At 62.0% G+C, this 115,343-nt stretch carries 105 protein-coding genes and 2 pseudogenes (2 of these 107 running past the window's edge); 53 read left to right on the top strand and 54 right to left on the bottom strand.

All coding sequences use genetic code 11. The features are described from left to right. A protein-coding gene (locus ATY75_RS22695; protein ID WP_088939303.1) for a cytochrome P450 crosses the window boundary here: on the top strand, positions 1-231 show its 3' portion. It extends 951 nt beyond the left edge of the window; the window shows 231 of its 1,182 coding nt (coding positions 952-1,182); its start codon lies beyond the left edge, outside the window; it ends in the stop codon at positions 229-231. A 69-nt stretch (positions 232-300) separates the two neighbouring features. On the opposite strand, the gene ATY75_RS22690 is transcribed toward ATY75_RS22695, so the two are convergent. Together ATY75_RS22690 and ATY75_RS22685 are read right to left on the bottom strand one after the other, a co-directional pair. Continuing rightward, entirely contained in the window at positions 301-813 is a 513-nt protein-coding gene (locus tag ATY75_RS22690) for a flavin reductase (protein WP_088939302.1), read from the bottom strand. A gap of 10 nt (positions 814-823) precedes the next feature. Next, the gene (locus ATY75_RS22685; protein WP_088939301.1) at positions 824-2,386 is read right to left on the bottom strand and encodes a 4-hydroxyphenylacetate 3-hydroxylase N-terminal domain-containing protein; all 1,563 of its coding nucleotides are present in this window, start codon (positions 2,384-2,386) and stop codon (positions 824-826) included. A 95-nt stretch (positions 2,387-2,481) separates the two neighbouring features. On the opposite strand from ATY75_RS22685, the gene ATY75_RS22680 reads away from it, so the two are divergent. After that, positions 2,482-3,357: a helix-turn-helix domain-containing protein gene (locus tag ATY75_RS22680; RefSeq protein WP_088939300.1), complete on the top strand. Its 876-nt coding sequence runs from the start codon at positions 2,482-2,484 to the stop codon at positions 3,355-3,357. A gap of 27 nt (positions 3,358-3,384) precedes the next feature. Here the strand turns inward: ATY75_RS22680 and ATY75_RS22675 are convergent, their stop codons facing one another. After that, positions 3,385-4,278: a DMT family transporter gene (locus ATY75_RS22675; RefSeq protein ID WP_088939299.1), complete on the bottom strand. Its 894-nt coding sequence runs from the start codon at positions 4,276-4,278 to the stop codon at positions 3,385-3,387. A 248-nt stretch (positions 4,279-4,526) separates the two neighbouring features. Further along, positions 4,527-5,402: a GNAT family N-acetyltransferase gene (locus ATY75_RS22670; RefSeq protein WP_088939298.1), complete on the bottom strand. Its 876-nt coding sequence runs from the start codon at positions 5,400-5,402 to the stop codon at positions 4,527-4,529. A 239-nt stretch (positions 5,403-5,641) separates the two neighbouring features. Between ATY75_RS22670 and argE the strand changes: the two genes are divergently transcribed. Genes argE through ATY75_RS22655 form a run of 3 tightly spaced genes read left to right on the top strand, consistent with a single transcriptional unit; the run spans position 5,642 to position 8,076 of the window. Then, positions 5,642-6,769, top strand: a complete 1,128-nt coding sequence (argE, locus tag ATY75_RS22665; RefSeq protein ID WP_088939297.1) for an acetylornithine deacetylase — start codon at positions 5,642-5,644, stop codon at positions 6,767-6,769. Positions 6,770-6,782: 13 nt separating this feature from the next. Continuing rightward, positions 6,783-7,706, top strand: coding sequence for a glyoxylate/hydroxypyruvate reductase A (locus ATY75_RS22660; protein WP_088939296.1), 924 nt, complete (start codon positions 6,783-6,785; stop codon positions 7,704-7,706). A 13-nt stretch (positions 7,707-7,719) separates the two neighbouring features. Next, positions 7,720-8,076: a cupin domain-containing protein gene (locus tag ATY75_RS22655; RefSeq protein ID WP_088939295.1), complete on the top strand. Its 357-nt coding sequence runs from the start codon at positions 7,720-7,722 to the stop codon at positions 8,074-8,076. A gap of 38 nt (positions 8,077-8,114) precedes the next feature. On the opposite strand, the gene ATY75_RS22650 is transcribed toward ATY75_RS22655, so the two are convergent. Then, positions 8,115-8,825: a cupin domain-containing protein gene (locus tag ATY75_RS22650; RefSeq protein ID WP_088939294.1), complete on the bottom strand. Its 711-nt coding sequence runs from the start codon at positions 8,823-8,825 to the stop codon at positions 8,115-8,117. Positions 8,826-9,123: 298 nt separating this feature from the next. Here ATY75_RS22650 and ATY75_RS22645 point away from each other — a divergent pair, with 298 nt between their 5' ends. From ATY75_RS22645 to ATY75_RS22635, 3 genes are all read left to right on the top strand, one after another. Then, the gene (locus ATY75_RS22645) at positions 9,124-10,401 is read left to right on the top strand and encodes an FAD-binding oxidoreductase (RefSeq protein WP_088939293.1); all 1,278 of its coding nucleotides are present in this window, start codon (positions 9,124-9,126) and stop codon (positions 10,399-10,401) included. Positions 10,402-10,505: 104 nt separating this feature from the next. Further along, positions 10,506-11,960, top strand: coding sequence for an aldehyde dehydrogenase family protein (locus ATY75_RS22640; protein WP_088939292.1), 1,455 nt, complete (start codon positions 10,506-10,508; stop codon positions 11,958-11,960). Positions 11,961-12,199: 239 nt separating this feature from the next. Next, the gene (locus ATY75_RS22635) at positions 12,200-13,657 is read left to right on the top strand and encodes an NAD-dependent succinate-semialdehyde dehydrogenase (protein WP_088939291.1); all 1,458 of its coding nucleotides are present in this window, start codon (positions 12,200-12,202) and stop codon (positions 13,655-13,657) included. Positions 13,658-13,770: 113 nt separating this feature from the next. Here ATY75_RS22635 and ATY75_RS22630 read toward each other — a convergent pair whose 3' ends face one another. Continuing rightward, positions 13,771-14,439: a haloacid dehalogenase type II gene (locus tag ATY75_RS22630; RefSeq protein WP_088939370.1), complete on the bottom strand. Its 669-nt coding sequence runs from the start codon at positions 14,437-14,439 to the stop codon at positions 13,771-13,773. A gap of 412 nt (positions 14,440-14,851) precedes the next feature. Here ATY75_RS22630 and ATY75_RS22625 point away from each other — a divergent pair, with 412 nt between their 5' ends. Both ATY75_RS22625 and ATY75_RS22620 read left to right on the top strand, forming a co-directional pair. Continuing rightward, positions 14,852-15,685 (top strand): GNAT family N-acetyltransferase, encoded by an 834-nt coding sequence (locus ATY75_RS22625; RefSeq protein ID WP_088939290.1) that lies wholly within the window; start codon positions 14,852-14,854, stop codon positions 15,683-15,685. A gap of 13 nt (positions 15,686-15,698) precedes the next feature. Then, on the top strand, positions 15,699-17,075 hold the full coding sequence (locus tag ATY75_RS22620) for an aspartate aminotransferase family protein (protein ID WP_064841583.1): 1,377 nt from the start codon (positions 15,699-15,701) through the stop codon (positions 17,073-17,075). A 124-nt stretch (positions 17,076-17,199) separates the two neighbouring features. On the opposite strand, the gene ATY75_RS22615 is transcribed toward ATY75_RS22620, so the two are convergent. Both ATY75_RS22615 and ATY75_RS22610 read right to left on the bottom strand, forming a co-directional pair. Further along, positions 17,200-17,676, bottom strand: a complete 477-nt coding sequence (locus tag ATY75_RS22615) for an Lrp/AsnC family transcriptional regulator (RefSeq protein ID WP_003577877.1) — start codon at positions 17,674-17,676, stop codon at positions 17,200-17,202. A 166-nt stretch (positions 17,677-17,842) separates the two neighbouring features. Beyond that, positions 17,843-18,916: a tartrate dehydrogenase gene (locus tag ATY75_RS22610; protein WP_088939289.1), complete on the bottom strand. Its 1,074-nt coding sequence runs from the start codon at positions 18,914-18,916 to the stop codon at positions 17,843-17,845. Between the two features lie 128 nt (positions 18,917-19,044). Between ATY75_RS22610 and ATY75_RS22605 the strand changes: the two genes are divergently transcribed. Further along, positions 19,045-19,959, top strand: coding sequence for a LysR family transcriptional regulator (locus ATY75_RS22605; RefSeq protein WP_088939288.1), 915 nt, complete (start codon positions 19,045-19,047; stop codon positions 19,957-19,959). 59 nt (positions 19,960-20,018) lie between these two features. Here ATY75_RS22605 and ATY75_RS22600 read toward each other — a convergent pair whose 3' ends face one another. After that, a complete protein-coding gene (locus tag ATY75_RS22600; protein ID WP_088939287.1) occupies positions 20,019-21,014 on the bottom strand; it encodes a LacI family DNA-binding transcriptional regulator in 996 nt (331 codons plus the stop codon). A 172-nt stretch (positions 21,015-21,186) separates the two neighbouring features. Here ATY75_RS22600 and ATY75_RS22595 point away from each other — a divergent pair, with 172 nt between their 5' ends. The 8 genes from ATY75_RS22595 to ATY75_RS22560 all read left to right on the top strand — a co-directional run bounded on the left by ATY75_RS22595 (position 21,187) and on the right by ATY75_RS22560 (position 27,339). Further along, a complete protein-coding gene (locus tag ATY75_RS22595; RefSeq protein WP_088939286.1) occupies positions 21,187-22,134 on the top strand; it encodes a sugar ABC transporter substrate-binding protein in 948 nt (315 codons plus the stop codon). Between the two features lie 125 nt (positions 22,135-22,259). Then, positions 22,260-23,381, top strand: a complete 1,122-nt coding sequence (locus tag ATY75_RS22590) for an ABC transporter permease (RefSeq protein WP_088939285.1) — start codon at positions 22,260-22,262, stop codon at positions 23,379-23,381. 2 nt (positions 23,382-23,383) lie between these two features. Continuing rightward, complete coding sequence (locus ATY75_RS22585) at positions 23,384-24,178, top strand: ATP-binding cassette domain-containing protein (protein WP_064841577.1); 795 nt, start codon at positions 23,384-23,386, stop codon at positions 24,176-24,178. Between the two features lie 77 nt (positions 24,179-24,255). Further along, a complete protein-coding gene (locus tag ATY75_RS22580) occupies positions 24,256-25,059 on the top strand; it encodes a TIM barrel protein (RefSeq protein ID WP_088939284.1) in 804 nt (267 codons plus the stop codon). A gap of 41 nt (positions 25,060-25,100) precedes the next feature. Further along, positions 25,101-26,093, top strand: a complete 993-nt coding sequence (gene iolG, locus ATY75_RS22575) for an inositol 2-dehydrogenase (protein ID WP_088939283.1) — start codon at positions 25,101-25,103, stop codon at positions 26,091-26,093. Positions 26,094-26,229: 136 nt separating this feature from the next. Next, positions 26,230-26,526, top strand: coding sequence for a MurR/RpiR family transcriptional regulator (locus ATY75_RS22570; protein ID WP_088939282.1), 297 nt, complete (start codon positions 26,230-26,232; stop codon positions 26,524-26,526). Between the two features lie 142 nt (positions 26,527-26,668). Then, positions 26,669-26,938: an AbrB/MazE/SpoVT family DNA-binding domain-containing protein gene (locus tag ATY75_RS22565; RefSeq protein ID WP_088939281.1), complete on the top strand. Its 270-nt coding sequence runs from the start codon at positions 26,669-26,671 to the stop codon at positions 26,936-26,938. Further along, on the top strand, positions 26,935-27,339 hold the full coding sequence (locus ATY75_RS22560) for a type II toxin-antitoxin system VapC family toxin (protein WP_088939280.1): 405 nt from the start codon (positions 26,935-26,937) through the stop codon (positions 27,337-27,339). The genes ATY75_RS22565 and ATY75_RS22560 overlap by 4 nt, the downstream gene beginning before the upstream one ends. 326 nt (positions 27,340-27,665) lie before the next feature. On the opposite strand, the gene ATY75_RS22555 is transcribed toward ATY75_RS22560, so the two are convergent. Further along, positions 27,666-28,196 (bottom strand): prepilin peptidase, encoded by a 531-nt coding sequence (locus ATY75_RS22555; protein ID WP_088939369.1) that lies wholly within the window; start codon positions 28,194-28,196, stop codon positions 27,666-27,668. 259 nt (positions 28,197-28,455) lie between these two features. On the opposite strand from ATY75_RS22555, the gene ATY75_RS22550 reads away from it, so the two are divergent. The 14 genes from ATY75_RS22550 to ATY75_RS22485 all read left to right on the top strand — a co-directional run bounded on the left by ATY75_RS22550 (position 28,456) and on the right by ATY75_RS22485 (position 41,340). After that, positions 28,456-28,653, top strand: a complete 198-nt coding sequence (locus tag ATY75_RS22550; protein WP_064841572.1) for a hypothetical protein — start codon at positions 28,456-28,458, stop codon at positions 28,651-28,653. Between the two features lie 98 nt (positions 28,654-28,751). Next, entirely contained in the window at positions 28,752-29,669 is a 918-nt protein-coding gene (gene cpaB / locus ATY75_RS22545; protein WP_064841571.1) for a Flp pilus assembly protein CpaB, read from the top strand. 58 nt (positions 29,670-29,727) lie between these two features. Further along, on the top strand, positions 29,728-31,215 hold the full coding sequence (locus tag ATY75_RS22540) for a type II and III secretion system protein family protein (RefSeq protein ID WP_064841570.1): 1,488 nt from the start codon (positions 29,728-29,730) through the stop codon (positions 31,213-31,215). Beyond that, entirely contained in the window at positions 31,199-31,504 is a 306-nt protein-coding gene (locus ATY75_RS22535; RefSeq protein ID WP_064841765.1) for a hypothetical protein, read from the top strand. Before ATY75_RS22540 ends, ATY75_RS22535 begins: the two co-directional genes overlap by 17 nt. Before the next feature lie 91 nt (positions 31,505-31,595). Further along, a complete protein-coding gene (locus ATY75_RS22530; RefSeq protein WP_064841569.1) occupies positions 31,596-33,197 on the top strand; it encodes a pilus assembly protein TadG-related protein in 1,602 nt (533 codons plus the stop codon). Further along, positions 33,194-33,673 (top strand): TadE/TadG family type IV pilus assembly protein, encoded by a 480-nt coding sequence (locus ATY75_RS22525; protein WP_064841568.1) that lies wholly within the window; start codon positions 33,194-33,196, stop codon positions 33,671-33,673. Before ATY75_RS22530 ends, ATY75_RS22525 begins: the two co-directional genes overlap by 4 nt. Beyond that, the gene (locus ATY75_RS22520; RefSeq protein WP_064841567.1) at positions 33,667-34,293 is read left to right on the top strand and encodes a TadE/TadG family type IV pilus assembly protein; all 627 of its coding nucleotides are present in this window, start codon (positions 33,667-33,669) and stop codon (positions 34,291-34,293) included. Before ATY75_RS22525 ends, ATY75_RS22520 begins: the two co-directional genes overlap by 7 nt. 29 nt (positions 34,294-34,322) lie before the next feature. Next, the gene (locus ATY75_RS22515) at positions 34,323-35,465 is read left to right on the top strand and encodes a response regulator/pilus assembly protein (RefSeq protein ID WP_088939279.1); all 1,143 of its coding nucleotides are present in this window, start codon (positions 34,323-34,325) and stop codon (positions 35,463-35,465) included. Next, positions 35,462-36,034, top strand: coding sequence for a L,D-transpeptidase (locus ATY75_RS22510; RefSeq protein WP_088939278.1), 573 nt, complete (start codon positions 35,462-35,464; stop codon positions 36,032-36,034). The genes ATY75_RS22515 and ATY75_RS22510 overlap by 4 nt, the downstream gene beginning before the upstream one ends. 16 nt (positions 36,035-36,050) lie before the next feature. Further along, positions 36,051-37,496, top strand: coding sequence for a CpaF family protein (locus tag ATY75_RS22505; RefSeq protein ID WP_088939277.1), 1,446 nt, complete (start codon positions 36,051-36,053; stop codon positions 37,494-37,496). Further along, the gene (locus ATY75_RS22500; RefSeq protein ID WP_065092606.1) at positions 37,493-38,446 is read left to right on the top strand and encodes a type II secretion system F family protein; all 954 of its coding nucleotides are present in this window, start codon (positions 37,493-37,495) and stop codon (positions 38,444-38,446) included. The genes ATY75_RS22505 and ATY75_RS22500 overlap by 4 nt, the downstream gene beginning before the upstream one ends. 7 nt (positions 38,447-38,453) lie before the next feature. Beyond that, a complete protein-coding gene (locus ATY75_RS22495; protein ID WP_064841562.1) occupies positions 38,454-39,398 on the top strand; it encodes a type II secretion system F family protein in 945 nt (314 codons plus the stop codon). A 15-nt stretch (positions 39,399-39,413) separates the two neighbouring features. Next, positions 39,414-40,718 (top strand): AAA family ATPase, encoded by a 1,305-nt coding sequence (locus ATY75_RS22490; protein ID WP_088939276.1) that lies wholly within the window; start codon positions 39,414-39,416, stop codon positions 40,716-40,718. 61 nt (positions 40,719-40,779) lie between these two features. Then, the gene (locus ATY75_RS22485) at positions 40,780-41,340 is read left to right on the top strand and encodes a hypothetical protein (RefSeq protein WP_088939275.1); all 561 of its coding nucleotides are present in this window, start codon (positions 40,780-40,782) and stop codon (positions 41,338-41,340) included. Positions 41,341-41,558: 218 nt separating this feature from the next. Here the strand turns inward: ATY75_RS22485 and ATY75_RS22480 are convergent, their stop codons facing one another. The 8 genes from ATY75_RS22480 to ATY75_RS22445 all read right to left on the bottom strand — a co-directional run bounded on the left by ATY75_RS22480 (position 41,559) and on the right by ATY75_RS22445 (position 50,489). Then, a complete protein-coding gene (locus ATY75_RS22480; RefSeq protein ID WP_064841559.1) occupies positions 41,559-42,077 on the bottom strand; it encodes a tetratricopeptide repeat protein in 519 nt (172 codons plus the stop codon). A gap of 340 nt (positions 42,078-42,417) precedes the next feature. Next, positions 42,418-43,815, bottom strand: coding sequence for a dihydrolipoyl dehydrogenase (gene lpdA / locus ATY75_RS22475; protein ID WP_064841558.1), 1,398 nt, complete (start codon positions 43,813-43,815; stop codon positions 42,418-42,420). A 3-nt stretch (positions 43,816-43,818) separates the two neighbouring features. Continuing rightward, entirely contained in the window at positions 43,819-45,057 is a 1,239-nt protein-coding gene (locus ATY75_RS22470) for a dihydrolipoamide acetyltransferase family protein (protein ID WP_088939274.1), read from the bottom strand. A gap of 3 nt (positions 45,058-45,060) precedes the next feature. Continuing rightward, on the bottom strand, positions 45,061-46,074 hold the full coding sequence (locus ATY75_RS22465; RefSeq protein ID WP_088939273.1) for an alpha-ketoacid dehydrogenase subunit beta: 1,014 nt from the start codon (positions 46,072-46,074) through the stop codon (positions 45,061-45,063). Between the two features lies 1 nt (position 46,075). Further along, positions 46,076-47,308, bottom strand: coding sequence for a 3-methyl-2-oxobutanoate dehydrogenase (2-methylpropanoyl-transferring) subunit alpha (locus ATY75_RS22460; protein WP_088939272.1), 1,233 nt, complete (start codon positions 47,306-47,308; stop codon positions 46,076-46,078). Between the two features lie 62 nt (positions 47,309-47,370). Further along, positions 47,371-48,498, bottom strand: coding sequence for an acyl-CoA dehydrogenase family protein (locus ATY75_RS22455; protein ID WP_088939271.1), 1,128 nt, complete (start codon positions 48,496-48,498; stop codon positions 47,371-47,373). 15 nt (positions 48,499-48,513) lie between these two features. Continuing rightward, complete coding sequence (locus ATY75_RS22450; RefSeq protein WP_088939270.1) at positions 48,514-49,701, bottom strand: acetyl-CoA C-acyltransferase; 1,188 nt, start codon at positions 49,699-49,701, stop codon at positions 48,514-48,516. 20 nt (positions 49,702-49,721) lie between these two features. Next, entirely contained in the window at positions 49,722-50,489 is a 768-nt protein-coding gene (locus ATY75_RS22445; protein ID WP_088939269.1) for an SDR family NAD(P)-dependent oxidoreductase, read from the bottom strand. A gap of 136 nt (positions 50,490-50,625) precedes the next feature. Between ATY75_RS22445 and ATY75_RS22440 the strand changes: the two genes are divergently transcribed. From ATY75_RS22440 to ATY75_RS22415, 6 genes are all read left to right on the top strand, one after another. Further along, positions 50,626-51,642: an AraC family transcriptional regulator gene (locus ATY75_RS22440; protein WP_088939268.1), complete on the top strand. Its 1,017-nt coding sequence runs from the start codon at positions 50,626-50,628 to the stop codon at positions 51,640-51,642. A gap of 384 nt (positions 51,643-52,026) precedes the next feature. After that, positions 52,027-53,172 carry an isovaleryl-CoA dehydrogenase gene (locus tag ATY75_RS22435; protein ID WP_088939267.1) on the top strand — a complete coding sequence of 382 codons (1,146 nt, stop codon included), beginning with the start codon at positions 52,027-52,029 and terminating at the stop codon, positions 53,170-53,172. Continuing rightward, positions 53,169-54,779, top strand: a complete 1,611-nt coding sequence (locus tag ATY75_RS22430) for a carboxyl transferase domain-containing protein (protein WP_088939266.1) — start codon at positions 53,169-53,171, stop codon at positions 54,777-54,779. Before ATY75_RS22435 ends, ATY75_RS22430 begins: the two co-directional genes overlap by 4 nt. 8 nt (positions 54,780-54,787) lie before the next feature. After that, the gene (locus ATY75_RS22425; RefSeq protein ID WP_088939265.1) at positions 54,788-56,653 is read left to right on the top strand and encodes a biotin carboxylase N-terminal domain-containing protein; all 1,866 of its coding nucleotides are present in this window, start codon (positions 54,788-54,790) and stop codon (positions 56,651-56,653) included. Then, complete coding sequence (locus ATY75_RS22420) at positions 56,653-57,105, top strand: MaoC family dehydratase (protein ID WP_016736879.1); 453 nt, start codon at positions 56,653-56,655, stop codon at positions 57,103-57,105. The genes ATY75_RS22425 and ATY75_RS22420 overlap by 1 nt, the downstream gene beginning before the upstream one ends. Next, positions 57,102-57,938, top strand: a complete 837-nt coding sequence (locus ATY75_RS22415) for a CoA ester lyase (RefSeq protein WP_088939264.1) — start codon at positions 57,102-57,104, stop codon at positions 57,936-57,938. Before ATY75_RS22420 ends, ATY75_RS22415 begins: the two co-directional genes overlap by 4 nt. Positions 57,939-57,955: 17 nt before the next feature. Here ATY75_RS22415 and ATY75_RS22410 read toward each other — a convergent pair whose 3' ends face one another. From ATY75_RS22410 to ATY75_RS22400, 3 genes are all read right to left on the bottom strand, one after another. Further along, the gene (locus tag ATY75_RS22410; RefSeq protein ID WP_088939263.1) at positions 57,956-59,404 is read right to left on the bottom strand and encodes an efflux transporter outer membrane subunit; all 1,449 of its coding nucleotides are present in this window, start codon (positions 59,402-59,404) and stop codon (positions 57,956-57,958) included. 94 nt (positions 59,405-59,498) lie between these two features. After that, positions 59,499-60,797: an ATP-binding protein gene (locus ATY75_RS22405; protein WP_088939262.1), complete on the bottom strand. Its 1,299-nt coding sequence runs from the start codon at positions 60,795-60,797 to the stop codon at positions 59,499-59,501. A 2-nt stretch (positions 60,798-60,799) separates the two neighbouring features. After that, positions 60,800-61,486, bottom strand: coding sequence for a response regulator (locus ATY75_RS22400; RefSeq protein ID WP_016736883.1), 687 nt, complete (start codon positions 61,484-61,486; stop codon positions 60,800-60,802). Between the two features lie 344 nt (positions 61,487-61,830). On the opposite strand from ATY75_RS22400, the gene ATY75_RS22395 reads away from it, so the two are divergent. Both ATY75_RS22395 and ATY75_RS22390 read left to right on the top strand, forming a co-directional pair. Then, positions 61,831-62,904, top strand: coding sequence for an efflux RND transporter periplasmic adaptor subunit (locus ATY75_RS22395; RefSeq protein ID WP_088939261.1), 1,074 nt, complete (start codon positions 61,831-61,833; stop codon positions 62,902-62,904). Beyond that, a complete protein-coding gene (locus ATY75_RS22390) occupies positions 62,904-66,062 on the top strand; it encodes an efflux RND transporter permease subunit (RefSeq protein WP_088939260.1) in 3,159 nt (1,052 codons plus the stop codon). The genes ATY75_RS22395 and ATY75_RS22390 overlap by 1 nt, the downstream gene beginning before the upstream one ends. A 112-nt stretch (positions 66,063-66,174) precedes the next feature. On the opposite strand, the gene ATY75_RS22385 is transcribed toward ATY75_RS22390, so the two are convergent. The 10 genes from ATY75_RS22385 to ATY75_RS22340 all read right to left on the bottom strand — a co-directional run bounded on the left by ATY75_RS22385 (position 66,175) and on the right by ATY75_RS22340 (position 78,462). Further along, on the bottom strand, positions 66,175-67,602 hold the full coding sequence (locus ATY75_RS22385; RefSeq protein WP_088939259.1) for a mandelate racemase: 1,428 nt from the start codon (positions 67,600-67,602) through the stop codon (positions 66,175-66,177). After that, positions 67,599-68,615 carry a hydroxyacid dehydrogenase gene (locus tag ATY75_RS22380; RefSeq protein WP_088939258.1) on the bottom strand — a complete coding sequence of 339 codons (1,017 nt, stop codon included), beginning with the start codon at positions 68,613-68,615 and terminating at the stop codon, positions 67,599-67,601. The genes ATY75_RS22385 and ATY75_RS22380 overlap by 4 nt, the downstream gene beginning before the upstream one ends. Positions 68,616-68,619: 4 nt before the next feature. Further along, positions 68,620-69,438 (bottom strand): TIM barrel protein, encoded by an 819-nt coding sequence (locus tag ATY75_RS22375; RefSeq protein ID WP_088939257.1) that lies wholly within the window; start codon positions 69,436-69,438, stop codon positions 68,620-68,622. 11 nt (positions 69,439-69,449) lie between these two features. Beyond that, positions 69,450-71,318, bottom strand: a complete 1,869-nt coding sequence (locus ATY75_RS22370; RefSeq protein ID WP_088939256.1) for a glycosyl hydrolase — start codon at positions 71,316-71,318, stop codon at positions 69,450-69,452. A gap of 53 nt (positions 71,319-71,371) precedes the next feature. Beyond that, positions 71,372-72,205, bottom strand: a complete 834-nt coding sequence (locus ATY75_RS22365) for a 5-deoxy-glucuronate isomerase (RefSeq protein WP_088939255.1) — start codon at positions 72,203-72,205, stop codon at positions 71,372-71,374. Beyond that, the gene (locus ATY75_RS22360) at positions 72,205-73,263 is read right to left on the bottom strand and encodes an oligopeptide/dipeptide ABC transporter ATP-binding protein (RefSeq protein ID WP_029532068.1); all 1,059 of its coding nucleotides are present in this window, start codon (positions 73,261-73,263) and stop codon (positions 72,205-72,207) included. Before ATY75_RS22360 ends, ATY75_RS22365 begins: the two co-directional genes overlap by 1 nt. Continuing rightward, entirely contained in the window at positions 73,263-74,327 is a 1,065-nt protein-coding gene (locus ATY75_RS22355) for an ABC transporter ATP-binding protein (protein ID WP_190241408.1), read from the bottom strand. The genes ATY75_RS22360 and ATY75_RS22355 overlap by 1 nt, the downstream gene beginning before the upstream one ends. Next, positions 74,302-75,435 carry an ABC transporter permease gene (locus ATY75_RS22350; protein WP_088939253.1) on the bottom strand — a complete coding sequence of 378 codons (1,134 nt, stop codon included), beginning with the start codon at positions 75,433-75,435 and terminating at the stop codon, positions 74,302-74,304. Before ATY75_RS22350 ends, ATY75_RS22355 begins: the two co-directional genes overlap by 26 nt. 12 nt (positions 75,436-75,447) lie before the next feature. Further along, positions 75,448-76,434 (bottom strand): ABC transporter permease, encoded by a 987-nt coding sequence (locus ATY75_RS22345; protein ID WP_088939252.1) that lies wholly within the window; start codon positions 76,432-76,434, stop codon positions 75,448-75,450. A gap of 102 nt (positions 76,435-76,536) precedes the next feature. Beyond that, complete coding sequence (locus tag ATY75_RS22340) at positions 76,537-78,462, bottom strand: ABC transporter substrate-binding protein (protein ID WP_088939251.1); 1,926 nt, start codon at positions 78,460-78,462, stop codon at positions 76,537-76,539. 188 nt (positions 78,463-78,650) lie between these two features. On the opposite strand from ATY75_RS22340, the gene ATY75_RS22335 reads away from it, so the two are divergent. Both ATY75_RS22335 and ATY75_RS22330 read left to right on the top strand, forming a co-directional pair. Further along, entirely contained in the window at positions 78,651-79,655 is a 1,005-nt protein-coding gene (locus tag ATY75_RS22335) for a LacI family DNA-binding transcriptional regulator (RefSeq protein WP_088939250.1), read from the top strand. A gap of 24 nt (positions 79,656-79,679) precedes the next feature. Next, positions 79,680-81,032 (top strand): annotated as a pseudogene (locus tag ATY75_RS22330) (alpha-L-fucosidase); the annotation flags it as partial. 94 nt (positions 81,033-81,126) lie between these two features. Here the strand turns inward: ATY75_RS22330 and ATY75_RS22325 are convergent. The 8 genes from ATY75_RS22325 to ATY75_RS22290 form a co-directional block, all read right to left on the bottom strand. Further along, the gene (locus tag ATY75_RS22325; RefSeq protein ID WP_088939248.1) at positions 81,127-82,374 is read right to left on the bottom strand and encodes an SfnB family sulfur acquisition oxidoreductase; all 1,248 of its coding nucleotides are present in this window, start codon (positions 82,372-82,374) and stop codon (positions 81,127-81,129) included. A 31-nt stretch (positions 82,375-82,405) separates the two neighbouring features. Beyond that, entirely contained in the window at positions 82,406-83,200 is a 795-nt protein-coding gene (locus ATY75_RS22320) for an ABC transporter ATP-binding protein (protein ID WP_088939247.1), read from the bottom strand. 82 nt (positions 83,201-83,282) lie between these two features. Continuing rightward, positions 83,283-84,617: an ABC transporter substrate-binding protein gene (locus ATY75_RS22315; protein ID WP_088939246.1), complete on the bottom strand. Its 1,335-nt coding sequence runs from the start codon at positions 84,615-84,617 to the stop codon at positions 83,283-83,285. Between the two features lie 94 nt (positions 84,618-84,711). Next, complete coding sequence (locus ATY75_RS22310) at positions 84,712-85,755, bottom strand: branched-chain amino acid ABC transporter permease (RefSeq protein ID WP_088939245.1); 1,044 nt, start codon at positions 85,753-85,755, stop codon at positions 84,712-84,714. Position 85,756: 1 nt separating this feature from the next. Further along, positions 85,757-86,653: a branched-chain amino acid ABC transporter permease gene (locus tag ATY75_RS22305; protein WP_088939244.1), complete on the bottom strand. Its 897-nt coding sequence runs from the start codon at positions 86,651-86,653 to the stop codon at positions 85,757-85,759. After that, on the bottom strand, positions 86,653-87,567 hold the full coding sequence (locus ATY75_RS22300; protein ID WP_088939243.1) for an ABC transporter ATP-binding protein: 915 nt from the start codon (positions 87,565-87,567) through the stop codon (positions 86,653-86,655). The genes ATY75_RS22305 and ATY75_RS22300 overlap by 1 nt, the downstream gene beginning before the upstream one ends. A 114-nt stretch (positions 87,568-87,681) precedes the next feature. Then, the gene (gene sfnG / locus ATY75_RS22295; RefSeq protein ID WP_088939242.1) at positions 87,682-88,791 is read right to left on the bottom strand and encodes a dimethylsulfone monooxygenase SfnG; all 1,110 of its coding nucleotides are present in this window, start codon (positions 88,789-88,791) and stop codon (positions 87,682-87,684) included. 305 nt (positions 88,792-89,096) lie between these two features. Further along, a complete protein-coding gene (locus tag ATY75_RS22290; protein ID WP_088939368.1) occupies positions 89,097-90,155 on the bottom strand; it encodes a LacI family DNA-binding transcriptional regulator in 1,059 nt (352 codons plus the stop codon). A 144-nt stretch (positions 90,156-90,299) separates the two neighbouring features. Here ATY75_RS22290 and ATY75_RS22285 point away from each other — a divergent pair, with 144 nt between their 5' ends. The 7 genes from ATY75_RS22285 to ATY75_RS22255 all read left to right on the top strand — a co-directional run bounded on the left by ATY75_RS22285 (position 90,300) and on the right by ATY75_RS22255 (position 97,488). Beyond that, positions 90,300-92,621 (top strand): alpha-L-rhamnosidase, encoded by a 2,322-nt coding sequence (locus ATY75_RS22285; protein WP_088939241.1) that lies wholly within the window; start codon positions 90,300-90,302, stop codon positions 92,619-92,621. 37 nt (positions 92,622-92,658) lie between these two features. Next, positions 92,659-93,942: an extracellular solute-binding protein gene (locus ATY75_RS22280; RefSeq protein ID WP_088939240.1), complete on the top strand. Its 1,284-nt coding sequence runs from the start codon at positions 92,659-92,661 to the stop codon at positions 93,940-93,942. A 59-nt stretch (positions 93,943-94,001) separates the two neighbouring features. Next, the gene (locus ATY75_RS22275) at positions 94,002-94,880 is read left to right on the top strand and encodes a sugar ABC transporter permease (RefSeq protein ID WP_088939239.1); all 879 of its coding nucleotides are present in this window, start codon (positions 94,002-94,004) and stop codon (positions 94,878-94,880) included. Beyond that, the gene (locus tag ATY75_RS22270; protein ID WP_064841527.1) at positions 94,877-95,704 is read left to right on the top strand and encodes a carbohydrate ABC transporter permease; all 828 of its coding nucleotides are present in this window, start codon (positions 94,877-94,879) and stop codon (positions 95,702-95,704) included. The genes ATY75_RS22275 and ATY75_RS22270 overlap by 4 nt, the downstream gene beginning before the upstream one ends. Before the next feature lie 3 nt (positions 95,705-95,707). Next, positions 95,708-96,685 (top strand): sn-glycerol-3-phosphate ABC transporter ATP-binding protein UgpC, encoded by a 978-nt coding sequence (gene ugpC, locus ATY75_RS22265; protein WP_088939238.1) that lies wholly within the window; start codon positions 95,708-95,710, stop codon positions 96,683-96,685. A 135-nt stretch (positions 96,686-96,820) separates the two neighbouring features. Beyond that, complete coding sequence (locus tag ATY75_RS22260) at positions 96,821-97,069, top strand: plasmid stabilization protein (RefSeq protein WP_088939237.1); 249 nt, start codon at positions 96,821-96,823, stop codon at positions 97,067-97,069. Then, positions 97,066-97,488, top strand: a complete 423-nt coding sequence (locus ATY75_RS22255) for a type II toxin-antitoxin system VapC family toxin (protein WP_088939236.1) — start codon at positions 97,066-97,068, stop codon at positions 97,486-97,488. The genes ATY75_RS22260 and ATY75_RS22255 overlap by 4 nt, the downstream gene beginning before the upstream one ends. Before the next feature lie 156 nt (positions 97,489-97,644). Here the strand turns inward: ATY75_RS22255 and ATY75_RS22245 are convergent, their stop codons facing one another. The 14 genes from ATY75_RS22245 to ATY75_RS22180 all read right to left on the bottom strand — a co-directional run bounded on the left by ATY75_RS22245 (position 97,645) and on the right by ATY75_RS22180 (position 111,685). Then, positions 97,645-98,445, bottom strand: a complete 801-nt coding sequence (locus ATY75_RS22245) for a PhnD/SsuA/transferrin family substrate-binding protein (protein WP_088939235.1) — start codon at positions 98,443-98,445, stop codon at positions 97,645-97,647. A 40-nt stretch (positions 98,446-98,485) separates the two neighbouring features. Next, positions 98,486-99,940 (bottom strand): NAD-dependent succinate-semialdehyde dehydrogenase, encoded by a 1,455-nt coding sequence (locus tag ATY75_RS22240; RefSeq protein WP_088939234.1) that lies wholly within the window; start codon positions 99,938-99,940, stop codon positions 98,486-98,488. Between the two features lie 10 nt (positions 99,941-99,950). Continuing rightward, complete coding sequence (locus ATY75_RS22235) at positions 99,951-101,027, bottom strand: ABC transporter ATP-binding protein (RefSeq protein WP_064841521.1); 1,077 nt, start codon at positions 101,025-101,027, stop codon at positions 99,951-99,953. Next, positions 101,024-101,824 (bottom strand): ABC transporter permease, encoded by an 801-nt coding sequence (locus ATY75_RS22230; protein WP_064841520.1) that lies wholly within the window; start codon positions 101,822-101,824, stop codon positions 101,024-101,026. Before ATY75_RS22230 ends, ATY75_RS22235 begins: the two co-directional genes overlap by 4 nt. 1 nt (position 101,825) lies before the next feature. Beyond that, entirely contained in the window at positions 101,826-102,698 is an 873-nt protein-coding gene (locus ATY75_RS22225; protein ID WP_088939233.1) for an ABC transporter permease, read from the bottom strand. Positions 102,699-102,810: 112 nt separating this feature from the next. Next, complete coding sequence (locus ATY75_RS22220) at positions 102,811-103,821, bottom strand: ABC transporter substrate-binding protein (protein WP_088939232.1); 1,011 nt, start codon at positions 103,819-103,821, stop codon at positions 102,811-102,813. Positions 103,822-103,870: 49 nt separating this feature from the next. Then, positions 103,871-104,194, bottom strand: a complete 324-nt coding sequence (locus ATY75_RS22215) for an NIPSNAP family protein (RefSeq protein ID WP_088939231.1) — start codon at positions 104,192-104,194, stop codon at positions 103,871-103,873. A 5-nt stretch (positions 104,195-104,199) separates the two neighbouring features. Beyond that, positions 104,200-105,663, bottom strand: a complete 1,464-nt coding sequence (locus ATY75_RS22210) for an aldehyde dehydrogenase (RefSeq protein WP_088939230.1) — start codon at positions 105,661-105,663, stop codon at positions 104,200-104,202. A gap of 4 nt (positions 105,664-105,667) precedes the next feature. After that, positions 105,668-106,708 (bottom strand): LLM class flavin-dependent oxidoreductase, encoded by a 1,041-nt coding sequence (locus tag ATY75_RS22205; protein ID WP_088939229.1) that lies wholly within the window; start codon positions 106,706-106,708, stop codon positions 105,668-105,670. Further along, positions 106,705-107,640 carry a flavin reductase family protein gene (locus tag ATY75_RS22200; RefSeq protein WP_088939228.1) on the bottom strand — a complete coding sequence of 312 codons (936 nt, stop codon included), beginning with the start codon at positions 107,638-107,640 and terminating at the stop codon, positions 106,705-106,707. Before ATY75_RS22200 ends, ATY75_RS22205 begins: the two co-directional genes overlap by 4 nt. Further along, on the bottom strand, positions 107,637-108,482 hold the full coding sequence (locus ATY75_RS22195; RefSeq protein WP_088939227.1) for an alpha/beta fold hydrolase: 846 nt from the start codon (positions 108,480-108,482) through the stop codon (positions 107,637-107,639). The genes ATY75_RS22200 and ATY75_RS22195 overlap by 4 nt, the downstream gene beginning before the upstream one ends. A gap of 13 nt (positions 108,483-108,495) precedes the next feature. Beyond that, complete coding sequence (locus tag ATY75_RS22190; protein ID WP_064841512.1) at positions 108,496-109,098, bottom strand: amino acid synthesis family protein; 603 nt, start codon at positions 109,096-109,098, stop codon at positions 108,496-108,498. Positions 109,099-109,479: 381 nt separating this feature from the next. Continuing rightward, complete coding sequence (locus tag ATY75_RS22185; protein WP_088939226.1) at positions 109,480-110,175, bottom strand: GntR family transcriptional regulator; 696 nt, start codon at positions 110,173-110,175, stop codon at positions 109,480-109,482. A 145-nt stretch (positions 110,176-110,320) separates the two neighbouring features. Further along, complete coding sequence (locus ATY75_RS22180) at positions 110,321-111,685, bottom strand: FAD/NAD(P)-binding protein (protein ID WP_088939225.1); 1,365 nt, start codon at positions 111,683-111,685, stop codon at positions 110,321-110,323. Positions 111,686-111,886: 201 nt separating this feature from the next. On the opposite strand from ATY75_RS22180, the gene tauA reads away from it, so the two are divergent. From tauA to ATY75_RS22165, 3 genes are read left to right on the top strand one after another with little or no spacing between them, the layout of a single operon-like run. Further along, a complete protein-coding gene (tauA, locus tag ATY75_RS22175; RefSeq protein ID WP_088939367.1) occupies positions 111,887-112,900 on the top strand; it encodes a taurine ABC transporter substrate-binding protein in 1,014 nt (337 codons plus the stop codon). Positions 112,901-112,957: 57 nt separating this feature from the next. After that, positions 112,958-113,746, top strand: a complete 789-nt coding sequence (locus tag ATY75_RS22170) for an ABC transporter ATP-binding protein (protein ID WP_064841760.1) — start codon at positions 112,958-112,960, stop codon at positions 113,744-113,746. After that, on the top strand, positions 113,743-114,597 hold the full coding sequence (locus tag ATY75_RS22165; RefSeq protein WP_064841508.1) for an ABC transporter permease subunit: 855 nt from the start codon (positions 113,743-113,745) through the stop codon (positions 114,595-114,597). The genes ATY75_RS22170 and ATY75_RS22165 overlap by 4 nt, the downstream gene beginning before the upstream one ends. Positions 114,598-114,655: 58 nt before the next feature. On the opposite strand, the pseudogene ATY75_RS22160 reads toward ATY75_RS22165, so the two are convergent. Further along, positions 114,656-115,343: pseudogene (locus ATY75_RS22160) on the bottom strand (gamma-glutamylcyclotransferase); it runs 82 nt beyond the window's last position.

Raw genomic sequence — 115,343 nt, 5'->3', positions numbered from 1 at the left:
TTCACAGATCCGGGACGCTTCAACATTCATCGCAAAGAGGGAAGTCACGCGGCCTTCGGCTTCGGCCATCACTTCTGTGCAGGGCGCTGGTTTGCCCGGCAGCAGATCACTTCGGCGCTGCGCTATCTGATCGACCATTCGCCGGAGATCGCGCTCCGTGATGATGGCCCGGTGCAGTTTCGCGGCTGGGAATTCCGTGCTCCCTCGACATTGAATGTCACGCTTCGATAAATGGTTCAGCAGGACGTTTTTAGGCGCCCTGCGCTCTAACACTTTGTCTCCACGCATCGACCCGATGCACTAGCCTCCAAAACTGCCCACCTGCGTCGGCACGTTGATATAGTTGCGGTCGAAGTAAAGCAGTGCATTGCCATCCGCCCGCGCGCGAATGCCACTGACCTGGCCGATGAAGATATGATGCGTGCCGACCAGGCGCGCCTCGGTCAGCCGGCAGTCGAAGGAGACCATGGCGCCGGCCAGCGCCTGGCTTCCCGACGGCATGTCGACCCATTCCGCCGCGGCATAGCGTGCCGCCATATCCGCCTGGCGGCCGGCGAAATAGCCGGCGAGCTCCTGGTGGTCATCCGCAAGGACGTTGACGCAAAAGCGGTGGTTTTCGAGAAAGACGCCGCATTGGGCCGAGCGACCGTTCATGCAGACGAGCAGCGTCGGCGGTTCGTCGGTGACGCTGCACATGGCGGTGGCGGTGAACCCGCCGCGCCCGGCGGGTCCGTTGGTGGTAATGACGTTGACCGGGGCGCAGACCCTGGCCATCGCGTCGCGGAACTCGGTTTTCGAGACTTGCTCCTCCATGGCCATCTCCTCACTCGGCCGCGTTGCGGACGGCGGATATCTCATCGAGCGGCGGCAGCCAGGTGTCGCCGGTCCAGCCGGTTTCGTCGTAATCGCTCATGCATTGGTCGACGAGCGCTTCCATCTCCCTCAGCCGCCCGCCGCGCTCGGCGCCCTTCAGCACCTGCAGCCGGACTTCCTCGGGCGCGCCGGCATAATTGAGTTCGTAAAGCGCGTGGCGCCCGCCGAATTCGGTGCCGGTCGCATCCCACAGTAGTTTCATGATCTTGATGCGCTCGATATGGCCCATGTCGTTGGAGCCGCGCACATATTGGGCGAGATAGCGGTCGATCTCGGGATTTCCGAAATCCTTGGCGGAGGAGGGGAGATAGATCAGCCCCGAGGCGACGACCTTGCGCACCGTTTCGATGACGCGTGGATAGGCCTCCGACATGAAGGTGCGGTAGGAAAGGGCGGCCTCCATGTTGGGCAGCACGGCGCCGTTCGCCCATGGCTGCGGATTGTAGGCCATGGCGTTGGAGAAGGACCAGAACATGTGGCGCAGCGCGATGACCTCGCCGAGTGCGGCCTGATTGCCGCGGAAGGCGTCGCCGCCGGTGGCCCGCAGCGCCTTGGCCAGCAGCCCCGCCATAAAGTCCAGCTTGACGGCAAAGCGTGTGCAGCCCTGGAAGCAGTAGCCGTGCATGAAGCCGGAGGCCGGATGGAACGACAGGATCTTGGCCGCATCGCGCAACACCAACACGTCCTCCCAGGGCACGAAGACATTGTCGAGCACCAGGATCGCATCGTTCTCGTCGAAGCGCGACGACAGGGGATAGTCGAAGGGCTGGCCGACCGTATTGGCGGTCTGCTCGTAGGAGACGCGGCAGAACATCTTGATACCAGGCGCATTCATCGGCACGATGAACATGACCGAGAGCGAGGGATCTTCCGTCACCGTCGCCGAACTCTGGGCGAGGAAGTTGTAATGCGTCAGCGCCGAGGAAGTCGCCACCACCTTGGCGCCTGAGACGTAGATGCCGGCATCGGTTTCCTTGGTGATGTGAACGAAGACATCCTTGACGGCGTCGGCCGGCTTGTGCCGGTCGATCGGCGGATTGACGATCGCGTGGTTCATGAACAGCACGGATTCCTGGGCGCGTTTGTGCCAGGCAAGCGCGTTGTCCTTGAACGGTCCGTACCAGTCGGCATTGGCGCCGAGCGTATTCATCAGCGCCGCCTTGTAGTCGGCGGTGCGGCCCATCCAGCCATAGGACATGCGGGCCCAATCGGCGATGGCGCCCTGCTGGGCGACGAGCTCGGCCGAGGATTTCGCCACCCGGAAATATTTATGCGTATAGCCGCCATTGCCGGTATCGGTCGGCGATGTCAGGCGGTCCCTGGTCTTCTTAGCGTGCAGCGCATCATACATCCGCGCGATCGAACGGGCGGAATTGCGCATCGACGGATGGCTGGTGACGTCGGCGATGCGCTCACCGTTGATATAGACCTCGCGACCATCGCGCAGGCTGGCGAGATATTCGGCGCCGGTAAACGGACGTGTCTTGTCGCCGCGGTGGTCTTCAGCTCGCATATCAGGTTCCTCCCTTGGAATATTGACAGAAGCTAAAACGGGAGTGGCGGGCACACCATGGACAAAGAACGGAATTCGCTGGTACTTTTTCCGGTATGGCGACACGAAGCGACGTTCCGAATTTTTTCGTCTATGGCGAGCCGAGCCGCTCGCTCGATGTGGGATTCCTGCATGTCGAAACGGTGATGGAGCGAAAAAACCTGCATTTCGGCCATGTTTCGCCGCACAAACATCCGCTGATGGGACAGATCACCTACTGGTTTCGGGGAAGCGGAACTTATCGGATCGAAGACCAAACTTGGAATTTTTCCGCTCCCGCCGTGAGTTTCGTGCCGAGCAACGTGGTGCATGGTTTCGATGTCGACGAACAGTCCGACGCGATCGTCGTATCGGTCTCGGACGACATGCTGAAGGCGATCGTGCCGCAGGTCGCGCTCAATCTCGACGTGCCGACCTTCCTGACCGGCCAGCCTGCGGATCCGGCATGGACCAAGCTCGCAACACTGCTCGACATGGTCGCCGAGGATTATCGCAATCGGCGTGCGGACGGCGAACAGGTGCTCTGCGGCCTGATTTCGGTCGTGCTGTCGCTGATGGGCCGCATCGGCGGCAACGTCGCCTTGCCGTCGACCTCGGCGACGGTCTCGCTCGGCCTGGCGCTACGCCGTCTCGTCGATCTTCACTACAGGAAGGATTGGCCGGTCGGGGCCTATGTCAACCTGCTTGCCACCACGCCGCATCTTCTCGACAAGGCCGCCCGCGAAGTCTTTGGATTGTCCGTCAAGGAATTGCTGTTGGAGCGGCGGACGCTGGAAGCCAAACGTCTGCTGATGTTCACCGTCCGCTCGGTGGAAGATATTGCCGGTGAGATCGGCTTCGAAGATCCCGCCTATTTCTCCCGCTTCTTTCGCAAACGCACCGGTGAGGCGCCGGCCGCCTGGCGCCGGCGGCATTTGCAGGCGGCATCGTGACGCGCGAGAAGACTGCGTCGGCTCTCGTCACCGAAGAAAGATCAAAGCCATCCCGACGACTACGAGAGCGGCGCCGGCCCAGGCGCCCCCGGCGGGGCGTTCGCCGGTTTTGAGCCACAGCAACGGCAGAATAATCGCGGGCGACGTGGCCGACAGCGTCGAAACGATACCGACCTTGCCGCCCGCGAGCGCAAAGAGCAGGAGTGTCATGCCCATGCCGAGGGCTATGATCCCGGTCAGGGCGGTCATTGCTGCGACCCTGAAGGTGAGCGGCCCCTTCGGCTTGACCGACTGGACAGGCAACTGGATCAGGATGCTCAGGCAAAGGGCCGCCATGCCGACGCGAAGCAGCGAAGCGACAAAAGGATCGATACCGCTCACCATGACCGGCCGGGCGATGATGGAACCGACCGCCTGGCCCGTCGCGGCGCCAAGCCCCAGCAGGACGCCGATCCACAACGGTCCCTTGATCGTCTCCCATTGATGGATCTGTGATCGGCTCTTGCCGAAAACGATGGCGAGAAAAACGCCTGCGGCCGTCAACGCGATCCCCGCCACCGCAGTCGACGACAGCGCTTCCCCGAGCACCAGCCAGCCGAGCAGCGAGGCAATCGGAGCATTGAGCGCGAACAGGATGCCGGCGCGACGCGGGCCAAGCCGGTTCAGGGTGGCAAAAAGCAGCGTATCGCCGATGAAGATGCCGATCAGTCCGGACAATAGCAGCGGACCGACGCTTGCCTCGTCGAGTTGACGCCAGGAACCGGTGACGATCACATAAAGGGCCAAAAGACCGGTGACGAAAACCTGGCGGACCCTGTTGAAGGCGGGCGCGCCGAGATGGCCGGATGGGCCTGCCGAGATCAGACCGGTGAAGGCCCAGCACGTTGCCGCTCCGAGCGCGGCAAGTTCATGAATTGGCATCTGACTTCGATCCTCAATGCATGTCGTCCGGAATGTGCGGCGGTTCCCGGGTAACGACATGCATAAAACAAAGGACCAAAGCGCGGCGCATGGATCAAGTTTGATACGACGCGCTTTGGAATCCGGGCGCGAAGCGTTTAAACGTGATTGAAGAGGAACTGTCGAGGGCTGTTCGATGCGACGCCACGGACGGCTTCTCAGCCACCGTCATCGACAGGACATCAAGCAACATTTGTCAGTGTCATTCTCTAGCTGACGGCATGGCCGGCCAGGCCATAAACCGCCGGCTCCCCATTATTCCTGTTCAGGAAACGCCGCCCCTTGGACATGGTCGTCACGGTTTCCGAGACGGCCAGCCGGCTTTGTTGAAGGAACTCGGCGAACAGGCCTTTTTCCCGCGTATCGACGCGCGCGAAGCGGCCAGCCAGATCCTTGAGATGCACCGCGGTCAGATGGATCGCGTCCTGATCATTGCTTGCCACGATCGGCCCGACGACATGGCCGCGCCCGAATTCGCGGCACATGGAATAGCCGACGATTTCGCCGCCCCGCCGGAGTGTGCAAATGGCGGCCCCTTCGGCAAGCAAAGCCAGCAATTTGCCGCGATCGGTGCCGAAAGCGCGTGTATCGAGGGCGTTGATCTCCTCGACATTGTCATTTGACAATTTGCCCAGCTGCCCGTTCAGCTCCGGCAGGAGAGGGAGCGCAGGCGTGACATCGCCCTGATACTGATAGACAATCGCTTCCTTGGTGAAGCCGAGCGACACATAAAGCCTGTAAGCCGCATGGGTCGAGTTCAGGCTCAGATGGCGGTCGCCGCACTGTTCGAACACCTGCTCCATGAGCCATCGGCCGGTCCCTTGCGCTTGCGTGCGGGGCGAGGTGATCACCAGACCGATCGTGGCGAAATCATCCCCATGCGGAAACCACATCGCGCTTCCGAAGACGCGTTCGATCCCATCGACGGCAACGATGCCGCGGCCCGCGCGCCGCAGGAGATCCCAGTCTTTGGGCCGGTGCGGCCAGCCGACACCGATCGACAGCGCGTGAAGCAGGCTGACATCGACACTGTTGATATCCTGCGCAATCAATTCGAACGATTTCAGCCGCACTGATTTTTGCATGTTCGGGTATCCGCTCCGTTCGCCAGATCACCAGCCCCACCGGAGGGAGACAGCGACCTTGATCCTGCGCCGATTGCAACCAAGTCACAATATCGCACGTCAAGGCCGGCAGGATTGGCTTGTTCGCCGCAACAATTCGAAATCTTCGGCTGAACCGAGGCCCCAGTCAGCAGGCAAAACTCCTGCCTTTGCTTAGGCTGGTTAGCATCTGGACTACTCCAAAGGCAACTTGGTCACCCATGAACGTCATCGATATTCTTGCGAGGCTGATCGCCTTCCCCTCCGTTGTCGGAACGCCGAACGGCGCGATTGCCAACTGGATCGGCGACTATTGCCGGAAGGCGGGGGCCGATGTCACAATCCATCCTGGCCCGGAAGGTGACCGATACAACCTTTTCGCGACTATCGGACCGCGAGAAGGCCGAGGCTACATTCTGTCCGGGCACATGGACGTCGTGCCGGCCGGCGAACCGGAATGGAGTTCCGATCCATTCGTGCTGCGCGCTGAAGGAGACAGGCTTTACGGGCGCGGCGCCACCGATATGAAAGGTTTTCTCGCCTGCGCCCTGGCCGCATTGCCGAAACTTGCCGCCATGAAGCTGCGGCGACCGATCCACCTTGCCTTCTCCTATGACGAGGAAGCCGGCAGCCGCGGCGTGCCGCATCTGATCGCGGCGCTGCCGAAACTGTGCAACGCCCCGCTGGGGGCGATCATCGGCGAACCGAGCCGGATGCAGGCGGTGCGGGGGCATAAGGGCAAGGCAGCCGTCCGGCTCGAGGTGATCGGGCGGTCGGGTCATTCCTCCCGCCCTGATCTCGGACTGAACGCCATTCATGCCATGGCCAATCTGATCACCGAGGTCGCGGAATACGGCAAATCCCTGACGAACGGCCCCTTCCACCATGATTTCGCGCCTCCCTACTCGTCATTGCAGGTCGGCGTCATTGCCGGCGGCCAGTCGGTCAACATCATTCCGGATCGCTGCACCGCCGATGTCGAGGTCCGCGCCGTACCGGGCCTCTCGCCGTCATCTCTGCTTGAGCCGGTGCGAGCCAGGCTCACCGCTCTCAAAGATCAGGGCTTCGAGGTCGGCTGGCGCGAGCTGAGCGCTTACCCCGGACTGGCACTCCCCGAAGGCAGCGAACTCGCCGCGCTGCTGACGGATTTGACGGGGCAGAAGCCGCTTGCCGCGGTCAGCTACGGCACGGAAGCCGGGCTGTATCAGCAGGCCGGCATCGATTCCATCATTTGCGGTCCCGGGGATATCGGCCGTGCGCACCGGCCCGACGAATATATCGAGGTCGGCGAACTCGCCGCATGCCAGACGATGATCGAGGAACTCGACACCCATCTTGCCAAAGGCTGAAAGAAGGCGATCCATGGCATTCCTCTTCAACTCCGATGCCGCACGCGGTGCGATTTTCCGGGAGATTTTTGCCCGTGCGCTTCCGGATCTGGAGTTCGCCGGGCAGGGCCAAACGGTGGATCCGGATAAGGTGCGCTATCTCTTGACCTGGACGGTCCCCGGCGACATCGCGCGTTACCGCAATTTGGAAGTTCTGTTTTGCATCGGCGCCGGCGTCGATCAGCTCAAACAGGACAGCGTGCCGGAGCATATAGCCGTCGTCCGCATGGTCGAGGACGGCATTATCCGGATGATGCAGGAATACGTCACTCTTGGCGTCCTGACGCTCCACCGGGAGATGCTCGCTTACCGGGAACTGCAGAAACAGTCTGCCTGGCAGACGCTGACCGTACCGCAGGCCGCTCGGCGCAGAATAGGCTTCCTCGGCCTCGGCATCCTGGCGCAGGCGTCGATCGAGCGCTTGCAGCCGTTCCAATTTCCGCTCGCCGGATGGAGCCGCAGCAAAAAGCAAATCGACGGCGTCACCTGCCATCATGGCACGGACGGACTCGCCGGCTTTCTGGCCGAGACGGACATTCTGGTCTGCCTGCTGCCGCTGACCGACGAGACGCGCGGCATTCTCAATGCCGAACTCTTCTCCCGGCTGCCCGCCGGCGCGAGGCTGTTGCATGTGGGCCGCGGGCCGCATCTCGACCAGGCGGCGCTGATCGAAGCGCTCGACAGCGGCCGTCTTGCCGCGGCCATGCTCGACGTCACCGATCCGGAGCCGCTGCCGGCAGACCATCCGCTCTGGCAACATCCAAAAGTGGCGATCACGCCGCACATCGCCTCGGTCACCCAGCCGGAAACGGCAGCGCATTCGGTCATTGAAAATATTCGGCGCCATCGCGCTGGAGAAAACCTGATCGGCCTGGTCGATCGGACACGCGGTTATTAACGAGGAAAATCACATGTCGCTTCTGCTGACCATCGACACCGATCCGAACTTTACGCCAAAGCATGCCGTGCCGGACGCAGACCGGCTGATTTCGGGCAGCCCGGCCTACAAGACCTGGGCTCAGGATGCCTCCAGAGGCGAGAAGGTGCTCACCGGCATTTGGGAGGCGACACCCGGCGAGCACCATTCCATCAAGGGCACGGTTTACGAGTTCTGCCACATCATTTCCGGCGTCGTCGAAATCGATGAAAAGGACGGCGAGACGAAGACTTATCGCGCCGGCGACAGTTTCGTGATGAAGCCCGGTTTTGTCGGCGTCTGGCGCACGATCGAAACCGTGCGCAAGATCTATGTCTGCGTTTACGACTAAGAGGCCGCCGATGGGCGCGCCCAAGAACGGCGCGCCTGTTAGCCTTCGGCAATGACAAAGATCTTCTTGAGATTGCCGTGAATTGAAAGGCGGTTGATCGTCCCGCGGTCGACGAAGATCGCGTCCCCCGGCCCGACCGATGTTTTCGTCCCGTCTGCATCGGTCACGTCGGCCTGCCCCTCCAGGATATACATCAATTCATGGACGGGATGTGGGCGCGATAGCCGGGTGTGCGGAGTCGTCGCCCAGACACCGGCCCGAAATCCGGCGGTTTCGTCGGAAAATGCCCGAAAGTGCCGGCACTGAGGCGTGTCCCCTACCAAGAACTGCGCCGGAGGCGGCGCGGAAGGGGCAAGCGCCACATCCCCGTCGATCGCCACGACGCCTTGCGTGCCCAATGTTGCCGCGGTCGCCGCACAAAAAATCCATTGCGTGCCTTCGTCCGCTTCCGCGAGGATGTCCTCGCCGCGGCCGATGACCACGCTGCCGCCGGAGGCGAGATCAAACGTCAAGCCGCCCGAATGCAGGACGAGACGCCCTGCCACCACGACCAGGCATTCCGCATGGGGAAAGCTGGCGATCGAGGCTTTTCCAGCCCAATGGACGGATCCGGCGAAAACCGCGCCGGAGGCGCTCCAGACGATATCGCGGCCGGCCCCGAATATGTCGTCGGCCCCTAAGGCGCTTCGCTTGCCTTCCGGGGCACCTCCGCTTTTCGCCTCGAAGAGGAGAATGGTTTTACCGGTCATCGCGTCACTCCCATTTTGGTCAGGTATTCATCGGTTTGGCCTTAGCGCTGATGGGCCGCGAGCCAACTTGGGCATGGGCCTAATCTTGGAAGAGCCGCGGGATCGAATTCTGCAGAGATCCTAATTCATGGCTTCAAGGGGCGCGCTGCGGAGTTGGCGCATAAACAGAATATCCTTTGGTTTGCCGCCCCCAACACAGGCAATTGTTGCGAAACAAAGCCGCCTGCGCCGCACCTCTCCAGCGCGAGCAGGCATATACTTCCTGCATCGGATCAGACGAGCTGAAGGGCATGCGCCAATGAAATTTGCCTCCTACTGGCATGATACCTCGATCCCCTTCGCCGGAGGCATCGCCGACCCCGTCTCGGGAGATTTCGAGGTTGCGGTGATCGGCGCCGGCTTCACCGGGCTCAACGCCGCGCGCACGCTGGCGCAATCCGGTGTGAAGGTCGCTCTGCTGGAAGCCGAGCATGTTGGCTATGGTGCGTCCGGACGCAATGGCGGGCACCTCAACAGCGGCCATTTCGCAAGCTTCGGCGCCGCCAAGCAGCATCTCGGGGAAGACCGGGCGCGCCGCTTGTGGCGGGCCTATGACGACTCGATCGACATGATCGAACGCATCATCGAGGAAGAAAAGATCGCGTGCGACTTCCGCAGGGGCGGCAAGCTCAAGCTTGCCTCGAAGGCCTCTCATGTCGGCAAGCTGCAGGCAATGTCCGAAGAAATCCGCCGCGAGGTCGACCCCTCAGCCGAATGGCTGACGCGCGAGGACCTCCGCAAGGAGGTGGTATCGGATGCCTTCCATGGTGGAGTCCTTTATCCGAAATCCGCCATGATGCACATGGGACGCTACGCCAATGGCGTGGCGCAGGCCGCCTGCCGCCATGGTGCGGCGATCTGGGAGCGCAACCCGGTCACCGCCCGCGAGCCCGTACCGAATGGATGGCGGCTGACCACGCCGACCGGCTCGCTCACCGCCCGCCAGGTCATCCTGGCGACCGATGCCTATACGCCAAGCGTCTTTAACTATTTCCGCCGAAGGCTGATGCCGATCGCTTCCTTCATCATTGCGACACGCCCGCTCACCCCGCAGGAGGTCGCGGCGACGGTTCCGGGCAACCGCAACTTCACCAACTCCCTCAACATCGCCAACTACTTCCGCCTGACGCCCGACAACCGCATGCTGTTCGGGGGGAGGGCGAGATTTTCGGCCGTCTCAAACCAGAAAACCGACGTCAGCTCCGGCCAGCTTCTGCGCCGGCAGATGGTCGGCATGTTTCCGCAGCTTGCAGACGTCGAGGTCGACTATTGCTGGGGCGGCCTGGTCGGCTGTACGCAAGACCGTTATCCCCGCGCCGGCAGCGCCGAGGGTGTGATTTACAGCATGGGCTATTCCGGCCACGGAGCCCAGTTGTCGACCTTCATGGGCGGCGCGCTGGCCAATATGGCGATGGGGCGCAAGAACGCCAATCCGCTCGACGGCTTCGCGTGGCCCGCCGTTCCGATGCATACCGGAAACCCATGGTTCCTGCCCATCGTCGGCACCTATTACCGCATGAAGGACCTGCTGCCCTGACCGATCCTGGCGCCGCCGCCCGCGGCTTCGACAGCCTCGCGCAGGACGACCGCCCCTGTTTTCCTGCCGATCCTCCGTGCCTCCTGCCGCATAAGGACTTTGCAATGATCACGCCTCTCGAACATCTGTCCCGCAACGGGCGTCTGCACAAGTTCTTCATCGACGGGCAATGGCTCGAACCCAGGGGCAGCGCCAAGGGCGCCGTGATCAATCCTGCCACTGAGGAGGCAGTGACCCATTTTGCGCTCGGAAACGGCGAGGATGTCGACGCTGCGGTTTCCGCCGCCCGGCGGGCCTTCGCCACCTGGAGCCGGACCACGCCGGAATACCGTGCGGCTCTGCTCGACCGCCTGCAGGCGCTGCTCAAAGCGCGCAGCGAACTGTTCGCGCAATGCCTGAGCCTCGAAATGGGCGCGGCGATCGGATATGCGCGCAGCGCGCAGGTGCCGCTGGCGATCGCCCATGTGCAGGTCGCCCGCGCTGTGCTGGAGGCCTTTCCCTTCGTCAAGCAGCGTGGCCACACCGCCGTCACCCACGAACCGATCGGCGTCTGCGCACTGATCACCCCGTGGAACTGGCCGCTCTACCAGATCACCGCCAAAGTCTCGCCGGCGCTTGCTGCGGGCTGCACGGTCGTGCTGAAGCCTAGCGAGCTTTCGCCTCTCGACGCGCTGCTGTTTGCAGAGACCATCGAGAAAGCCGGCTTTCCCAAAGGCGTCTTCAACCTCGTCAATGGTGACGGCCCGTGCGTCGGTTCCGCTCTCGCGTCCCATCCCGATGTCGACATGATTTCGATTACCGGCTCTACCCGTGCCGGTGTCGCGGTGGCCCAGGCAGCTGCGCCGACCGTCAAGCGCGTCGCACAGGAGCTCGGCGGCAAGTCGCCGAACGTGATCCTGCCGGACGCCGATCTCGATCGCGCCGTTTCCATGGGCATAGCGGCTGCCTTCCGCAATCTTGGCCAATCGTGCAGTGCGCCGACGCGCATGATCGTGCCGCGCGCGCTCCTGTCCGACAGCGAGTCCATCGCCAGGAGAGCCGCAGATGAGATCGTGGTCGGCGATCCCCTCTCAAACGCCAGCACGCATGGTGCGATCGCCAACCGCGCTCAGTTCGATCGGATCCAGACCATGATCGGCGTCGGGATTGCGGAAGGCGCGACGCTTGTCACCGGCGGCGAGGGTCGCCCGGCCGGGCTGAATGCCGGCTTCTACGTCAAACCGACAATTTTCTCGGACGTGCGCACGGATATGCGTATTGCCCAGGAGGAAATCTTCGGCCCGGTTCTCTGCCTCATTCCTTACGACACGGTGGACGAAGCCATCGCCATCGCCAATCATACCGCCTACGGCCTGGGTGCGCATGTGCAGGGCAAGAATATGGACGTCGTCAAGGACGTCGCGTCACAGATCCGCTGCGGTCAAGTGCATCTCAACTATCCGGCCTGGGATCCGCACGCCCCATTTGGCGGCTTCAAGCAATCTGGAAACGGTCGCGAATTCGGCATTGAGGGCATGCTGGAATACCTCGAGGTCAAATCCATTCTAGGCTATTTCTAGAGCATCGCATCGTTCTCTGTCGTGCAAGCCGCTGACATTCCTATCCGGCACCCTCTCGCCGACGGACGGCGGATTCATGGCTCGGCACCGCGCGTCGCCGATCTCCGGATAACAGCCGAAGATGACTGTCGCATCGCCCAAAACGTTATTTTCCACCGCGCCGGCAGCCACGGTCGATGCATGCTGCTTGTCCTGTTTCGCTAGGCTTGGCTCAGACTGATGGTCAGAGAGGAAACGATATGCTTGAGTTGAAAGACAAGGACCTTTTCCAGCAGGCCGGCCTGATCGACGGGGTCTGGTCGCGTGCAGCCTCGGGCAAGACGGTGGATGTCGTCGATCCCGCCACTCAGGTAAACCTCGGCACCGTTCCGGACATGGAAACTGCCGAGACCCGCGCGGCGATCGACGCAGCCCAGGCCGCCTTCACCCTATGGAAGAAGCGGACGCATGCCGAGCGTGCGGTTCTGCTCGAGCGCTGGCATGCGCTGATGATCGACAATCTCGAAGATCTCGCGCTGCTCATCACCCTTGAACAGGGCAAGCCACTGGATGAATCCCGCGCCGAGGTCCGTTACGGCGCCTCCTTCGTCAAGTGGTTTGCCGAAGAAGCCCGCCGCATCGGCGGCCACACCATTCCCTCGCCGACGCCGGATCGCCGCATCGTCGTGCTCAAGGAAGCGGTCGGCGTCTGCGCCATCGTGACACCCTGGAATTTCCCGATCGCGATGATCACCCGAAAGGTGGCGCCCGCCCTGGCGGCCGGCTGTACGGTTGTCGTCAAGCCTTCGGAATTCACTCCCTATTCGGCGCTCGCCATGGGTATCCTTGCCGAGCGCGCCGGCATTCCGGCGGGTGTGATCAACATCGTCACCGGCATGCCGACGGCGATCGGCAACGAGTTCATGGAAAACCCGACGGTGCGCAAGATCTCCTTCACCGGCTCGACCCGGATCGGCTCACTTCTGATGCGCGGCGCCGCCGACAGCGTCAAGCGGCTCTCCCTCGAACTCGGCGGCAATGCGCCGTTCATCGTCTTCGACGACGCCGATCTCGATCTCGCGGTCGAAGGCGCAATCGTCTCGAAGTTCCGCAACGGCGGCCAGACCTGCGTCTGCGCCAACCGCATCCTGGTGCAGGCCGGGGTCTATGATGCCTTCGCCGAAAAGCTCGGCGCCCGGGTCAACGCCATGAAGGTCGGCCCCGGAACGGAACCCGGCAATGTCATCGGCCCGATGATCAACACGGCGGCGATCGCGAAGATCACCCGCCATGTCGACGACGCTCTCGCCAAAGGCGCCAAGATCGCCGCACGGGGCAGCTCCGTGGCGGAGGGTTCGCAATACGCCGCGCCGATGGTGCTGACCGGAGCGACGACCGATATGCTGCTTGCCAGCGAAGAAACCTTCGGCCCGGTTGCTCCGCTCTTCCGCTTCGAGACGGAAGACGAGGCGATCGCAATCGCCAACGGCACGCCCTTCGGCCTGGCTGCCTATTTCTACACCGAAAACCTGAAGCGCTCCTGGCGCGTCGGCGAAGCCCTCGAATTCGGCATGATCGGGCTCAACACCGGCGCCATCTCCACCGAAGTCGCCCCCTTCGGCGGCGTCAAACAGTCCGGCCTCGGGCGCGAGGGCGCGCAGGTTGGCATCGAGGAATATCTCGAGATGAAGAGTTTTCACATTGGCGGGCTGAGCTGAGCCTGAGGCGATTACGAGAAACACACGGGCGTTGGCAATCCCTCGGCGTCGGTCGGCGAGCACGGCCAATAAAAAAGCGCGGGCGAAAACGCCCGCGCTTTTGCTCGTTCGGTTCAGAGACCGAAAACGCCCGGCAGGCCGGAAATGTCGGCGATCTCGACATAGCCATAGAACGGGTTGGCGGGTTCATGGCGGCGGTTGACCCACACCTTGTTCTTGATGCCGATATCGTTGGCCGACATATGGTCATAGCGGAACGACGAGGAGCAGTGCACGACATCGTCGGGGCCGCAGCCGAGCATGTCGAACATATATTCGAAGGCCTGCAGGCGCGGCTTGTAGGCCTGCGCCTGTTCGGCCGTGTAGACCGCATGGAACGGAGCGCCGAGCTTTTCGACATTCGACATGATCTGCGAATTCATGGCGTTCGACAGGATCACCAGCGGGATCTCCTTGGCGACCTTCGCGAGACCGGCCGGCACATCCGCATGCGGACCCCAGGTCGGCACGCGCTCATAGACCGTGCGTGCGTCTTCCTCCCTGAACTTGATGCCGTTGCGTTTGCAACTGCGCTCGATCGAATTGTGAACGACCTCGGCATAGGGCTTCCAGTCGCCCAGAACCTCATCGAGGCGGTAGGCGGCGAAGTTGCGGACGAACTCGGCCATGCGCGGCTCGTCGAGCTGATTGCCGTAAAGGTCGCGCGCCGCTTCCGCCATCTGGAAGTTGGTCAGCGTGCCGTAGCAGTCGAAGGTGACGTATTTCGGGCGCATGAGGGTCATGAACATATCCTTTGGAGGGTGGACCGGGGCATTTGCAGTCATGATAGACGCGGCCCGCCCCCCGGCTCGCCTGAATGTTGCGGCGATCAAAGCAGATTATTGCGTATCGAAAGCTGACTTTGGCAGATGTTGTGAAACGCCCCGCGCTCCGGCGGCGGCTGAACGGCGGGGAGGATGGCATATCGCCCTCTATGACACTTGTTGATTTGATCGGCTCGCCGCACTCACGCACCCGGCTTGCCGGCGTGCAGCGCATGTTGCTCGCGATCCGCCCGGTGACGTCCACATGCCAGCATAAGATGCGGCAGGCGACAAAGGGAAAACGATAAGATACTGCTCAGGGCGCAGCCTTCAGACGATTCGCCAAGCCGCACTCCTTCACACTTCCACTCAGGAGAATAAGGGAAGTGTCATGCAGACAAGCCAGATCGACTTTGCCGCTTTCGGCAGCGAACACCTGGGTGCCGCCCTCAACCTGTCGCGGCAGGCGGGCTGGCCCCATCGCCCTGAAGACTGGCAGATGGCGTTTGCATTGAGCGAGGGCGTCGTCGCCATCGAGGGTGATAGGGTGGTGGGCACCGTACTCGTCACCCCCTACAAACAGGACATAGCCACGATCAACATGGTCATCGTCGATGAAGCCATGCGCGGCCGCGGTCTTGGCCGCAGGCTGATGCATGCTGCCATGGAGCTTGCCGGCGATCGCCCGCTCCGGCTTGTTGCGACCGCCGATGGCCTTCCTCTCTACGAGAAACTCGGCTTCCGCCAGACCGGCCGGATTCTGCAGCATCAGGGCACTGCAGCACAACTCGCCCGGCCGATCGCCACATCTACCGCCACCATGGCCGATTTCACCGCGATCACCGAACTCGATCGACAGGCTTTCGGCGCCGATCGCGCCGATCTGCTCGAATATATCGCCAAGGCTAGCGAATTTGCCGTGCTCCGCCACAACGGGCGCATCACCGGTTTTGCGGCCCTTCGCACGTTCGGCCGCGGCGAGGTCATCGGCCCCGTCATTGCCGGCAACCTGGAGGACGCCAAGGCGCTCGTCACGCATTTCATCGCGCTGCGCACCGGCGCCTTCCTGAGGGTCGACACCACGGCTGCCGCCGGTCTGTCCGATTGGCTGGCCGAACAGGGCCTCGCCCATGTCGGCGGCGGCATCGCCATGATGAAGCCACCGATTCCAGGCGCCGGACCCGTCGCCACCATCTTCGCCCTCGCCAGCCAGGCGCTCGGCTGATCCGGAGAATATCATGTACAGCAATTCCCTTGTCGAACTCGACCGCGCCCATCTCGTGCACCCCGTCGCCTCCTACCGCAATCACGAAAAGCTCGGCGTGCGCGTGCTCGCTTCGGCCAAAGGCGCGACGGTGACCGATGCTTCGGGCAAGCAGTTGGTCGACGGCTTTGCCGGCCTGTGGTGCGTCAATGCCGGTTACGGCCATGACTCGATCGTCGAGGCGGCGGCGCGGCAGATGCGCGAACTGCCCTATGCGACGACCTATTTCGGCCTCGGCTCGGAACCGGCGATCCGGCTTGCCGCGGCATTGGCCGAACGCGCGCCGGGCGACCTCAACCATGTCTACTTCACTCTGGGCGGATCCGATGCCGTCGACAGCACGATCCGGTTCATCCGCTATTACTGGATCGCCCGCGGCCAGCCGCAGCGCGACCAGTTCATCTCCATCGAGCAAGGCTATCACGGCTCATCGACTGTCGGGGCGGGACTGACGGCGCTTCCGCTGTTCCACGCCGGCTTCGGCATTCCCTTCGACTGGCAGCATAAGATCCCCTCGCACTACGCCTACCGCAACCCGGTAGGTCAGGACCCGCAGGCGATCATCAACGCCTCGCTCGCGGCCCTGCGCCGCAAGGTCGAAGAAGTCGGCCCCGAGCGGGTCGCCGCCTTTTATGCCGAACCCATTCAGGGGTCGGGCGGCGTTCTGGTGCCGCCGAAGGGTTGGATGAAGGCGATGCGCGCGCTTTGCAGCGAGCTCGGCATCCTCTTTGTCGCCGACGAAGTGATTACCGCTTTCGGCCGCACCGGCCCGCTCTTCGCGTGCGAGGAGGACGAGATCGTTCCTGATTTCATCACCACCGCAAAGGGTCTGACGTCGGCCTATGTGCCGATGGGCGCGGTCTTCATGGCCGACCATGTCTACCAGGCCATCGCGGATGGCGCCGGCGGCGCAGCCGTCGGCCACGGTTATACTTATTCGGCCCATCCCGTCAGCGCCGCTGTCGGCCTCGAAGTGCTGAACCTCTATGAAACCAGCCTGCTGGAGAACGGCCGGAAGGCCGGCGCGCGGCTGATGCACGGGCTTGAAAGCCTTAAAGACCATCCGCTTGTCGGCGACGTGCGCGGCCGCGGCATGCTGGCCGCCATCGAGCTGGTGGTCGACAAGGAAAAAAAGACGCCGCTGCCGGCAGCCGCCGATCCGGCGCGCCGGGTCTTCGACCGCGCCTGGGAAAACGGTCTGGTCATCCGCGCCTTCGCCAACGGCGTGCTCGGCTACGCGCCGCCGCTCTGCTGCACCGACGCCGACATAGACGCGATCATTGAGCGCACGCGCAAAACGCTGGATGACACCCTGGCCGACTCCGATGTACGCGCGGCTCTGAAGGGCTGAGCGTGGCCGGGCCGACGATCGAACGAGAGCAATTCCCGGCAAAGCACGAAGCGCTTTTACCGGGAATTGCGTAAGAACAAGAGCTTAGAACGGTTCTGCGCTTTTCGTGAAAAGTTGAACCGCTCTAAAGCGGAAACAGGCTCGTCAATGGCATGTGCGATTTGACGATGGGCGATTTCAGGACGACGAAGCTGAAATACTTGTCGATGCCGATCTCCATGTCGGAGAGCCGCTCCATGATTGTCTGGTATTCGCCGATCCCGGCCGTCACGAATTTCAAAAGATAATCGTAACCGCCGGAGACGAGATGGCATTCGATCACCTGGTCGATCTTCTCGACCGTCGTCAAAAACCGGGCAAAATCGATCTGCCGGTGGTTCTTCAGGGTGATCTCCGTGAACACGGTCAGCGTCTGGCCGAGTTTGGCGACATTGATCTGTGCGGAGTAACCCTCGATATAGCCTTCCGACTGCAGCTTCTTCACCCGCATCAGGCAGGGGCTCGGCGACAGGTTGACGAGCTCGGCGAGCTCGACATTGGTGACGCGGCCATTCTTCTGCAACTCATGCAGAATTTTTATATCGATCCGGTCGAGTTTCATCGCTCCACTCCGCCTGTCGAACCTGCCAACGCCGCAGCATATTCTGCCGCTACCTTCCCAACACTATCACATCGAAGGTGCGAGTCGATCGCGTTTCGCGGGGTTTTTGAGGGAGGAACGGCATGCGACTCGTCCTCCAACAGCATTTTATGCCGTCCGCCGGCGACTAGACATTGGAGGAATGGATCGCGTCGCAGACCGCCTCCGTGACCTCTTTGGTCGTGGCGGTGCCGCCGACGTCGGGCGTGAGGATGCCCGCGCCGGTGACCGATTCGACGGCGCGCATGAGACGAGCCGAGGCCTCCTGCTCGCCGAGATGGTCGAGCATCTGCGCGGCGGTCCAGAAGGTCGCGACAGGGTTGGCGATACCCTTGCCGGCGATGTCGAAGGCCGAGCCATGGATAGGTTCGAACATCGAGGGAAAACGGCGCTGCGGATCGATATTCGCCGTGGGCGCAACCCCGATGCTGCCGGCGAGCGCGCCGGCAAGGTCGGAGAGGATATCGGCATGCAGGTTGGTCGCGACGATCGTGTCGAGACTCTCAGGTTTCAGCGTCATCCGCACTGTCATGGCGTCGACCAGCATCTTGTCCCAGGTAACGTTGGGGAACTCTGTCGCCACCTCGGCGGCGATCTCGTCCCACATGACCATGCCGTGGCGCTGGGCATTCGATTTGGTCACGACCGTCAGCAATTTGCGCGGCCGCGCCTGCGCCAGTTCGAAGGCGTAGCGCATGATGCGGGTGACGCCGACGCGTGTGAAGATCGCAACCTCGGTCCCGACTTCCTCGGGTAGGCCGCGATGGGCGCGGCCGCCATGGCCGGAATATTCGCCTTCGGAATTCTCGCGGACGATCACCCAGTCGAGATCGCCGACGCCGCAGTTGCGCAGCGGAGGGGTGATGCCTGGAAGAATCTTGGTCGGCCGGACATTGGCATATTGGTCGAAGCCCTGGCAGATCGGCAGCCTGAGCCCCCAAAGGGTGATGTGGTCGGGAACATCCGGCGCGCCGACGGCGCCGAAATAAATCGCGTCGAATTTCTTCAGCCGCTCGAGCCCGTCGGACGGCATCATCACGCCGTGCCTTTTGTAGTAGTCGGAGCCCCAGTCGAAGTGTTCGATGGCGAACCTAACGTCGCCGAGACGTTTTTCCAGGCTTGCGAGCACCGTTCGCCCGGCAGCAATGACCTCGGGTCCGATCCCGTCCGCAGGGATAGCCGCGATAGAATATTCACGCATTGATTTGCTCCGCTAACGTCTTCCCGGCCCTGCCTGACGAGGCCTACGCTGAAGCCTAATGCCACGTTCTCGGTTTACTCAATGGCGAAATAATTATATAAAATATGAATATAATAGGAGGCTTGCCTGTGGAGCTGGAGCAGTTGAGATGCTTCGTCACCGTTGCCGAGGAGCTTCACTTCGGAAGGGCGGCACAAAGGATCGGGCTGCTTCCGGCATCGCTCGGGCGCCATGTGCGCTTGCTGGAAGCCTCGCTCGGAAGTCAACTGCTGAGCCGCACGACCCGGAGCGTCTCGTTGACCGAGGATGGCGTAGCGCTTCTGGAAGAGGTCAGGCCGCTTCTTGCCCGGCTCGATGAACTCGGTCAAAAATTTCGCGCCAAGCAGCAGCGGCGCAGTCGCGTCCTTCGGATCGGCGCGATCGACAGCGCCGCCGCCGGCCTCCTTCCGGCACTGATCCACGACTTTCGAGCAATCGCGCCCGATGTCAAAACTCAGCTGACGGAGGACAAATCCATTCGGCTCGTGCCCAAACTGCTGGCCGGAGGGTTGGATCTGGCTTTCATCAGGCCGCGTCCGGGAATGAGCCGTCACCTGGCGGTCGAGGACCTGTTTTCCGAGACGACCGTCGTGGCAGTCCCGGCCTCTCATGAACTCGCCAACCATAGGAGCGTCTCTGTCCTTGATCTGGCGAACGCGCCGCTGATCGTCCCGGACAGGCGATCCAGGCCGCACAGCTATGATTTGACGATGAACCTGTTTGCCGCAGCCGGCCTGCACCCTGATATCACCCAGGTCGCCGATGAAAAACAAACCATCGTCAGCATGGTCGCCGCCGGTCTCGGCCTCGCCGTCGTCCCGCGATGGACATCCTCGCTTGCTTCAGCCGGCGTCCACTTTCTGCCGGTCCAGGAGGGGGCAGGGCAGACGACGCCGAAACTGCCGCTGGCTGTGGCCTGGATGAAAGCCGTCCGCGATCCGGAGCGAGATGCGCTGCTTGATCTCCTGAGGCGGAATCTCGAGAGATATTCGGCACCGGCCTGAGCGTCGGTTTCTCGATCGCGCCGGCGAATGCCGTTGAAAGCACGCCGGCATTGGGCATTTCACGCCGATGATCTCTGCACAAGACGCCCGGGCAGAATAATTGTTTCGGCTTCGCACTTGCCCGTGATCATTGCCACTATGGTGTCGATCATCTCATCGGCAGGCTGTTGGTAAGAAGTCAGGTGATAGGCGGGAGCGGCGCCGAGCTCGATATTGTCGAAGCCGACGATCGCCAGATCATCTGGCACGCGAAGCCCGAATTCGCTGCGGGCTACATCCATCGCTCCGAGCGCCAGAATGTCGTTCTCGCACATCAGCACATCGATGCGCGGGGAGGGGGAGGTCGCACTCAGATAGGTGCGCGCCACCTCGGCACCAGCCTCGGCGCTGTAGCGCTCTGCAGTCATCTCGACGACGCCATCGACGCCCTTCCGCTGCCAGAATTGCATATAGTGATGTCGTCGGCCGAGCGCAGTCGACAGGGTCTTTCCTCCCGTCATGAAGCCCGGACGACGATACCCTTTCTCGAACAGGTAATTTACAATTTCGCCCAGAGCCAGTTCGGCATTGCAGGCGACGGCGGGAACCCCGGGGATTTGGCTATCGCGCGCAAGGACAAACATTGGCGGGAAACCGGGGCCAAGCCGTGGGCCCTCCAGCGTTTCCTCACGAAAGGCGGTTCCGAACAGAATGACGGCGTCGAACTGCCGCTGATCGGCATTGATCAACGCATGGATGTGATCGAAATGGCGATTGATATTGATCAGTACGGTCAGGAGACCCTCCGCCTGCAGCCGCTCGGTCAGCATCTCCAGAACGGGGAGCTTATGTGGGTTGGCGAAGTCGTCGACGAAGACGGCGACCTGATGTGTCGTGTTCGTCGCAAGGCTGCGAGCCAGCAGGTTGGGTGAGTAATTCAGAGCCTCTGCCGCCTGAAGCACCTTCTGTCGGCTGGCATCTGTAATGGAGGCACCTGGAGTGAAGGCGCGGATGACCGTCCATTTCGATACGCCGGCGGCTTCCGCCACCTCTTTTGCTGTTGCCCGCTTGCGCATCCGCCGCCTCCTCGATTGGAATGAATATTCCACAAAAAAAATAAAAATGGAATGGATGCTTGATTTTTGTCGAGGATAAAGTAATTTTGCCGAGTTTGCTACCGGGTGCAAAAGGAGTTGCAACCGGTAGCATTGGGAAGATCCACCCGGTGGATCGTTTTGGGAGGGTAAAATGAAATTGGGTCTGAAATCACTTTTCGCAGGCGCCGCCTTTGCGGCCGCGATCATCGCGTCTTCAACACTTGCCAATGCCGCCGATATTCGCATCGTTGCCGTCACTCACGGTCAAGCCAACGATCCGTTCTGGTCCGTCGTCAAGAACGGCGTGGGCGCAGCGGCCAAGGACATGGGTGCCAGCGTTGATTATCGCGCTCCGGAAACGTTCGACATGGTGTCGATGGCGCAGCTTATCGATGCTGCCGTCAATCAGAAACCCGATGGGCTGATCGTCTCCATTCCGGACGCCTCGGCGCTCGGTCCTTCCATCAAGAAGGCCGTCGCCGCGGGGATCCCGGTCATCTCGATCAATTCCGGCTCCGATGTTTCGAAAGAGCTGGGCGCGCTTCTGCATGTCGGCCAGGATGAATATACCGCCGGCAAAGCCGCCGGCGCGAAGCTGCAGGAGCTGGGCGGCAAGGAAGGCCTGTGCGTCAACCAGGAAGTCGGCAATGTTTCGCTCGATCTGCGTTGCAAGGGCTTTGCCGATGGTTTCGGCGGCAAGGTCACGGTACTTCCTGTCAGCAACGATCCGGCCGATGTTCGGGCGAAGGTCAAGGCAGCGCTGAGTTCCAACTCGGCCGTCGATACCGTTATGGCGCTCGGCGCCAGCACAGCCGGTGAGCCGGCGTTGGCGGCCGTCGAAGATGTCGGCATGACCGGCAAGATCAAGGTGGCAACCTTCGACCTTTCGGCTGATTTTCTGAAGGCGGTGGCAGACGGCAAGGCCGCTTTCGCGATCGATCAGCAGCAATTCCTTCAGGGCTATTTGCCTGTGGTGTTTCTGGCCAATTACGCCAAATACGGGCTCATCCCAGGCGGCAACGTCCCCTCCGGTCCGAACCTGATCACCAAAGAAAAGGCCGCTCAGGTGGTAGATCTTTCCGCCAAGGGAATCCGCTGACCGAGATTGCCGAAAGGCATCCTCCCGAAGTTCCTCCCCGTTATCGGGGAGGAACTTCGGTTCGATGGAACGCGCTGCAAGGCAGCGCAGATGAAGCGCTAAAATTACATTTACAGGGAGGAATCATGGCTTCGCTTGAGCAGAAAGCGGCGGTCGCGCCGAAAGCCGATGAACGCATCAAGCAGGTGGGCTTTCTGACGCAACTGATGCGTCGGCCCGAGCTTGGAGCTGTGGCCGGCCTGGTGCTCGTCATCGTATTTTTCTTTCTCACCGCAGACCCCACGATGTTTTCGCTTTCGGGCGTGATGACGATCATGGCGCCGGCCTCCCAATTGGGGATTCTCGCTATCGCGGCCGCGCTCCTGATGATCGGCGGCGAGTTCGATCTCTCGATCGGGTCTATGGTCGCCTTCGCAGGACTGATCTTTGGTGTCATCCTGACGAACTTCGGGCAGCCATTGTCGGTCGCCATCGTGATGACGATGCTTTTCGCCGCCTTCATGGGCGCGATCAACGGACAGATCGTGATCCATACGCGTCTGCCATCCTTTATCGTGACGCTGGCCTTCCTCTTTATTCTCCGTGGCCTGACGCTTGTCGGCCTGAAATGGGCGACCGGTGGCTCGACACAGCTCCGCGGCATCAGCGACCACCTCAAAGACAGCCCGCTGCTTGGAATTTTCTCCGGCGAGGCACTGAAGGGCGCCTTCCTATGGCTTGCGGATCATGATCTGATCGACAAGTTCCCCAATGGCGTACCGAAGGTAACGGGCGTTCCGGTTTCCGTCTTGTGGTTCGTAGCCCTTGCCCTGCTTGCGACCTGGATCTTACTGCGTACGCGCACCGGCAACTGGATCTTTGCCGCCGGCGGCGATCCCAATGCGGCGAGGAACTCGGGCGTCCCGGTCCACAGGGTCAAAACCGGCCTCTTTGCGCTGACGGCATGTGCGGCGGCACTCGTCGCGATCATCACCGTACTCGATGCTGGTTCCACCGATGCCAGGCGCGGGTTCCAGAAGGAATTCGAAGCCATCATCGCGGCCGTTATCGGCGGGTGTCTGCTCACCGGCGGCTACGGCTCGGCGATCGGCGCCTTCTTCGGTGCGATCATCTTCGGCTCGGTTTCGATCGGCCTGACCTATACCAAGTTCGACTCCGACTGGTTTCAGGTCTTCCTGGGCTCAATGCTGCTGTTGGCAGTGCTCTTCAACAATTTCATTCGCCGCAAGGTTACCGGGGAGCGCTGATCATGGTTGATTTCAACATTCGAACTCCGGTCATCGAAGTAACCGATATCGTCAAGCACTACGGTTCGGTGATCGCATTGAACGGCGTTTCCATGCAAGTCTCAGCCGGGGAGGTGCTTTGCCTTCTGGGAGATAACGGCGCGGGCAAATCCACGCTGATCAAGACGCTATCCGGCGTTGTCCGCCCGAGCGGTGGCGAGTTCCGGGTGGAGGGAAAGCCGGTCGATTTCAGGAGCCCCCGGGACGCCCTCGATGCGGGGATTGCGACCGTCTATCAGGATCTGGCGATGATTCCCCTGATGTCGATCACCCGCAATTTCTTCATGGGGCGGGAACCTCGCAGAGGTGTCTTCCCATTCCGCCACATCGACTTCGATCACTGCAATGATGTCACGCGCGAGGAAATGCGCAAGATCGGCATCGATATCCGTGATCCCAACCAGGCCGTCGGCACGCTTTCCGGCGGTGAACGCCAGTGCGTAGCCATCGCACGAGCAGTCTATTTCGGTGCCAAGATCCTGATCCTGGACGAACCGACCTCGGCACTCGGTGTGGCGCAGACCTCCATGGTGTTGAAATACATCCATCAGGTCCGGCAGAAAGGATTGGGCGTAATCTTTATTACCCACAATGTCCGCCACGCCTATGCGGTGGCCGACCGTTTCACCATCCTCAACCGCGGTCAAACGCTTGGCACCTACGCAAAGGCGAACATCGCGATGGACGAACTCCAGAACCTGATGGCCGGTGGCAAGGAGTTGCAGCAGTTGTCCGAAGAACTCGGCGGTACGATCTAGCCTGCGATCACACCACAGGCGGTGCTCGACCAGAACAGCGACGCCTTTCATTCACGCAACAACGATGGAACACGATCATGAACGATCGATCACGAGAAGATTTGCCAACATTTTCGCTCGCCGCCTGTGCGGAAATGCTCTGGCGCGACAAGGCGATCGAGTGGCGGGCCTCCCGCCTTAAGGAACTGGGTTTTGGCGTTGGTCTATGGAATTGGCCGGAACACGATCTGAACAAGTTGGAAGCAACCGGCGCGACCTTCACGATCATGAACGGATATCTCTCCGGTCGTCTGACGGACGACGAAGGTGCTGCCGAACTTCTCAAGACAGCACGCGAAACGGCGCAGATCGGTAAGCGGCTCGGCGTGCAAAGGCTCAATCTGCACGGCACCGGTCTGGGAGATGGAGGTTTGCCGGTCCAGCCGGTCGACGTTGTGACCGGCGCCATGTGGTTAAAGGCGCGCGACACCCTCTGCCGTGTCGCCGACATGGCCGAAGAAGAGGGCGTCATCTTCACCCTCGAAAACCTCAATCTTCCGGTCGATCATCCGGGCGTGCCATTCGGGCGCGCCGAAGACACGCTGGCGCTCGTCTCAAGCGTCAATCATCCGCGGGTCCGCCTCAATCTCGATCTCTACCATGCCCAGATTGGGGAGGGAAACCTGATCGAGCTTTGCCGCAACTGCCTGCCTTGGATAGGCGAAATCCAGGTGGCCGATGTGCCCGGCCGCTGCGAGCCAGGTACCGGCGAGGTCAATTATAAGATGATCGCACGCGCGCTCAAGGACATGGGCTATCGCGGCGCCATAGGCATGGAAGCTTGGGCTTCCGGCGAGGATGAGGCAGCGCTCGACCGCTTCCGCGATGCCTTCACGGTTTGAATGATCCGACAATTAACGCTTACAAATACGGAGAAATGTCAATGATCAGGTTTGGAGTGATCGGCGCCGGACGGATAGGCAAGGTACATGCCGCCACCATCGCGGCGAACCCGAAGGCAAAGCTCGTTTATGTGGCCGACGCCTTCAGGGCCACGGCAGAAGCGCTTGCTGCCCAGACAGGCGCCGAGGTCGCTGACGCAGAGGATATCATCAAGTCTCCTGCGGTGGATGCGATCCTGATAGCAACGCCGACATCAAGTCATGCCGATCTCATCGAGGCGGCTTCGAAGGCCGGCAAAGCGATCCTCTGCGAAAAGCCGGTATCCTTGTCGGTCGAACGTATCAATTCCTGCCTAGACCTTGTCGAGAAGAACAATTCCACCCTGATGATCGGCTTCAATCGGCGGTTCGATCCCAATTTTGCCAGCGTGGAGGCGCGGCTGCGTCGCGGCGATGTCGGCGACATCGAAATCGTCACCATCACCAGCCGTGATCCCGCTCCACCGCCAGCCGAATACGTCAAATCCTCCGGCGGCCTGTTCCGTGACATGATGATTCACGACTTCGATATGGCCCGCTTCCTCATGGGGGAGGAATTCGTCGTCGTAAACGCGCTTGGATCGTCTCTCGTCGACAAGGCGATCGGGGCCGAGGGCGATGTGGATACTGCCGCGGTTCAGATGCAGACGGCGTCGGGTCGAATCGCTGTCATCACCAATTCGCGCCGGGCAACCTATGGCTACGATCAACGCATCGAAGTCCATGGTTCTGCCGGCATGCTGGCGGCACGGAATATCCAGGCAACCAGTGTCGAGCTTTCCAACGCCAGCGGTGTCAGCGGCGACCCCGTCCAATATTTCTTCCTTGAGCGCTATGCGCAGGCCTACGCCAACGAGATCAATGCCTTCATCGAAGCGATCGACAATGGCCACCGGTCGCCGCAGCCGAGCGGATTTGACGGATTGCAAGCGCAGAAACTCGCGGAAGCCGCAACCAAGAGCTGGCAAACCGGCAAACCGGTGGCGGTCGATTGATGGAAAGGAACGGGTGCGAACCGATAGCGCTCCACGCGTCATCGGTTCGCACCCGGCGTATCGCCTAACCTGTGCAGATCATCCGGCGCTGCGCATGACCCCAATCCTAGATAACGCCCTCAAGAGGTAGAAGCCCATGAAGCAGGCCACCATTAGTCCTCCTGAGACATTGGAGGAGTTGAAATCGCTGATCGCGAGACGTCATATTGTCTTTCCCGATCGACTTGAGCAAGTTGCCAGACGAGTCATTGAACGACCGGAGATGGTCGCTTTCGAAAGCGCGGCAGAAATCTCGCGCAGTTGCAAGGTTTCTCCAACAACGGTTTTGCGCCTGGCACAGCACTGCGGACTACAAACATTCGCTGAATTGCGGGCGATGATGAGAAATCATCTTCGGAAGGCTGCCATGACCCATGGTGAGGTGATTGAGTGATCGAAAGTTGCGCGACCATCCTGTTCTGGCCGACCGGTAGAGGGCGCCAATTGCTTTTCACTGCGGAGCCCCGAGCGATCGGATTTGCTTGAAAGCTCGGTTAAAGCGATGTATATCCATATGCATATACAAAGGAGTTCCAATGCCCCATCTCCGGCGCAATGAAACCACCCCGCCACGGGAGGCTAAGCTTTTCCGAAACAACAAAAGCCAAGCTGTGCGAATTCCGGCTGACTTTGAATTGCCCGGCGACCGAGTGATGATCCACAGGGATGGTGATCGGCTCATCCTAGAGCCGGTCCGACGCAAGAACCTCCTAGAAGTACTAGCCGGTTTGCAGCCGCTTGGTCCCGAAGATCAGTTCCCGGATGTTGACGAGACCTTGCTTCCCGCGAAGGATATCGACTTGTGACCAGCCTTTATATGCTGGACACCAATATCGTGTCCGAGCTTGCTCGAAACCCGAGGGGCGTTGTCGCTCGACGCATCGCTGAGGTCGGCCCGGAAGCAATCTGCGTCAGCATCATCACGGCATCTGAGTTGCGCTACGGTTGCGCCAAGAAAGGATCGGCGAAACTTCTCGCACAGATCGAGGCCATCCTTGGGAGCATCCCCGTGCTAGCACTGGATGTGCCCGCCGACGCCCAGTATGGCGTCATCCGGGCGGAACTAGAAACCTGTGGCAAACCTATCGGTCCGAATGACCTCTTCATTGCCGCGCATGCATGCGCCTTAGGAGCAGTTCTTGTGACGGCGAACCTCGGAGAGTTCGTGCGCGTGCGCGCTTTGCAGGTCGAGAACTGGTTGGATTGAATGCGACCAACACAAGTTGAGTCCATCGGCAGCGACGAGTTCCATAATTCCCATTACGCAAGAAGCGCAATCTTTAATTGCGAACAATCCTTCACACCCTCACTGTAGCTCAGATCGTTTTACCAACAACATATTGATATATATAATTGTTATTTGGCTTGCCTTTGCACATCGCGTGGGCGGGCGCTTCTTTCGGTGGATGGTGCCGGCGACGTCTTTGACGCGCACCCCATTTCGATCGCCAGCGCAACGAGTTCGGAAACACCCGCCCCACTGCTTGCACGCCGAGAACTGCTTTTGGCTTGCCAGGAAGCTTGCGATGCAGGTCACTGCAGCTGCTGTCGGATCATCGGCAAAGCCAGGGTGAGGAGCACGGCGAAAACCATGACGACGCCATAAGGCACCTTCCGGCTTGCCCGGATTTCCGCGATGCGCATGAAAAAAGCGAGATGTGCGACGGGCAACGGCACCGGCAGCCGCAGAGCCAGGAGCGTCAGAATGCCGAGGACAAGGAGGAAAAACGAAAACGGCAGCATTCCGTGCCATCCGACAAAAAGGCCGATCGGCAGGAAAAGCTTGGCGTCTCCTGCGCCGAACAGCCGGAGTGCCCAGAGCACCACCCCAAGCAGGAACATCAGCAGGCCGGCCCCGACGTCGCCGCCAATTCCGCTCGAAGCAAACAGCGCAGCGCCGACATCTTCGGAGCTGAGAATCACAGCCGCCGCGCGCAATACATAGAGTGTTACGAGGGCAAGAACGAGCGTATTGGGGATTTTCCATGTGCGGAAATCTGTCCAGGCGGCGTAGAGAAAAAGTAATACTGAAAGATAGTTAATAACGACGACCAGTTTCAGCATGGAAATCAACCTCTTTGGGTTATTTAATCTATCTTTGCGTTCAATTTCATTCAATGGCTGCGACGGCAGCTGGTATTCACTGCGCACTCTTCGGACTTTGGTCTTAACTATAAAAGTATAGATGTATATCTTCCATGTATAAAACAATTGACTAATTTAGACTTAACAGATTATTAATACAACCAGTCGAAGGGGCGGTCTCGACGACAACGCCGCCGGGGGAAATACGGCGCACAACTTACCTGGGAGGTAATTCTCGATGAAAGCATTTGTAAACTGCGTACGCGCTTTCGCGCGGGAAGAAGACGGCGTCGCACTTACCGAATACCTCATTCTGCTCGCCTTGCTGGTCGGCGGCGTGATCGGGGCGGTGACATTGGCCGGCACCAATCTGGCCACCGTTTGGAACGGCTGGGCAGGCTGGTTTACGACCAATCTGACCGCTCCAGCAGCCTGATATCGGCGTACGAAGAAGCGAGGGGTTTTGTTAACCCCTCTCTTCTAAATTAGAAGCAATGAATGGATGCGTTCCGTCCAGTGTAGCGAGTAACTGCGATGCGTTCTTCAACGATTTTAAGTCTCGTTATTGCGTTTGTCCTCGCAGCAGCAGCAGTTTTCGGCATGCGCGAGTATCTCTCCGATCAGAAGGCCCGGTTGCTGGCGATGAGCGGCGTGAAGGCCGAGGAGCGGACACTCGTTGTCGCCGCCAAACCGATGCGCTTCGGCGACCGGATCCGGCCCGAAAATCTCAGGGCCATCCCATGGCCCTCCAATGAAACACCCGCAGGTTCGTTCGTCAGCATCGAGACCGTCGTCGGCAGCGATGCCCAACCGCGTTATGCGATGGCGGCGATCGATCCCGGCGAGCCGGTACTCTCCTCGAAAATCACCGGCGCCGGCGAACGCGCCACGCTGTCGGCGGCCCTCGACCAGGGCATGAAGGCCGTTTCCATCCGTGTCAACGACGTGCTCGGCGTTGCCGGCTTCGTCAGGCCTTCCGACCGTGTCGATGTGCTTCTGACGCGGGTCGTGCGGGGGCCGGCCGGCAACGATCAGACCTTCGTCGACGTGCTGCTGCAAGGCGTCAAGGTGCTGGCGGTGGACCAGACGGCAGACGAACGCAAGGACGAACCATCCGTCGTCAAAACCGTGACCTTCGAGGTCACGACCGATGAGGCCCAGCGCCTTACCCTCGGCTCCAGCATCGGCACGCTCTCGCTGGCGCTTCGCAATATTGCCTCTGCCTCCGTCGAGCAGACCCGGCCGATCACCGTCGCCGACCTCGGTGGCGGGGCGATGGCGACGGAACTCGGCAATGATTTGGAAAAGAATAAGTTGCCAGAACCTGAAAAACAAGTGCAGATTGTAGAACAAAAGGTCGAACCGGTGTTGCCGGTTGAGCCGAAATGGGTGACGGTGGGGGTCTGGAACACGACGAAGCGCGAGGAGCACCGAGTCGGCCTGGTCCAGTGATGTTGTTTAGCCGGCAGGCCGCAGATGCGGCCAGCCGAACGAGGGGGCTAAAGCAGGCATGGCGAATGGCAAGAGAAGAATCGCAAGGACGAAAAGCCTTGCGGCACTGGCGGCAGTATTTTCGGCCTGTGTGTGTTTAGGGCCCGGATTTGCAGGCTGCGCCAACGCACAGGAAAAATCGGTCACCTTAGGCAAATCGGTCCAGCGCGTGACCTTGCCTCCGAATGCGACGCTGACGCTCAATACCGGCCAGGCCTTCGGCGATCTCGTCATCGGCAGCGCCGATATGATCGACGTGGTGCCGCTTTCCGACAAGTCGCTGTTCATCCGCGGCAAGAAGATCGGCGCCACCAATATCTCGGTCTATGGCGACGACAAATCGCTTCTCGGTGTCATCGATGTCCGGGTTGCCAGCGATTTCAGTGAAGTCGCCGCCGCCATTCGTTCTGCAGCGCCCTCGGCCCGGGTTATCGTGGCCAATTCCAGCGACCGCATTCGCCTGACAGGCATAGTCCGTGACGGCGTCGAATTGCAGCGGGTGATGGACATCGCCCAGTCCTATTCCGACCAACCGGTGCTGAACCAGTTGCGCGTCAGTGACAGTCAGCAGGTGATGCTGGAGGTCCGTGTCATCGAAGCCTCGCGCCAGACGGGTCGCGACCTCGGGATCGGCTGGTCCGGGCGCGGCAACAACGGCATCGGCAAGGCAACGACCAGCCAGGGTATTACCGTGAACGATGACGGCAACCTGGCCCGCTCCCTTCTTGACCCCAAGGGTGCGGCAACGGGTATGCTGCCCTTCGGCCAGTTGATCGCCAAAGTGCTGGAAATCTCGGGCGGCCACATCGACGTGGTCATCAACGCGCTCGAGCAGAAGGGATTGGTGCGTCGCCTGGCTCAGCCGAACCTCATCGCAATGAGCGGCTCGACGGCCAGCTTCCACGCCGGCGGCGAAGTGCCGATCCTGAAGACGACCAACAACGGGACGACAGTCGCCACCGAGACGGACTATCGCCCCTTCGGTGTGCGGCTGACCTTCAAGCCGGTGGTTCTTGATGACGGCCTCATCAATCTGGAGATCGAGCCTGAGGTTTCCGAGCTTGATCCGTCGATCAACGTCAACGGCAATCCGGGTTTCATCTCGCGCGCGGCCAGTACCACGGTCGCACTTCGCGACGGCCAGAGCTTTGCCTTGGCGGGCCTGCTGCAGTCGATCAACGCGAAGGACATCCAGCAATTGCCGGGTCTCGGGAAGATACCGATCCTCGGCGCACTGTTCCGTTCGACGAGTTTCCAGAAGAAGGAATCCGACCTGGTGATCGTCGTGACCCCGCACATCGTGCGGCCGGCTCGTCCGGGCGAAGACCTCTACAGTCCGCTCGATCAGACGCGTTCGTCCAACGATGTCGAGCTTTTCGCGCTCGGTGTCCTGGAAGTCGACAAGGACATGCTCCGGCGCTTTCGCAATGGCGAAGGTGTGACCGGGCCTTATGGCCATCGTCTCGACCTGAACCAGGGAGGCCAGGTTGTTGCTACAAAACGCTAAGCGCGTCCTTCTCGTCCTTGCCGCTGCCGGCCTCACTTCCGGCTGCGCCGACTACATGAACCATCGCGACACGATCACCTTCGGGGCCGGGAACGCCATGGAAGCAAACAAGGCCATCCACACCGAGGATCCGTTCCCGCCGGAAGCCCAGCGAACCCATATCGCAAGCGACGGCAAGGTGGTCCGCAGGGTGATGACTGAGTATCAGAACGGCGGGGCGGTGGTCATTGAGCCGTCGCCGGCCATGGAGGCCAACGGTGCGTCCGGTGGGGCCACCGTCAGCCAATAGCCGTTCGAAAGGCATGAACGGCGGCAGCGCGCCGGAAGGGGAAATGCACGAAACAGGGTCGTCACGGCGAAAGCCGTGATGGGGTAGGCCAATGCTGAGCAGGGTTGTCAGACGGTTCTGGAATGATCATCGTGGCTATGTCATCGCCTTGACGCTCATCGCCATGCCCATGCTTCTCGGTTTTTCGCTGCTGGTCATCGATGTCGGCCGCAGCAGCAACCTGCATACCGATCTCCAGAACGCGGTCGATGCGATGGCACTGGCCGGAGCCCGCGAACTCGATGGCCGCGACGATGCCATTTCGAGGGCGCAGACGGCGATCGAGAAAATCGCCAATAGCGCGGCTTTTTCCGGAGGCGGGGCCGGCATGTCGCTCGGCTCGCACATCAGCGTCACCTATGACGCCGGAAACGACGCCGGCAGCACGGTCACAGTGCTCTTTCTGAAGAACATCCCGGCCAACGACGATACGCCGATCCCGTCTTCGATGGAAACGACAGTGGCCAGCGAAGCGTCCTACGCCTGGGTCATCGCCAAGCCGCAGGCGATGCAGACGATCTTTCCGGTCCCGGTCGGCTTTACCCGCAGCACAATCAACATCGCTGCCGATGCCGTGGCGGTATACCACGCCAGCGCCTGCGACGTGACGCCGATCTTTATCTGCAATCCCTACGAGCCGGCGGGCAATACGAGCGAGGCCGCCAGCCAGCAGGCGGCGACGGATCTCCACACCAACTTCGCGGCTGGCAATCTCTACGGCCGACAGATCGAAATGTACAGCACGTCCTCCGCCAATCCCGGGCCTGGCAATTTCGGATTCCTGCGGACGCCGCTGGGCAATGGTGCGAACGTGATGGCAGAGGCTCTGGCCACCGGCAATCCGGGGGCCTGTTATACCCAGGACAGCCTCGATACCAAGACGGGTGCCATGGCAGGACCCGTTGAAGCTGGCGTCAATACGCGCTTCGGTATTTATGAGGGGTCGTTCAAGGGCTCGCGCGGGGACAGCCGCTATCGCCCGGCCCAGAACGTCCGCTCCGCGCAAAAGCAAACAGGGCAGAACGGCTGCAAAGGCTACGACCCGGCGATGGTCGGCAGCACGGTCGGCGATGTCACCAAGGCGGTGCCTTTGGGCTACGGCGCAACCATGAGCCCCCTCGGCGGCGGCAAGATCAGCACCGGCAACAATTGGAACTACGCAAACTACTGGAGTGTCGCCCAGGGAGGCACGGCGCCGTCGGTCAGCGCGATCCTCGGCAACTATTCCAGCTATCCCCCGGGGGCCACCGGAACGCCGAGCCGGCCCTCTGCCTATGATGTCTATCGTTACGAGCTCAATACCGCGGCGCTGCTCAACCATGCCTCTGCGAACGGCGAGGTCGGTACGCCGACGACCGGCGGCGGTCAGTGCTATTCGGGACCTGCTCTCTCGAACTACACGGGTAGCGAGTACGGCGATCGCCGAGAGATTTTCGCCGCAATCGTCAATTGCGGCTACGAGGCATCGGTGGGCCATCTGAATGGTCAGAAACAGACGCAGGCGGTTGCCTTTGCGCGCATGTTCATGACCAAACCGGCGATCAAGGCCGGTAGCGAGCGCTATCTTTCGCTCGAGGTGATCGACATCTCGGGCATGGGTGGCCGCGGGACGCTGGACGAATTCCTGCGGGAAGAAGCGGAACTGGTCAGATGATGGCGCTCCGCAACTTTATCCGGCATCGGCTTTGCCCAGGCTTCTGGCGGCAGGAGGAAGGCGCGGTGCTTGCCGAAGCGCTGCTCGCCATCCCCTTCGTGACGCTCTTTGCGGCTGGAATACTGGAATTCGGCAGTATCTTCTGGGAGCGTATGCAGATCGACGCAGGCTTGCGCGATGCGGGGCGTTACCTCTCGCGATGCCGGCCGCTGTCGGGAACCTATGTGCCGACCTGCAATCAGGCGACTGCGAAGACGATCGCCTTTTACGGAACGCAAACGCCCGCGGCAGGCGCCACACCCCGCGTCCCCGGCTGGACCAACCCTGCCGACATCACCATCACCGCACCCGATGCGGATGGGAACATCACCATTTCCACGGCTCATCTCTACCAGAGTTCGCCGGTGTTCAGCTTTCTCGGAATCGACGCCATCACCATCAGTTCCTTCCATGAAGAGAGGTACATCGGATGGTGATCCCTAGGGCAATCAAGGCATTCTGGCAGGATAACAGCGGTGTCAGCCTCGTCGAAGCATTGCTGACCTTTCCGATCGTCATGCTGGTGTTCGCCGCCTTCATCGAGTTCGGCTATGCCATGTCGCAGTGGAACCAGACGGTCAAGGCGCTGCAATATGGTGCTCGCCTGGCGGCCGTATCCGATCCGTTGACGACGAATTTCAATGCCGCTTTCCCAACCGACGCTGCCGATCCGCTCAACAACGGCAAAGCGGCGCCGAACGATGCCACGATATCCTCGACTTGCGGACCAGCTCTTGCGAACTGCAGCACGGCGGCATTGAACCGGATTGTGCTCGGAAGCGACGGCGTCTGCAACGCGGGAACCGATCCTCACCCCGGCATTTGCGACCTCAACTGGCGCATCACCCCGGATAAGCTGATGGTCACCTATCAGCGATCGGGGCTCGGCTATTGGGGCCGGCCGGACGGGCCTGTGCTGACGATGCGGCTCGAGGTGCGCGATATCACCTTCGATCTGCCGGTGCTCGGCGGCCTGTTGGGACTGAACGACGTCACCATCCCGGCCCACCCGGTGACGATTACGACGGAAGATCTGAAGACGTGCTCCACCTGCTGACTCCTTAATTTACGCGTAGGAAAGCGAAAATGACAGCGCACATGAACATTGCCGCATCTACCAAGATCCTGGTCCTTTCCGACGACGCGGCTGCAGCGAGCTTCATGCTCGATACGTTCGGGTCGTTGTCACGTTACGATGTCCGCCATCTCGCGCTGAAGGCGCTCGCGGAAAAGGGCCGGTTCGATCCGGCGCAGTTCGACCTTATCGTTCTCGACGTCGACAATGGGAAATTGCTGCAGCAGCCGGAGCTTTTCACGTTTCGCACCAGCTATCGGGACATTCCGCTGGTCGTCGTTTCCGAAGACCTGCCGGACGACATGCTGCGGCTGCTCTTTCGCCTGAACGGCAATGACTGGCTGAAGAAGCCGCTCGAGCGCCGCGCACTGATCGACATGATCTCCACCCATGCGCCGGGCACCGGCGCGAGCGACAGCCGGGTGCATGCCGTGGTCTCGGCCGTCGGCGGCGCAGGCGCCAGCGTGATCGCCTCGTCGCTTGCGCATGTGCTGGCCCAGCCAACCAAGAATTCCACGCCGCGGATCGACTTGTTCGACACGGATTTCTGCTCCGGAACGCTTGGCTATTACCTCAACCTCGTCAACGACTACGACTTGAAACCGGTCATCGCCAATCCGTCCCGGGTCGATCTGGAATTCATCGATCTGGTCAGAAAGCGGCATTCGGGCGGCTTTTCGCTGCTGTCCTTCAAGCAGCCATCCGTGCTTCTGGCGCCGAAGGGCCGTGAACTCGTGCTGCGCATGCTCGACGTGGCCGCCTTCGAGAGCGATCACACGATCATCGACGTTCCCTATTATGACACGCCGTGGAAATACGAGGTGCTCACGTCGGTCAACAGCGTCTGCATCGTCACGGAAATGACGGTGCCTGCTCTTTCTCAAGCCAAGGATCTGTTTGCCAATCTGGTGCGGCTGCGGGGCAGTGCGGATCAGATATTCATCGTCATCAACAAATACCGCTCCAAGCTTTTCGGCCTCGGCCTGCGCCGGCAACAAACGGAAAAGATATTCAAGGAGATCCCGACGCATGTCATCGGGGATGACTGGGAGACTTTGAGCGAGGCGGTCAATCGCGGCGTGCTGCCATTTCAAGTGAATTCCCGGGCGCGCTTCTGCGGCGCGGTCGGCAAACTTGGGGCGCTGGTGCGATGAGGGCGATCGACAGTGGGCGTATAAGATCCCGCGCAACCGGTGCCGGCCTTGCCGTTTTGGCAATTCTGGCCGCCGCCGGAAATGCCGCGGCAGCCGGGCTTGTGCCACGTAGCCTCGGGCCGACGACAAGCGCCGTGGTGACGATCGAAAAAAGCTACGCGGCCGGGACAATCGTCATCGTCAGTAGCAACCGCACGCTGGATCTCGTCATCTCCGAAGGACGCGCTATCCGGTACAAAATCGGCGTCGGACGAGACGGGTTTCGCTGGAGCGGTACCGTCAAGGTCGGACGCAAGGCAGAGTGGCCCGACTGGCGCCCGCCTGCCGAGATGAAGGCGCGCGCAGCCGGACTTCCGGATCTGGTGCCCGCCGGGCCGCTCAATCCTTTGGGTGCTCGCGGGATCTATCTCTACAAGGGCGGGGCCGACACGCTTTACCGCATTCATGGAACGAACGAGCAGTCGACGGTCGGCGGTTTCGCCTCATCGGGCTGTTTTCGCATGAGCAATGCCGACGTCATCGATCTCTATGAGAGGGTGAAGGTCGGTTCCACGGTCATTGTAAAATAGTTCAGGGGTGGGACGCATGGCGAGCGGTATCATGGGGCGTTTCTACAGGCAGGAGCCGGAAAAGCGGGAACATCCGGAGGCGGCCGAACTGTCTTTGATTGGCGCGGCTCAAGCCATGCCCGACCAACCGGCCTCTGAGGGCGCCACGGCGAGTGAGGAAGAGGCTTCACTCGGGCCGGACATGGTTTCCGAGCGGGTCAATCTGCACCGTTACCTGCTCGATCGCATCAATCTCGGGATACTCGACACACTCGACAACGAGGAGATCGCCACCGAGATCCGGCCGTTGGTCAAGGATTATATCCGGACCAACAACTTTCCGCTCAATGCCAAGGAAATCAATGATCTGATCCGCGATATCACCGACGAGATGCTGGGGCTCGGACCGATCGAGCCGCTGCTGGCCGACGACACGATCGCAGATATTCTTATCAACGGTTACAACAGCGTCTTTGTCGAGCGGAGCGGCAAGCTCGAGAGCACCGCCGTGCGGTTCAAGGACGAGGACCATCTGCTTCGGGTGATCAACAAGATCGTCTCGGCGGTCGGCCGCCGCGTCGACGAGTCGACGCCGATGGTCGACGCCCGCCTCAAGGATGGCTCGCGTGTCAACGTCGCCATCCGGCCGATCTCGGTCGATGGACCGCTCGTTTCCATCCGCAAATTCACCCGCAAGCCGCTGACGATGGAGCGCCTCGTGCAATATGGCGCCATGGCCGATGCGATGCGCATCCTTCTCAGCGCCGCGGTCAAGGGCAAGGTCTCGATGGTCATTTCGGGCGGCACCGGTTCCGGCAAGACCACCTTGCTGAACGCGCTTTCGTCGCAGATTTCTCCGAAGGAGCGCCTGATCACCATCGAGGATGCGGCCGAGCTTCAACTGCAGCAGCCGCATGTCGGGCGTTTGGAGACCCGGCCGCCGACGCTCGACGGACGCAACGAGATCCGGCAACGCGAACTTTTGAAAAACGCCCTGCGCATGCGTCCCGACCGCATCATCGTCGGCGAAGTCCGCGGCGACGAAGCCTTCGATATGCTGCAGGCGATGAATACCGGTCACGAGGGGTCGATGACGACCATTCACGCCAATACGCCGCGCGACGCCGTCGGCCGGCTTGAGCAGATGGTCGGCATGGCCGGGATGCCGATGTCGCAGATCAGCATTCGCTCGCAGATCTCGTCGGCCATCACCATGATCGTGCAGGTCCAGCGCCTGAGCGACGGCACCCGCAAAGTTGTCTCGATTTCCGAGATCACCGGCATGGAAGGTGAAGTCGTGCAGATGCAGGAGATTATGAAATTCAAGAAAATCGGCACCGATGAAGGCGGGCGGATCCATGGAGAATTCCGCGCCACCGGCATCCGGCCGCGCTTCGTCGAGGAATTTGCCGAACTCGGGATCGAGATCCCCGTGACGATTTTCGATCCCGGCAAACCGCTGCAGACGGGACCTGTTCAATGACCCTGCTTCTCCTTTACGCGGCCGTTTTCACCGCCGCCCTGGTTGCCGTCGAAGCGATACTGCGCGGCTACTTCAAGACATCCGAACGCCACCGCGCCGTGAACCATCGGCTGAGCTTGCTCGAGGTCAGCGATGATCATCGCAAGACCTATAGCGATATGCTGAAGGAACGCGGCGCCGCAACCAGTTGGCGGCAAACCCCGGTGATGCAGCGGCTGCTGCGGTTCTACGCCCAGTCGGGGATCAAGTTCGATGCCAGGCGATTTGCTCTCTTCGCGATCGCGGGCGCACTTCTGACGTGGCTGATCGTTCAGTTCCTCGTGCCGAGCACGCTGTTCAGGATCCCTGTCTTTCTTCTCGTCGGCCTCCTCGTCCCTGCACTCGTCGTCTGGCGTGCCCGGGCACGCCGCATGAGGAAATTCGAACTGAAGCTTCCCGAAGCGCTCGATGTCGCCAATCGCAGCCTGGCCGCCGGCCATCCGCTGCCGGCGGCGATTTCTTTGGTGGCGCGCGAGATGCCTGATCCGATCGGCACCGAATTCGGTCTGCTCTCGGATGAACTCACCTACGGCGTGACGCTGGACGATGCGCTGGTCAACCTGGCGGACCGCGTCGGCGTCGAGGATCTGAACCTGCTTGCGATATCGCTGAGCGTCCAGGCGGGAACCGGCGGAAACCTCGTGGAGATCCTGCAGAACCTTTCGAAGACGCTGCGAGACCGGTCGATGCTGAAGGCAAAGGTCAAGGCGATTTCCTCGGAAGGACGCATCACGGCGATCTTCATGTCGATGTATCCGTTTCTGCTCTACGCGATGATCAAGATGTTGTCGCCGACCTACTTCGATCCCGTCTGGGAGAGCGGCCACGGAGCCGTCGTGGTGACCGCGCTGCTGGCCGTCATGGCGATCGGGAATGTCATTCTCTACAAGATGGTCAACTTCGAGTACTGAGGCGGTCATGTCGAGTGAGTATGGAATTTATCTCATCGTCTTCTTCGCAGTGCTGATCTTTACTGCGGCCGCCTCGGAATTGTTTTTTCGCCAGCGCGAGGTCTCGGTTCGGGTGTCGAAAAGCTCGGCGACAGCCCGCGAGGAGTTCCATCTTGGCGATACGACAATCGCCGATCTCGGCGAGGCGGAAAACCGCCTAATTCGTCGCTATTTCGAGATTACGCGACGTGACACCAATGTGAACTCCACCCAGAACCGGCTGATCCGGGCGGGCTATTTTGCCGCCGGCGCCGTGACCACCTTCCAGGTGGTTCGCGCCGCGGTCTGCATCGGCGTGATGGTCTCGGTGGTCTGGGCTCTCAATTGGGTCGTGCCTGATATGTCAGGGGTGGCGACATTGATCGCTGCCATGTTTGCCGCGGGCTCCACCTTTATACTGGTCAACATCTATATCGACCGGCGCGGCGCTGCCAAGGAGAGGGAGTACCGCCGCCTCTTTCCCGATTTCATGGATATGCTGATCGTCTGCCTCGATGCGGGCATGAGCATCGAGGCGGCGGCGAACCGTGTTGCCCGGGAATTCGTCGACAAGCGGCAGGATTTCGGCCTGCATCTGTCGATCATGATGCTGGAAGTGCGCGGCGGCCGGCGATTGCGCGAGGCGCTCGCCAACCTTGCTATCCGCCTGAGGATTGACGAAGCCCGGGCCCTTTCCGTTCTGTTTCGTCAATCGGAGGAGCTCGGGACCAGCGTAACGCAGACGCTGCGGGTCTACTGCAAGGAAATGCGCGACATCCGTATTGTTCGCGCGGAGGAAAAGGCAAACGCCCTGCCGGTCAAAATGCTGCTACCGCTCGGCGCCTTCCTTTTTCCGGTCAGCCTCATCATCGTTCTTGTTCCCGTCGTTATGCGCGTCGTCAGTCTTCTTATCAGCATGAAACCCGGCGGTTGAGCCAAGCGAGGTCGTATGCAGTATCCGCTCGAACAGAACCGAAACGACGCGATCATTTCCCTCGATCCGCGCATGCCGATGGCGCCGGCAAGCATGGAACAAGCCGGACTGGATCCGTCTTTCCTGCTTCGGCTGGCGGCCAAATGCGCGGCCGAGCAGGATACGACTACGGCCTCTCATCTGGCTGAGCGCATGAAATTGCCGAAAGTGATCGCCAATATCCTGATCAAGGAATTGGTGAAACTCGCATATCTCGAGGCGCGCGGCCTGGCTGGCGAGGATGTGAGATCCGATATTCGATATGCGCTTTCCATGAAGGGGCTTGAATATGCCCATACGGCGTCGCGTCAATGCCAATATGTCGGGCCGGCGCCGGTGTCGCTGGACGCTTTCTGCCGGCAAGTCGGTCTGCAGTCCATCCACGACGAGCGCGTAACTCCGGAGCGGCTGACCGACAGCCTTGCCGGGCTGGTGCTCTCGCACACCCTGGTCGAAAAGCTCGGCCCCGCCATCAATTCCGGCCGCTCCATCCTGCTTTACGGCCCGCCCGGAAACGGAAAGACCAGCATCGCCGAGCGGACGTCGCAACTGTTTTGCCAAACGATCTGGGTGCCTTACGCCATCGAGGTCGGCGGCCATGTCATCAGTTTCTATGACGAGGCCGTGCATCAGCCCATATCGGAGGCTGCTACGGAATCCCATCCGAAGGCTGATCAGCGTTGGATCGAATGCCGCCGTCCGGTGATCAAGACGGGCGGGGAATTGACCCTCGATCAGCTCGATCTCACCTTCAACGCCGGACCGAATATCTATGAAGCGCCCATCCATTTGAAGGCATCCGGCGGCGTTTTCATCATCGACGACTTCGGCCGCCAGCAAGTGGCGCCGCAGGCGCTGATCAATCGCTGGATCGTGCCGCTCGAGCGCGGCTATGACTTCCTGACGCTGCACACCGGCAAGAAGTTCAAGGTTCCCTTTGACGAACTGGTGGTATTTTCGACGAATATCGCCCCGAAGGACCTTTCCGACGAGGCCGGCTTGCGGCGTCTGAAATACAAGATCTTCGTGAACACGCCGTCGCGCGACGAATATATCAGGATCTTCAAATCCTATGCCGGCGGCAACGGATTGGTTGTCTGCGATCCGGACCTGAACCTGTTCTACGATCGCAAGTATAATGGCGATATGCCGGCCTCTTGCTATCATCCGAAATATCTTTTGGATTTCGTCGGTTCTTACTGCGATTTCAACGGAATAGCAAAAAACGCATCGCTCGACATGCTCGAACGGGCATGGGAAGGTGTGTTTACATCGGAATGATTTGCGGACTGGCGCCAATCACGGCCAAGGCAAATTGAATGACTTACGGGGGAGTAAACGAATGACCAGCATTCCGAGCATCGAGGTCGAAGCAGAACGCCCAAAACCAGGCAATGTGCGAACCGTAGAACAGAAAGGCTCAAAAAGCCCGCTGCTCGTCGGTTTGCTCCTGATGCTCCTGCCTGTGAATGCCGGCGTTCTCATCTATACCGCCAAAAACTCGGCGGATGTTCGCGAGAGCCGCGAGACCATCGCCGCGCTGAAAAGGTCCATCGACGGACTGAGAGGACAGATGGAAAAGCAGTCGGGCAAGATTGACGACAATGCCAAGGCCGACGACGTCGCAGTGATTCGCCAGCAGATGGATGCGCTGCAAAAGGCCGTGGTGAACGAACGGCAGAACGACACAACCAATCTTCGGATGGGTTCGGCTTTGGTCCTGAGCGCGCCCGGCAAGGAACCGGCACAATTTTTCGCACCCCGTGCCGCGTCGGTGGAAACTCAAATGCCGGACAGCAGTCTTGCGTCGATCGCGGCCGGCGGCATTGCCGTCAACGACCTGCCGCGTTACGAACGAACGCTCTCGCCGGAAGGCCAGCTCATCCTTCGGAAGGCACGTTAGATAAAGGCTTCACCTGCAAAGCACGTCGCATCAGACGTGCTCCATGTGACGAGCTTTGGGTCTTTGCATTTAGGCGATGTCCCTGCCGCAAAACCGCTGCACAATTTTGCGCGACGCATGCTTGAAAGCAATCGCTGGACGCTGCCAGGGGGCGCCGCGCCGATGCTCGCAACGCGGCAACGGCACTCTCATCCCGATGCAGATCGCTGAAAAGCTTATCAGCGCTGAGCGTAATTTACGCTATTCTTCATCAATTCGAGATTGCGGGCTGTGACTTCGTTTCCGGGATCAAGCTCATAGGCTTTCAAGAAATACCGTCTGGCGTTGCGTAAATCACCGCGTAAAAGGTGAGAATAGCCAATATTGTTGTAGTAAACTGGGGTGTTGCCGATCATGCGCGAGAGCTGCTGGTAGGCGCGGTCGGATGTGTCGAAGCGGGCAACCATGTCGGCGGAGGCTGCAAAACCCAGCCAGGCGGCCGGATCTTCCGGAAAAACGTCAACCGCCCGCTTGTAAATGGCGTAGGATTTTCCGTAGTTCTTTTCCTGAAACTGCAGTTTTCCGGTGGTTATCAACTCGTCGTTTTTATAGAAGGCGACGGCTGAGTCATCCTCGAGCGTCTTTGCGCTGTCGCCATAGGCAGCCAAGCCATCAGTGGCTGACTGGCAACCGGCCAAAATCGCCCCGGTCGCTATCAAAAATGCGATGCATGTCGTTCCAGCTTTGATCTGCAGCATTGGCAATTTGATCTCCCCGTCAGACATTCTTACCTGAATTTCGGATACGTTCACCCGAAATCATCGTCAAAAAAAGCTAACAACTCAAGAATTTGAGCAAATAGCCGCAAAAAAGCGACAAACCCGGTCTTCGCCGGAATGCGCCGGAGCGATGAACGCCACCTATTTACGGTAGTATCATGCGTCCGGCGATTCTTAGAGTGGAAATTCAATCAACGTCGCTTAACTCCGCTCGTCAGGGCAAAGGATGGAACGCCGTATGCGGATCGGCAGAGGCTCGGCGTTCTTCACTTGTTCGCAAATCCTGGGACGCCTCCTTCTTTGTCTTGGCCAGCTCGGCTCAGATATGCAGAGCACTCCCCAAAGCCTTCAGCGCCGCCTCCATGACCGCTTCGCTGCGGGTCGGATGCGCGTGGATGGTGCCGGCAATGTCTTCGAGGCGCGCGCCCATCTCGATCGCCAGCGCAAAGGACGCCGAGAGTTCGGAAACCCCTGCCCCAACTGCCTGCAGGCCGAGAACGAGGTTGGTGTCGGCGCGGGCGACGACGCGCACGAAGCCCTCTTCGGACAGCATCGTCATCGCCCGTCCATTGGCGCTGAAGGGAAACTGGCCAGTGCGGATTTCATATCCTTGCGCTTGCGCTTCGGCCGGCGAGAGACCGACGCTGACAATCTCCGGATCGGTGAAGCAGATGGCCGGAATGCAGCGCTTGTCCCAGGCGCGTTTCTTGCCGGCGATGATCTCCGCCACCATCTCGCCTTGCGCCATGGCCCGATGCGCCAGCATCGGCTCGCCGGTCACGTCGCCGATCGCATAGATGCCACGCATCGATGTGCGGCAGCGATCGTCGATCCTCAGATAAGGGCCGGCGCGATCGAGATCGAGTTCTTCGAGACCGGAGCCCGCCGTTCGCGGGCGGCGGCCGACGGTCACAAGGATGCGGTCGGCCGGCAGGCTTTCTCGCCGGCTATCGGAGGTTTCGACAAGCAACGCCTCACCGTTGTCGGCAAGGCCCATCGCCTTCGCGCCTGTCAGCACCCGGATACCACTTTCGGTCAGCTTGCGCATGACGGGGCGCACCAGTTCCCCATCATAGAGCGGCAGCACCTGCGGCGTCGCCTCGACCACCGTCACTTCCGATCCCATCTTGGAGAAGGCCATTCCGAGTTCCAAGCCGATATAACCGCCGCCGACCACGACCAGCTTTTTCGGCAGCTCCGTCAGCGACAGCGCCTCGGTCGAGGAGATGACGCGGCCGCCGAATGGCAAGTTGGAAAGCTCGACCGGATCGGAACCGGTGGCGATCACGACGGTCTCGGCGCGAATGATCTGCTGGCCGGTTTCCGTCTCGACCTCCACCGTCTTGCCGTCGCGAAAGTGGGCCCGGCCATGGACGATCTTAACCCGGGCCTTCTGCAAGAGACCCGAGACGCCGCCCGTCAGCCGGCCGACGATGCCGTCCTTCCAGGCGATCGTCCTGGCAAGATCGATCGAGGCGCCTTCGACGCGAATGCCCATCGGATTTTTGCCGGCGAGCATTTTCTGCGTCGCCTCGAATTCCTCAGCCGCATGGATCAAGGCCTTGGAAGGAATGCAGCCGACCGTCAGGCAGGTGCCGCCGGGCTTGCCGGCCTCGACGATGACGGTATCGACACCGAGCTGGCCGGCGCGGATGGCGCAGACATAACCGCCCGGACCAGCGCCGATGACGAGGAGCTTGCAGACAATCTCTTTCATGGATCAGCCTTCGATGAAAATGAGCGCCGGGGTTTCCAGGAGCGTACGGATGCGCTGGACGAAGGTCGCCGCATCCCAGCCGTCGATGATGCGATGATCGAAGCTGGAGGACAGGTTCATCATCTTGCGCGGCACGAATTGCGCGCCGTCCCAGACCGGACGTGTGGCGATCTTGTTGACGCCGATGATCGCCACTTCGGGATGGTTGATAACAGGTGTCGAGACGATACCTCCAAGCGCGCCGAGCGAGCTGATGGTGATGGTCGAGCCGGAAAGCTCATCGCGCGTCGCCGTGCCCGACCGCGCCGCTTCCGCCAACCGGACCATCTCGGCGGCGCAATCCCAGATGCCGCGTGCTTCCGCGTGCCGCACCACCGGCACGGTCAGACCGGCGGGCGTCTGCGTGGCGATGCCGATATGCACGGCACTGTGGCGTGTGATGATGCCGGCATCGTCGTCGAAGGTGGCGTTGACCTCAGGCTGTTGGGAAATGGCCTTGATCAGCGCCCGCATGAGGAAGGGCAGCACTGTCAGCTTCGAGTGCCCTTCCCGGCGGTCGCTGTTCATCGTGGCGCGCAATTCCTCGAGTGCGGTCATGTCGACTTCCTCCACATAGGTGATGTGGGGAATGCGCGAGGTGGACAGCACCATCTTCTCGGCGATGCGGCGGCGCAGGCCAGTCAGCTTGATCTCCTCCGTCGCCATCTTTCTGGCGAGACCATTCTTTACCGCTGCGGGCGCTGCTCCCTGAGACAGAAACTGCTCGACATCCTCGCGCAGGATGCGTCCGGCAGGTCCCGTGCCCTGCACTTGCCGGAGATCGACGCCGTTTTCCCTGGCGAAGAGCCGCACGGACGGTGCGGCGAGCGGCTTTTCGGCCGGAGGCAATGCGTGAGCCGGCGCAGGCGGAGCGACCGGAGCGGGCTGCGCAGCTTCGACCTTGGCCGGTTCGGCAACCGGCGCCTGCGCGATCTGTACAGGCGGAGCCTCACCAACATCGCCCGCTGTTTCGATCCGCACCAGCGGCGCCTTGACCGCGATACGGTCTCCGATCTCGCCGGCGAGCCAGATGACGGTGCCGCTGACGGGTGAGGGAATTTCGACGGTGGCCTTGTCGGTCATGACGGCGGCGATCACCATGTCCTCGCGGACCGGATCTCCTGCCTTCACGTGCCATTCCACGAGTTCGGCCTCGGCGACGCCTTCGCCGACATCCGGCATCTTGATGATGAATTCACCCACGGCTCAGGCCTCCATGACTTCGGCAAGCGCCCGCCCGACACGGCCGGGACCGGGGAAATAATCCCATTCCTGCGCGTGCGGATAGGGCGTGTCCCAGCCGGCGACGCGCACGACAGGCGCTTCGAGATGATAGAAGCAATGTTCCTGCACCAGCGACACGACCTCGGCGCCGAAGCCCGAGGTCAGGGTCGCCTCATGGACGACGACGCAGCGGCCGGTTTTGGTGACCGATTTGACGATCGTATCGAGATCGAGCGGCAGCAGGCTTCTGAGATCGATCACCTCGGCGTCGATGCCGGCATCCTCGGCCGCGGCAAGCGCCACATGCACCATGGTGCCGTAAGCAATCACCGTCACCGCCGATCCCTCGCGCCGGACCTCGGCCTTGCCGATCGGGATGGTGTAATGGCCATCGGGCACCTCGCCGAGGTCGTGTTTCGACCAGGGTGTGACCGGCCGCTCGTGATGGCCGTCGAAGGGACCGTTGTAGAGCCGCTTCGGCTCCAGGAACATGACGGGATCAGGATCCTCGATCGCCGCGATCAGCAGGCCCTTGGCGTCATAGGGATTGGAGGGAACGATCACCTTCAATCCGCAGACATGGGTGAAGAGCGCTTCCGGGCTCTGGCTGTGCGTCTGGCCGCCGAAGATGCCGCCGCCTGTGGGCATGCGCACGACGATCGGGCAGGTAAAATCGCCGTTGGAGCGGTAGCGGATGCGCGCCGCCTCCTGCGTCAGCTGGTCATAGGCGGGATACATGTAGTCGGCGAACTGGATTTCGACACAGGGCTTCAGCCCATAGGCCGCCATGCCGATCGCCGTGCCGACGATGCCGGATTCGCTGATCGGCGTGTCGAAACATCGGGTTCTGCCGTATTTTGCCTGCAGCCCCTGCGTGCTGCGGAAGACACCGCCGAAATAGCCGACATCCTCACCGAAGACCACGACATTGTCGTCCTTCGCCATCGAGACGTCCATGGCGCTACGCACAGCCTCGATCATCGTCATTCTGGTCATGTCAGTACCCCGCCTTCTGCCGCTGACGGCGGATATGCGGCGGCATCTCTGCATAGACGCCCTCGAAAATATCGCGCACCGAAGGCTTACCGCCCGCATGCAAGGTGCCGTGCGTCTCGGCCTGGCGCTGGGCCTCGATCACCTCATCCATGATTTCGGCTTCCGCCTGCACGTGCCGCTCCTCCGACCATGCGCCCTTGACGATCAGGTGTTTCTTCAGCCGCAGCACAGGGTCGCCGAGCGGCCAGGCCTCCGATTCCGTCTTCGGCCGATAGGCGCTCGGATCGTCGGAGGTCGAATGGGCGCCGACGCGGTAGGTCACATATTCGATCAGCGTCGGGCCGAGATTGCGCCGCGCCCGCTCGGCCGCCCAGCGGGCGACGGCGTGGACGGCGAGATAGTCGTTTCCGTCGACCCTGAGCGCCGGAATGCCGAAGCCGAGGCCGCGGGCGGCAAAAGTGCCGGAGCCGCCGCGGGCGATGCCCTGGAAGGTCGAGATCGCCCACTGATTGTTGACGATGTTGAGGATGACGGGCGCCTTGTAGGTGGAGGCAAAGACGAGCGCCGAGTGGAAATCCGATTCCGCCGTCGAGCCGTCGCCGATCCAGGCCGCCGCAATCCGACTGTCGTTCTTGATTGCCGAGGCCATAGCCCATCCGACGGCCTGCACATATTGGGTAGCGAGATTGCCGGAGATGGTGAAGAAGCCATGCTCCTTGGAGGAATACATGATCGGCAGCTGCCGGCCGCGCAGCGGATCGCTCTCATTCGAGTAGATCTGGTTCATCATCTCGACCATCGGATAATCATCGGCGATCAACAGGCCGGCCTGGCGATAGGTCGGGAAATTCATGTCGCCCTTATTGAGCGCCTTGCGGAAGGCACAGCTGACGGCCTCTTCGCCGAGATGCTGCATGTAGAAGGAGGTCTTGCCCTGGCGCTGCGCCATCAGCATGCGGGCATCGAAAGCGCGCAGCTTCATCATGTTGCGAAGCCCGGTCAGCAGTTCCTCATCCGAGAGCGACCCCGCCCAGGGACCAACTGCCTCGCCGTCACGGTTTAAGACGCGGATGATCGAATAGGCGAGATCGCGGATATCCTCGGAGGCGACATCGACCTCCGGCCGCGGCACGGCACCGGCCTTGGCGATCTTGACGTTGGAAAAATCGGGCTGGCCGCCTGGGCGGACGGCAGGTTCGGGGACGTGCAGGCTCAGATGAGCGGAATCCACCATGTCTTTTCTTTCCTCCCTTGCCGACCGCGCTTCTCTCCCCGGAAGTTGGCCGGATATGGTTCTTATAGATTGCGGGCGATTACCATGCGCTGCACGTCGCTCGTTCCCTCATAAATCTGGCAGATGCGCACATCGCGATAGATGCGCTCGACCGGGTGATCGGCCATGTAGCCATAGCCCCCATGGATCTGGATCGCGTCGGAACAGACGCGCTCGGCCATTTCCGAGGCAAAGAGCTTTGCCATTGAGGCTTCCGACAGGCAGGGCATTTCGGCCTCCCTCAAGGCGGCCGCGTGAAAGACCAGCTGCCGCGCCGCCTCGATCCGCACCGCCATATCCGCAAGGCGGAAGGCGACCGCCTGATGCTCGAAGATCGGCTTGCCGAAGGCCGTGCGCTCCTTGGCGTAATCGCGCGCCGCCTCGAAAGCCGACCGCGCCATGCCGACCGCCTGCGCCGCGATGCCGATCCGTCCGCCTTCGAGATTGGCGAGCGCGATGCGGTAACCTTCGCCTTCCGCCCCGAGCCTCAATTCTGCAGGAATGCGCATGTTGTTGAAGGCGATCTGGCAGGTATCGGTGGAATGCAGCCCGAGCTTTTCCTCGACGCGGATCACCTCGTAGCCCGGCGTCTCCGTCGGCACGATGAAGGCGGTGATGCCCTTCTTGCCGGCATCGGGATCGGTGACAGCAAAGACGATGATGACATTGCCGTTCTTTCCCGAGGTGATGAACTGCTTGGCGCCCTCGATGACGTAATGATCGCCGTCCCGCCGCGCCCGGGTCTTCAGGTTCGAGGCGTCGGAACCCGCCTGCGGCTCGGTCAGCGCAAAACCGCCGATCCATTCGCCGCTTGCCAGTTTCGGCAGGAAGCGCTGCCGCTGCTCCTCGGTGCCGAATTTCAGGATCGGCACGCAGCCGACGGAGGAGTGCACGCTCATGATCGTCGAACAGGGCCCGTCGCCGGCGGCAATCTCCTCGAGTGCCGCGGCATAGGCGACGACGCCCGTATCCGAGCCGCCATAGGCCTCCGGCACCAGCATACCGAGCAGACCGAGTTCGCCCATCTCCTTCAGTTCCTCGCGCGGGAAAAGATGCTCCCGGTCGCGTTTGGCCGCCCCCGGCGCCAGCCGGTCGCGGGCAAAATCGCGAGCGAGATCGGAGATCTGCTGTTGGAGGTCGGAAAGGATCATCTGCTCCCCTCCCCGCTAGTGCCGCTCGATGGCGACGGCCGTCGCTTCGCCGCCGCCGATGCAGAGTGCCGCCATGCCGCGTTTCAAGTCGTAACGCTCGAGCGCCGCAAGCAGCGTCACCAGGATGCGGGCCCCCGATGCGCCGATCGGATGGCCGAGGGCACAGGCGCCGCCATGAACGTTCACCTTTTCATGCGGCAAGTCGAGATCGCGCATCGCCGCCATGGCAACGACGGCGAAGGCCTCGTTGATCTCGAAGAGATCGACATCGGAGAGCGCCAGTCCGGTACGGGCCGATAGCTTCTGCAGCGCACCGATCGGCGCTGTGGCGAAAAGATTAGGTGCCTGCGAATGGGTGGCATGACCGAGGATCGTTGCGAGAGGCTTGAGACCACGATGTTCCGCCTCGGATCGGCGCATCAGCACAAGAGCCGCCGCGCCGTCGGAAATCGAGCTGGAATTGGCTGCCGTTACCGTGCCACCCTCGCGGAAGGCGGGCTTCAGTGTCGGGATCTTGTCGAGCCTGGCCTTGCCGGGCTGTTCGTCGCGGCTCGCCACTTGCTCTGATTTGCCCGATTTGACCGTCACCGGCACGATCTCGCTTTCGAAGCAGCCTTCGGCAATCGCCTTCTGCGCCCGCGTCAGCGAGGCGATGGCGTAGTTGTCCTGCGCCTCGCGCGTGAACTGATAGGCCTCGGCGCAATCCTCCGCGAAGCTGCCCATCAAGCGCCCCTTGTCATAAGCATCCTCCAGCCCGTCGAGGAACATATGATCCACGACACGCCCATGGCCGAGCCTGTAGCCGCCGCGGGCCCTGTCAAGGAGATAGGGCGCGTTGGTCATGCTTTCCATGCCGCCGGCGACGGCCACCGAGGCGCTGCCGGCGGCAATCAGGTCATGCGCCATCATGACCGCCTTCATGCCCGAACCGCACATCTTGTTGACGGTGCTGGCGCCGGTTGAAAACGGCAGGCCGGCATGGATGGCCGCCTGGCGCGCCGGCGCCTGCCCCTGCCCCGCCGGCAGCACGCAGCCGAAGATGACCTCCTCGATCACCTCGGGCTCGACGCGGCTGCGCTCAAGTGCCGCGCGGATCGCCGCAGCGCCAAGCTCGGGTGCGGCCGCTTCCTTCAGCTCTCCCTGAAAGCTGCCGATCGGGGTGCGCGCCGCACCGGTGATGACGATAGGGTCCTGCAATGCCATCTTTCCTCCTCCGGCGACGCTCACCGCGCGCCCATCCGCAATGCGCCGTCGAGGCGGATGACCTCGCCGTTCAGCATGTTGTTTTCAAAGATATGGCGTACCAGCCCGGCAAATTCCGCCGGCCGGCCGAGCCGCGGCGGAAAGGGCACGCTCCTGCCGAGCGCTTCCTGCACCTCCGCCGGCATATCAGCCATCATCGGCGTCTCGAAAATGCCGGGCGCAATCGACACGACCCGAATGCCGTGCCGGGCGAGTTCACGGGCGATCGGCAAAGTCATCGCCGCCACCCCGCCCTTGGAGGCGGCATAGGCGGCCTGGCCGATCTGGCCGTCGAAGGCGGCAACCGAGGCCGTGTTGACGATGACGCCGCGTTCGCCTTCGGCATCCGGCTCCATGTTCCGGATTGCGGCTGCGGCAAGCCGGATCATGTTGAAGGTGCCGACGAGATTGATGCCGAGCGTGCGCGCAAAACTCTCCAGCCGATGCGGCCCGTCGCGGCCGATCACCTTTTCGGCCGGCGCGACACCGGCGCAATTCACCAATCCGCGCAAGCCGCCGAAGGCTTCCACCGCAGCGGCAACCACTCCAGCCCCTTCCTCGCCATCGCTCACATCGGCCTTGACGAAGCGAACCTCGCTGCCGAATTCCCGGGCAATCTCTTCGCCCGCTCCCGCATTGAGATCGGCGATCGTCACCCGCCCGCCGGCCTCGACAATCGCGCGCACCGTGGCCGCGCCCAGGCCTGAGCCGCCGCCGGTGACAATGAAACTTGCTCCTGGGATCAGCATGAATCCGGTCCTCCCTCCCGGCAGGCGCCCTCCTCCAGGCGCAACCGGCAGCAGCGATTCTATTCGCTCCACCTATTGCAAGCGATGACAGAACTGATCCATAATTTCGGACAGTTTTGCCATAGAGAGGACCGGCATGGCCGAGATCGAGCGACGCATGATCGCGCCGGGTTTTGTGGAGGAGGCGCTGGACAGCCTGCGGCGGCTCGGCAAGCCGACGGAGCCGATCCTTGCGCAGGTCGGCCTGCCATCTCTCGTTGCACATCCGGTTTCGGCCGAAACCTACGGCGCGCTCTGGCTGGCAATCGCTGCCGAACTCGACGACGAATTCTTCGGTATGGGCGTCCGCCCGATGCGCAGCGGCAGTTTCACATTGCTCTGCCATTGCGTGCTGCACGCGCCGACGCTCGGTCATGCGCTGCGCCGGGCGCTGCGCTTCCTCGATATCGTGCTCGACGATCCCAGGGGGCAGCTCGTCATCCGCGATGGTCTCGCCCAAGTCGAACTCAGGGATGCCGGCAGCCCGCGTTCGGCCTTCGCCTATCGAACCTACTGGATCATCCTGCACGGCATCATCTGCTGGCTGGTCGGCCGGCGCATTCCGATCCGCCTCGTCGATTTCCGCTGCGCCGAACCCAAACAAGGGGCCGACTACCGGCTCTTCTTCGGCGCGCCGGTGCGTTTCTCGCAATCGATCAGCCGGCTCGGCTTCGACAGCACCATGCTCGACCTGCCGATTTCCCGCAGCGAACAGGCGCTGAAGCAGTTCCTGCGCGGTGCGCCCGCCAATATACTGGTGCGGTACCGCTACGACGCCGGCATCGCCGCCGCCGTCCGCCGGCGCTTGAACCAGGCGACGCCGGCTGCCTGGACGAGTTTTGCCGCACTTGCCGCCGATATGCGCATGCCCTCCTCCACACTCCGCCACCGCCTGCACGACGAGGGACAAAGCTATGCCGCCATCAAGGACGACATCCGCCGCGATCTGGCTGTCGAGCTTCTGCTCAACTCAACGAAGACAATCGGCGAGATCGCCGTGCTGCTCGGCTATTCCGAACCCAGCGCCTTCTTCCGGGCCTTCCGGAAATGGATGGGCAAGAGCCCGGAGACATTCCGGCGAGAGGAAGCTGGGGAACACAGTCCCGAGCGGTAAGAGAAGACCCACGTCGTCGGCAGGTAATAGAACTACGCGGCTATATGGCACTGATTGTTCCACACACTCCCTCATGCCTGTGCTCGTCACAGGCATGAGGGAGGCGTAGTAAGTGCCGGCCTCACTGGCAGCGAGTTGACGAGAATGCCAACCACACTCTCCGTCTTCCCAGGCCTTGAGCCTGGGATCCATGCGACTGCTGCTGATGGATGCGGCGTGGATGCTCGGCTCAAGGCCGAGCATGACGGAGGGGGGTGGGCAGAGACACCATTCGCAGCGCAGGCGCGCGTTTCAGCTACATAACGTCGAATGGGAAGGGTCTCACCTCATGGGCACTTTGAACCTTTCGCAACCCGCGCTACATATTTCAGCGGGAGGAGTGCCATGTTTGATTTTTCGCTTGGCGAAACCGCGGATGCGATCCGCAACACGACGGCGCGGTTTGCCGCCGATCATATTGCCCCGCTGGCCGCGGAGATCGACGAAAGCAACACGTTTCCGCGCCAGCTCTGGCCCCGGATGGGCGCGCTCGGCCTGCATGGGATCACCGTCGAGGAGGAATTCGGTGGCGCCGGTCTCGGTTACCTCGAGCATGTCGTCGCCATGGAGGAGGTTTCGCGCGCTTCGGCCTCCGTCGGCCTGAGTTATGGCGCTCATTCCAATCTCTGCGTCAACCAGATCCGCCGCTGGGCCTCACCGGAACAGAAGCGCCGCTATCTGCCGAAGCTGATCTCAGGCGAACATGTCGGCTCGCTTGCCATGTCGGAGGCCGGCGCCGGGTCCGACGTCGTGTCCATGCGGTTGCGGGCCGAGCGCAAGGGCAACCGCTACATCCTCAACGGCACCAAATTCTGGATCACCAATGCGCCGCATGCCGATGTGCTCGTCGTCTATGCCAAGACCGATCCCGCCGCCGGCGCGAAAGGCATTTCCGCGCTCATCATCGAGAAGGGAATGCCTGGCTTCAGCGTTTCCAAGAAGCTCTCCAAGCTCGGCATGCGCGGCAGCGATACGGCCGAGCTGGTATTTCAGGATTGCGAGGTGCCGGCCGAGGCGCTGATGGGCCGGGAAGGCGAAGGTGTGAAGATCCTGATGTCCGGCCTCGATTACGAGCGCACTGTGCTTGCCGGCGGCCCGCTCGGCATCATGCAGGCCTGCCTCGATGTCGTGCTGCCCTATGTGCGCGATCGCAAGCAGTTCGGCAAGCCGATCGGCGATTTCCAGCTGATGCAGGCCAAGATTGCCGACATGTATGTCGCGCTGAATTCGGCGCGCGCCTATGTCTATTCCGTCGCCCGCGCCTGCGACGCCGGCCGCACGACCCGCACCGACGCGGCCGCCGCGATCCTCTTTGCCAGCGAGAAGGCCGTGAAGGTGTCGCTGGAGGCGATCCAGGCGCTCGGCGGCGCCGGCTATACCAAGGAGTGGCCGGTCGAGCGCTTTTTGCGCGACGCCAAACTCTATGATATCGGCGCCGGCACCAACGAGATCCGCCGCTATCTGATCGGTCGGGAGCTCATCGCATCATGACGGTGATTTCGACGGCGATCGACCGTGACAGCGACAGCTTCAAAGCCAACATAGCCAAGAACAGAGCGCTTATCGACGCGCTCTACGAGCGCTCGGCGAAAACGCGCGAGGGCGGGTCGCAGACGGCGCGCGAGCGCCATACCGGCAAGGGCAAGCTCCTGCCGCGCGACCGCATCCAGCTGCTGCTCGATGCCGGCAGCCCGTTCCTGGAGATCGGCGCGCTGGCGGCCAACGGCATGTATGGTGAAGAAGCGCCGGGCGCCGGCATCATATCCGGCATCGGCCGCGTTTGCGGCCACGAAGTGATGATCGTCGCCAATGACGCGACGGTGAAGGGCGGCGCCTATTACCCCCTGACGGTCAAGAAACATCTGCGGGCGCAGGAGATCGCCCTGCAGAACCGGCTGCCCTGCATCTACCTTGTCGATAGCGGCGGCGCCAATTTGCCGCATCAGGCCGAGGTTTTTCCCGACCGCGATCATTTCGGCGCGATCTTCTACAACCAGGCGCAGATGTCGGCCGAAGGCATTCCGCAGATCGCCTGCGTGATGGGAAGCTGCACCGCCGGCGGCGCCTATGTTCCCGCCATGTCCGACGAAACGGTCATCGTGCGCAATCAGGGCACGATCTTTTTGGCCGGCCCGCCGCTGGTCAAAGCCGCGACCGGCGAGATTATCTCGGCCGAAGAATTGGGCGGCGCCGAGACCCATGGCCGCCGCTCGGGCGTCGTCGACCATGTCGCCGAAAACGACGAACATGCGCTGCTTCTGGTGCGCGATATCGTCGCCAGCCTCAACAGCGTCAAATCGGTCGATATCGACATTCAGCCTCCGCGTCCGCCGAAGCTCGACGTCGAAGACCTTCACGGGATCATTCCCGAGGACGTGCGCTCCCCCTATGACGTGCGCGAGGTGATCGGCCGGATCGTCGACGGCTCGGAACTGCATGAGTTCAAGCCGCTCTACGGCACCACGCTCGTCTGCGGCTTCGCCCGCATCTGGGGCATGCCGGTTGCCGTCATTGCCAATAACGGCGTGCTGTTTTCCGAAAGCGCGCTGAAGGGCGCGCATTTCATCGAGCTCGCCTGCCAGCGCCGCGTGCCGCTGCTCTTCCTGCAAAACATTTCCGGTTTCATGGTCGGCGGCCGCTACGAGGCCGGCGGCATCGCCAAGGATGGGGCGAAGCTGGTGACGGCGGTGGCGACCGCGACCGTGCCGAAAGTCACCGTCATCATCGGCGGCAGCTTCGGCGCCGGCAATTACGGCATGTGCGGGCGCGCCTATCGCCCGCGCTTCCTGTTTACCTGGCCGAACAGCCGCATCAGCGTCATGGGCGGCGAACAGGCGGCCTCGGTGCTCGCCACCATCCGCCGCGACGCGATGGAGGCGCGCGGCGAGGATTGGCCGGCCGCCGAGGAAGAGGCTTTCAAGACGCCGATCCGCGCCGGCTACGAGGCGGAAGGCAATCCCTATTTTGCCACCGCCCGCCTCTGGGACGACGGCATCATCGACCCGCGCCAGACGCGCGATGTGCTGGGCCTTGCCTTTTCCGCCTGCCTGAATGCGCCGATCCCGAAAGGGCCGCGCTTCGGCCTGTTCAGGATGTGAGGCGGGCCATGATGGAAAGTCTTCTCATCGCCAACAGGGGCGAAATCGCCCGCCGCATCATCCGCACGGCAAAGATGCTCGTCATCCGCACCATCGCCGTCTATTCCGACGCCGATGCCGGCCTGCCCTTCGCCAGGGAAGCGGACGAGGCGTTCGCCATCGGCCCCTCGCCTGCCCGGGAGAGCTACCTCTCACAGGAGCGGATATTGGATGCCGCCCGCAAAGCCGGCGCTGCCGCCATCCATCCCGGTTACGGGTTCCTGTCGGAGAATGCCGAATTCGCCGAAGCGGTGGAAAAGGCCGGCATGATCTGGGTCGGTGCGCCGCCGGCCGCCATCCGCGCCATGGGCCTCAAGGACGCCGCCAAGGAATTGATGCAGGCGGCCGGCGTGCCCGTCACCCCCGGTTATCTCGGGCCGGACCAGAGCGAGGCAAGGCTCGCGGCCGAGGCCGATGCCATCGGTTATCCCGTGCTCATCAAGGCCGTTGCCGGCGGCGGCGGCAAGGGCATGCGCCGCGTCGACCGGTGTGAGGATTTCGCCGAGCTTCTCGCCTCCTGCCGCCGCGAGGCGACCGCTTCCTTCGGCGACGACCGCGTTCTGATCGAACGTTATATCGCCAATCCGCGCCATATCGAGGTGCAGGTCTTCGCCGACACACACGGAAACTGCGTTCATCTCTTCGAACGCGATTGTTCGCTGCAGCGCCGCCACCAGAAGGTTATCGAAGAGGCTCCTGCCCCCGGCCTCGATGCCGCCACCCGCGCGGCGATCTGCGATGCGGCGGTGAAGGCCGCGAAAGCGGTGAATTACGTCGGCGCCGGCACGATCGAATTCATCGCCGATGCTTCCCAGGGCCTGCATCCCGACCGCATCTGGTTCATGGAGATGAACACGCGCCTGCAGGTGGAGCATCCGGTCACCGAGGCAATCACGGGTGAGGATCTGGTCCTCTGGCAGCTGAAGGTCGCGAGCGGCGAAGCTCTGCCGAAAAGCCAGGACGAGATCACCATGAAGGGCTGGGCCTTCGAAGCCCGGCTCTATGCCGAAAACCCCGCCGCCGGATATCTGCCCTCGATCGGCCGGCTCGACCATCTCAAACTGCCGACGACGGTCCGCGTCGACAGCGGCGTCGTTGAGGGCGATGAGATCACCGCCTTTTACGATCCGATGATTGCCAAGATCATCGCGCATGGGCCGAACCGCGAGGCCGCCCTTTCGAAACTCGCCCTCGCCTGTGCCGGCATCGAGGTCTGGCCGGTCAGATCCAACGCCGGCCTTCTCGCCCGCATCACCACTGACCCGGATTTTCGCGCCGCACGGATCGATACCGGCTTCCTCGACCGCCACGGCGAAAACCTGGTGACGAGCGAGCCTGATGAAACCGTCATCGACAAGGCGGCGACGGCACTTTCGAAGGGCATGGTTGGCAATCCTTGGTCTGCGCTGACCGGCTTCCGCATTGCCGGACCAAGTGACAGCCGCGTGCGCGTGCGCATCGACGGTCACCTCCATTGGGGACGCGCGCGCGCCGACCTCGAAGCGAATGCCGTCGAGATAGGCGAAGCGGCGGTGCTTTTCGATGCGGGCAATGCCTGGCCGATCGGCTTGCCGCATGCGGGAGAGGTCGAAGCAAATCACGGCGTGGGCGACGGCGCCATCCTGTCGCCTATGCCGGGCCTCGTCATTTCGGTTGAGGTCACCGAGGGCGCCCTGGTCACCAAGGGGGACCGTCTGCTGACGGTCGAAGCGATGAAAATGGAACATACGCTGCGGGCGCCCTTCGACGGCATTGTCGGAAAACTGCAGGTTTCCCCCGGCGCCAGGGTCTCGGAAAACCAGCTGGTTGTCACCGTCATGAAGGGAGAGGAGTGATGGCCGGCCGCTATTTCGACGAATGGGCAATCGGCGACCGCATCGCCCACGCCATCCGCCGCACGGTCACCGAGACCGACAATCTGCTGTTTACGACGCTCTCCCACAATCCGCAGCCGCTGCATCTCGATGCCGAATATGCGGCCGGCACCGAGTTCGGCCGGATTGTCGTCAACGGCACCTTCACCTTCGCGCTGACCGTCGGCCTTTCGGTCGGCGACACCACGCTCGGCACGCTCGTCGCCAATCTCGGTTATGACAAGGTGACGATGCCGAAACCGGTCTTCATCGGCGATACGCTTAGGGTGGAAAGCGAGGTGATGGAACTGCGCCGCTCGAACTCCCGCCCCGATGCCGGCATCGTCACCTTCCGGCACATCACGCTGAACCAGCGCGACGAGATCGTCTGCCAGTGCCTGCGCACCGCCATGCTGAAGGTGAAGCCGTCATGAGGCTGCGCTCGCTGCTCTTCGTGCCCGGCGACCGGCCGGACCGCTTCGAAAAAGCCCTCGCCTCGGGCGCCGATGCCGTCATTCTCGATCTTGAAGATTCCGTCGCGCCGGCCAACAAGCCAAAGGCCCGCGACAGCGTGCACGAATTCGTGCAGCGCCATGCCGCCGAGACCGCTCTCCTGATCCGCATCAATCCCCTCGCCTCGCCGGAATTCGAACACGACCTCGCCGTCTTGAGCGGTCTTCAGCCTTTCGCGCTCATGCTGCCGAAGGCCGAAGGCGCTGCTTCCGTGCGGCAGCTTGCAAGCGATCTGGCATCGGCCCTTCCCATCCTGCCGATCGCGACCGAAACGCCATCGGCGATCTTCGAGATCGGCAGCTATCGGGATGTCTCGGACAGTCTCTGCGGGCTGACTTGGGGTGCCGAGGATCTGCCGGCTGCAATCGGGGCTTCGACCGCGCGCAGGACGGACGGCCGCTATACGCCGCCTTACGAGCTTGCCCGCTCGCTCACCCTATTCGCCGCCCATGCCGCAGCCGTTCCGGCGATCGACACGGTCTATCCCGATTTTCGCGATCTCAACGGCCTGAGGGCCTATGTCGGCCGCGCCCGGCGCGACGGCTTCTCCGGCATGATGGCCATCCATCCGAGCCAGGTGGAAACGATCAATCACGCCTTCACGCCGGATGTATCCGAGGTCGCCTGGGCGGAAAAGGTCGCCGCCGCCTTTGCCGCCCAGCCCGACGCCGGTGTCATCCAGCTTGACGGGCGCATGCTTGATCTGCCGCACCTCAAGCTTGCGCTCCGCCTTCTGGAGAGTGCTGGGCGATAGCAAAACCCTCCGGCCAATCAGCCCGACTTTGCCGTTGGCTTGGAGGCACGCTCCGGCTCGAGGTAACCGGCGCCGATCGCGACATAAAGGTCCACATAATCCTTGGCGACCTGCTGCACGGTGGCGGCAAGGCTTGCCTCGGCATCGGAGACCGAACGCTGCGCGTCGAGGACATCGAGCAGCGACGAGGCGCCATCCTTGTAGCTTACGGTCGAAAGCGCGAGCGATTCCTGCGCCGTCTCTACTTGCCGGCGCAGCGGCTCCAGCGTCTGCGTGTCGCGGCGAACAGCCGTCAGCGCGTTTTCGACCTCTTCGACGCCGTTCAGCACCGCCGCTTTCCAGGCGAGATATTGGGTCCTGGCGTCGGATTTTTCGATATCGACATTTGCCCGCAACGTACCGCCATCGAGGATCGGCAGGTTGAGCGATGGCCCGAAGGACCAGCTGGTCAGGCTTGCGCCTTTGGCGCCCGACGATTTGACCCAGCTCGGCGAGATCGAGCCGGACAAGGTGATCGACGGATAGAGCTGGGCTTCGGCCGCGCCGATATCGGCGACGGCCGCCGCCAGTTCGCGTTCGGCCTTGCGGATATCGGGGCGGTTGCGAATGAGATCGGCCGGAATGCCGGCGCGGAGATCGCCGCGGAAGACCGGCTGGCCCGCACTCTTCTGCAGCTCACCCATCAGCGAGGATGCCGGCATCCCGATGAGCGTGGCGATGTGATGGGCCGATTCCGTGAAGCTCTTTTCGAGGCCGGGAATGTCGGACTTTGTCGACTGCACCAGGCCTTCGGCCTGCACGACGTCGAGGCGGGAGGCCGCACCGGCTTTTAGCTGCAGCTGCGTCAGTTCGTAGGTCTGCTGGCGAGATTTCAAACTCGCCTGCGACAGCGCGATGCGCTCCTGATAGTAGCGGGCGTCGATATAGCTCTCGACGAAATCTTTCAGAAAGGTGAGCTTGGCATTGTCGGCCGTCGCATAGGCGGCCCCGAGCGAGGCGATTGCACTTTCCCTGGAACGGCGATACTGGCCAAAAAAGTCGAGCAGCCAGGAAAGGCTGGCTTCGCCGCCTGATGTGTTCGTGGTGCCGACGCTCGTGCGCAGCCGGCCCTTCTCGCCGGACAGCGTGTGCGATGCGCCGACAGTCAGGCTCGGCAGGCCTCCGGCGCCGGCGACGGTGACGTTGGCGGAAGCAGAATTGATGCTTTCGAGCGCCTGCAGCACATCGAGGTTCTCACGGAGGCCATGGGCCACCAAGCCGTTGAGCCGTTTATCGCGATAGGCCGTCCACCATTCAGCCGTCACGACATTGCCGTTGCTCGTGCTGCCGCCCTCCTCGAATTTGGCGGGCAACGGCATTTGCGGGGGAACGTGATCCGGGCCGCTGACGCAGCCCGCCAGCAGAATTGTCAGGAGCGATGCGGCATAACGGAGAGGTGATAATCTTGTGCGAAGCGACGTACTCACGGGCGAGCCTTCTGAACCGGGATCGTGGGTTCAGGCTTAGCGACGCCAGCGTTAATGGCGGTTAAGAAATTGTAAAGTTAGGTAAACCCCGCCTTCATCGAGATCGGCTTTCATCGCCGCCCGCGCCATAGGGCGTCGGTCTTCTCGGAAGCTCCAGCGTGATGGCCAGGCCGCCCGCCTCCGGCAAGGCCGCGTGCACGCGCCCGCCATGGCGCTCGATCGCCTGCCGGGTGATGGCGAGGCCCAAGCCGTATCCGCTTCTCGGCACGGCATCCTTTCCGCGGGAAAACGGCTGGAAGATGCGTTCGAGTTCGTCCCGCCCGACACCCGGTCCCTGATCCGTCACGCGGATCGTCAGACGCTCGGCCGCCGCTTCGCAGGACACCGATATGTGCGAATGCTCCGCCGTATGCTTGACGGCGTTGCGGAGGACGTTTTCGAGTGCCCGGTAGATCAGCTCGCCTTCGACCTCGGCACGGAAGATGCCGTCGACGCTCGTCGTGATCGAGACCTCCCGCGCCTGGGCTTCGAACGCTGCATCGCCGAGGATTTCGTTGAGGAGCTCGATAACATCCACGGTCTGCGTCTTCAGCGGCAGGCTGGATCCCGCCGTCAGCCTGGCAAGTGTCAAGACCTCGCCGACCAGCGTATCGAGCCGTTCGACCTCGCGGTCCATACGATCCAGCATGGAGCCGAGTTTGGCGGGACTCTGCCTGAGGACGCCGACGGCTGCCTGCAGGCGGGACAAAGGCGAGCGCAGTTCATGTGAGACGTCATGGAACAGTCTTTGCTGCGCATCCTGAAGCTCCTGAAGCCGAGCGGCGCTCGAATCGAAATCATAGGCAAGTGCGGTGACTTCATCCTTTCGCCCGGCCATCTTGTCGCCGATGCGGAAGTCGAAACGGCCATGGGCGAGCGCGCTCAAGCCGTCGCGCAGATGCACGACGGGACGAATGAGATATCGTGCAAGTGCCCAGGCCGATATCGTGCTCGCGACCAAGATCGTGAACCACGGGATGAACGGACCAATATTCTCCATCGCGAAGGTGGGCTGGACCGGCAAGGAAATCCGATAGCAGGCGCCCTCTGCCGGGACGAGTCTCGCATCGGCAGTCTTCGTGCTCGCGCATGCATCGGCATTTTCCGTTTTGGAAATCGTCAGACCCGGCGGCAGCGTCTCTGCGTTTAGGCCCACGAAATGCGAGGCGGCGGCGGCACCGTCTCTCACCAGCATGTCCGCCGTAAGATCAAGGACGATCGTTCGTCGTCCTTCCTCCCGCTCTCGCGCGAAAGGAGCTCCCTCGATTATATTCACAAGGAGGATGATCGCCCCGACAGTTACCGCCATCGTTAGCCATATGATGCTGAAAAACTTCCAGAAAAGCCGGGGCATGGTCAGTCCACGAGAAGTTGGTAGCCCTGGCCGCGGACGGACTGGATCCAGGATTGCCCGTCCTCCCGCAGCCCGAGCTTCTGGCGAACGCTGCTGATATGGACGTCGATGCGGCGGTCGAACGGCGTGAGCGGCTTGCCGAAGGCCCGCTTCGAAATCTCCTGCTTCGACACCAACTGGCCGGCACTGCGAGCGAGAACCTCGAGCAGGCTGAATTCGGTGCCGGTCAGCTCCAAAGTCTCGCCGCGCCATTCGGCGCTTCTGCTGCCGGAATGGATCACCAGCTGCCCTGCCCTGATCGTGTCGGTCGATGCGCCCGCCCCAGTCTGACCCGCGCGGCGCAGGATGGCGCGCAGCCTTGCCGCCAGTTCCCCCGGCGAACAGGGTTTCGGCACATAGTCGTCGGCACCGAGATTGAGGCCAGATATCCTGTCGACGTCGTCGCCTCTTGCGGTCAGCATCAGGACGGGGACCTGGCTCAGCTTCCTGATCCGCTGCAGCACCTCGATGCCGTTCATCCGCGGCATCATGATGTCGAGCACGATGATATCAACCGTATTGCCGGCGGCCGCGGCAATGGCGGCGCGGCCGTCCGTATCGGTTACGACGTCATATCCTTCTTCGACCAGATACTCCTGCAGAAGCGTCGTCAGCTCGGCATCGTCATCGATGAGAAGAACCTTGTTCATTTGCATTGTCCGTCACTAGAACAGGATGATTTTAGGCCGGCTCGGCCTGAAATCTGAATCCTGTTCTAAATTAAAGAGTTAGAGCATGATGTCGTCCGAAAACCGCTCACACTTTTCGGCATCACGCTCGAATCCGGGCAAGCCATACCGCAAAAGCACGCTGACCCGGCCAAGTTTTACCTAACTTAACACTAACTTGACCGCGCTTAACGTTCGCCCCGTTACTTATCCTGCCCATGACATCAACGCGCACCACGACCGGGTTGCCTCGACATGAGCGGCACTCCTTCGTCGTGTTCGCGCGGATCCAAAGGCATGTGCCTTTGACCACAAGGAATGTTTTGTTGAGAAGATCATCCAGAATACTTGCCGCAGTTCTCCTTGTGGCAGCGTTTGGCTCGCCCGCCCGTTTTGCCATGGCGGAACCGGCCACGGCAACCGCTCTCACCGTCTCTCTGACGACGCCTGCGCAACGTGACTGGCCGGAAACCGTGCCCGCGAGCGGCTGGCTGAAGCCTTGGCAGGAGGCGGTCATCGCCTCTGAAACAAGCGGCCTGCGCATCACCGATGTCCTAGTCGATGTCGGCTCCGTGGTCACGAAGGGACAGACGCTCGTCCGGCTTTCCCAGAAAATCGTGCTCGCCGATCTTCGCAAGCAGGAGGCGGCCGTCGAGAATGCTAAGGCAAGTCTGACGAAGGCCAAGGCCAATGCCGACCGGGCACGGCAGCTGCGTCCTTCCGGCGCGCTTTCCGACGAGAAGATCGTCGAATACCTGGCCGACGAGCAGACGGCGACCGCAAGCCTTGCATCCGAAGAGGCCGCACTCGACAGCGAAAAGATCAAGCTTGCGCAGACCACGATCACGGCCGTCGACGACGGTCTCATCACGTCGCGTTCCGCCAATCTCGGCGCTGTCGTTTCCACCGGCACCGAGCTGTTCCGCATGGTCCGCCAGCAGCGTGTCGAATGGCAGGCCGAGATTTCCGCGCGCTATCTCCTGCGTATCTCTGAAGGCTTGAGCGTCAAGATCAACGGGCCGGACGGCCAGGTCATCGACGGCAAGGTGAGGCTTGTCGGGCCTTCGATCAGCACCGATACCAGCCGGGCAATCGTCTATGTCGCGCTTCCAACGGATGTCCGTCCGCGCACCGGTCTCTATGTCACCGGCAACATCGAACTGCAGACCTCTCTGGCGCTGACCGTTCCCGAGACGGCGATCGTGTTCCGGGACGGGATCAGCTACCTCTTCACTTCAGGCGACGATCAGCGGGTGCAAAGGGTCAGGGTGGAAACCGGCCGCCGCAACAATGGCGAGGTGGAAATCGTCTCCGGCATCGATCGCTCGTCAAAGGTCGTCACCTCGGGCGGCGCCTTCCTGTCGGACAATGACCTCGTGAAGATTGCGGAGAAAAACTGATGAACTTCTCAGCCTGGTCGATCCGCAACCCCGTACCGGCGATATTGCTGTTTGTGATGCTGACCGTCGGCGGCCTCTTGGCCTTCAAGCAGCTGCCGATCCAGAATTTCCCGGATATGGACCTTCCGACGATCAATGTCACCGCGACGCTCGAAGGCGCCGCACCGACGCAGCTCGAAACCGAGGTCGCCCGCAAGATCGAGGATGGCCTTGCCGCGCTCAGCTATCTCGATCACATCACCACGACGATCACGGACGGCACCGTCTCGATCAAGGTGTCCTTCAAGCTGGAAAAAGACAGCGAAACGGCCCTGAACGAAGTCCGCAATGCCGTCGACGGCGTCAAAGGCGATCTGCCGGCGCAGATGGAAACACCTGTCGTCAGCAAGGTCACGGTACAGAGCTCCGCTTTGGTCACCTATGCCGTCCGCTCGACCGCTCTCAACGAGACCGAACTTTCCTGGTTCGTCGACAATGATTTGACCAAGGCGCTGCTGTCGGTGCCCGGCGTCGGGCAAGTCAACCGCATCGGCGGGATCGATCGAGAGGTTCATGTGGATCTCGATCCCGCGACGATGGCGTCGCTGGGCGTCACCGCGGCCACCGTATCGGCGCAGCTGAAGGCAGTGCAGACCGATACCTCGGGCGGCCTCGGCGAAATCGGCGGCACCCGCCAGACCCTGCGCACGCTCGGCGCCCTGCCGTCGGTCGAGGCGCTGAAAGGGCTGAAAATCCCGCTGGCGAACGGCCAGCAGGTTCGCCTCGACGACGTCGCATCCGTCACCGACAGCTTCGCCGAACGCTCCTCGATGGCCTATCTCGACGGCAAGCCGGTGATCGCGGTCGAGATCAAGCGCTCGAACGGCTTTTCCGACAGCGGTGTTGCCGCCGCCGTCGACCAGGCAGTCAAGGCGTTCGCAGCCAAGCACTCCAACGCTCAGATCGACGAGGCTTACAGCACGATCGGACCGATCATCGGCAATTACGATGGTTCGATGCACATGCTCTACGAAGGCGCGATCCTGGCGATCATCGTCGTCTGGCTTTTCCTGCGGGACTGGCGCGCGACGATCCTGTCGGCCGTGGCGCTGCCTCTGTCTGTCATACCGACCTTCCTTGTGATGTATTTTGCCGGCTTCAGCCTGAATATCGTCACGCTGCTTGCGCTGTCGCTGGTGGTCGGCATCCTCGTCGACGATGCCATCGTCGAGATCGAAAACATCGCCCGCCACCTGCAGATGGGCAAGCGGCCGATCGACGCCGCTCTCGAAGCGGCCAACGAGATCGGGCTTGCGGTCATCGCGACTACCTTCACGCTGGTCTCGGTCTTCCTGCCGACGGCCTTCATGAGCGGCATACCGGGCCTCATCTTCCGCCAGTTCGGCATCACCGCCGCCGTCGCCGTGCTCGCTTCGCTGGTGGTCGCGCGCCTGCTGACGCCGATGATGGCCGCCTATTTCATGAAGGCCCATCCGACCGAGGAGAAGGACGGCCGGATCATGCGCGCCTATATATCAATCGTGAAGGCCGCCATGAACCGCAGGAAAACCACCGTGGCCGTCACCGCCATCGTCGTCGCGCTCTCGCTTTCGCTTTCGACCATCCCCCTGCTGAAATCGGGCTTCCTGCCGGCGTCCGACGACGCGCGAACCCAGGTCACACTGACCATGCAGCCGGGCGCCACCATCGAGCAGACGGATGCCACGGCCAGGAAGGCCGCCGATATTATCGGCAAGCTTCCCAACGTGACGCATGTCTTTTCCGCCGTCGGTTCGACCTCCTCGGGCGGCGGCCCCGATGCCAGCACCACGACCGATGTCGGATCGGCAACGATCGTGGCCGTGCTGCCGCCCATCGATGAGCGCGACCGCAAGCAATCGCAAATCGAAAACGACATCCGGCAGGCGCTCTCCGTCCTTCCCGGCGTGCGTGTGGCGGTCGGCGGCGGCGGCAATGGCACGAAACTCGAGATCACGCTCGCAAGCGACGATGCGAACGTCCTCGACAACGCCAGCACGGCGCTGGAGGAACAGCTCCGCTCGCTGCAGGGCATCGGCGCAGTGACGTCGACCGCAGCCCGGCAGGCACCCGAGATCCAGATCACACCCGACTTTGCGCGCAGCGCCGCGCTCGGGATCACATCGAGCGCCGTCGCCGAGGCGGTGCGCGTGGCGACCAACGGAGAATATTCCTCCGATCTGCCGAAGCTCAACCTGCCTCAGCGGCAGATTCCGATCGTTGTCCGCTTCTCGCCCGAGACCCGCACCAATCTGGACGACATCAAGAACATGCGGGTGGCGGGAACGCACGGCAATGTCGATCTCGGATCGATTGCCGATGTGAGGATCGGCGGCAGCCCGTCCGAGATCGACCGCATCGATCGGATGCGCAACGTCACCCTTTCGGTCGAACTCAACGGCCGCATCCTCGGCGACGTCAACCGCGAGGCGCAGGCGCTGCCGGCGCTCCAGCATCTGCCGTCGGGCGTCACCCTGGTCGAACAGGGCGAACTTCAGCGCAGTTCGGAATTGTTCCAGAGTTTTGCGCTTGCCATGGCAATCGGCGTCTTCTGCATCTACGCGGTTCTCGTTGTGCTCTTCCACGATTTCCTGCAGCCGCTCACCCTTCTGATGGCTCTGCCGCTCTCGCTCGGCGGCGCGTTGCTGCCGCTGGTGTTGACCGGGACGAGCTTCTCCATGCCTGCGGTCATCGGCCTGCTGATGCTGATGGGCGTGGTGACGAAGAACTCCATCCTGCTCATCGAATATGCGATCATGTCGCGCCAGCGTGGCATGTCGAGATTCGACGCCTTGGTGGATGCCTGCCACAAGCGCGCGCGGCCGATCGTGATGACCACCATCGCCATGGCCTCGGGCATGCTGCCGGCCGCACTCAGCCTGATGGGCGGCGATTCGAGCTTCCGCCAGCCGATGGCGATCGTGGTGATCGGCGGCGTGGTGATGTCGACGCTGCTCAGCCTCATCGTCATCCCGGTCATCTTCACCTTCGTCGACGATTTCGAACAGATCCTCAAACGGGTCCTGCGCCGGCTCGGACTGATCGAGGACATCGCCGGGGATAAACCGCATGCGTCCAACGATCACGCGGCGATCGCCTTCCAGCCCGAGCAGGCAAGACGAGGGCAAGGTCAGAGATGATCTCACCAGTCGGCAGCCGGTGACGGCAACCTCTTCGGTCGCGTTCCTCCCCCGGAACAAGACCGCGGGACGTATTCCCCCGCAGGCGGCCACAAGCCGCCTGCGCGTCCTGCTATTCGGTGGACAGCCGCTCCATTGCCTCGAAGTCGGGCAAGACGCCGCTGGCGTAGCCGATGACCTCGAGCGAAGCGATGGCGATCCGGCCGTCGCGGATCGACAGGAGCGGCCCGTCGACACCCTCTTCGTAGAGATCGGGATGGGCGGCGGCAAAGCGCGCTTTCTCCGCCTGCGGCGCCGCTTGCATGCCGGCCACATAGTGATGACCGTTGCGCTCGACATGGGAAAGGCCGAGCAGGGAAACCAGCGCCAGATCCTGCTGCACGGCAAGCCCGGCCTGGCAGGTCAGATCCTCGCCGGAGAGGAACAGCCCCGACACGCCTCCCGTTCTGATGCGGATCGCCTTCAGCAGCGAGCGGTAAATGCCCTTGCAGGTCTTCGACGAGACGCCGGTATAACCGAGCCGCCGGGCGCGGGCGAAGGCGCCGTCGCCATCGTCGCTCTCATCGATCAGGAACGGCAATTGCGCCGCCAGATCCCCGAGCGGCGTTTCCATGGTGATCTCGCGTGAGAATGGCTGCTCGACGAAGGCAATGGCCGCGCGCAGCCTGGCCAGCCGGGGCGTTGAGTCAATCCGTGCCAGCAGGAAGCCAAGCTGTTCGGCGGCGCCGAACTGTTCGTTGCCGTCGACCGTCACCCGGTAACCGGGCAGACGGTCGAGCACGGCGGCGATCCGCGCCAGCCGGTCGATATCGGCATCGACCGCGCCGGAAAGCTTGATCTTGAACCAGCGATTGCCGTAGCGCGCGATTACCGCCTCGAGGCTCTGCGGCAGGCCGTCGTCGACGGGATCGACGATCTCGCTCTCGGTGATCGGGTCGAGAAGCCCGATCGTATGCCGGGCTGCGATCGAGCCGGCGGGACGAAGGCCAGCGAGCACGGCTGACGCTGCATCCGCGTCGATATCGCCAGGCAACATCGAACCGCCGATGCCGACCAGGTTGCCACGCACCGCATCGAAGACGGAAATGCCGGCAAGGCGGCAATAGGCATCGAGTGCTGCGCGGGCGACAAGCGAAGGTCCGAAGCTGGCGGCCAAAGGATTTCCGGGCAGCCGTCGCACGGTTTCCATGTCGTTCAGGCGGGCAGCGGCAAACAATGTCGCCGGCGCGGACGCTTCAAGCGATGCGGCGGCGGCGGCGCGGATCGCGCCGCGCAATTGATCGATATTCTGCGCCGGCGTCAGGGCCGGATTTTTGTCGAACCATTTCGGCATCATCATTTCGGCGGCAGCGCCGATGGCGGTTTTCCCTGCCTCATCCTCGACACGCACTCTGAGGAAGGCCTGCGGCGCCCTTTCGAGGGTTGCCGCGCCGAAGCGGAACGGCAGGCGCAGGCTGACATCGCGCTCGAAGGCATCGATCTCGACAATTCTGATGCGCGGCGCCGTCACGGCATCTCCGATGCTTCTCTCCATGCTCATGCCATCCGCTCCAGCATGGCGCGCGATACTTCGTGATGGAGCGGTTCTTCGCGCAGCAGCCGGCCGATCTCGTCCACCATGGCCTGCCCTTGGGCGAAATGCGCCTCCTCGGTGTGGCCGGCGGCATGCGGCGAAATGGTGACATTGATGAGCCCGGGATCGCGGAACGGACTGTCCTGAGGCAGCGGTTCATTGTCGAAGACATCGAGAGCCGCCTCGATGCGGCCGGAGCGGAGCTCGGCAAGCAATGCCGCCTCATCGACCAGCTCGGCCCGCGCGGTGTTGATGAACAGCGCGCCGGGGCGAAGCAGCGCCAACTCGCGGGCGCCGATCATCCCACGCGTTTCCGGCAGGACGGGCGCATGCAGGGAAATCACATCGCTTTGCGCCAGCGCATCGTTCAGTCCTGTTCTGACGACGCCGAGTACCGCGGCCTCGCTGTCATTGAGATAGGGATCGACAACCAGCACGCGGCAGCCGAAGGGCACGAGCAGCCGCATGACTGCCCGCCCGACATATCCGGCGCCGACGATGCCAATCGTTCTGGCGCCGAGCAATCTTTGCGGCACGGCGGCGCGGACGTCGAGCCATTCGCCGCCGCCACGCAATTGATGATGCAGCCGGTGAATGCCGCGCATGGCGAGCAGCGCTTCGGCGACGACGAATTCGGCAACCGAGGCGGCAATTTTCGAGGCGGCGTGGCTGACGCGAAGGCCGTCATCGAACAGGCGCGCCGGAACGAGCGTGCGGATGCTGCCTGCGGAATGAGCGACGAGAGAAAGGCGCGGATGCCGCTGCCGCAGGGCGGGATCGAAGGGCGGCGTGCCCCATCCGGTGAGGCAAGCCGTCGCGCCTTGCAGCAGCCGGTCGACATCGGCAGCGTCGATCGTGGCGCCGGCCGGCCAGCGCACCTCGCCGAGGCCGTTCAACCGGGCGGTCGCCGCATCGTCCAGCATCATGCGGCGGGTCCTTTCGGTCAAAAGGACTGAGATGACGGGAGCCTGCTTGCTCATGGTTCTACTCTTTCGCTGCGGCGACGAGGCGCCTGAGATGGGCAAGATCGACGCGGGCCTTGTCGAGCGCCTGGTCCCGGGGAAGCCGGTATTGCGAATGCATCGAGAGCACGCCGGCAAAGCCGGTGGCGATGAGATGCGGGACGATGTCGTTCCAGGGCACCATGCCTTCGTCGAGCCCGTACCAGTCCGAATGCCATGCACGTTGGCCGCGGGCGCCGTAAGCGCCGGGAAACCAACCGCAATTCTTGACACCCATGCAGCAGAACCAAGGATCGAGAAGATCGAGGGTCAGACGCCAGTCTTCGCTGCCCTCGCGAATGAGCTGATTGGCCGGGTCGGGATAGGCGCCGATGCTCATCGGATCGCGCCCGGCCAGCAGTTGCGCTGCCAGCGCACCCGAAGCATGGAGTGTTCCGCCGTGAAGCTGGATGGTGAGCTTGATGCCGAATTTGTCGGCGAGACGCTCGAAGCCATCGAGGTCGCGCCGCGCCTCATCGACCTGAACTTTCCAGCGCCGGGACGGATCATAGCGCCAGAAGCCGAGCCGAACCTGGCCGATGCCGGCCTCGCCGCAAAAGCCGAGAAGCCTGGACACAGCATCGTTAGGCCGGGTGGCGTCGATGGTCGCCATCGGAATGCGCGGGCCGACCGCGGCAAAAAGCCTGACCGCCTTGACGATCGCTTCCGGCCTGTCGGGTGAGACGGCGTGACCCTCGCGAATAAGAAGATCGGCGCAGTCGAAGCCCAGCTCCGCCGTGATCTCCGCTGCCGTCTCCAGCGGCAGGCCTTCCAGGGTCTTGGTGAAATAAGCGATGTCCATTGTTTCATTGCTCATCGACGAGAGGCACAAAACTCGCTGTGGCGACCGAACGCGTCCCGGGCGCGCACCGCGTATTGCGCGCCCGCCGGCGGCGACATGTGCAGGAACGCCGTCGAGATCAGCGGCGCGGGGTTGACCTTTTCGAAGGTCAAGCCATCCGTGCTGGTGAGCACATCGTAGAAGATGGCGGGACTGCCGTCGCCGGCCGCCCAGAACAGCATCCGCTCTTCCCGGCCGCCAAGACCGAGGTAGCGTTCGACGACGAGGCCGGTGGGTGCGGCCGGGCGCGCGCCGGTGTCGGGGACGACGAGCACCTGCGTCAGCGACGGCAACGGCACATCGAGATCGACGCTGATCCGGCCCTCGTCGCATTCGACGATACTGATCGGATGCAGCAGGGCAGGCTCCTGGGCGCGGCGCAATTCGGCAAACTGCGCTTCATCAGGCACGGGCGGCGCGCCGACCGGCTCGAAGGGCCCGCGCGGATTGCTTTCGTCGCGCTGGGCCTCCCAGACCTCCATCGGATTGGTGAATTCCTCATCGATGCGCAGCAGGCATAGCGCGTAGCGGCCGGGAGCGAGCCCGCCGACTTCCAGGCGGACGGCGGTCCGGCCCGAGCGGTTGATGGCATCGACGCTGTGGATGAGGCTGATCGAAACACCGCCGCCCGGCAGCCGTGTCGGCAGGATCGCCAAGCCATCCTGATCGGGCGTCAGCGGCGGCTCGGCCGTCACCTTGCAGACGGTGTCACCGAGCGTCGCCAGCAGCTCCATCGATGTGAGACCAGGCTTCTTGATGATGTCGAAGGGCGGCGCGCTATCGATGTCAGTCACCAGCCTGTCCAGATCGGTCTTGTGCTCCCACTGCGCCTTGGTGAAATTGCGTGAGCCGAAATAGGCGAAGATCGTGCGCTGGCTCCAGCCGCCGATAAAGGCGTGGTCATTGCTGAGGAAGGTGAAATTCGCCGCTTTCGGAGCGATGATGCGCCGGTCGTGCTGTTCGATGATGCGGGCGATGATGCCGGCGTAATAGGCCTTGCCGTGCCAGCTGTGATGATCGCTCCAGCCAAGCTGCGGGTCGCATTCGTCGTTTATGATCGGCAGGCCCGCCAGCCGCGGATGGTGCTCCTTGAGATAATCGACGACGAGAAGCGTGCGGTCGATGATGGCATTCGTCTTCGGCGTCAGATCGTCCTTGCTGCCGTTGACGCCCTTTTCGTGGATCGAGATGTAGTCGAGGCGCGGCGGGCCGTCGCCGGTCAGGCAGCTCGTGCCGCTATCGCAATGGGCTATCAGGGCGCGAAAGATCGGCGAGAGCGTACGGGCGGTGCCGGGGCCGCCCATCGGCAGGCTGGGATCGACCGCATCGAGCCCTGCGACGCAGGCGTCGTAATAGTTGGTGTAACCCTTGATGCCATAGGTCCACCAGCCGGAATCGGCCTCGTTCGTCGTTTCAAAGTACCATGTCCGCAATTCGTCCATGCCGTAGCGCGCGCCGTAGCGATCGGCCGTTGCCGTCACCAGGTCCCGCCAGCGCCTGACCTGATCCATGTCCTCATAGTCAGTGAAGAGGCCCGAGGGATTGCCCATCAGCTCGAAGAAGGGCTTCAGCCGGTGCTCGATCATTACGTCGAGCGCCCGGTCGAGCAGCGACCAGTCGTAGCCGCCAGGACCACCGGTCGCGCGCAGCAGATTGTAGAGATAATGGACGCGCAGGAACCGGATGCCCTCGTTGGGCAGGCCGCCCATATAGGCGAGCATCTGGCGCATTTCGGGTTCGAGCAGCAGCTCGGCGGGCGAAAAGCCGGTGCCGCGCCAGAACCGGTTGAACGGGCGCACGGCTTGGCCGGCATCAACGTCTATTCGCGTACGTTCACGCATGGATCGTCTCTCCTAGGACGGAAATCTGGCGATGCCGACCGAGCCGGCGCAGGCTATTTGAACTTTTCGCGCATCGCATCGATGCCGGGGATGGTTTTGGTCAGATGCTGATGCGCCGGATCAAAGCGCTGGATCAGGCCCCGGCGATGCTTGCCGACGAGGATGGTGAAGATGTAACCGCGGTGGCCAGGCGAGGTGACGGTCGGATGGTAACCCCGATCGACCAGGACAGTATCGCCGTTGCGGGTCATCAGGATCTTGACCGGGCCGTTGTCGTCATAGGTGATCTGGCTGCCGAAGCCCGTCTCGGGCTGGAAACGATAGTGATAGAGCTCCTCATGCAACGTCTCGGCATCGCCGTCTTCCGTATCGTGCTTATGGGGAGGATAGCCCGACCAGCAGCCTTCGCCGGCATAGAGCTCGCTCACCAGCAGATTGCCGCAGCGCCCGTTCTGCCGCTGGCCGAGCAGGTGGGCGATCCGCCGCTGGCTATGCGTATCCGGCGAGCCGACATTGACCGCATCGACCTCGTCGGGGGTCACCCGGAACGGCGCATATCGCGTGTCGCAAAGGCCGCCGGCGATGGCGACTTCCGCCGGACCGCCACGGGCCGATATCCGGACATTGGCGTCGACCGGCGCGTAAACCGAATCCGCATCGCCTCCCCAGATATCGGCTCGCCGGCCCACCGCTTCGAACGTGATGTCATCCACCGCGATATCCACCTGCCCCGACAGCACGACGTAGAGGCTTTCGTGCAGGGCCAGCCGCCGCGTGTCCCGGCCGTCGGCCGGAAGCGTGACGAGGTCGAAGTAAATGAGATCGAGCGTCCTGGAGGAGGTATCCACGATGGGACGCTGCTCGGAGCGTGGAATGAATTCGGGCATCAATTGAACTCCGGAACGATACGGTCGGCAAAAGGATTGAGGGTCAGGGATTCGGCATAGTGGCAGGCCGCCGCGTGCCCATCAGCCGTGACGGTGCGCAGGGCCGGCACTTCCTGCCTGCAAAGCTCGGTGGCGTAGCGGCAGCGCGGATGAAATGCGCAGCCGGGCGGCGGATGCGCGGGGTCGGCGACCTCGCCACCCAACCGGATGCGCTTGCCGTGGCGGCGCAGCCTGGGATCGGCGATAGGCACGGCCGACAGCAGCGCCTCGGTGTAGGGATGGAGCGGGCGCGAAAAGATCTGCTCCGTCGGCGCCTTTTCGACCACCCGGCCGACATACATGACGGCGATATTGTCGGAGATGTGCCGGACGACCGAAAGGTCGTGAGCGACGAAGAGATAGGTCAGGCCGAACTGTTCCTGCAGGTCCTGCAAGAGGTTGATGGTCTGGGCCTGCACGCTGACATCCAGCGCCGAAACGGCCTCGTCGGCGATGACGAGCCGCGGATTGGACGCCAGCGCCCGGGCAATCCCGATGCGCTGGCGTTCGCCGCCGGAGAAGGCATGCGGATAACGGCGCATATATTCGGGCCGCAGGCCGACACTCTGCATCAGCTCGGCGACCCGGTGCTCCAGTTCCCGGCCCTTTGCGATGCCGTTGACACCAAGCACCTCACCGATGATGTCGATGACGGGCAGGCGCGGATTGAGCGAGGATTGCGGGTCCTGAAACACAATGCGCAGGTCGCGATGGATTTCGTCGAGGGCCGATCCTGACATGGCCGCGAGATCCACCGTGCCGCCGCTGCGGTCGCGGTAGCGGATCTCGCCGCTCGTCGGCCGATAGATGCGCAGCACGGTGCGGGCAAGGGTAGACTTGCCGCAGCCGGATTCGCCGACAATGCCGAGCGTCTCGCCGTCCTCGACGCGAAGCGAAACGCCGTCGACCGCCTTGACATGCCCGACGACCCGTCGGAACGCCCCCTTGCGGATGGGGAAGTGCATTTTGAGATCGTTGAGTTCCAGCAGCGGGCTCAGCGGCGTTTGGGAACCAGCCATCATTGTCTTCCTTCGTAAAACAGGCAGCTGGCGACGTGCCCGTCGCCGATAACAGCGGACCCAGGATCTTCTTGATCGCAGAGCCCTGCCCTCGCCTCTCTGCACCGGGGATGAAAGCTGCAGCCCTTCGGCCGCTCGAAACGCGAGGGCACCATGCCATCGATGGTGGCGAGCCGTTCGCTCGGCTGCCCGTGCATGCGCGGAACCGATTGCAGCAGGGCCTTGGTGTAGGGATGAACGGGCGCGTGGAAGATCGTGTCGACATCACCCGCTTCCACCACCCGGCCGACATACATGACGACGACCTCGTCGGCGATCTCGGCCACCACGCCGAGATCATGGGTGACGAACAGTACCGAGAGCCCGAATTCCGCCTGCAGCGAGGCGAGCAGATCGAGGATATTGGCCTGGGTGGTCACATCGAGCGCCGTGGTCGGCTCGTCGGCGATCAGCAGTTTCGGACGGCAGGCGAGCGCCAGCGCGATGCAGACGCGCTGACGCATGCCGCCGGAAAACTGGAAGGCGTAACTTTCCATGCGCTCGGCCGGCCTGGGAATGCCGACGAGAGCGAGCGTCTCGATGGCATGTTCGCGCGCTTCCTTCTTTCCCATCTTCAGATGCAGGCGGATCACCTCCACCATCTGGTTGCCGATCGTATGGACGGGCGACAGGGCTGCCATCGGCTCCTGGCTGATCAAGCCGATCTGGGCGCCGCGGATCGCCCGCATGTCGCGGCCGCGCGAATCAAGCGCCGCGAGATCGATGGCGGGTGCGGCCGGATCGGGCCGATAGCGGATCGCGCCCGAGACGATCCGCCCGCCGCGCGGCACCTGATTGAGAATCGAGCGGCCAGTGATGCTCTTGCCCGACCCGGATTCACCGACAACGCAAACCGTCTTGCCGCGCGGGATCGAAAAGGAGACGCCATCGACCGCCCGCACCGTGCCCGCGCCGCCGAAGAAATGCGTCCTGAGGTCGTCGACCTCGATCAGCGGGTCGCGGTCGGGATGCCGGCCACCGGCGGCGGCGAGATTGACGTCAGTATTCATAGGGATCTGCAGCATCGCGTAATCCATCACCAAGGAAATTGAGGGCGAGCACCGTGACAATCACCGCCAGGCCCGGAAGAAACAGCCAGGGCGCGCTCGAGACCGCGAGAATGTTCTGGGCCTCCTGGAGCAGCACGCCCCAGCTGACCACCGGCGGCCGCAGGCCAATGCCGAGGAAGGAGAGCGCGGTTTCGGCGAGAATCATCGTCGGAATGGCGAGCGTGACCGAGGCGATGATGTGGCTCATGAAGGACGGCACCATGTGCCGCCAGATGATGCGCATCCTGGAGCAGCCATCGAGATGGGCGGCGATGACGAAGTCCTCGGTCTTCAGCGACAGGAAGCGTCCGCGCACCACGCGCGCCAAATCGGTCCAGCCGATCAGCGACAGGATGATGGTGATCCAGAGATAGACGAGGATCGGATCGGCGCTGATCGGAACGGCAGCCGCAAGGCCCATCCATAGCGGGATGGTCGGGATCGAGTTGATGAGCTCGATCGAACGCTGGATCACGTCGTCCACCCAGCCGCCGTAAAGTCCCGAGATGCCGCCAAGGATGATCCCGAGGACGAGGCTGATCGCCACACCGATCAGCCCGACGGACATCGAAATACGCGTGCCATGCACCGTTCGGCTGAAGACGTCTCGGCCCAGTCGGTCCGCACCGAACAAGTAGAAGGGTTTTCCTGCCTCGACCGGGCCGATCAGGTGACGGTCGAAATCGAACAGTCCCCAGAACCGATAGGGCTCGCCTTTGACGAAGAATCCGACGGGAATGACGACGGCCGGATCGGGCACGTAAGTGCGGCTGAGCGCGATCGGATCGACCTTCATCGAATAGCCGTTGACGTAGAGCGGATGAAACTGTCCTGCCGCGTCGTAACCGGCGACTTTGAGCCGCTGGGGCGGTGCATAGGTGTAGCGGGAATCGTAGGTCTGCGATGAAACCGGGGCGATGACCTCGGCAAACAGGGCGACCAGGTAAATCAGCAGGATGACGACGCCCGCCCCAAGCGCCAGTCGGTGGCGGCGGAAGCGGCGCCAGATGAGTTTCCACTGCCCGGCGACCGCATCGGAATCGCGGACATGTTCAGGTATCAGTGCGATGGCTTGATCAGTCATTGGTTTCGTCCTTCAGCCATTGCGAATGCGTGGATCGAGCCAGGCGAGCAGCAGATCGGAGATCAGCGTGCCGATCAGCGTCAGCATGCTCATCAGCAGGATGAAGGTGCCGGCGAGATACATGTCCTGGGCAAACAGGGCGTTGAGCAGCAGCGGTCCGGTGATCGGCAGGCTGAGGACGATGGAGACCACCACCGAACCCGAGACAAGGTGCGGCAGCACCCAGCCGACCGTCGAGACGAAGGGGTTGAGCGCGACGCGCACCGGATATTTCAGCAGCAGCCGGATTTCGCTCAGGCCCCGGGCCCGCGCCATGTCGACATAGGGTTTGTTGAGTTCGTCGAGCAGATTGGCGCGCATGATGCGGATCAGCGCCGCCGTCGCACCGGTGCCGAGCACGACGACCGGGATCCACATATGCGAGATGAGATCGCCGAGCTTGGCCCAGCTCCAGGCGGCGTTGATATAGAGGGGCGAAAACAGCCCTCCGACGCTCTGGCCGAAATACTGCGCCGAGACGAACATCAGCACCAGCGCCAGCAGGAAGTTCGGGATGGCAAGCCCAAGAAAGCCGAAGAAGGTGGCGAAGTAATCGCCGACCGAATATTGCCGCACCGCCGAATAGATGCCGATCGGAAAAGCCACCGTCCAGACGAAGAGCAGCGTTGTGACCGAGACCACCATCGTCAGGCCCATGCGCGCCCAGATCAGCTCGCTGACCGGCTTGTTCCAATCGAGGGACTGGCCGAAATCGCCGCGCAGCAGGATGCCGCTGATCCATTTCCAATATTGCACCGCCCAAGGCTGATCGAGGCCATAACGTTCGCGCAGGCCGGCGATGACGCCGGGATCGATGGTTTCGTTCTGGGAGGCAAGACGCGCCGTCATCGCGGTCAGGAAATCGCCCGGCGGCAGCTGGATGATGATGAAGGTCACGACCGAGATCGCGAACATCATCGGGATCATGTAAAGCAGCCGTCTGATGATGAAGCCGGCCATATTCAAGCTCCTTCGATCGGCAATCGCGGATCGGATTGGGTGATGGGGCGGGACTGCTGTCGGAATGGCGCCCTGGGACGCCATTCCGCCGATCGGATGTCTTTACTGCTGGTAGTAGAAGGTCTCGGGCTTCGCTGGTCCCGGCGTCATGTAGAAGGACGTGCTGGGAATGACCTTCGGGACGTTGTGCATATTGGTCTTGACGATGCCGACGCGATCCGGCTCGAGATTGGTGCCGATGACGTAGAATTCGTCCCGGGTGATCGCCAGCAGTTCCTTCATGGCTTCAAGCTGCTTTTCGAGCGTCGGGGCTTCCTGCACCTGCCGGTACAGATCCATCTGCTTCTTGGCGGCCGGGCTCGGTTCCTGAGCATTCGGATCCTTGGGGTTCTGGTAATAGAGACCCCATGCCGTCGCGAAGCTCGACTCGTATTCGTGCGGGAAATACCATTTGGGATCGAGCAGGCCGAGGAAGTCGTAGCCGCCGCCGCCGACCCATCCCAGGCCGTCATTGTCGTTGTTCTGCAGGCGGGAGAAGATCAGCGAACGTTCAGCCGGGCGGGGCTGCATGTCGATTCCGACCGCCCGCCAATAGCGCTGGATCATTTCCAGCGCGTCGACCTGGATCGGGCTGCCGGTCAGCGCATCGATCGCGAAAGTGATGCGCTTGCCGTCCTGACCGAGGCGAAAACCCTCGGCGTCCTTTTTGGTCAGGCCCGCCTTGTCGAGATATTGATTGGCGAGGTCGACATTATATTCGAGATACTGCGTCGCCATCTTCTCGTCGTAGAGCGCGCTGCCTTCGCGGGGTGCCGCCTGATAGGGTTTGGCCTGCCCGGCATAGATCAGCTGGTTGAGCTCCTCGCGGTTGATGGCGTAGCTGAGGCCGATGCGGAAATCCTTGTTGGAGAAGACGGCACGCAAGGCCGGGTTCTTGTGGGTCTGGTTCAGCGTGATCAGCAGCGCGTTCGACCAGGCCGGCCGGGCAATGAATAGGCCGTAACCACCCTTCTGCTGGTTCTGCACGATGACGGTACGGGCGTCCGTCGTCTCGATGAAGCGGTTCTGCATGTCGATTTCGCCGCTGATCGCCTTCAGGATGATCGCCTGCGTATCCTGCATCACGTCGATGGTGATGCGATCGAAGTAAGGCAGCTGATTTCCCGCGGTATCCACCTTGGCATAGTAGGGATTGCGTTCGGCGACGACCTGGGTCGTGCCGTTATAGGGCGCGGTCAGCACCCAGGCATCGAGCGTCGGCCGGCCGAGATCGCGCCAGCGGCCGGGAAAGCCGATCTTGTTGTTGAAGAGCTGGACCCAATCGGTCGCGCCGGCCGCCTTCACCAGGGCGTCGATGCCGTCGGGATTGAAATCCTTGTGAAACTGTTTGAGGTAGTGCGCGGGTGCCGCCGCCAGGATATCGGAGCCGCGCACGGTCGCCATGTTCATCAGGAACAAGCCGTTCGGCGCGGCAAATTTGAAGAGGACTTTGTCGTCGGCTAACTTTTCGACCTTGACGGTCTCTCCGCCCGCGGTCAGCCAGTCGGGTGCGGCAGGCGTGATCTTGGTATTGCGCAGCACATTCTCGTTCCACCACACCAGGTCGTCGGCGGTGAAGGGCTCGCCATCCGACCAACGCGTGCCTTCCCGCAACGTGAAGGTATATTCGGTGGCATTTTCGTTGACCTCGACACTCCTGGCGATGTCGGGGATCACCTCGGTCCATTCCGGATTCCAGCGGACCAGCCTCGTATAGCCGATCGAACGCTCGATCTCGCTGTCGCCGCCGCCGAAGGTGGCGGTGCGCCAAGTGCCGCCATAGATGCCGACCGATTCAAGTGGCGTGAGCACCAGTGGCTCCTTGGGCAGCCGCTTGTCCACCGGCGGCAGCTTGCCGGCATCGACCAGCGCCTTGAGTTCGGGCGCCTCCTGAAAACCGAGCGCGGCGCCGGCCCAGCCGGCACCGATGAAGATGGCCGCGGCAACTGTGGAAACAACCTGCCGTCGTAGAATCCTGACGTGCTGCATTCTCTCCTCCCTATGCTCTAATTACGTTATCGTTAACGTAGTCTCCTCAATTCCAAACGTTAACGTTATCGTTCAATCTTGTCAAAAAGATTCGCATTGGCGTGAAGACCCCCCCGCAAAGACTTGGCTTTCGCTGAAACTATGTTAGTTATCGTTATCGTAAATTTCTGCCCCCTCAGAGACAGCCCTTGAGCGACCCCAAAGAACCAGATTCCAAAATAACCATCGCCGATGTCGCCCATGCCGCAGGCGTGTCGCCGATGACGGTCTCGCGCGTGCTCAACGGCCGGGGCGGCGCCAGCGCCGAAACCAGTCAGCGCATTCTCGCTACGGCGAACGAACTCAATTATCGTCCCAATCCTTTTGCGCGCGGATTGCGGTCCGACCGGTCGAAGACCATCGGCCTTCTTGTGCCCGACATCACCAACCCGTTCTTTCCCGAGGTCATCCGGGGCGCCGAGGATGCGGCAAGTGCGGCCGGCTATAACCTGCTGCTGTCCAACGTCGTCGAAAACAGCAAGCGGGAAGAGGAGCTCATCGAAGCGCTGCTCAGGCATCGCGTCGACGGGATCATCGTCTGCAGCGCCCGGCTGCCCGATGCCGCGCTTCATAAGGCGCTCGCACCCCACCGCGCCGTCGTGCTCATCAACCGCGAGGCTCCGAACGAGATCGCCGGAACCATTGTCACGGACTACGAGACCGGCGCGTCGCGGGCGATCGACCATCTGGTCGAACGCGGCCGCCGCAAAATCGCGATCATTGCCGGGCCGCGCAGCTCCTTCGGTGGCAAGAGCCGCCTCGTCGGCTTCCGCAAGACGCTGACAGCCCATGGGCTGAAGGCGCACGGCATCGTCTACTGCGACCCCACCGCTGCCGGCGGCCAGGCGGCGGCGCAATTGCTGGCGGAAACATCCGATATCGATGCCCTCATCTGCTACAACGACCTCAATGCGATCGGCGCTATGAAGGCCTGCCGGGCAGCCGGCATTTCGATCCCCGGACAGATCGCCCTCATCGGTTTCGACGACATTCCGGCTGCCGAACTGCTGTCTCCGGCACTCACCACGCTACGGGTGCAGAAACGGGAAATGGGAGAGGAAGCCGTGCGCCTGCTGCTCAGCCGCATCGCCACCAAAAACCGTCAGCACGGCATCGTCATCGTGCCCGAACTTATCGTCCGCGAAACGACATGATCAGACGATCAACAGGAGGAATATCCCATGGATGCCGGCAATCTGCAGTCATTGGCCCTGCCCGAAGAGAAGAAAGCCTGGTTCGTTCACGACCGGTTCGGCATGTTCGTGCATTGGGGGCTCTATGCCCTGCCGGCGCGCCATGAATGGGTCAAAAGCCGCGAAGAGCTTGGTGACGCCGACTATCAGAAGTATTTCGATCATTTCGACCCCGATCTCTACGACCCCCGCGAATGGGCGAGGCGCGCCAAGGCCGCGGGCATGAAATATGTGGTGTTGACGACCAAGCACCATGAAGGCTTCTGCCTCTGGGACACCAAGGCCACCGACTTCAAGGTGACCAACACCCCTTATGGCAAGGATCTGCTGCGCCCCTTCGTCGACGCCTTCCGCGCCGAAGGCCTGAGGATCGGTTTCTACTATTCGCTGATCGACTGGCATCATGCCGATTTCACCGTCGATCCGCGCCATCCGCAGCGCAATCATCCCGAGGCGCTGGAGATCAACAAAGGCCGAGATATGCAGCGCTATGCCGCCTTCATGCGCGAGCAGGTGCGCGAGCTGCTGACCGAGTTCGGCCGGATCGACATCCTGTGGTTCGACTTCAGCTATCCGCAGTGGAAGCTCGGGGAGCTTGTCGGAAAGGGCCATCGGGATTGGGAAAGCGAAAAACTCGTGCGCCTGGTGCGCGAGCTTGCCCCCGATATCATCATCAACAACCGGCTCGACCTCGCCGGTCTGCAGCCCGACATCGTCACGCCGGAGCAATATATGCCGCGCGCCTGGCCGAAACGCGACGGCCGGCGCGTCGTCTGGGAAGCCTGCCAGACGCTCAGCGGTTCCTGGGGCTATCATCGCGACGAGGACACCTGGAAAAGCACGGAGCAGCTGGTGCAGATGCTGGTCGGCACCGTCGCGATCGGCGGCAATCTCTTGATGAATGTCGGGCCGACGGCACGCGGCACGCTCGATGACCGGGCGATATCAGCCCTTGCCGCTTATGAGGAGTGGATGGCGCTGCACGAGCGCAGCATCGTCGGCTGCACCCAGTCCGATTTCACCGCTCCGCCCGATTGCCGCCTGACCCAGAACGGCGACCGCCTCTATATCCACCTGTTCAACTGGCCCTATAAGCATCTGCATTTCGATGCGTTGGCCGGAAAGATCGAATATGCGCAGTTCCTGCATGATGCCAGCGAGGTCACCTGGCTGCGCCCGTCCGCCAATACGCTATGGACGAACACCCAGTTCCCCGTCGCCGACGACGAGCTGACCTTCGTCCTGCCGGTGCGCCGCCCCAAGGTGGTCGTCCCTGTCATCGAGGTCAAGCTCAAGGCGGGGAGTGCTGCCAATCCTGCGATGCCGCGCGTCTTCTGAAGCGCGCAAAGGACGCTGCGGCAATTTGAACTGCGGGATAATTCCACGCTTGAAGGTCTCCCACGCCGTCAAGACGTGGGAGACCCTTCGATCTTCAGCTCCAGGCGTGAAGCGGAGGCTTCTCCCCGTTCAGGAAATACTTGCCGAGAATGGCGTATTTCCAGCGTACGGGATCATGGAGCGTATGGGTGCGGGCATTGCGCCAATGGCGGTCGAGATTGTGTTCGGCGAGCGTCGAGCGGGTTCCGGCAAGCTCGAACAGTTTGTTCGTCGCCGCGATTGCGATTTCGGTCGAGAGGATCTTGGCCTCTGCCGTGACGATCTGCGCTTCGGCGACAGTCTCCGCATTAGGATCGAGCACCGCCCGATCGATCGAACGACCGGCCTTCTCCAGCAGCGCCTGCGCCGCATGCAGACGCAGCGCCAGGTCGCCGACAGCCTGGATCGTATAGGGGTCTTCCCAGGCATGATCGAGGCCGCTATCGACCCACGCCCGGCTCTTGGTGCGCACGAATGCGACGGTCTCGTCGATGGCGGCCTGCGCGATACCGGTGTCGACGGCGACCTGGATGATCTGGAAGATTGCGCCATCGGCGGTCGGCACTTCATAACCCTTGTATCCCGGCACGAGATGGGTCTTCGGCACCTTGACGTTGTCGAGCAGCACGGTGCCCGACAGCGTCGTGCGCTGGCCGAAGGAAGACCAGTCGTCGATGACAGTCAGGCCCGGCGCATCGCGCTCGGCGATCGCATACCATGCCCGCCCCTGGTCATCGAGCGCGACGATCGGCACCAGATGCGCGAGCAGCGCGCCGGAGGAATAGAACTTGCGCCCGTTGACGACGACATGGTCGCCGGCATCGGTAAAGCGCGTCTCGAAATCGACCGCCCGTTTCGAACCGAATTCCGAAAAGGCATTGCCGAAACGGGTGCCCTTCAGCACTTCGGTGAAAAGAAGCTTCTGCTGCTCAAGATCCGATACGGTCCGGATCGCGGCAACGACGCCCAGATGGTTCTGGGCGATCTGGCCGATCGAGGAGTCAGCCGCGGATATGATCTCGATCACCTGGGCGAGCGTCGCATAGGAAACCTCGGGGCCGCCGAAGGCCTTCGGCACGTTGATCGACCACAGTCCGCTTTGCGAGAAATCATCCAGCTCGGCCACCGGCCAGATCCGTTCGCGGTCACGCTTGGCCGAGCCCTGGACGAATTCGGCGGCAAGCCGCCTGGCGACGGCGATCGCCTCGCCATCGTCCTTGATGACATGGGCACGCTCGGCCGGACGCGGCACCGCCGGCACGGCCTTGGCGGCATTTTCAGTGTTGACCTGTGAGAGCGTCATGATGGTTTCTCCTGGTTGATGATGGGGCCGCTCAGGCCGGTGGGAGGCTTGCTGTCGAAGACACGGAGGTGGGTGCTGCTTTCTGGCCGAGATAAAATGCCCTGACGTCGTCGCGCCGACGCAGTTCGGCAGCATCCCCCGAAAGCGCGGTCACGCCGTTTTCGAGAACGGTCGCCCGATCGGCATAGCGCAGGGCGACAGCGGAATTCTGTTCGGCGACGAGAATGGAAAGCCCGCTTTCAACGTTCAGCCGCCGCAGCGTCCGGAAAATGTCCTGGACGATAATCGGCGCCAGTCCCATCGACGGCTCGTCGAGCACCAACAGGGTCGGACGCGACATCAGCGCGCGGCCGATCGCCACCATCTGCTGCTCGCCGCCGGACGCAAGACCGGACAATGCGCGGCGCTTGTCTTTCAGCCGGGGAAAAATTGCGTAGATCTGCTCCAGGTCCTGAGCGATCTCGGCGCGTGAACCGCTTCGTCCCAGGCCGCCGGAAATGAGATTTTCCTCGATGGTCAAATTGCGGAAGCAATGCCGGCCCTCGAGGACCTGAACGAGACCGGCGCGCACCAATTCGGCCGGTTTTGCCTTGGTGACGTCGCGGCCCTGATAGAGGATGCCGCCGGCGGTGATCTCGCCGCGCTCGGCCGGCAGCAGGTTCGAAATCGCCTTGAGGGTCGTCGTCTTGCCGGCGCCGTTGGCACCCAGCAGCGCCAGGATTTCGCCGCGGCGCACAGTGAAGCTGACGCCGTGGAGCGCGGTGATCGCACCATTATAGGTCGCTTTGACCCCGTCCACGCGCAGCAGAACGTCTTTTCCAGCCATGGTCCACCCGATCTCAGTGTGGTTTCGCGGAAGAGCCGGGCAATCGGCAGGGCCTCGGGCCCGCCAATGCCCGGCCATCGGCTCAGTTCGTCGCGGTCTGCGCATCGTCAGCCGTGCGCAGCTTGATGCCCTTTTCCTTGGCATAGGCTTCCGAGGACTTTTCGATAATCGGCCTGAGCAGTGCCCAGTCCGGCGCGATCCAATCGGACACGACGTTCCATTTCTTGCCGTCCCACTGCTGGAAGGTCACGTAGCCATTGCCTTCGTGATTGTCCCAGGTGACATTGATCGAATGAAACAGATCCTTGGCGCCGAGTGCTTCAACGCGGGCGGGATCAAGCTGCAGATGTTCGAAGCCCCAGCGGACCTCGTCGCCCGTCAATGTGCGGTGGCCGAACTTTTCCTGTGCGATGCGGATGGCTTCGACGTTCAGGATGCCGTTGACGATGCCGAGATTGTGGTAGACCGAGCCGATGCGCTTCTTGTCTTCGAGATTGCCCTTGCCGTTGTCATAGAGCGTCTTCACAATCTCCTGGACAACAGGATATTCCGCGCCGGAGGCTTGCGTGGTGATCGCGGTATAGCCCTTGGCTGCATCGCCCGCCGGGATGACATCCTCCTCGGAGTTCGACCAGACGTTGCCGATGATGTGATCGACCGGGAACCCCGTCTTGGCCGCCGTCTTGAGAGCAACCGGGTTCATGACGCCCCAGCCGCGCAGCACGACATAATCCGGCTTGGCACGACGGATCGTCAGCCATTGCGCCTGCTGCTCGTTGCCGGGATGCGGCACTTCGATCTGCTGCAGTTCGAAGCCATATTGCTTCGACAGCAGTTCGTAAATCGGGATGGTCTCCTTGCCGTAGGGCGAGCCGTGATAAAGCACGACGATCTTCTTGCCCTTCAGCTTGTCGGGTCCGCCCAGCTTGGAGGCGATGTAGTTCACGATGCCCGAGGTCTCGCTGTAGGGATTGAGCAGCAGCGGAAAGACATAGGGGAAGACGCGGCCATCGGTGGAGTCGGTGCGCCCGTGGTTGATGGTGATCAGCGGCACCTTGTCCTGGGTGATGCGGTCGATCATGGCATAGGCGATGCCAACGGAAAGCGGGTTCCAGGCGGCGATATTCGGATTGCTCTTCAGGCGCTCATAGGCCTCGACGCCACGCTCGACCTCGTATTGCGTTTCCGCTTCCGACCAGGTGAGCTTGACGCCGTTCACGCCGCCGTCGCGCGTGTTGATCAGGTTGAGATAATCGATGAAGCCGCCGAAGAATCCGGTGCCGCCGGCCGCATAGGGCCCGACGCGGTAGCTCTGCAGCGGAAAATATTGTTCGTCCGCGTGGGCGACCGGTATGGCGGCCGAGACGGCCAGGCCTGCCGCAATGGCGGCGGCCTTCAATTTCGCAAGCATGGTCATGTCTGGATACACTCCGGGTATTGTCCGGTGCTGAGACCGAATCTGGTTGAATGAGCGATGCGTTTTGGTGTTCGGAGCTTGCGCCCCGGCTTGGTCAGGCTCGTCTGCCGACGGCAGAGCCGAGCCGCCTTCGGATCTTGTCCCAGAGCGAGGAGAGCCCGTCCGGTTCGAGGATCAGAAACAAAATGATCAGGGCGCCGAGCACGATGCGCTGGCTCATGTCGAGTACGCCGGAATCGAAGAGATCGCCGAGCAGGAACGAGCCCAATCGCGACAGCAGGAGCGGGAAGACGACGATCAGTGCAGCGCCGAGAAAGGCGCCCCGCGTCGAGGCAAGCCCGCCGATGATGATGATGAAAAGGATCTGGAAGGACCGGTCGAGATTGAAACCGGCCGGCTCGACGGTTCTGAGATAGGCGAAAGCCCATAGAGCCCCCGCCACTGCAATGATGAAGGAGGAGATTGCAAAGGCGAGCAGCTTGGTTCTCAGCACGGGCACCCCGATGATGCGCGCCGCCGTCTCGTTGTCCCGCACGGCGATGAAGTTGCGGCCGGTTTGCGAGGTCGTCAGCCGGTGAGCGAGGAAGGTCAGCACGACGACGACGGTTAGCGCAAAGAGGTAGCGGCCGATCGGGCCGGCAAACTCGATGCCGGCAAGGGTCAAAGGCGGCGCATCGATAACCCCGGAGGCGGAGTCGTTCGAAAACCAGCTGAATTTGGTAAGCGTCCACTGCACGAAGAACTGCGCGGCAAGCGTCGACACTGCGAGATAGAAGCCTTTCAATCTAAGGCTCGGCAGGCCGAAGACGATACCGATGACGGCCGCAGAAAGACCGGCCAGCAGAATGCTGACGATAAGCGGCAGACCGTCGACGCGCAGATTGAAATTGTAAGCGGCAAAGGCCCCCACGGCCATGAAGGCAGAACTTCCAAGCGAGACCTGGCCGGCATAGCCGGTGAGCAGGTTCAGGCCGACGCCGGCCAGACTGAGCGCCAGGAACGGCAGGAGGATCGCTTCGAACAAATAGGTCGAGCCGATGAAGGGAACGACGAGATAGGCAACCGCGACGATGGCGACGGGTGCCAGCCAGGGACTGGAGAACCGACCGGGATGGAGATCCGTGACGATGACGGCCATGTCAGACCCTTTCCACGAGCTTTTGCCCGAATAGGCCGGACGGGCGGATGAGCAGGAAGCCGAGCGCTACGACATAGGCGATCCAGCTTTCGATGCCGCCGCCGAAATATTCGCCGATATAGACCTCCGCGAGCTTTTCGGTCGCGCCGATCAGCAGGCCGCCGACAATCGCCCCCGGAATGGAATCGAAACCGCCGAGGACGAGAACCGGAAGCGCTTTCAGGACGACCAGCGACAGCGAGAACTGGACGCCGAGCCGCGCGCCCCACAACAGGCCGGCCACGAGCGCCACGGCACCGGCGGCCGCCCAGACGGTTGACCATATCCAGGGCAATTTCAGCCCCACTGCCAGTGCGGCAAACTGATCGTCCGCGACGGCACGGAAGGCGAGGCCGATGCGGGTGTAGCGAAAAAAGACCGAGAGTACGGCCACCATGACAGCAGCGACTGCGGCCGCAAACAGATCGAACTGGCTGATGAACACGCCGCCGACATCGAAAGGAACGTCCTCGATGCCGAGCTCCAGGCCATGGACCTGCGTACCCCAGATAAGCTGAGCCGCGCCCTCGATGATATAGGAGAGCCCGAGCGTCGCCATGAAGAGCGTGATCGGCGGCCTATTGGTCAGCGGCCGCAAAACGGTGCGCTCGATGGCGATGCCGATCAGCACCATGACCGCGAATGTGATGACGAGCGCCAAGGCAAAGGGAACGCCGCGCTCGACGAGGCTGACGAAGGTCAGCGCGGCAAACAGCAACATTGCTCCTTGCGCGAAGTTGAGGACGCCTGATGTCTTGTAGATCAGCACGAAACCGATCGCGACAAGTGAGTACATCACGCCGGACAGCAAGCCGCCAACCAGTACCTCGACCAGGAAAAGCCAGTCGAAATCCGCCATCAGATGCTCTCCCCTTCCTCGTTTTCCGCAACGACACCGAGATAGGCCTCAATGACGCGTTCGTCGGAACGGATCTCGTCCGGGGTCCCGTCAGCGATCTTGCGACCGTAATCGAGGACGGCGATGCGGTCGGAAAGCTGCATGACCACGCCGATATCGTGCTCGATGAGGATGATGGTTGTCCGGTATCGATCGCGGACCGCGCGAATGAATTCCGCCATCTCGGCCTTTTCCGCCGCCGTCATGCCGGCCATGGGTTCGTCCAGGAGCAAGACCTTCGGCTCGACCGCCAGGGCACGGGCAAGCTCGACGCGCTTTTGCAGGCCATAGGGCAGCGTGCCCGCCAGACGATGCCCCACTTGGTCGAGATGCAGAAATTCAAGCACACGGCCGGCGCGTTCGCGCGCCTCGGCTTCTTCGCGTCGAGCCCGTCCAAGACCGAGGATCTGCCCGGCAAAAGTCGAGCGCGCTCTATAGGCTCGACCGGCGATGACATTGTCGATGACGCTCAAGCTCTTGAACAAGGCCAGGTTCTGGAAGGTGCGGGCGACACCGAGCGAGGCCAGCCGTTCCGTCGGCACGTGCCGGTAAGTGTTGGAGCCGATGCCGACATGGCCGCGGTCGGAGCGGTAGACGCCGCTGATGATATTGATCAGCGAGCTCTTGCCGGCGCCATTCGGCCCGATGACGGCGCGGATTTCTCCCGCGGCGATGGAAAGATCCACATCGACAAGCGCCGCGACCCCGCCGAATGACAGGCTGATCCCGTGCAATGCGAGAGCACGAGTCTCTTCGCCTGGTTGCGGCATGCCCGCCTTGCCTGACGGCAGGGGTAGTGGGCGGGCAATCGGGGCGCCGGAGCCCTGCGGCGCGCCGGTATCCAGCACGTCAAGGGAATAGGTCGCGGCGGGCATTGGGTGTCCTCCATGCGGATTGAATGCGGCGCACAACTCTCTGTGGCGTGGGCCGATCGGCCCACGCCCTGGTGGCGCGTCGCTTGCAAGAGATTTTCAGGACGGTTGGCGGCCTTATTCGGCAGCCACCGCCTGCGCCTTGGCGGCCTCTTCGAGTTCCCGCACGAGCGGAATCACATGCTTGCCGAAATATTCGACCTCTTCCTGGAAATGCAGGAAGCCGAGCAGGATCAGGTCCGCACCCGCCTGCTTTAGCGCGACGACCCGTTCCGCCACCTGCTGCGGCGTCCCGATGAGGTTCGAGCGGAAGCCGTCATTATATTGAACAAGATCCTCGAAGGAGGACTTCGCCCAGTTGCCCTCACCTTCCGGCGAGGCCTTGCCGGCATTCTTCACCTCATGCCCGAAAGCGTTCACGGCCTCAGGATTGGCCTTCTCGATGATTTCGGCGAGGACCGCCTTGGCTTCCTCTTCCGTCTCGCGGACGATCGCGAAGGCGTTCACCCCGACCCGCACGGAATGGTCGTTCGTCCTGGCCTTCGACTTGATATCGTCGACCTGTTTGCGGATTTCAGCCGGCGTATTGCCGTTGGTGAAATACCAGTCGGACACGCGTGCCGCCATGTCGCGCGCCGCACGCGAAGAGCCGCCCTGGAAAATTTCCGGCTGCGGATCGATCGGCTTCGGCTTCAGCGAATAATTGTTGAAGCGATAGAAGTCGCCGCGGAAGGTGAAGTTGTCTTCGGTCCAGATGCCGCGAAGCGCGCGGATGAACTCTTCCGAGCGACGATAGCGCTCATCATGGTCGAGCCAATGCTCGCCAATGGCGGTGAACTCACCGCGGAACCAACCGCTGACAATATTGACGGCAACACGTCCATTGGTCAGGTGATTGATGGTGGCAATCTGCTTGGCGGCAAGCGCCGGGTTCCAGGGACCGGGCAGGATCGCCGCGATCACCTTCAACGTCGTCGTCGATTCCAGAAGGGCGTGGCTGAATGAAACGGACTCGTGCTGAAATTCCGCGCCGTAGCCTGCGGTGAACCGAATCTGGCTGAGAGCATAATCGAAACCGCTCGCCTCGGCGATCTGCGCAAGCTTTCTGTTATATTCGATCGTCCAGCTTGTGCGCTGTTCGATATCCGAAATGACCAGGCCGCCCGAAACATTCGGCACCCAATAGGCGAATTTGACCGGGTCGTGCGAAGCATTGGAAAAAGTCATGTGAAGCTCCCTCTTGAATTTCGTTCTATGCGCCGAGCCGCCAGCTCGCTGCCCCTGCGGCTTCGGCCGCCGGTATCTTTTGATAGTGCCGCTGGAGCGCGACGATCTTCATGATGCAGACGGCTCAAAAGCAATCCGCTTTAATCTATATATTTAATAGATTAATAGTAGGCGAGATGTTCTAATCTTCGGAGGAAAATGGATAGAATCGCCGTTTTGATTGGCAGGTTTTCGGAAGAATTTTCTCAAACGTCAGTGGGCAAGTTATGAAATCGGCATCGTATGACGCCGTGCCGGCCTTGCCATCAGCCCCGGTCGGTCTCCTTAGGCTCGATCAGACTGCCGCGGCTGACAAGCGACGGTATCTGGAGAATATGCTCGGCCGCGGTGCGGCCTTCAATTCTGGAGATGAGGGCTCGGGTCGCGACCTGGCCAAGCTCCCTGCCCGACTGATCGATGCTGGCGAGATTGACGAGGCCGAGGGCTGCAGTCGACGAGTTGTCATATCCGACGACGGCGAGGTCCTCGGGCACCCGCACGCCCATTTCCATCGCCAGGCTCAGAAGCGTGATGGCGTCGAGGTCGCTCCAGCAGAACACGGCGCGCGGCCTGTCCTTTCTCGCGAGGAATTTTCGCATCGCGGCCTCCCGCTTCGGCGAGGCGATCGGAATTTTGCCGATCGGTGCGGAGGCGCCGAACCCGCCGCGCTGCATCGCCCGGCGGAAGCCGATCTCGCGCTGGCGGACGACGGACACCGCATGCCCCTCGCGCTCGCCGAGACTGAGCATTTCGATGTCGCGATAGCCGCAGGCAAGCAGCGCTTCCACCGCGATCTCCGCTCCGCGCTGATCGTCGGCATTGACGGTATCGAAGGCCGTGGCGCCGGCATCGTGGTAGCCGACCGCGACGATCGGGATCTGGGCCGCGAACTTGGCGAGGATTTCCGAGGGCAGGCGCGGCGCCACGAGAACGAGCCCATCCATCTTGTAGTCGATCATCGACTCGATCAGCGACGTCTCCAGCTGCACGCGCGCATCGCTGACGCCGATCATCGCCTGATAATGCGACGGCGCCAGCACACCGTTGACGCCGGCGATCACCTCGGGAAGGAAGGGATTGCGGATGTCGATCAGCAGCACGCCGATTGTGAAACTGCGGCCGCGCAGGCCCCTTGCTGCCCGCGAGGGGCGATAGCCGAGCGCCTCGATGGCATCCGTCACCTTGGCGCGCAACGCCTCGCTGACGCCGTAGGCGTTTCGCATCACCTTGGAAACCGCCGCGACCGAGACGCCTGCATGCGTTGCCACCGTCCGGATCGTCACGCGATCGTTTCGCTGCGGCTTCTGTTTGTCTTCGACTGACATGGGTTCTCTGGCTTGCGGCTGCGGGCCGCCAACAATCGCCCGCGGAATCACCATGGCAGACTGGCGATGAAATTTCTATTGCGCTTCCGAAGAAAATGTAGAACGTTATATGGAGAACGTTCTACAATTCATCGGGAGGATGTGATGAACTTTCAGCCGGTAGCCATCCGCGGCAATCTCGTTTCGCGCGCCTGGTCGGGGGAGATGATCGCGCCGCTGTCGGATGGCGGCCAGGGAACGCCGGCAAGCTTCGTCTCCCAGACCTTCGAACATGATGGCGCCGGGCGTCCGGTCGAACTGTTCGTCTCCGCCCTCGGCCTCTACCGCTGTTTCATCAACGGCGCCCGCGTCGGCGACGACCTGTTGACGCCGGGCTGGACGAATTACGACGATCGCATCGCCTACCAGCGGTATGATGTTTCGAACCTCGTTAAGCCTGGCGTCAACCGCATCGAGATCTGGCTTGCCGACGGATGGTACCGGTCGCCCCTGATGTGGGGCGCCAAGCCGATCCCCAACTGCTGGGGCGACAGGATCGGCGTCATCGCCGATATGGTCGGGCCAAGCGGCCCCCTGCTTTCCACCGACACGACATGGCGCAGCGGTCTGCTGCCGATCCTGCAGTCGGGGATCTATTTCGGCGAGGTCTACGATGCCCGCGCGGAAAACCGCGTCGAGACGCACGGCACCGAGAGATTGCCGTTCGACAGGGCGCTGCTCGTAGCGCATGAAACCGCGGCGGTGCGGGAATTGCAGCCGCTGGCTCCCACCGAAAGCTGGATCGACGATGACGGCAGGACAGTCTACGATTTCGGCCAGAATGCCGGCGGCTATGTCAGATATACGGTCCGGGGAGCGGCCGGCGCCGAAGTGCGGGTAGAGCATTCGGAGGTGCTCGGCCCCGACCGCCATTTCGACAATCGCAATTATCGCACCGCCGCGGCGCACACGCTCTACACGCTGCGCGGAGACGGCGAGGAAACCTACGCGCCACATTTCACCTTTCACGGTTTTCGCTACGCTCGGGTAACGATCAGGGGCGAGGCGGAGATTCTTGCGATCGCCTCCATCCCGATCTCGTCGGTGCCGGAACCGGCCGGCTGTTTCACCTCGGGCAACCCGCTCGTCAACCGCCTCGTCCAGAATACCATCTGGTCGCAGCGCGCCAATTTCGTCGAAGTGCCCACAGATTGCCCACAGCGCGACGAACGCCTGGGTTGGACCGGCGATGCCCAGGTCTTTGCCGCAACCGCCTGCTGGCTGAGCGACAGCCAGTCCTTCCTCAGGAAATATCTGCGCGATGTGATGGCCGATCAGCGCGAGGACGGCGCCGTCTCGCATTTTTCGCCGGACCCGACGCGCCTGCACCCCGCCAATTTCCCGGGTTATGCGGGCTCGACCGGCTGGGGCGATGCGATCGTCGTGATCCCCTGGGTGCTTTATACCCATTACGGCGACCGGGCGGTTCTGGCGGAATGCCTGGCCTCAATGGTGCGCTGGGTCGATTTCGTCTGGTCCATTTCGGATGGTCCGATCGTGCGTCCGCCGTCGCATTGGGGCGCACGCGGCTTTACCTTCGGCGACTGGCTGCAGCCGGTCGGCGACAACCGCAAGCCGCGCCCGACGATCGCCGACGACTGCGCGGCCACACTCTATCACTTCATCTCCACCGACCTTCTGGCAAGGATCGCCGCCGTGCTCGGCGAGCAAAAACTCGAAGCTGAGATGAAGCGGCGCGCCGGCGAGATCCGGCGGGCTTTCGCCGACGAGTTCATCACGCCGGCGGGGCGGCTCGCACACAACGACCAGACATCCTATGCGCTGGCCTTCCTGCACGACCTGATGCCGACGGAACATCACGAGGCTGCCCGGCGGCATTTCCGGCAAGTGGTCATCGACGCCGACTACAGGATCGGCACCGGCTTCATCGGCACCCCTGCTCTTTTGCCGGCGCTGACGAAGCTCGGGATGGACGATCTCGCCGAAAAGGTCTTCCTGCAGGAGGACGTGCCGGGCTGGCTCTACCAAGTCTCGAAGGGGGCAACGACGATCTGGGAGCGCTGGGACTCTATGGCGCCTGACGGCACGATCTACGAACCCGACATGAACAGCTACAATCACTACGCCTATGGCGCCGTCTGCCAGTGGCTGTTCGAATGCGTCGCCGGAATTTCGCCGAGCCCGAGCGCACCCGGCTTTGCCGAAGTGATCGTCGATCCGGCGCCAATTCCGTCCCTTTCGCCGGTTGCGGCCCATCATGACGTCAGCCACGGGCGCATCGAGGCCGGCTGGCATTGCACCGGCAGCGCGGTCACCTATGTGCTGACGCTTCCGGAAGGCTGTATTGGCCGCTTCCGGCCCGGAAAACGGCACCAGAACGCGTCTATCAACGGAGAACCTGTCGTCGAGGAGGTCGTTTTGCCCTCGGGAACGCACCGGCTGGTCTTTTCACTACCCGATAATTGAGGAGCATACACGTCACACCGTTCAGAGGAGGAACGTCATGACACATCGGATAAAGCGCATTCTCACCGCCGCATCCACGCTTTTGGCCTTGGCCGCGGCCGGCCCGTCGCATGCGGAAACCACGCTGTCTTTCCTGATCGACAACAACCCGGACACGGTCGCTGCAGCCGAGGCTCTGGTTGCCGCCTATCAGACCAAGGCGCCTGATGTGACAATCGAAATCGAACAGCGGCCGGGCGGCGGGGAAGGCGACAACATCATCAAAACGCGCCTGGCGACCGGGGAAATGTCCGATGTGTTCCTCTATAATTCCGGTTCGCTCTTGCAGGCGCTGAAGCCCGCGCAGACACTGGTCGATCTCACCGGACTGCCGTCGCAAGCGAAGGTGGATAAGAGCTTCAAGGCGGTCGTCAGCGCCGACGGCAAGCTCTACGGCGTTCCCTTCGGCACGGCGATGGCCGGCGGCATCCTCTACAACAGGAAGATCTACCAGGATCTCGGCCTCTCCGTTCCGAAGACATGGGCGGATTTCATGGCGAACAACGCCAAGGTCAAGGCGTCAGGCAAGATCGCGGTCGCGCAGACCTATCGCGACACCTGGACCTCGCAGCTGTTCGTTCTGGCCGATTATTACAATCTGCACGCCGCCGTGCCGAACTTCGCCGCCGATTATACCGCCAACAAGGCGAAATATGCCGAAACGCCGGCGGCGATGAAGGGCTTCGAACGGCTGAAGGACGTTCACGACGCCGGCCTGATGAACGAAGACTTCGGCGCGGCAAGCTACGACGACGGCTTGAGAATGGTGTCAACCGGCGAGGCCGCGCATTATCCGATGCTGAGCTTCGCGGTCAGTGCGCTCAAACAGAATTACCCCGAAAACCTTGGCGATGTCGGCTTTTTCGCCCAGCCGAGCGACGATGCGGCAACGAACGGGCTGACGGTCTGGATGCCGCCGGGCCTGTATATTCCCTTGGCCAGCCAGCATGCCGAGGAAGCGCGGAAATTCGTCGATTTCGCCGGAAGCGTCGAAGGCTGCAAGATCATGGTGGAAACCAACGCCGTTCAGGGCCCCTCCCTGGTCGACGGCTGCGATCTGCCGGCCGATGTCCCGCCTGCAATCAAGGACATGCTTCCCTATTTCGAGGCCGAGGGAAAGACGACTCCCGCCTTGGAATTCGTGTCGCCGGTCAAGGGACCGGCGCTCGAGCAGATCACCGTCGAGGTCGGCTCCGGCATCCGCCAGCCCGCCGAGGCAGCGAAGCTCTATGACGACGATGTGCGCAAGCAGGCCAAGCAGCTCGGCCTGCCCAACTGGTAGCGGTCTTTCGGCAACCTCGCTCGCGAAGGGGCGAGGTTGCACCGATCGAAGAGATTGATATGACCGAGACACGCCCCCGCTCGCGCAAATCGCCTTATCCACTGTGGTTTTTCATTCCCGCCGCAATCATCTACGGCGTGTTGTTTCTCGTCCCCACGGTATCGTCTCTCTGGTTCAGCCTGACACGCTGGGATCTTTCGACGGCCGAATTCATCGGGTTCGAAAATTTTCAGCAGTTCTTTTCCGAGCCCTTCCTGGTCAAGGGGCTCGTCAACACGCTGATCTACGCCGTGACCACGTCGGGCCTGAAGACGGTCTGCGGTCTGCTGCTCGCCGTGCTGCTGACCAGCAATATTTTCGCCCGCGGCTTCCTGCGCACGCTAGTCTTCTTTCCCGTGCTGGTCTCGACGATCGGCATCGGCATCACCTTCACGGTGATGATGCATCCGACCAGGGGCATCATCAATGTCACGCTCGAGGCGCTCGGCATTCCGGGGCCGGGATGGCTCACCAATCCGGCGCTGGCGCTTTTCTCAGTCGCCCTGGTCGATGTCTGGAAAGGGGTCGGCCTCGCCACCCTGATCTTCATCGCCGGCCTCGCCGCGATCAGCCCCGATTATTACGAGGCGGCGAGAATCGACGGCGCGACGCGGCTTCAGCAATTTTTCCGGATCACCCTGCCGCTCGTGCGTCCCGCCACCATCGTCGTGGTGACATTGTCGCTGATCGGTGGGCTTCGGTCGTTTGATCTGATATGGGCGATGACCCGCGGCGGCCCCGGCTTCTCCTCGGATGTAATCGCCTCGGTCATCTACAAGCAGTACCAGGCCGGTTTTTATGGGCTGTCGACCGCCGGAAACGTCATCCTTTTTGCCCTGATCGCCGTGATCATCCTGCCCATCAGTTTGTGGTTCAACCGGCGCGAGGTCGAGGAATGAGAAGCGTTCGCCCTTACGTGACCGGCGCGATCGCCCTTGCCGTCGCGGCCGTGATCTTCGTAATGCCCTTTGTTTTCGTCGCTCTTCAGGCGGTCAAATCGAAATCCGAAGCCTCCCGCCTCGATTTCGAATTGCCCGGGCAATGGCTGTTCTGGGACAATCTGGTCGCCGTCTTCCAGGCCCGCGACTACCAGCTCGTGCTCGCCTATTTCAACTCCACCCTGATCACCGTCGTCTCCGTCACCATCCTGCTCCTGCTGTCGGCGATGGTGGGCTATGTGATGCAGCGCCGCAGAACCGTCTGGAACAAAGTGGCTTCGGTTGCGCTTTTCATGGGTCTGATGATGCCGCCGGCGGTCGTGCCGACCATCGGCCTCCTGCAGGAAATCGGCCTCTTCAAGACCATGACCGGAATGATCCTGATCCAGGTCGCCTATAATCTCTCCTTTTCGATCTTGCTCTACCGGTCGTTCATCTCGACCATCCCACGCGACCTCGACGAGGCGGCGCTGATCGATGGCGCCAAACCCCGGCAGATCTTCTTCAGGGTCATCCTGCCGCTTTTGAAACCGGTGACGGTGACCAATATCGTCGTGCAGTCGATCGCGATCTTCAACGATTTCACCAACCCGCTTTATTATCTTCCCGGCAAGGAGAACGTCACGGTGCAGCTGACGCTCTATAATTTCCAGAGCATGTATACGAGCCAGTACAATCTGCTCTTCATGAATATCCTGCTCGTCACGATCCCGCCGCTGATTGTCTTCATCTTCTTCAACCGGCAGATCGTCGCGGGCATGACATCAGGCGCGGTCAAAGGGTAGCAAATGGCTGAACTGACGCTGAAACAGGTCCGCAAGAGCTTCGGCGCCCTTGAGGTCATCAAGGGCATCGATCTGGAAGTTGCCTCCGGCGAGTTCGTCGTTTTCGTCGGCCCGTCGGGCTGTGGGAAATCGACGCTGCTGCGCATCATCGCCGGGCTGGAGGAGACGACATCGGGAACGCTGACGATCGGCGGCAAGGACGTCACCCATGCCGAACCCTCCGAGCGCGGCATCGCCATGGTGTTCCAGAGCTATGCGCTATACCCGCATATGACGGTTGCCGAAAATATCGGCTTCGGACTGTCGCTCGCCCGCCGTCCGAAGGCGGAAATAACGGCCAGGGTCAACGCGGCCGCCGAAACGCTCCAGCTCACCCATCTGTTGCAGAGAAAACCGAAAGCGCTCTCCGGCGGCCAGAGGCAGCGCGTCGCCATCGGCCGCGCGATCGTCCGCGATCCCAAGGTCTTCCTGTTCGACGAGCCGCTTTCCAATCTCGACGCGTCGCTCAGAGCCCAGATGCGCCTGGAGATCGCCGATCTCCACGCCCGGCTGAAATCGACGATGATCTATGTCACGCACGATCAGGTCGAGGCGATGACGATGGCCGACAAGATCGTCGTCCTGAACGGCGGAGCGGTCGAGCAGATCGGCAGCCCGATGGAACTCTACCGCAATCCCGCCACACCCTTCGTCGCCGGCTTCATCGGCAGTCCGAAGATGAACCTCTACGGCGGCGAAATCGCACGGCTGATGAACTGCACGACCTATGGCATCCGTCCTGAACATATCAGGCTTTCCGAAGACGCCGGACAGTGGCAGGGCACGATCCGGCACGTGGAACGGCTCGGCGCCGATGCGATCCTCTATCTCGATATCGCGGATCTCGGCGAGATGGTCGTGCGCACCGAGGGCGAGACACTGTTTGCGCCTGGGATGACGGTCCGGGCAAGTCCGGTTGAAGGCGCGGAACACAGGTTCTGAAAAGGCGAAGAACGCCAGCGGATCGACCCGCATCGGCGCGTTCGTGGCGTTTAGCACCGTACCCACCCCGCTACTCGTATCTTGAAAATCTGCAATCAATGATTAATATGCAATCATTGATGAACGGAGGCCGGCATGGCAAGCATGACCATCCGCAACCTTGACGATGGGTTGAAGCAGCGCTTGCGCATGCGCGCGGCGACACATGGCCGCTCCATGGAGGATGAAGCGCGGGATATTTTGCGCACGGCGCTTGCAACCAACGAACCAGTCGCTCCCAATCTCGCAGATGCCATCCGCACGCGCCTGCTCTCAGTCGGCGGCATCGAACTCGACATCCCGCCTCGAGAGCCAATTCGTGAGCCGCCGGATTTCGCCGCGTGATCGTTCTCGATACCAATGTCATTTCGGAGCTGCTGACCCCCGCCCCGAATGCGGCCGTCATAGATTGGCTCGCAAGGCAGCATCCTTCTTCCGTCTTCACGACTGCGGTCACGGAGGCGGAAATCCTCTATGGACTGCGCCTCCTTCCCGAGGGACGTCGCCGACGCGATCTGGAGGCGGCGATTTTGCCGATCTTCAGCGATGATTTCGGCGGACGCGTCCTGCCATTTGATCGCGACGCTTCAAACGTCTATGCGACGATCGCTACCGACCGCCGCAAGGCGGGCCGGCCAATCAGTCAATTCGATGCCCAGATCGCCGCCATCGCCATCTCGCGGGGCGCTTCGCTCGCAACACGCAATGTCTCCGATTTCACGGAAATCAATCTTCAGATCATCAACCCATGGAACGACGGATAGAGCGCGGAGCCACCAGCAACTCCACACGGCAATCTCCCATCAGCCCGATCTGTCTTCGAAATATGTCACAATGACGATCATGGCCAATGCCGATCGCATCGCCCATCGTCTTGCTGCAGCGGAAGCAGCCTCGGCGCCCTGGAGTCCGTTGCCTCTTCAAGCCCTCAATTGCGGCAATGCCTCGCCCGTCAAAGAGAGAAGCGACTCGTAATCGGCTTCGGAAAGCACCGCGAAATCAACGAGGCCCAGCGTGGCCCGTGTCGCCACCAGCGATGGATCCTTTACAGCGGCGGCAAGCGCACCTCGCAGGAGAAGGACTCTCTCGTCCGAGGCATCGCCTGAAGTAATGAATGGCAGGCCGGGGCCTTTCACCGTTTCGGCGATGATGCGGACCCCTTCAAGGTGGCCGGGATCGAAGCGGCGAACGTTCTCATAGGTGACGCAATCGATCGCCGCGCTATCTGCCCTGCCCTCGGCAACAGCAGCAATGCTGCCGCCGTGGCTACCAGTTTCGATGATCCGTCCGAAGAAGCGGCCCTCGCGGGCAAGCGGAGCAACGGCAGCACGAAAGAGATTGCTGCCGGAATTGCTGTCAGGGCTGTTGATCGCGGCCGTGGTGCCGCGCAAATCTTCCAGCGAGCGAAGAGGAGACTCCGTGCGGACAATGATGAAGCTGCGCATCAGCGGACCATCGCAGCCGGGATAATCGTAGACCGGCGTCGCTACCAGACGAACTTTGCCGCGAAGGCGCCTGGCAAAGGGATAACCGCAGGTCTGCGAGAGCAGCAGATCCGGCCTCAGCCAGGCTTCGTCGTAGGCTACCGTCCGATCGAGCGTCTTGGGCAAGTCCGTCAGACCGGCCTGCGAAAGATAGCGCCGGAGGAACGACCAGAGCTCGGCCGTCGCATCCGCGAGCGGCTTCGATGTGACATACATGGCGATGCTGGCGAGAGGCATTCCGGTCTTTCGTTGCGGCGAAGCGCAAGCATCGACCAAGTCAGGCAATGCCGCCCAGGCATACATATTTGAGTTCTGTATACTCGTCCAACCCGTGCCTGGAGCCTTCGCGGCCGAGACCCGACATCTTGACGCCGCCGAACGGCGCCTCGGCGGTGGAGACCAGACCGGTATTGACCCCGACCATTCCATATTCGAGCGCTTCGGCCACGCGGAAGACCCGCGACAGATCGCGCGCGTAAAAATACGAGGCAAGCCCGAATTCGGTGTCGTTTGCCTGTGCGATGACGTCCTCTTCGTCGCGGAAACGAAAGAGCGGCGCAAGAGGCCCGAAGGTTTCCTCACGGGCGACCTGCATGCCGGCCGCGACATCGCGCAGAATGGTCGGTTCGAAGAAAAGCCCGCCGAGTGCGTGGCGTTTGCCGCCTGAAACGATCGCCGCACCCCTTGCGACGGCGTCGTCGATATGGGCTTCGACCTTGGCGACGGCGTTGTCGTCGATGAGCGGGCCAAGCACGACATCCCTGTCGAGGCCGTTGCCGACCTTCAGGGCCGCAACGGCGGTTGCGAGCTTGGCGGCAAAGGCCTCGTAGACGCCGTCCTGGACATAGAGCCGGTTGGCACAGACGCAGGTCTGGCCATTGTTGCGGAATTTGGCGATGATCGCGCCTTCGACGGCCGCGTCGAGATCGGCATCGTCGAAGACGATGAAGGGTGCATTGCCGCCAAGCTCGAGCCCGAGCTTCTTGATCGTCGGCGCGCATTGCCGGTAAAGCAGCTCGCCCGTCCGGGTGGAACCGGTGAAAGTCAGGACCCGGATATCACGGCTTGCCGTCAGCGTCCCGCCGATTGCGGCAGCGTCACCGGTGACGATGTTGAGTAGCCCGGGCGGCAGGCCGGCGCGCTCGGCGAGAACGGCGATGGCGATTGCCGAGAACGGCGTCTGCGGCGCCGGCTTCAGAACGACGGCGCAGCCGGCGGCAAGTGCGGGGCCGACCTTGCGGGTGATCATCGCGTTTGGAAAGTTCCAGGGCGTGATCGCGGCCACCACTCCTGCCGGCTGGCGCAGGACGAGGATGCGCTTGTCCGGTTGGTGTCCCGGTATGGTCTCGCCGTTGATGCGCCTTGCCTCTTCGGCAAACCATTCGATGAAGCTCGCGCCATAGGTGATCTCCCCCTTGGCTTCAGCGAGCGGTTTTCCCTGTTCCAGCGTCAAGATCATCGCCAGATCGTCGCGGTTCTCGATCATCAGGCGGTGCCATGCCTTGAGAACGGCGGCGCGCTCGCCGGCGGTCTTCTTCGCCCAAAGCTTCTGGGCAGTGACGGCGGCGGCGATGGCCTCCTCCGTTTCGGCGGAACCGAGATCGGGGACCGCACCGAGCGGCTCGCCCGTCGCCGGATTGCGCACCGTCGTCGCGAGGCGGCCTCCCGCCTCGATCCAGCGGCCGGCGACCGGACATGACTGACGGAACAGCGAGGGATCACTGAGCTTCATAGGACGACCTTCAACAGAACACGTGAGCCGCACCCGGATCGAAATCCAGATGCACCGTGTCTCCACGGCTGAGCCCGGTGATCGCCTCATGACCGAACGGCAGGCGAACCGCCAGCGCTTCGCCCTTCGCGGTTTCTGTGGAGACGTGGATATTGTTGCCGAGGAAAGTAATGTCGCTGACGGTGGCGGCGAGACCCGCGCCGGCTTGGGCGCGTGACAGCCGAATGCGCTCCGGCCTCAGCATCAGGGCTGCTTTTGTGCCTGAGGCGCCTTTCCCATGCACCGGAATGCTGTTGAAGACGGTTCCGCCGCCGAGCGAAATGGTGGCCTGTCCGTCTGATGACGACAGCAGGTCGCAGGAAATGAAGTCGCTGTCGCCGATGAATTCGGCAACGAAGCGGGTCTTCGGGTTGGCGTAGAGTTCGGGGCCCGTGCCAATCTGGTCGATGACGCCCTTGGAAAAGACGGCGATGCGGTCGGAGAGCCGCAGCGCCTCTTCCTGGTCGTGCGTGACGTAAAGGATCGTCACTTCGGTCTGCTGATGGATGCGGCGGATCTCATGCTGGATTTCCTCGCGCAGCTTCTTGTCGAGCGCCGACAGCGGTTCGTCCATCAGAAGCACCGGCGGATCATAGGCAAGGGCTCTGGCCAGCGCCACACGCTGCTGCTGGCCGCCGGACATTTGCGCCGGCTTGCGATCCTCGAAGCCTTCGAGCCGGACAAGGCGCAGCATTTCCTTCACCTTGCTGTCGATCTCGGCCTTCGATTTGCGCCGGACCTTCAGCGGAAAGGCGATGTTTTCGCCCACCGTCAGATGCGGAAACAGGGTATAGCGCTGGAACACCATGCCAATATTGCGCTTGTGCGACGGCGTGGCGAGCAAGGTCTTGCCCTCCAGCGTAATGTCGCCTTTCGTCGGATTGTCAAATCCGGCCAGAATGTAGAGCGTCGTGCTCTTGCCGGATCCGGATGGCCCGAGAAAGGTCAGGAACTCCCCGCGCCGAACGTCGAGAGTGACATCGTGCACGGCGACGACTGCGCCGTATTCCTTGCGTATGCCGCGGATCTGAAGGAATGGTTCGTTCATTGTTTCAGTACCTTACGCACGACGGCAACCAGGGCCATCAAGATGATCGTCAAAAGGATGAGAAGGGTCGACGCCGCTGCGACAATAGGCGTCAGGTCTTGCCGCAGCGTCGCCCATACTTTCACGGGCAGCGTCTGCAAGGTCGGGCTGGACATGAAGATCGCCACCACCACCTCGTCCCAGGATGTGAGGAACGAGAAGACGGCCGCCGAAAACAGCCCATGGCTGATTGCCGGAAGGGTGACCCTGATCTTTGCCTCAAGGGGCGAGGCGCCGCAGAGCACCGCCGCATCCTCGATCGACTTGTCGAAACCTTCAAGCGCACTCGATATCGACAGGATCGAGAAGGGCAGCGCCAGCACCAGGTGCGAAATGACAAAACCCGTCAAGGTTCCCCCAAGGCCAATCCTGAGAAAGAAGGCGTAGAGGGCAACGGCGAGAACCACGACCGGAAGGATCATCGGCGTCAGAAACAGCGCTTTCAGCGCATCGCGGAACATGAATGAACCACGCACCAGTCCGAAGGATGTCACGAGCCCGAGCAGTACCGACAGAACCGTGACGATGACGGCGATCTTGAAGCTCGTCAAAGCCGATTCCAGCCAGCGAGGGTCGGCAAAGAGCTGGCTGTACCATTGAAACGTCCAGCCCGGCGGCGGAAAGATCAGCCATTGCGAGGAGCCGAAGGACAGCGCCGCGATGAAGACGATCGGCAGCAGCAGGAAGGCTGCGGTCAGAAGCGTTATGCCGAGAAGGAGGTATTTCCACCAGCCGAGACGGTCGAAATTGAGCAACATATCAACGCCCTCCCGGGTTCTGGTTGCCGAAGAAACGCAGCTGCACGGCATAAAGCGAGAGCGTCACCACCAGGAGCACCAGCGCCGCCGCGCCGCCCATGCCCCAGTTGACCAGCGACTGCACGAATTGCGCGATCAGCTCTGCAAGCATCATGTTGGCGGTGCCGCCGAGAAGCGAGGGCGTGACGAAATAACCGAGCGACATGACGAAGACCATCAGGGCGCCGGCCGCCATGCCGGGCATCGCCAGCGGCAGCAGGACCCGCGTCAGGCATTGCCAACGGTTGGCACCGCAAAGGGCGGCCGCCTGCAGGGTCGATGGGTCGATCTTCTTAATCACGCCATAGAGCGGCAGGATGATAAAAGGCAGCATGATATAGGTCATGCCGATCGTGACACCGGTCAGATTGTTGACGAGCGCCAGCGGCTGGCCGATCAGGCCCATTCCCATCAGCATCTTGTTGATGAGCCCCGTCCTCTGCAGGAGCACCATCCAGGCATAGGTGCGGGCCAAGAGGTTGGTCCACATCGACAGCAGCAGGATCGCAAAGATCACCGAAGTCAGCCGTCCGGGCATGATTGCCAGCGCCCAGGCGACGGGAAAACCGATCGCGAGCGAAATCACCGTGACGAGACCCGAGACGATGAAGGTGTTGGCGAAAATCTTCAGATAGGTCGAAGACCCGATCAGTTGCGCATAGTTTCCCAAACCCGGCACGGGTTCCAGCACGCTGCGCAACAGCAGTATCGCCACCGGCACGACGAAAAAGATACCGACGAAGGCGAAAGCCGGAACGACCCCGCTGAAACCTGTTGGCCTGCGTATCTTCGGCAAGGGCGCAATTACGCCGGAGGCATCGCTAAACGTCGACATGACAGTCCTTCCCACCCGTCAATTTCCGCGAGGCGCATAGGTGCAACCGATTGGCACTGGCGCTGCGGGGGCACGGCGACCTTCGCCGTGCCCGTTGATCTCAAGCTTCAGCTTATTTCGCCTGCCAAGCGTACCACTTCTCGCCGATGGCATCGCGATTATCAGCCCAGTAGTTCATATCGGCATTGACCTGGCTTGCGGTCTGCTGGTCCGGCAGGGTCTTGGCCGTTTCCGGGTCCATCAGCTTGGCCGAGTCGACATTGATCGGCGCATATCCGGTGGCCTTTGCCAGGGCGGCCTGCGGTTCGGCCGAGGTCGCCAGTGCAATGAACTTCATCGCAGCTTCGACATTCGGCGAGCCCTTTGGCACGACGAGCGCATCGGCAGCGGTGATGTTCTGTTCCCAGGAGGTTTCAACCTTGATGCCGGTCGCAGCAAGCGCCGTCATGCGGCCGTTCCAGACGCTGCCGAAGGGCGCTTCAGCTGAGGCCAGCAGTTGCTGCGACTGGGCGCCGCCCGACCACCAGATGATATCCGACTTGATCGTATCGAGCTTCTTGAAGGCGCGGTCGAGATCGAGCGGATAAAGCTTGTCGGCCGGCACGCCGTCGGCAAGAAGCGCCGCTTCGATCACGCCGGGAGCCGACCACTTGTAGAATGTGCGCTTGCCGGGGAACTTCGCCGTGTCGAACAGGTCGGCCCATGTCTTCGGGCAGGCTTTGACGGCATCGGCATTGCAGCCGATGACGAAGGAATAATAGAAGCTGCCGACCGAATAGTCGGTGACAAAGCGCGGATCGAGCTTGGATTTGTCGATGACGGAGAAGTCGAGCTTTTCGAGCTGGCCGCTCTTGCCGGCCTGGGCGGCATAGTCGCCCTCGACGTCGACGACGTCCCAGGTGACTTCGCCGGCTTCGACCATGGCCTTCAGCTTGCCGTAGTCGGTCGGGCCGTCCTGCACGACGGTAATGCCGGTCTTCTCGGTGAACGGGCTTGCCCATGCCGCCTTCTGGGCATCCTGGGTCGTTCCGCCCCAGCTCGAGAAGACCATGTTGTCGGCGTGCGCCGGCGCGGAGACCGCGACGAATGCGGCAACCGCCGCGAAAGCAAATGTCGTTTTCATGTTCCCTTATCCCTGTTCTGGTTTGTCCTGCGGGTTATGCCTTATGTCGTCAGTGCGCCTCGCTCCCGGGAGAGAAACTTGCTGGCTTCATAATCTTGTTTTCCGCCACCTCGATGAGATCGCGAATCTTGGGCAGGAAGGCCTGCCACCGGGGATCGGCCATCAGCCGCTGGCGTCTCGCCTCCCTGTCATCCAGGCTCGTAAAGGCCCAGATGTGGACGATCTCGTTGATCGTGCCGATCTCCGAGAAGAAATAGCCGACCAGCGTGCCGAGATGGCTTTTCTGGATCTCGATGCCCTCTTCTTCGACGACCTTGAGATATTGCGGGATCGTGCCGTTCTTCAGCCGATAGGTGCGGATTTCGTAAAACATCGGCGTCACCTCATCACGAAAGGATCGGGGATCGGATCGTCGGAGGTCCGGAGCCAGATCGTCTTGGTGCGGGTGTAGTCGAGCGCCGCGGCCATGCCGCCTTCCCTGCCGTGGCCCGACAGGCCGAAGCCGCCGAAAGGCGCGATCGGCGAGACGGCGCGGTAGGTGTTGACCCAGACGATGCCGGCACGGATGCCCTTCATCAGCCGGTGCGCCCGGGTGAGGTTCTGGGTGAAGATGCCGGAGGCCAGGCCATAGCGGGTGTCGTTGGCAAGCCGCAGCGCCTCAGCCTCGGTCTCGAAGGAGACGACGGAGAGGACTGGCCCGAAGAACTCCTCGGTGAGCGAGGGCGAAGCGACATCGTCGCAATCGAGGATCGTCGGCGGGAAATAATAACCTTCGCCATCGATCTTGCGCCCGCCGGTGACGAGCCGGGCGCCGCTTTCGATCGACTTCTCGACGAGAGCGCCGATATTGTCCTGCTGGCGCTTGGTAGCAAGCGGGCCGACTTCGGTCGCCATGTCCAGCGGCGCGCCGATGCGGATCGCTTCCGCCTTCTCGCGCAGCAGCGCGACGAACCTATCCTTGACGTTGCGCTCGACGATCAGGCGCGAGCCGGCAACGCAGCTCTGCCCCGTCGCCGCGAAAATGCCCGCGACCTGGGCGTTGGCGGCACTTTCGAGGTCGGCGTCGGCAAAGACAATGAAGGGCGACTTGCCGCCGAGTTCAAGCGAGGTTGAGGCGAGGTTTTCGGCCGAGTTGCGCACGACGTGCCGGGCGGTTTCCGGGCCGCCGGTGAAGGCGACATGGGCGACCTTCGGGTGACGGCCAAGCGCCGCACCGCAGGAGGGGCCGAAACCGGTGATGATGTTGACGACGCCGGCGGGAAAGCCTGCCTCATGCACTAGGCGGGCAAATTCGAGCAGCGGCGCCGGACCGTCTTCCGAGGCCTTGACCACCATCGTGCAGCCGGCCGCGAGCGCCGGGCCGATCTTCACCGCCGACAGGAAGAGCTGGCTGTTCCACGGCACGACCATCGCAACGACGCCGATCGGCTCGCGGCGAAGCCAGACGTCCATGTCGGGCTTGTCGATCGGCAGGTAGGAGCCTTCGATCTTGTCCGATATGCCGGCATAGTAACGATAATATTCGGCGACATAGGCGATCTGCGCGGAGGTCTCGCGGATGATCTTGCCGGTGTCGCGCGTCTCCAGTTCCGCCAGAATCGGCGCGTTGGCGGCAACGAGATCGGCGAGCTTGTAAAGCAGCTTGCCGCGTTGGGTGGCCGTTATCTTCGCCCAGGGGCCTTCATAAAGCGCCCGTTCGGCAGCGTTCACTGCCCGATCGACATCCGCTTCGCGGGCTTCGGGCATCTCAGCCCAGACCGCGCCGGTCGCCGGATCGATGCTCGGATAAGAAGCCTCGCCATCCGAGAATTCACCGTCGATATAGTGCTGGAAACGACGCATGGCTTTACTCCTGAAATGCCGGCATGACCTCGGTGATGAAGCGCTCAAGCGACGCCTTCTTGCGCTCGAAACTCATGCCGGTGTCGATCCAGAAAGAATATTCGTCATAGCCGAGCGCTTCATAGGCCTTGAGCCGGTCGATCACGGTCTGCACGTCACCAACGACATTGTTGGTGCGCATGACCTCGTCCGAGAGCATCGCGTTTGCGCGGATCTGCTCGTCCGGGATCCGCTCGATCAGGCCTTGGGTAACCGGCTTCTCATTCTTGAACCAGGCGAAGAAGTAGTTGTAGTAGACGCTGAGTTCATAGGCCGCCTGGGCGACGTCCTCTTCCGACGAGCCGACGTAGGTGTGGCGCAGCAGCATGATCTTCGGCCGCTCGATACCAGGGTTCTTGGCGCAGGCATCATTGAAGCGGTCCATCAGCGACTGGACCTCGTCATCGCCCTGCCAGAGCGGCGTCACCTGAACATTGCAGCCGTTGGCGACGGCAAATTCGTGCGAGTTCGGATCGCGCGCGGCGACCCAGATCGGCGGGTTCGGCTGCTGCAGCGGCTTCGGCGCAGAAGTGGTGGCAGGAAACTTGAAGAACTCGCCGTCATGGGCATAGTCGCCGTTCCAGATGCCCTTGACCGCCGGGATGAGCTCGCGCATGCGCTGGCCGGCGCCCCAGGCGTCGAGGCCGGGCAGCAGACGCTCGTATTCGAAGGAATAGGCGCCGCGGGCAATGCCGATGTCGAGCCTTCCGTCGCAGATGATGTCGGTCATCGCCGCTTCGCCGGCAAGCTTGATCGGATGCCAGAAGGGGGCGATCACCGTCCCCGTCCCGAGCCTTGCCCGCGATGTGCGGCGCGCGAGATCGGCAATGGTCACGAAGGGGTTGGGGGCAATGGTGAAATCCATGCCATGGTGTTCGCCCGTCCAGATCGCATGCATGCCGCCTTTGTCGGCGATCTCGCAGAGCGCGACGAATTCCTCATAGAGGCTCTTATGGCTCTGGTTGGCGTCGAGCCGTTCCATATGGACGAAGAGGGAGAACTTCATGCTTTTGCGCCCTTGGCTGGAATGGGATGAATGGTGCCGCCGGTCTCGTCACCGAAATAGACGCCGAAATTGCCGATCGAGCTTTCCATCGCGAAGCGGTTGACGATATCGGCGGTCGAGCTGGTCTTGAATTTTGCCGCAGCCAGGGCGCCAGGTTTTACGAACCTGCCGCCGGCGGGCTCACCGTCTCCGGCAACGGCGTGATAGACAATGTGCTGCTTCCCATCGCTCTTGCCCTCATAGACCGAATAGAGAAAGCCGATGCTGACCTTCAGCCCGGTGAGCGTCTCCAGATATTCCTGCAGCGCCTCGGTCGGGTTGCCGTCATGAGCGTCGACGCTCGGCAGGGAGAGCACATCGTCGCCGAGCAGAAGAACTTCTCCGCGGCGCTCGACGACGGCTGCGAGTTCGATATTGCCTTCACTTGCCGCGGAAACCGCCTTGCTTGCGAGCGTCGGCGTGAAATAGCCGCCGCGCGCATAGCCGAGACCGTTGCGGCCGCTATTGTCGAAGGATTCGATACGCCCCATCAGGATGACATGGTCGCCGGCCTCGACGACCTCTTCCATGGCGCATTCGAACCAGGCTGCGACATTCGAGAAGATCGGGCAGCCAGCCGATCCCTTGGCCCATTCGACCGCCGCAAATCTGTCTTCGACCGGCCGCGCAAACGTGTTCGACACGTCCTTCTGCGTTTCCGACAGCACGTTGATCGCGAAATGCGGCGTACCGGTCATGGTGGCGAAATTGCGCGACGTCTTGGCAAGGCAGACGAGGAGCAAGGGCGGATTGAGCGAGACCGATGTGAAGGAGTTCGCGGTGAAGCCGATCGGATTTCCTTCCCCATCGCAGGCGGTGACGACGGTCACGCCTGTGGGAAAAGCGCCGAATGCATCTCGCAATGCCCTTGGGTCGACAGTCTGGATTGTCATCGTTCATCCTCCCCGAACGACAGCCACTCGGCGAGCAGCGAATTGACGATATCAGGCGCGGTCAGGTTCACCATATGACGATGACCGTCCACGATCCGGGCCCAGCCCTTCGGCGCAAGCGCCGCCATCTGCTGCGCCATCAGAGGTGTCGAATTCGGATCATCGGACCCCGTCAGGAACAGGGCCGGCCCAGCCACGTCTTTCCAGCGATCGGCATAGGTCTCGTCGCCGCCGGCGAAGGCGGCGTAAGCGACAGCATAACCCTCCGGATCGACGAGGTTGAGCCATTTGCGCGTCAATTCCCGCGCAACAACGCTGTCTGCGTCATCGCCGAACCAGCGCGCCAAGGGACCTTCCTTGTCCACACCCGTCACCGGAATGGCCGCGGCCCGTGCGAGCACGGCAGCCTTTGCTTGGGGATCGCGCCTGTAGACGCCGTTAAGGTACGCGACACGGCTGATCCGATCGCCGAACGTCGCCGCCGCTCCTCCGGATACCAGCGCACCCATGGAGTGGCCGGCAACATTCACCCTATCGATTGCCATCTCGTCGAGAAAACGCCCGAACCAGGCGACAAACTCATTGAGGCGGCTGCCCGCCGGCAGTTTTGCGCTCTCGCCATGTCCCGGCATGTCGACGGCGATGACACGATGGCCGGCCGACAGAAAGGTGATTTGCGGCGCCCAGGCTTCGAGCCGCATGCCGACGCCATGAATGAGAACCAGCGGCTTACCGCTGCCGGCCTCGTGATAGGCCGTTCCGCTTGCCGTCTTCTTTCGGGGCAAGTCACCGGCGGCGCTCTTTGCTGCAGCGGCGCCTGAGATCGATCCGGCTGTCAGCATCTCGGAGCCCCTTTCAAACGCCCGCAGGATTGGCGACGTCCTGCCCAAGATCTTTCAGATCCTGGTAGCGGTCGCCGATGCGGTGATGAGGACGCCCCCCCACCGACGCGCCAAGAGCCACGACAATCTCGTCGGCGGCCGGCGCATCGGGGATCGAGGTCTGGATGGTCAGGTAATGCGAGCGGCGGCCTTCGTCGTTCTTGTCCATCAGCGGGATCATGATCGGCGCATTGGCAGGACCGCGCGTATTGCAGAAGGCGAGATAGGATTTAGCGCCGACGGCATGGCGATAAAAATTGCCGAAGCGCAGCGTGTGGATGAGCGCCGACGCATGCTCGATCTCGCCATCCAGGCCGACGACGGCAGCCTTGCCATAGCCTTCGACGGCATCGCCGGAACCGACCGCATCGATGATCATCTTGGTCAGCAATTCACCGAGAACCGGAGCGCCCGCATGGATTTCAGGCTTGAGGTCTTCGACGAAGCCGCGGCCCGCCCAGGGATTCTTCACGACCGCGAAAGCGGTAAACAGCTTCAGCGGCACCGCTGCGGCCTTGCCGCCTTCGATCAGCGTCGTTTCGATCTGCAGTCCCGTCTTGCGAATTTGAATGGCCATGGAACACCTCGTCTCTCTATTTGGTATTATGGTATACCATAATATATTAGTGTCAAGTTGGTTTCTGCGAGGACTTAGATTGGTCGACCCTTGAAATCTCCGATTTCCGCCCGTCCCCGAAACGCTCGGAAGCGTTACTTTTATTCTGCTGTCAGGACCCTTGCAGCGGATCGGCAGGCCAAATCCCAGTTCATATGATACCGCCTGATATATTATTGAATATGGCATACCATCACATCGAGCAAAGACGGGTGTCAAGCTCGGAGTGTAGACGTTTCGGGGGAACGTGATTGCGTATGCGCAGAGGCATCGACAAATGTCGATGCGACACCGCCTTGCCGGCGGTGTGGTCGTTTAATGCATACGACGAGTTTTAAGGAATTATTCCGCAGGCTTCTGAGCGGACAACACCGCCTCGGCAATGGCACTCGCCGCCGCGACATGATCCATCGCCGCGCGCTGGGCGCCCTCGCCGTCGCCGCGGCGGATGGAATCGACGATCTTCGACATCTGCAGCGGCCCTTCGATACCGCGCCGTTCCGTCTTGATCGTCATCGAGCGCAGATGGTTGATGCGCACAGTGAGGAGGTTGACGACGCCCCAGGCGACATGCCTGTCGACCTTGGTGAACAGCGTTTGGTAAAAGGAAGAGGTATTGGCCAGCACGCCGGCCATATCGCTATCGCGGTAGCTGTTGCGGATTGCGGTCAGGGATTCCTCGAGCGCGGCGACGATCTCGGGGCTGCCGCGCTCCGCGCAGAGCCGTGCCGCCATGCCTTCGAGCGCACCGCGGATCTCATAGATCTGTTTGGCTTCCTCGATATCCAGCTGGGCGACGATCGGTCCCTTGTTCGGCAGATTGGCGACCAGCCCTTCCGATTCCAGATGTCTCAGAACCTCGCGCACCACCGTCCGGCTGACGCCGAGCTGGGCGCAGAGGTCGCGCTCGACAAGCCGGTCTCCGGGACGGAAATATCCGTTGACGATGGCCTCGCGGACCTTGTCGAGCGCCAGCTCCCGCAAGGTTTTCGCAGGACGCTCGACCCTGATTGCTGCGTCCTTCGGAGCACCGCTCATACCGTACCTCAGTGTTGGATTGACTTCGCGGGCTCAAGTTCGCCGCGGCAGCCGAATTCAGAGAATCGTATTATGGCCTACCAAATACTGTAGCGGTCGGCGGCCGGCAATTCAACAGCACCGCGCCGATCCCGAGATTGTCAGTCTATGCGCCGGAATTGGGCCTTGCCCGGACGATCTCTTCGGCCACGGCCTTCGCCTGCAGCCGGATGTCGGGGACGGCGGTGATCTCCCAGAATTGACCCGCCGTCAAGGCGCCGACGGCAAACAGCCGGGCCGGCGAAATTCGAGATGGCGCCGTCACCTCGGAAGCCGCATCCACCTGGATGCCAAGACCGAGAGGGTCGGGGACGATCAACTGAAACCGGCTCATTTCCTTCAGAAGCGGCGAATGGCTGATCCCGGCGCGCTCCATGCCCGTGCAGTTGACCAGCCAGTCCGCCTTGATCTCGGCGATCTCACGCTTGGCTCTGACCCTGTATCCGGCAACGAGCCTGCCTTCCCTGGCCTCGAGCGATTTCAGGAAGCCGGCGTGAAAGCGAACGGTTCCGTCCGCGACCAGTTTCTCGAAGCCGGCGAACACCTCGGGCGCGACCCGGTGGCGGTGGATGTTCCACCAGGGAAGCGCATGCCTGAGGAAACGCGCCCGCTCCTCGTTCGAAAGCCTTTGCCAGAGAGCCTGCGTGACCGGCCTCAGGCCGTCCATCACGCCCCGCCAGTCGGCGACCGACCTGCTCTTTGCCCGCAAGCTCTTCAAGATACCGCTGATCGTGCCGGGAAGTGCGTGAACGTCGATCGGCAGAGGCGCCGGCGGCGTCTTCGCATGGCCGAGCGGCGCCAGGCCGCGCCGCGAAAGCACGTCGATCATGCCTCTATGGCCGTGGGCGCGAAGTGCCAGAACCTGATCGATCATCGTCAGGCCGGAGCCGAGGATAGAGACCGTATCGGACGGCGCGACACGCCGCAGCCAGGAAAGCCGCCACGGGTTCTCGACGATCCGCGATCGCAGCGAAGACGGGACGCCAGCGACCGGAAGGTCGGCATTTCCGACGCCAAGGCATAGCACCACATTCTTCCCGGCGATCTCGTCGCCATTGCCGAGGTGGAAGGCGAGCCTGCTCGTGTAGCGCTCCACACATCCGGCCGCCTTGGCCTTGATGAAATCGACCCGGCAGCGGCCATCCCGCTTGCGCAGCAGCCGCGCAAGCGTATCCCTGACATAGAGGCCGTAATCGCTGCGCGAGGCGAAATCGCCCGCCTGCAGCTGGCGTCCATGAGTTTTCAGCCAATCGACGAAATCGTCGGGATGATGGGGCAGCAGGCTCATGCGGCCAGCCGGCACATTGAGGCGATGGAGATAGAGCTCCGTCCGATATGCGGTCCCGCGCCCGAAACCGGGATCGTCGCCGACGACGGCGATCGTCGCCGTAGCGGGAAGCTGTTCGATGAGATTGCAGGTCACAGCGATCGCTGAAAAACCGGAACCGACCACGATCACATCGTATATCAACACATTCTCCCCGAAGCTCCGTAACGCCGGTTCTTGTCGCTCACCCGACTGGGGATCACTCAAGCGGCAGAATCACGAAAACAATTATCTCTATAGTCTATAAATATAGTTTGTTATTCCTCCCGCCAGCCCCTTCTCGACGATTACCCTTTGAAGGTGAGATCAAGGGGCCGGGTGGCCCTGGAAACAAAGGGGCTCAAGATGAATTTCAAAAAACTGATTGCCGCGATTGCCTTGGGCGTCGGCACGCTTGCAACAGCGATCGTCGCCGAGGCGGCGGACAAGAAGGTCGTCGTCGGCTATCAAACCGATGCCTTGCCGTCTTCCGTGGCGATCGCCAACGGCGAATTCGCCAAGGAGACGGGATACGACATCGACTTCCGCAGATTCAATTCCGGCGCCGAAATCTTTGCGGCCATTGCCTCGGGCGACGTTCAGGTCGGCTACGTCGGCTCCAGCCCGTTTGCGGCTGCGGTCTCGCGCGGGCTCGAGGTCAAGGCCTTCTACCTTGCCTCCATCTCCGGCATCGACGAGGCCCTCGTCGTCCGCAACGGCTCGGGCATCGAAAGCCTGAACGATCTGAAGGGCAGGAAGCTTGCCGCCGCACCCGTTTCCACCGACCATTATCAGCTCCTGGCGCTGATCAAATCGCTTGGCCTGACCGAGAAGGACGTTCAGGTGTTCGCAATCCCGCAGCCGGAGATCGTGGCGAGCTATAACCGCGGCGATATCGACGGCGGCTTCGTCTGGGATCCGGCGCTGACCGAACTCAAGAAGAACGGAAAGGTTCTGGTGACTTCCAAGGACGTGGCGGACAAGGGTGCGCCGACATTCTCCGCCTGGGTCGCCACCTCGACGTTTGCCACCGAGAACCCGGAATTCCTGAAGGGCTTCGCCTCGGTCATCAACAAATACTACGCCTCCTTCGCGTCGGATAAGGCCGCCTGGGGGCCCGACAGCGACAACGCCAAGTCGCTCGCCAAGCTTCTCGGCGGAACGGCCGAGCAACAGGCCTCGGCGCTGAAGAACCTGACGCTGCTCACCCCCGAGGTCCAGGCATCGGAGGCCTGGCTCGGCGGTGGCGAAAAGGCGGGTGCCGGCAAGATCCTCAAGGACACGGCATCGTTCCTGAAAGAACAGGGCAAGGTGTCCGACGTGCTGCCAAATTACGGCGCCTTCGTCACAGCAGACGCGCTTACCAGCGTCAGCAACTGATCCTCCCCGACGCCGGCGCGACACTTGCGCGCCGGCGTCGAACCTTGCGAGCGGACCATGCTTAAAGTCGATCACGCCAGCGTTTTCTTTGCAGCCCGGGACGGGCGGACCGTCCATGCGCTCGATCGCGTTTCCTTCGATATCCCCGAACGGGGTTTCGTGGTCGCGCTCGGCGCCTCGGGATGCGGCAAATCAACCCTTCTCAACGCGATCGCCGGTTTCCTTCCACTGTCGGATGGCCGGATCACGCTCGATGGCCGCGCGGTCGAACGCCCAGGCGCCGATCGCGGCGTCGTCTTTCAGAAAGATGCGCTGCTGCCCTGGAAATCGGTAGCCGACAATGTCGCGCTCGGCCTGAAATTTGCCGGCGTCAACCGCAAGGAGCGACAGGTGCGCGCGTTCGAGCTGCTCCGGCTCGTCGGCCTCGACGAATTCGCCAGTGCCTTTCCCTACGAGCTGTCGGGCGGCATGCGCCAGCGGGTCGGCATCGCCCGCGCGCTCGCGACCAATCCCGACATCCTGCTGATGGACGAGCCGTTCGGGGCGCTCGACAGCCTGACGCGCGAGCAGATGCAGGAACTGCTGGTTTCCGTCTGGAACAAGACGGCAAAGAAGATTTTCTTCATTACCCACTCGATCGAGGAGGCCCTGTTTCTCGGTACGCAGGTCCTCGTCATGTCGCCTCGCCCGGGGCGCGTCGTCGCCCGCTTCGATCTCGATTTCATCAGACGCTTCGCCGAGACCGGCGATGCACGATCGATCAAGGCGTCGCCGCAATTTGCCGAGCTGCGCGAGGAGATCCGCGCCATTCTCCACAGCAGCGAAGATTTGAGGAGTGCGGCATGAGTGATATCGTCCAGTCTCCGTCGATTGCGGCGCATAGAGCGGACCGGCAGGTCAAGCTGGTGAAGATGGCAAGTTTCGGCGCCGGCGAGAAATCCACGGTGGCGATCAGTGTTGCCACCGCCTTGGCGATCCTGTTGCTGTGGTGGCTCGTCTCTGCGCTCGGCCTCGTGCCGCATCTTTTCCTGCCGCGTCCGGACGAGGTGCTGACGCAGATCGGCCTCGTCTATCGCGACGGTTACGCCGGCGCATCGCTTTCCGAGCATATCCTTGCGAGCCTGTTCCGCATCGTCGTCGCAGCGCTGATCGCCATCTCCGCCGGCATTCCGCTCGGGCTGCTCATGGGCCTGAACCGCTGGGCCAAAGGGGTGTTCGATGCGCCGATCGAATTCTACTGGCCGCTCCCGCCCCTCTCCTACCTGCCGCTGATGATCATCTGGCTCGGTATCGGCGAAACTTCGAAAATCACGCTCCTGGTGCTGGCGATGTTCGCGCCGATCTGCCTCTCGGCCCAGGCAGGCGTCCGTTCGCTGCCGATCGAGCGCGTCAATGCCGCCCGTTCGCTCGGTGCGAGCCGGCTGCAGCTGTTCATCGATATCGTCCTGCCCTCCGCCCTGCCCGAGATCCTCACCGGCATCCGCATTGCACTCGGCGTCGGCTGGGGCACGCTGGTCGCCGCCGAATTGATCGCCTCGACGCGCGGGATCGGCTTCATGATCATGTCGGCATCGCAGTTCCTGGCAACCGACGTCGTCTTCGTCGGCATCGGCATCATCGCGGTCTGCGCCTTCACCTTCTCGGCCGCCATCCGTTTCCTGGAGACCTACCTTGTGCCGTGGAAAGGCAAGCTCTGAGGGAATGCAGGTAATTCAAAACGTCAAAGCGCCGCGGGTCTGAAAAGACGCGCGGCGCTTAACGTCTTTGCGTAACCTCGTTCAGACCATGGATCGATTGGAGTTCGGCGGCGAGAGCTCCTGAAGGCGCCATAAATTGCGATCGTGGATGCCGCGTTCTTCCAGATGCTTCACCGTCAGATAGAGATATTCGGCGCGGGAGCCCATATGTCCGCAGGCCCTGGCAAGCACGCGCGCCACCGTCTCCAAAGGCAATCTGCGGGAAACGCGCTCCCCCTTCGGGCCGGCCCAAAAGACCAGGGCGCGCACCAAGCCATGTGCGGTTTCAACCGGAATCCAGCGAACCGTCGCCGCATCGTCGATCGTGCCGACCTCACGGCGGATCAATCGCCGAATCTGACCGAGGCGATCGTCATCGGCAAGCTTATAGAGGATGCCGTTGCAGCGTCCGCCACGATCAAGCGCCATCATGAGGCCGGGCTGCGCCCGGCTTCCCCGCCAGCGGGTCATCTTCAGGCAGAAGGACCGATGCCAACCCCTTGCTGCGCCGCGCTGCCACTCGACGGCATCGAAGTCCGGCTTCCATATCAATGAGCCATAGGCGAAAACCCAGAGCGGCGCGCCGTCGGATTCCTGGAGCAGCCGCCTGGCGAACATCTCCGTCTCCATCTCGGTCAGCGGTGTCCGGTGCGGCTCGGGGCCGGGATCGAGTTCAACGCGAAGGCTGAGCGACACGAGTTCGTCCG

Origin of the sequence: Rhizobium sp. N122, assembly GCF_002211295.1 — a bacterium.
Lineage (GTDB): Bacteria > Pseudomonadota > Alphaproteobacteria > Rhizobiales > Rhizobiaceae > Rhizobium.
This window is presented reverse-complemented; position numbering and strand designations above follow the sequence as displayed.

Coding starts and splice junctions, on each gene's coding strand:
- ATY75_RS22690 (WP_088939302.1), bottom strand. CDS start 813: ATGGAGGAGCAAGTCTCGAAAACCGAGTTCCGCGACGCGATGGCCAGG.
- ATY75_RS22685 (WP_088939301.1), bottom strand. CDS start 2,386: ATGCGAGCTGAAGACCACCGCGGCGACAAGACACGTCCGTTTACCGGC.
- ATY75_RS22680 (WP_088939300.1), top strand. CDS start 2,482: ATGGCGACACGAAGCGACGTTCCGAATTTTTTCGTCTATGGCGAGCCG.
- ATY75_RS22675 (WP_088939299.1), bottom strand. CDS start 4,278: ATGCCAATTCATGAACTTGCCGCGCTCGGAGCGGCAACGTGCTGGGCC.
- ATY75_RS22670 (WP_088939298.1), bottom strand. CDS start 5,402: ATGCAAAAATCAGTGCGGCTGAAATCGTTCGAATTGATTGCGCAGGAT.
- argE (WP_088939297.1), top strand. CDS start 5,642: ATGAACGTCATCGATATTCTTGCGAGGCTGATCGCCTTCCCCTCCGTT.
- ATY75_RS22660 (WP_088939296.1), top strand. CDS start 6,783: ATGGCATTCCTCTTCAACTCCGATGCCGCACGCGGTGCGATTTTCCGG.
- ATY75_RS22655 (WP_088939295.1), top strand. CDS start 7,720: ATGTCGCTTCTGCTGACCATCGACACCGATCCGAACTTTACGCCAAAG.
- ATY75_RS22650 (WP_088939294.1), bottom strand. CDS start 8,825: ATGACCGGTAAAACCATTCTCCTCTTCGAGGCGAAAAGCGGAGGTGCC.
- ATY75_RS22645 (WP_088939293.1), top strand. CDS start 9,124: ATGAAATTTGCCTCCTACTGGCATGATACCTCGATCCCCTTCGCCGGA.
- ATY75_RS22640 (WP_088939292.1), top strand. CDS start 10,506: ATGATCACGCCTCTCGAACATCTGTCCCGCAACGGGCGTCTGCACAAG.
- ATY75_RS22635 (WP_088939291.1), top strand. CDS start 12,200: ATGCTTGAGTTGAAAGACAAGGACCTTTTCCAGCAGGCCGGCCTGATC.
- ATY75_RS22630 (WP_088939370.1), bottom strand. CDS start 14,439: ATGACCCTCATGCGCCCGAAATACGTCACCTTCGACTGCTACGGCACG.
- ATY75_RS22625 (WP_088939290.1), top strand. CDS start 14,852: ATGCAGACAAGCCAGATCGACTTTGCCGCTTTCGGCAGCGAACACCTG.
- ATY75_RS22620 (WP_064841583.1), top strand. CDS start 15,699: ATGTACAGCAATTCCCTTGTCGAACTCGACCGCGCCCATCTCGTGCAC.
- ATY75_RS22615 (WP_003577877.1), bottom strand. CDS start 17,676: ATGAAACTCGACCGGATCGATATAAAAATTCTGCATGAGTTGCAGAAG.
- ATY75_RS22610 (WP_088939289.1), bottom strand. CDS start 18,916: ATGCGTGAATATTCTATCGCGGCTATCCCTGCGGACGGGATCGGACCC.
- ATY75_RS22600 (WP_088939287.1), bottom strand. CDS start 21,014: ATGCGCAAGCGGGCAACAGCAAAAGAGGTGGCGGAAGCCGCCGGCGTA.
- ATY75_RS22595 (WP_088939286.1), top strand. CDS start 21,187: ATGAAATTGGGTCTGAAATCACTTTTCGCAGGCGCCGCCTTTGCGGCC.
- ATY75_RS22590 (WP_088939285.1), top strand. CDS start 22,260: ATGGCTTCGCTTGAGCAGAAAGCGGCGGTCGCGCCGAAAGCCGATGAA.
- ATY75_RS22585 (WP_064841577.1), top strand. CDS start 23,384: ATGGTTGATTTCAACATTCGAACTCCGGTCATCGAAGTAACCGATATC.
- ATY75_RS22580 (WP_088939284.1), top strand. CDS start 24,256: ATGAACGATCGATCACGAGAAGATTTGCCAACATTTTCGCTCGCCGCC.
- iolG (WP_088939283.1), top strand. CDS start 25,101: ATGATCAGGTTTGGAGTGATCGGCGCCGGACGGATAGGCAAGGTACAT.
- ATY75_RS22570 (WP_088939282.1), top strand. CDS start 26,230: ATGAAGCAGGCCACCATTAGTCCTCCTGAGACATTGGAGGAGTTGAAA.
- ATY75_RS22565 (WP_088939281.1), top strand. CDS start 26,669: ATGCCCCATCTCCGGCGCAATGAAACCACCCCGCCACGGGAGGCTAAG.
- ATY75_RS22555 (WP_088939369.1), bottom strand. CDS start 28,196: ATGCTGAAACTGGTCGTCGTTATTAACTATCTTTCAGTATTACTTTTT.
- ATY75_RS22550 (WP_064841572.1), top strand. CDS start 28,456: ATGAAAGCATTTGTAAACTGCGTACGCGCTTTCGCGCGGGAAGAAGAC.
- cpaB (WP_064841571.1), top strand. CDS start 28,752: ATGCGTTCTTCAACGATTTTAAGTCTCGTTATTGCGTTTGTCCTCGCA.
- ATY75_RS22540 (WP_064841570.1), top strand. CDS start 29,728: ATGGCGAATGGCAAGAGAAGAATCGCAAGGACGAAAAGCCTTGCGGCA.
- ATY75_RS22530 (WP_064841569.1), top strand. CDS start 31,596: ATGCTGAGCAGGGTTGTCAGACGGTTCTGGAATGATCATCGTGGCTAT.
- ATY75_RS22525 (WP_064841568.1), top strand. CDS start 33,194: ATGATGGCGCTCCGCAACTTTATCCGGCATCGGCTTTGCCCAGGCTTC.
- ATY75_RS22520 (WP_064841567.1), top strand. CDS start 33,667: ATGGTGATCCCTAGGGCAATCAAGGCATTCTGGCAGGATAACAGCGGT.
- ATY75_RS22515 (WP_088939279.1), top strand. CDS start 34,323: ATGACAGCGCACATGAACATTGCCGCATCTACCAAGATCCTGGTCCTT.
- ATY75_RS22510 (WP_088939278.1), top strand. CDS start 35,462: ATGAGGGCGATCGACAGTGGGCGTATAAGATCCCGCGCAACCGGTGCC.
- ATY75_RS22505 (WP_088939277.1), top strand. CDS start 36,051: ATGGCGAGCGGTATCATGGGGCGTTTCTACAGGCAGGAGCCGGAAAAG.
- ATY75_RS22500 (WP_065092606.1), top strand. CDS start 37,493: ATGACCCTGCTTCTCCTTTACGCGGCCGTTTTCACCGCCGCCCTGGTT.
- ATY75_RS22495 (WP_064841562.1), top strand. CDS start 38,454: ATGTCGAGTGAGTATGGAATTTATCTCATCGTCTTCTTCGCAGTGCTG.
- ATY75_RS22490 (WP_088939276.1), top strand. CDS start 39,414: ATGCAGTATCCGCTCGAACAGAACCGAAACGACGCGATCATTTCCCTC.
- ATY75_RS22485 (WP_088939275.1), top strand. CDS start 40,780: ATGACCAGCATTCCGAGCATCGAGGTCGAAGCAGAACGCCCAAAACCA.
- ATY75_RS22480 (WP_064841559.1), bottom strand. CDS start 42,077: ATGCTGCAGATCAAAGCTGGAACGACATGCATCGCATTTTTGATAGCG.
- lpdA (WP_064841558.1), bottom strand. CDS start 43,815: ATGAAAGAGATTGTCTGCAAGCTCCTCGTCATCGGCGCTGGTCCGGGC.
- ATY75_RS22465 (WP_088939273.1), bottom strand. CDS start 46,074: ATGACCAGAATGACGATGATCGAGGCTGTGCGTAGCGCCATGGACGTC.
- ATY75_RS22460 (WP_088939272.1), bottom strand. CDS start 47,308: ATGGTGGATTCCGCTCATCTGAGCCTGCACGTCCCCGAACCTGCCGTC.
- ATY75_RS22455 (WP_088939271.1), bottom strand. CDS start 48,498: ATGATCCTTTCCGACCTCCAACAGCAGATCTCCGATCTCGCTCGCGAT.
- ATY75_RS22450 (WP_088939270.1), bottom strand. CDS start 49,701: ATGGCATTGCAGGACCCTATCGTCATCACCGGTGCGGCGCGCACCCCG.
- ATY75_RS22445 (WP_088939269.1), bottom strand. CDS start 50,489: ATGCTGATCCCAGGAGCAAGTTTCATTGTCACCGGCGGCGGCTCAGGC.
- ATY75_RS22440 (WP_088939268.1), top strand. CDS start 50,626: ATGGCCGAGATCGAGCGACGCATGATCGCGCCGGGTTTTGTGGAGGAG.
- ATY75_RS22435 (WP_088939267.1), top strand. CDS start 52,027: ATGTTTGATTTTTCGCTTGGCGAAACCGCGGATGCGATCCGCAACACG.
- ATY75_RS22430 (WP_088939266.1), top strand. CDS start 53,169: ATGACGGTGATTTCGACGGCGATCGACCGTGACAGCGACAGCTTCAAA.
- ATY75_RS22425 (WP_088939265.1), top strand. CDS start 54,788: ATGATGGAAAGTCTTCTCATCGCCAACAGGGGCGAAATCGCCCGCCGC.
- ATY75_RS22420 (WP_016736879.1), top strand. CDS start 56,653: ATGGCCGGCCGCTATTTCGACGAATGGGCAATCGGCGACCGCATCGCC.
- ATY75_RS22415 (WP_088939264.1), top strand. CDS start 57,102: ATGAGGCTGCGCTCGCTGCTCTTCGTGCCCGGCGACCGGCCGGACCGC.
- ATY75_RS22405 (WP_088939262.1), bottom strand. CDS start 60,797: ATGCCCCGGCTTTTCTGGAAGTTTTTCAGCATCATATGGCTAACGATG.
- ATY75_RS22400 (WP_016736883.1), bottom strand. CDS start 61,486: ATGAACAAGGTTCTTCTCATCGATGACGATGCCGAGCTGACGACGCTT.
- ATY75_RS22390 (WP_088939260.1), top strand. CDS start 62,904: ATGAACTTCTCAGCCTGGTCGATCCGCAACCCCGTACCGGCGATATTG.
- ATY75_RS22385 (WP_088939259.1), bottom strand. CDS start 67,602: ATGAGCATGGAGAGAAGCATCGGAGATGCCGTGACGGCGCCGCGCATC.
- ATY75_RS22380 (WP_088939258.1), bottom strand. CDS start 68,615: ATGAGCAAGCAGGCTCCCGTCATCTCAGTCCTTTTGACCGAAAGGACC.
- ATY75_RS22375 (WP_088939257.1), bottom strand. CDS start 69,438: ATGGACATCGCTTATTTCACCAAGACCCTGGAAGGCCTGCCGCTGGAG.
- ATY75_RS22370 (WP_088939256.1), bottom strand. CDS start 71,318: ATGCGTGAACGTACGCGAATAGACGTTGATGCCGGCCAAGCCGTGCGC.
- ATY75_RS22365 (WP_088939255.1), bottom strand. CDS start 72,205: ATGCCCGAATTCATTCCACGCTCCGAGCAGCGTCCCATCGTGGATACC.
- ATY75_RS22360 (WP_029532068.1), bottom strand. CDS start 73,263: ATGGCTGGTTCCCAAACGCCGCTGAGCCCGCTGCTGGAACTCAACGAT.
- ATY75_RS22355 (WP_190241408.1), bottom strand. CDS start 74,327: ATGCTGCAGATCCCTATGAATACTGACGTCAATCTCGCCGCCGCCGGT.
- ATY75_RS22350 (WP_088939253.1), bottom strand. CDS start 75,435: ATGACTGATCAAGCCATCGCACTGATACCTGAACATGTCCGCGATTCC.
- ATY75_RS22345 (WP_088939252.1), bottom strand. CDS start 76,434: ATGGCCGGCTTCATCATCAGACGGCTGCTTTACATGATCCCGATGATG.
- ATY75_RS22340 (WP_088939251.1), bottom strand. CDS start 78,462: ATGCAGCACGTCAGGATTCTACGACGGCAGGTTGTTTCCACAGTTGCC.
- ATY75_RS22325 (WP_088939248.1), bottom strand. CDS start 82,374: ATGACGCTCTCACAGGTCAACACTGAAAATGCCGCCAAGGCCGTGCCG.
- ATY75_RS22320 (WP_088939247.1), bottom strand. CDS start 83,200: ATGGCTGGAAAAGACGTTCTGCTGCGCGTGGACGGGGTCAAAGCGACC.
- ATY75_RS22315 (WP_088939246.1), bottom strand. CDS start 84,617: ATGACCATGCTTGCGAAATTGAAGGCCGCCGCCATTGCGGCAGGCCTG.
- ATY75_RS22310 (WP_088939245.1), bottom strand. CDS start 85,755: ATGGCCGTCATCGTCACGGATCTCCATCCCGGTCGGTTCTCCAGTCCC.
- ATY75_RS22305 (WP_088939244.1), bottom strand. CDS start 86,653: ATGGCGGATTTCGACTGGCTTTTCCTGGTCGAGGTACTGGTTGGCGGC.
- ATY75_RS22300 (WP_088939243.1), bottom strand. CDS start 87,567: ATGCCCGCCGCGACCTATTCCCTTGACGTGCTGGATACCGGCGCGCCG.
- sfnG (WP_088939242.1), bottom strand. CDS start 88,791: ATGACTTTTTCCAATGCTTCGCACGACCCGGTCAAATTCGCCTATTGG.
- ATY75_RS22290 (WP_088939368.1), bottom strand. CDS start 90,155: ATGTCAGTCGAAGACAAACAGAAGCCGCAGCGAAACGATCGCGTGACG.
- ATY75_RS22285 (WP_088939241.1), top strand. CDS start 90,300: ATGAACTTTCAGCCGGTAGCCATCCGCGGCAATCTCGTTTCGCGCGCC.
- ATY75_RS22280 (WP_088939240.1), top strand. CDS start 92,659: ATGACACATCGGATAAAGCGCATTCTCACCGCCGCATCCACGCTTTTG.
- ATY75_RS22275 (WP_088939239.1), top strand. CDS start 94,002: ATGACCGAGACACGCCCCCGCTCGCGCAAATCGCCTTATCCACTGTGG.
- ATY75_RS22270 (WP_064841527.1), top strand. CDS start 94,877: ATGAGAAGCGTTCGCCCTTACGTGACCGGCGCGATCGCCCTTGCCGTC.
- ugpC (WP_088939238.1), top strand. CDS start 95,708: ATGGCTGAACTGACGCTGAAACAGGTCCGCAAGAGCTTCGGCGCCCTT.
- ATY75_RS22260 (WP_088939237.1), top strand. CDS start 96,821: ATGGCAAGCATGACCATCCGCAACCTTGACGATGGGTTGAAGCAGCGC.
- ATY75_RS22245 (WP_088939235.1), bottom strand. CDS start 98,445: ATGCCTCTCGCCAGCATCGCCATGTATGTCACATCGAAGCCGCTCGCG.
- ATY75_RS22240 (WP_088939234.1), bottom strand. CDS start 99,940: ATGAAGCTCAGTGATCCCTCGCTGTTCCGTCAGTCATGTCCGGTCGCC.
- ATY75_RS22235 (WP_064841521.1), bottom strand. CDS start 101,027: ATGAACGAACCATTCCTTCAGATCCGCGGCATACGCAAGGAATACGGC.
- ATY75_RS22230 (WP_064841520.1), bottom strand. CDS start 101,824: ATGTTGCTCAATTTCGACCGTCTCGGCTGGTGGAAATACCTCCTTCTC.
- ATY75_RS22225 (WP_088939233.1), bottom strand. CDS start 102,698: ATGTCGACGTTTAGCGATGCCTCCGGCGTAATTGCGCCCTTGCCGAAG.
- ATY75_RS22220 (WP_088939232.1), bottom strand. CDS start 103,821: ATGAAAACGACATTTGCTTTCGCGGCGGTTGCCGCATTCGTCGCGGTC.
- ATY75_RS22215 (WP_088939231.1), bottom strand. CDS start 104,194: ATGTTTTACGAAATCCGCACCTATCGGCTGAAGAACGGCACGATCCCG.
- ATY75_RS22210 (WP_088939230.1), bottom strand. CDS start 105,663: ATGCGTCGTTTCCAGCACTATATCGACGGTGAATTCTCGGATGGCGAG.
- ATY75_RS22205 (WP_088939229.1), bottom strand. CDS start 106,708: ATGAAGTTCTCCCTCTTCGTCCATATGGAACGGCTCGACGCCAACCAG.
- ATY75_RS22200 (WP_088939228.1), bottom strand. CDS start 107,640: ATGACAATCCAGACTGTCGACCCAAGGGCATTGCGAGATGCATTCGGC.
- ATY75_RS22195 (WP_088939227.1), bottom strand. CDS start 108,482: ATGCTGACAGCCGGATCGATCTCAGGCGCCGCTGCAGCAAAGAGCGCC.
- ATY75_RS22190 (WP_064841512.1), bottom strand. CDS start 109,098: ATGGCCATTCAAATTCGCAAGACGGGACTGCAGATCGAAACGACGCTG.
- ATY75_RS22185 (WP_088939226.1), bottom strand. CDS start 110,175: ATGAGCGGTGCTCCGAAGGACGCAGCAATCAGGGTCGAGCGTCCTGCG.
- tauA (WP_088939367.1), top strand. CDS start 111,887: ATGAATTTCAAAAAACTGATTGCCGCGATTGCCTTGGGCGTCGGCACG.
- ATY75_RS22170 (WP_064841760.1), top strand. CDS start 112,958: ATGCTTAAAGTCGATCACGCCAGCGTTTTCTTTGCAGCCCGGGACGGG.
- ATY75_RS22165 (WP_064841508.1), top strand. CDS start 113,743: ATGAGTGATATCGTCCAGTCTCCGTCGATTGCGGCGCATAGAGCGGAC.